The following is a 115,090-nucleotide window of genomic DNA, read 5'->3' on the forward strand; positions in this document are numbered from 1 at the left end:
TGCCCAGCCCGGAGGGGCAGCGCGCCTCCCGGCCCAGCACCAGCCGCCAGCGGCGCTCGCGCTCGTCGATGGCGTCCGTGGCGTTCACGATGCGCGCTTCCTTCCGTCGGTGAGGATGGCCAGGGCGGTGGCCAGGGCGGGGGCGGCCCGGTCGGCGTCCACGGCGGCCCGGGCGCGGACCTCGACCCGGCGGGCGCCGCCCAGCCGGGCCGCGGCCTCGCCGATCTCGCGGCGCTCGGTGCCGTCGAACGCCCCGAAGGTGCGGCGCAGCAGCGGCAGCACCGCGGTGAACCGCTCCTCGGGCAGGCCCAGCAGCCAGGCGTCGATGAGGCCGAGCATCCGGTCGTCGTGGACCAGCACGAGCCCGCTCCCCTGGAGGAAGCCCTCCAGCCAGGCCGCGGCCGCCGCGGGCTCGGTGCCCTGGGACATGGCCAGCCCCAGGCGGCGGCGCAGCTCGTCGGCGTCGATGTGCCCGGCGTCGGACAGCATCCGGTTGAGGCGCCCGGAGATCCGGCCGGGCAGGGTCTCCCGGCGGGCCAGGGAGGCCAGGGTCGCCTCCCACTCGGCGAGCGCCTCGCCGCCCAGCAGTGTGGCGGCGGAGTGCGTGTGGTCGATCCGGGTGACGAACCGGGCCGCGGCCTCGTCGTCGAGGCCGTGCACGGCCGGGGGCAGCCCCACGCAGACCCGGCGCAGGATCTGCTCGGCGACGGTGCGCAGGTGCGCGGCGTCGGTGCCGCGCACGTCGCCGTAGCGGGCGGAGCGGGCCAGCGGCGGCAGTGCCCCCATCAGGTGGGTGACGTCGCCGTCGGTGGCGGCCCGGTCGGTGAGCAGGGACAGCACGCCGGGCAGGGCGTCGGCCAGGTCCGCCAGCAGGCACTGCTCGGTGAGGGCGGTCAGTTCGGGCAGGTCGGCGTCGGCGGCGCGCTCGGCGGCCCGGGCCGAGGCGGCCCCGGCGACGGTGGTGCCCCACCGGCTGGCCTCGATGAGCGCCACGTCCAGCTCGGGCTCCCAGCGGATGCGCCAGGCCTCCCGGAAGGTGCCCTTGCCGCCGGAGGTCTCCTGCGGGTCGCCCCAGCGGACGTCGAGCATGCGCAGCCGGTGCAGCAGGACGCTGCGTTCACGGTGCCCCTCCTTGCGCAGGTCGAGGTCGAGGTCGCGGTCGAACGGCTCGGCCTTGAGGCGCAGCCGCTTCTGGGCGGCGATGACGTCGCGCTGCAGCGGGACCATGGGCGTGGTGGGCGGCACCGAGCCCATGCGCTCGCCGATCGCCATGGCGTGGTGCACCAGGGCGGCGCGGACGGGTTCGCCCTCGCACAGGACGGCGGTGAGCGCCTCGGACACCTCGTCGAGCCCGGCCAGGGGGCGGCCGCGCAGGACGGCGAGGCTCTCGGCGAGCCGCACGCCCTCGATCACGTGCGAGGAGGACACGTGGTGGCCCTCCTCGCGCAGCCGCCGGGCCGCCTCGGTGAGCCACCGGTGGATCGGCAGGTCGGGGGCGGTGTACAGGTGGTGGTACCAGCCGGGGGCGGTGACCCCGGCGCCGTAACCGCTGGCGGAGGCCAGCCGGCCGTGGGTCCAGGGCACCCAGGTGGCGTTGACCTTGACCTTGGGCAGGCCCTTGAGCAGTCCGGTGTCGGCGCTGACGGGGAAGTCGGCGACGCCGCGCAGGGCGGGCGCGTGCCAGGCGCCGCAGACGACGGCGACCCGCTCGTGCCCCTGCTTGAGGGTGGCCCGCAGCACCTGGCGCATGTACGCCTCGCGGCGGGCGCCGCGGCCCTGCTCGGGGCCGCTCTCCTCCCGGACGGCCGCCATGGCGTCGGCGATGGCGGGGAACGGCGAGGGCTCGCCGTCGCCGCGCTGCTCGACGACGTCGTCCCACCAGCGTTCGGCGTCGTCGTACCCGGCGGCCTCGGCGAGCACGCCCAGGGGGTCCAGACGCAGCCGGTCGCGGCCGACCGCCTCGGGGTCCTCGGTGACACCCTCCTCGGTCGCCGCCCCGTCCTCCTCCGACGCCTCGGTCTCGGCGAGCCGCTCGGCCAGGGTGTGCGCGGCGGGCAGGTCGCAGAACCGCACCGGGACGTCGTTCTCGGCGGCGTAGCGCAGCGCCTCCCACTCCGGTGAGAACGCCGCGAACGGCCAGAACGCCCACCCGTCGCCCGCCGCCACCCTCAACGGACGGCCTCCGGCCGCAGTAGTCTTCTTCCCAGCAGCAGACGCCGCGGCGTCCTTGGGCGGGTCCGCCAGGTGCACCAGCAGCGCCACCGGCGGCTCCAGCTCCCCCACCAGCGGGATCAGCGCGTCCGCCTCCGGCGGCCCCTCGATGAGGACCGCGTCCGGCTTGATCTCGGCCAGCGCCGCCCGGACCGCGCGGGCCGAACCCGGCCCGTGGTGCCGCACGCCCAGGACGTGCAGACCGCTCGTGTCCAGTCGTGCCATCAGGCGCCCACCTCGCGGCAGGCGCGGTAGAACTCGCCCCAGCCCTCGCGGCCGCGGACCACGGTCTCCAGGTACTCGCGCCAGACCACGCCGTCGGACACCCGGTCCTGGACCACGGCGCCCTGGATCCCGGCGGCCACGTCGGCGGGGCGCAGCACCCCGTCGCCGAAGTGCGCGGCCAGCGCGATCCCGTTGGTGAGCACCGAGATCGCCTCGGCGGTGCTCAGCGTGCCGCTGGGCGACTTGACCTTGGTGCCGTTGTCCTCGGTCACCCCGGACCGCAGCTCGCGGAACACGGTGACCACCCGGCGGATCTCGTCGAGCCCGGCGGGCACGTCGGGCAGCTCCAGGGACCGGCCCAGCTGCTCCACCCGCTGGGTGACGATGCGGACCTCGTCCTCGGCGCTGTCGGGCACCGGCAGCACCACGGTGTTGAAGCGGCGGCGCAGCGCGCTGGACAGGTCGTTGACGCCGCGGTCGCGGTCGTTGGCGGTGGCGATGATGTTGAACCCGCGCTGGGCCTGCACCTCGATGCCCAGCTCGGGCACGGGCAGCGCCTTCTCCGACAGCACGGTGATGAGGCCGTCCTGCACGTCGGAGGGCATGCGGGTGAGCTCCTCGATGCGGCCGATGGCGCCGCGCGCCATGGCGGTCATCACGGGGCTGGGCACCAGCGCCTCCCGGGAGGGGCCCTCGGCGAGCAGCCTGGCGTAGTTCCAGCCGTACCGGACGGCCTCCTCGGAGGTGCCCGCGGTGCCCTGCACCAGGAGCGTGGAGTCGCCGGAGATCGCGGCGGTCAGGTGCTCGGACAGCCAGGTCTTGGCGGTGCCGGGGACGCCGATGAGCAGCAGCGCGCGGTCGGTGGCCAGGGTCGCGACGGCGACCTCGACGACGCGGCGGGCGCCGATGTACTTGGGCGTGATCTCGGTGCCGTCCTCCAGGGTGGCGCCCAGGAGGTACTGCGTCACCGCCCAGGGGGAGAGCCGCCAGCCCGGGGGGCGCCGCCGGTCGTCCGCCTTGGCCAGCGCCTCCAGTTCGGCGGCGTAGGTCTGCTCCGCGTGCGGGCGCAGGGCCTGCGCCGCGTCGGTGGAGATGGAGGGGGCGGAGGAGGTGGTCACACGAGCTCCTTGTGCATGTCGAGGCGGAAGCGAAGGGTGTTGAGCAGGCTCTGGTAGGCGTGGTCGCTGGGGCCGCCGCCGACGGCGGCCAGGTTGGGGGTCTCCCTGGGCAGGTCGTGGACCAGTTCGGGCGGCGTGCGCTCGGCGACGAGCAGGCACACGGACCGGTAGCCGCCCTGGTCGCGGTCCCAGCCCTTGCCGCCGAGACGGTCCACGACCTGGTGCACCAGCTTCGCGGTCCAGGGGCCGGGCACCGCGTTGAGCAGGGACCACACGTCGCGGGTGCCGGTGCCGGGGCCGAAGGAGCGCTCCACCAGGGCGCAGCGCTCTCCGACGGGCAGGACGCGCAGCAGCGGTTCGAGCTGGAGGGAGCGGCGGCCGCGGGCGGCCTTGACCATCCGGTCGGTGACCCGGCCCTCCAGCAGGCCCAGGGCGGCGCGGGCCCACACCGCGTCCTCCTGGACGCCGATGGCGTTGAGGAGGGCGTCGTGCAGCTCGTCGTCGCCGGAGCGGGCGACCCGCTCCAGGACCCCGGCGGGATCGGTGCCGAGCAGGTCGGTCCACACGTCGAGCGGTGTGCGGGTGACCAGCGTCCACAGGTACTCGGAGCGTTCGCGCAGGCCGATCTCGCCGGTGGGCCGGGCCAGGGCGAGGTCGCGCAGCAGGCCGGCCTCGTCGGGTTCGACGGGGGTGACCACGACGGTGTCCTTGGGGCCGGGCCCGGCGTGGGCCCGCACGTGGTCGCGCAGCCGGTCGGCGTGGGCGCTGTGCGGCAGCCGGGTGAGCAGGGACAGCGCCAGGCCGCGGACGTTGGCTCCCTTGTCGTCGAGGGCGGTCTCCAGCAGGTCGGCGTCCTCGGGCCCCAGGCCGGTCTCCATCGCCTCCAGCAGGCGGCGGCGCAGTTCGGCCTTGCGCAGGTCGGGCCAGACGGCGGCGAGCAGTTCGCGGCCCCGCGCCGGGTCGGCGGCGCGCAGGGCGCCGAGCATGCGGCGGCGCTCGCCCTCGGTGCCGTGCAGCCAGGTGTCCTCGTCGAAGACGTCGGCGGGGTCGGACTCGGTGAGCAGGTACGCCCAGTCGGGGTCGAACCGGGCCAGCCAGCGCCCGCGCGAGCCGCCGGCCGCGGCCACCGCGGAGCGCAGCGCGCTGTCGCGGGCGCCCCGGTCCAGCAGGGCGGGCAGGTGCTCGGCGGGGGCGCGCAGGCCCGCGGCGGCGACCAGTTCCAGCCACTCGGGCAGGAGCTCGGAGCGGTCGGCCAGGATCGCCTCCAGGCGCCGGACGGCCTGTTCCCCGACCTCGGGCAGGTCGGGACCGGGGTCGGGGTCGATCGGGTCGACCCGGGCCGGCGTGTACCCGGCCAGGCGGCGCACGGTGGCCAGGGCGGCCCGGTCGAGGAGGGCGGCCGCGCCCTCGCTCTCGCCGGTGGCGGGCAGGTCGGGGGTCTCGGGGACCGCGCGGCGGGCGGTGCCCACGAGCGCGGCGGAGACCAGCAGGTCCCAGGAGTCGGGGGCCGGGGAGGGGGTGGTCACAGGGGGATCGCCTTTCCGGTCCGGTCCCAAACGGCGAGGGGGGTGAGTCCTTCGGCGGGCGACCACTCGGCGGCCACCGTGGCCGGGCGCCCGCCGGTGACCGCCAGCAGGCGCCGGGGGACGCCGGTGGCCAGGGGCAGGGCGTCGCCGCCGGGGTCGGCCAGGTACCAGCGGTCGTCCCGGGCGGGTGCGGCGTCGGCCAGGACCACCGGCCAGGTCTCCCGCCAGGGGTCCTCGGCGAGGACTGCGGCGTGGGCGTCGAGCGCGCCGGCGACCGTGGTGCCCTGGGGGACGGGTCCGGGGAGCTCGGTGCCCGGGTCGGGGACGACCCGGTGGCCGTCGGGGTAGAAGGACAGGTCGGCCTCCACGGCGGTGCCGAGCCGGTAGGGGGTGGTGGGCGCCTGGTCGGCACGGCCGAAGCTGAGGGCCAGGGCGGTGCGCCCGGTCCGGGCGCCGCGCAGCCACACGCGCAGGCCGGTCATGTCGTCCTCGGCGCCGGGGACGGTGCGCCGGCCCAGCACCACCCAGGTGTCGCCGACGCTCTCGCCGCCGGCCCGCACCTCGTCGGCCTTGAGGGTGATACCGACCCGGGAGCGGATCGCGCCGCGGGTGCGCTCGCCCAGGGCGTCGCCCGCCCCGTAGCCGTCGATGAGCAGGTGGAGCAGGCCCAGGTGCTCCAGGACCCGCTCGGGCCAGCTCTCCTGCCGGGCCACGGAGGGCAGCCGGGAGACCCAGCCCGAGGCGCCGCGCGCCTTGGCGTCGGTCAGCCGCTTGGCCATGCGGTCCCAGTGGTCGTAGCCGTGTTTGGGGACCTCGGCGAGCCCGGCGTCGATCTGGTCGTGCAGCCACAGGCGCAGCTCGGCCAGTCCGGCGGCGACGGCCTCCTCGCGGGCCCGCAGGGTGGCGGCCGCCTTGGCCGGGTCGGCGGGGGCCGCCTTGGCGGGGTCCGCGGCGCGTGCCTGCCGGGCGGCCCGCCCGTCGAGCCAGGAGCCGACCCAGGAGGGCTTGTCCTCCCGGTCGGCGACCTCGCCCTGTGCCCACAGGGCGAGCAGGCCCAGGACGTGCTTGCAGGGGATCTTGCGGCTGGGACAGCTGCACTTGTAGGCGGGGCCGGTGCCGCCGTCCAGGTGGACGGCGGCCAGGTAGGGCTTGGAGCCGCTGCCCTGGCACTCGCCCCACACGGCGGAGGTGCCGCCGGCGGACGCGGCGACCGCCCCCCGCTGCGGCCACGACGCCGCCTTGCCCACCTTGACGGCGGCTTTGCGGGACGCGGCGTCCGGGGCGACGGCCCATACGTCGTCGATACTCCATCGGTCGCTCACAACAAGAACACTACGGGTCGACCCCGACAAAACGAGCCCTGCGGGAAGGCCCGGGAGAGGCTTCACCGGATTGTCGCCCGGGCGTGCCATGCTGGCCCGGGCGCGCCCCCTCGGCGATATTTCGCGCCATTCACACGAAAGGTCTCTTTCGTCATATCGGGCGGCTTTCGCCGGAGAAATCCATCAGTTGAATCCGACATTTCTCCGGAGCCGTTGAAAAAGCCGTCGTCGGCTCCTAGAATGCACGCTCAGGCTGTCGGCCCCCGCCCCTTCGCCATCGGACGCCCCGTTCCGCGCCCACGCGCCGTTCGCGTCTCCCTGCCCCGTGCACGCACACCCCCGTTCCCGAAGGGAGGGAAGCGGCCCCTGCCACAGCGGGCACCGCGCACCCGATGACCACCCGTTCCTCCGACGGGGAGCCCGCCTGCCCCGTTCCCGCCGGTCTCCCCCGCCTCTACGGCCCCACCCCCGACACCGGGCGCGACTCCCTCTGGGACGAGCTGCGCGAACGCCACGGCCCGGTGGCCGCGGTGGAACTGGAGCCGGGCGTCCGCGTCTGGCTGCTGCTGGGCTACCACGAGAACCTCACGGTGCTGCAGAGCCCGCACCTGTTCTCCCGCGACACCCGGAGGTGGCGCGAGGTCGTCGAGGGCCGCGTCGAGCCGTCCGCGACCCGGCCCGCCCTGTCCTGGCGGCCCAACGCCCTGTACGCCGACGACGCCGAGCACACCCGGCTGCGCGCTCCGATCGTGGCGGCCCTGTCCCGGGTGGACATGGCCGCCACCGCCCGCGAGGTGCGCCGGATCGCCGACGACCTCATCGACGCGTTCATCGCCGACGGCGAGGCCGACCTCATCGGCGGGTTCGCCGACCCCCTCCCGGTCCTGGTGCTCAACCGGCTGTACGGGCTGCCCGACGGCTACGGGCACATGCTCGGCGACCTCACCCGGGTGGTCTTCGGCGACGACGCCCGCAGGGCCGGGGAGGCCGTCGTCCGCACCCAGCAGTACTTCGCGGGGCTGGTCGCCCGCAAGCGCCGCTCCCCCGGGAACGACCTGGCGTCGTGGATGCTGGAACACGCCAACGGGCTGACCGACCACGAGGTGGCGCACCAGGCGGCGCTGATCAACAACGCGGGCCACCAGCCCACCACCCACCTCATCGGCAACACCATGCACACCCTGCTCACCGATGAGCGCATCCGCGCCGCGCACGCCGACGCCCGGCTCTCCGTGCGGGAACTGCTCGACCACGTCATGTGGACGGACACCCCGTTCCAGGTGCTGCCCGCCCGGTTCGCCCTCCAGGACGTGCGGATCGGCAACGCCGAGGTGCGGACGGGGGACGCGCTGCTCATCGGCTTCGACCCGGCGCACCGCGACCCGGCGGTGCGCCGCGGCCGCGAGGAGACCGGCGTGGTGAGCGGGGCGCGGGCGCACCTGATGTTCGGCGCCGGCCCGCACGCCTGTCCGGCCCGGGAGCTGGCCCGGATGATCGCCGCGACCGGGGTGAGCGCCCTGCACGAGCGCCTGGCGGGGCTGCGGCCGGCGATGGACCCGGTCCTGCTGCGCCGGGTGCCGTCCCCGTTCGTGCGCGGACTGGCCGCCCTGCCCGTGGAGTTCACGCCGGGCGCGCCCCGGCCGCGCCCGGCCCCCGCCGCGGATCCGTTCCCCGCCGCGGACTCAGGGCAGGAGCCGCGGACCGGCTCGGACGACCCGCTGGGGCGGCTGTTCGCCTGGTGGCGGTCGCTGCGCCGCTGAGGCCGCGGAGGGGCCGGAGCCCGCCCGAATCGCACCCCGATCACCGCCTTTCGCACTGAACCACCGAATACACCGGGGTGACCCGGAGTACACGACCGGTGATTCAACGGATGCGCGTTCATCGGATGGACACGATAGTGAAAGCGGGAAATCGCCCGAATTGCAGGGTACATTCACACCCGATCGGGACGGGATCCCTTTTCTCGGCACGTCGGAAAGACGTGTCCCCCCGACCCGGGCCGCTTCGGCACGGGTTCCCGCAGAAAAGGATGAACGTGCACACGACAACCCTTTCCCCCGAATCCCCCGATATCACCCCCACCCCGCGCCGGCTGCGGTCGTGGGCCGCCCGCACGGCGGCCGCCGTCCTGATGGCCGCCGCCGTGGCGGCCGGGACCGCCGCGCCCGCCCACGCCGACAATCCCTACGAACGCGGGCCCGCCCCCACCGAGCAGAGCGTCACCGCGCTGCGCGGTCCCTTCGACACCGACACCGTCTCCGTCTCCTCCCTCGTGGTGAGCGGGTTCGGCGGCGGCACCATCTACTACCCGACCGACCGCAGCGAGGGCACCTTCGGCGGCGTGGTCATCGCCCCCGGCTACACCGCGAGCCAGTCGTCCATGTCCTGGTACGGGGAGCGGATCGCCTCCCAGGGCTTCGTGGTGTTCACCATCGACACCATCACCCGCTACGACCAGCCCGACAGCCGCGGCCGCCAGCTCGACGCCGCCCTGGACTACCTGGTCGAGGACAGCCGGGTCGCCGACCGGGTGGACGGCTCCCGGCTCGCCGTGATGGGGCACTCCATGGGCGGCGGCGGCACCCTCGCCATCGCCGAGGACCGGCCCGAGCTGCAGGCGGCGATCCCGCTGACCCCGTGGCACACCCAGAAGAACTGGTCGGACCTGGAGGTTCCCACCCTGGTCATCGGCGCCGAGAACGACTCCGTCGCCTCGGTCCGCACCCACTCCATCCCGTTCTACGAGAGCCTGCCCTCCTCGCTCGACCGCGCGTACCTGGAGCTGCGCGGCGCGAGCCACTTCGCCCCGAACGTCTCGAACACGACGATCGCCCGCTACTCGATCTCCTGGCTGAAGCGGTTCGTCGACGACGACACCCGCTACGAGCAGTTCCTGTGCCCGCCGCCGCGGACCGGGTTCGGTACGGACTTCTCCGACTACCGCGACTCCTGCCCGCACGGCTCCTGACCCGCACACGGGGGCGGCGCCCCGGGGACCGTTCCCCGGGGCGCCGCCCTCTCGTCCTTCCGGGCCGCCGGAACCCCTCCGGCGGCCCGTCTCCCGCTCAGTCGTGGAAGACCAGCTCCTCCGGGGACAGCGGGGTGAAGTCGACCTCCTCGATGGGGCCGCCGTCGCGGTCGGTGACCCGGGTCTCCTGGAGCATCTCGATGGCCCCGCCCTCCTGGTACTGGACGATGTAGGCGCCCTGGTGGCCGCCGTGGTCCCCGCCGGAGGACGAGAACGGCACCGGCCCGGGGCCCTGCCACTCCTGCTCCTCCAGCGCGTCGACCAGCGCCTGGCGGGTCAGGTCGGGCCCGGCGGACATCAGGACCTGGGCGAACATGACGGCCTGGGTCATACCGAAGATGTGCGTGTTGGTGAGGGGGTCGCCCTCGCCGTACTCCTCGTAGACGTCGATGAAGAACGCCGACCACTCGTCCTCCGTGTCCTCGACCCGGGGCATGTAGCTGGTGATGATCAGCCCGTCCAGGAAGGTGTCCGCCGGCACCCCCTCCGCGTCGGTGTCCTCGGTGAACGCCGCCAGTAGGCCCTGGAGGGTCGCGGTGTCACCGCCGATGCTGGAGACGACCCACTGGGGGTCGTAGTCGGTGCTCGCCGCCTCCAGCATGGCCAGGGCGACGAAGGCCGGGATGCAGGAGCAGACCACGACCTCGGCCCCGGAGCGCTTGAGCTCGGCGACCTGGGCGCTCAGGTCCGGGACCTCGGACTCGTAGTGCTGGCGGGTGACGACCTCGTCGGTGAGGTACTGGTCCAGCCCCTCCTGGGAGTCCTCGCCCACGTCGTCGTTCTGGAACAGGTAGCCGACGTCCTGGCCGGGGAAGTTCTCGACGATGTACTGCCCCTGGATCTTGGCCTCCTTGGTGTAGTCCACCTGCCAGCCGTAGGTCAGCGGGTGCTCCTCGGTGTTGTTCCAGGCCAGGGCCCCGGAGGCGGGGAACACGTCGGGAACGCCCTCCTCGTTGAGGTAGTCGACGACACCGCCGTGGGTGGGCGTGCCCAGCCCCCCGAACATCGCGAAGATCTCGTCCTCGATCACCAGCTGCCGGGTGACGTCGATGGTCCTGGCGGGGTCGTACCCGTCGTCCTCGACCCGGTAGTCGATCTCCCGGCCGTGGATGCCGCCCTGCTCGTTGACGTAGTCGAAGACGGCGGCGGCGCCGCGGGAGATCGACATGTAGCCCGCCGCGGCGGGGCCGGTGAGGGGCTGGTGGGTGCCGATGACGATGGCGTCGTCGGTGACGCCGGTGGACACGGACAGGTCCGGGCCCTCCGACTCGGTGACCTCTCCGGCCCCGGTGCAGGCGGTCGCGGTCAGGGCCAGGGCCAGGGAGGCGGCCAGGGCGCCTCGTCTCGCCGTGTTCATCGTGGTGCGCACGGTGTTCTCCTTCGGTGGGGGGTGCGGTGCGGGATGAGGGTGCGGGTCAGCGGGACCGGCGCAGGAGCGCGCGCAGCCGCTGGAGGATGCCGTGCAGCCCGAGGGGCTGGAACCGCAGGACGAGGATGAGCAGCACGCCGAACAGCACGATCGGCAGGTTGTTCTCCACGTCCTTGCTGAGCTCGAACGCGCGGACGGCGTCCGAGAGCCAGATCTCCAGGTAGACCACGGCCAGGGCGGCCCACAGGGCGCCCCACATGCTGCCGATGCCGCCCAGGACCAGGGCCGCGAGCAGGGTCAGCGACAGCGAGAGCGTGAACATGCTCGGGGTGGCGGTGCCCAGGACGTACACCTGGAGCCCGCCCGCCAGGCCGCCCGCCGCGGAGGCGATGACGAACGCGGTGACCTTGGTGCCCCCGACCGGGACACCCGACATGGCGGCGGCGGTCTCGTCGTCGCGGACCGTCCGCATCCGGCGGCCGAGCCGCCCCGTGGAGATCGTCGCCAGGACGGCCAGGCCCAGGACCACAGCCGTCCAGACCACTAGCGCCTTCCACTCGCTGTCGGTCACCAGGCCCTGGAGGAAGGGCGGGGCCCCGGCGGTGCGCACGGTGAGGCCGTTGCTGCCGCCGAACACCTCGTGGTACCGGTGCGTCAGGCCGGGCAGGCCGACGGCGAGGATGAGGGTCGCGCCGGCCAGGTAGGGGCCGTGCAGGCGGGCGGTGGCGGCGCCGACGGCGATGCCGGCGACCACCGCCACGGCCACCACGAGGACGAGGTTCGCGGCCAGCGGGAGCATCGGCAGGTTCAGGACCAGCAGCGCCATCGTGTAGGCGCCGATCATCATGAACGCGCCGTGGCCCAGGGACACCTGGCCGCTGCCCCCGGTGAGGAGCTGGAGGCCGGCGACGGCCAGCATCGTGTACCCGACGGCGGCCATCCGCAGCGCGGTGAGGTCGCCGGTGACCAGGAGCAGCCCGGTGACGGCGGCCAGCGCCAGGGCGGCGAGCAGCAGGTGGCGCAGCGGGGAGGGCAGGTCGGCCCAGCCCCGGCGCGGGGCGCTCCCGCGGTCCGGGGCGCTCTCGGCGGAGCGGGGTTCGCGCTCGGTGGCGGACGTGGACATGGCTACACCTTTCGCGCGGTCGGGCGGGACAGGATGCCGTCCGGGCGCACGCTGAGCACGAGGACGACGAGGGCGAGGGCGGTGAGGGTGGCCAGCTCGGGGCCGGCGTAGCCGGACACGTAGGACATGCCGAGGCCGACCAGCAGGCCGCCGATGATCGCCCCGAACGGGTTGTCCAGGCCGCCGACCACGGCCGCGGTGATGCCGTAGACGAAGACGATGTCGAACACGTTGGGCGAGATGAACGGGGGTCCGGCGAGCATCCCCGCCAGGGCGGCGATGAGCGCGGAGATCGCCCACCCGGCGGTGAGCATCAGCCCCACCCTGACCCCGCTGAGCCGGGCCGCCTCGGGGCGGAACGCGGCGGCGCGCATGCGCAGCCCCAGCGGGGTGAAGCGGTACAGGCAGAACAGCAGCACGGCGACGACGGCCACCGAGGCCAGGGCGAACACGTCGGCCGGGGACGGCCGCCCCACGAAGTCGAAGGCGTAGGGGAAGCCGTGCTGCTCGTTGCCCCAGACCATGCCCACGCCCCCCTGGGCGACCAGGAGCAGGCCCAGGGTGACGATGATCCCGTTGAGCTGCGAGACCCGGGCGATGGGGCGGACGATGAACCGCTCCGCGAGGGCGCCCGCGGCCGCGCCCACGGTGAGGGCGGCGGCGAAGCCGATCCAGTAGGAGCCGGTGAGCGGGGCGACGGTGGCGGCGGTGTAGACCGCGACCAGCGCCATCGCGGGCTGGGCGAAGTTCACCAGGCGGGTGGCCTGGTAGATGATGACCAGGGACAGCGCCAGGGCGGCGTAGACCGCGCCGGACGCCAGTCCGCTCAGGGTCAGGTCGACGAAGTGGTCCATAGGGGGTGCTCCTCGGGGTCCGGGGTCAGAAGCCCAGGTAGGCGTGGCGCGTGCGGTCGTCGGAGAGCAGGTCCGCGGAGGGGCCCTCCACGGCCACCCGCCCCTGGTTGAGGACGACGCCGCTGTCGGTGGCGGCCAGCGCCCCGGCGGCGTTCTGCTCGACCAGGACGACCGTGAGCCCGGTGCGTTCGCGCAGGTCGCGCAGGAGGGCGAAGATCTGCTTGGTGACCAGGGGCGCCAGTCCCAGGGAGGGTTCGTCCAGCAGCAGCACCCGGGGGCGGGCCATGAGGGCGCGGCCGATGGCGAGCATCTGGCGCTCGCCGCCGGAGAGGGTGCCCGCGGACCGGCCCAGCCGTTGGACCAGCGGCGGGAACAGGTCCAGCACCTCGGCCTCGGTGGCGCGGTCGCGCCGCGGGGAGCGCCACAGCGCGCCCAGGCGCAGGTTCTCCTCCACGGTCAGCTCCGTGATGACGCCGCCGCCCTCGGGGACGTGGGCCAGGCCCCGGGTGATGACGCGTTCGGCGGGCAGCCGGGTGATGTCCTCGCCGCCGAGCAGGACCCGGCCCGCGTCGGCGCGGTGCAGGCCGGTGAGGGTGCGCAGCAGGGTGGTCTTGCCCGCCCCGTTGGCGCCCAGGACGGCCCGGAACCCGCGCTCCGGGACGGTGAAGGAGACGGAGTCCAGGGCGCGGACCGCGCCGTAGGAGGCGCTCAGGTCCACGACCTCCAGCAGGTCGGTGCTCATCGGGCGTCCCCTTCGTCGTCGGCGGTGCCCAGGTAGGCGCGGGTGACCAGGGGGTCGTTGCGCACCTCGTCAGGGGTGCCGGTGGAGATGACCCGGCCGAAGTCGAGGACGACGATGTGGTCGCAGACCTCCATGACCAGGTCCATGTGGTGCTCGACCAGGACGACGGCCATGTCCTCGCCCAGCGCGCGGATCTGCGCGGCGAGCTCGTCCATCTGGCCGCCGGACAGCCCGCCCGCGGGTTCGTCGAGCAGCAGCAGCTCGGGGTCGCAGACGCAGGCGCGGGCGAGGGCGACCTGCTTCTGGACGCCGTAGGGGAGGGTGCCGGGCAGGCGGTGGGCGCTGTCGGCGACGCCGAAGCGGTCCAGGGCCGCCAGGGCGCGCTCGCGGAGTTCGCGCTCGTCGCGGTGGTGCCGGCCCAGGCCGGTGACCAGGGAGAAGGGGCCGCCGCGGGCGAGCCGGTCGGCCCCGGCGACGACGTTCTCCAGGACCGTCATCAGCGGGAAGAGGTTGAGGCCCTGGAAGGTGCGGGCGATCCCGGCGCGGGCCAGGTGGTGGGGCCTGTGCCCGGGAGGGGGGCCGCCCTTCCAGGTCAGGGTGCCGGCGGTGGGGCGCAGGACCCCGGAGAGCACGTTGAACAGGGTGGTCTTGCCCGCTCCGTTGGGCCCGATGAGCCCGGTGACGCCGCCCGGGGGCACACGCAGCCCGACGTCGTCGAGGGCGGTCAGGCCGCCGAAGCGGACGGTGATCCCCTCCGCCGTCAGGAGGTGTTCGGTCGCTGTCGTCGTCATGGGATGCGTTCCACCCCGCCTTTCGTGTCGCGGAACCGGTCTATACCGACCGGTTGGTATGGTCAGGTGGCGCGAACTCGCCGTCCGCGGCCTCGGGACGTCAGTTGAAGAGGCGGGCCAGGTCCACCCGGGAGCGGATGCCGAGCTTGCGGAAGATGCCGCGCAGGTGGTGCTCCACCGTCCGCGGGCTGATGAACATGTGCGCGGCCACCTCGCGGTTGGTCGCGCCCTCCGCGACCAGCCGGGCGATCTGCTGCTGCTGCGCGGTCAGCTCGCCGGTGGACGGGGTCTCCGGGCCGCGCTCCCCCGTTCCGAGGGCGCGCAGCTCGGCGCGGGTCTGTCGGACCCACAGCCGGGCGCCGAAGCGCTCGAAGGACTCCTGCGCGTTGTGCAGGTGTTCCCGGGCCCGCCCCGGCAGCCGGGCCCGGCGCAGGTAGGCGCCGAAGAGCAGCTGGGTGCGGGCGTGTTCGACGTCGTCGTCGCCGCAGGAGCGGTGGAAGGCCAGGGCGCTCTCGAAGTGGTCGGCGGCCTCGTCCTGCGGGGCCAGCAGTCCGGCGCAGCGCTCGGCCAGGGCCAGGGCGGCGGGGGAGCCGATCGAGTCGGCCCAGCGCCGGTACCCGGCCAGGGAGGTGCGCGCCCACTCGGTCTCGCCGATGCGGGTGGCCGCCTCGACGAAGTGCGGCGCGGTGAGCAGCCGCATCGTCGGGTGCCCGTGCCCGGGGCCGGCGTGGACGAGCGAGCGCAGCCGGAAGAACGCCTCGGCGGCGTTGCCGCGCGACAGCTCCAGGACCGCCAGCGCCCACGAGGCCAGGGCCGCGGCCAGTCCGAGGCTGTTCTCGCCGGCCTGGGAGGCGACGGCGCGCGCCCGGATCCGGCAGGTGTCGATGTCGCCCTGGATCGCCGCGATCATCGCCAGCGACGCCAGGTGCTGGGTGGCCCAGATGGTCTGGCCGCTCTCCCGGGACACCCGCAGCCCGTGGAGCGCGGTCCCTGCGGCGGACGGGAACCGCCCGCTCCAGAACTCGGAGAACACCAGGAACCCCAGCGCGGCGGGGACCGTGGCCCGCTCGCCCGCCTGGCGGGCGAGTTCCACGGCCCGGGTGTTGGCGCGCCGCACGAACAGGCTGTCCGACAGGCGCAGCCCGGCCACGCCGCCCCAGATCAGCTCCGAGGGCCGGTCGACGGCCTCCGACAGCCGGACGGCCTCGCGCAGCAGCGGGGTGGAGCCGGGGTAGTCGCCCCGGAAGGAGATGGTGCACCCCTCCAGGAAGGAGGCGGCCATGCGCACCCGGTCGGGGTCCTGCGGCCGCACCAGGGGCAGCGCCAGCTCGGCCGCGCGCGCGTGGCGGACGGGGTCGCCCGCCAGCGAGGCCGAGTCCGCCGAGCGGACCAGGGTGCGCAGGGCCAGGAGGCGGTCGTGCGGGATGAGGTCGCGGCCCACCCCGTAGAGCCGTTCCGCGACGTCGATCGCGTTGGAGGAGCGCATGGCGATCTGGGCGTCGACGAGGTCGATCAGGGCCCGGCGCCGGTCGGTGGCGGCCAGCGGCCTGGCCTTGGCGGTGAGCAGCGCCGCGTACTCGGAGCGGCCCGCCATGTACGACTCGTAGGCCGCGCTGTTCAGGCGGCAGGCGCGGACGTCGGGGTCGGGGGTGAGCAGGGCGGCCCTCTCGTGGGCGAGCGCGGCGGCCGTGCGCCCCGCGGCCTGCTTGGCGGTCCGTGCGACGGCCTCCACCGAGTCCGCGAGCACGGCGTCGGGGCCGTCCGCGCCGGCCGCGGTGTGCCGGACGAAGCGCACCGGCTCGGTCCCGGGGTCGGACACGCCCGCCAGGGCCCGGTGCGCGGCGCGCCGGGCGGAGGCCGGCGCGTCCTGCGCGAAGGCGCGCCCCACCAGCGGGTCGGTGAAGACGACGGCGTCGTCCTCCACCCGGACCGCCCCGGCCTCCTCGGCGGGCTCCAGGTCGTCCGCCGCGGACCCGCCCGTGCCGGCGGCCCGCGCCAGCAGGTGGAGGGGGACGTCCTCGTCCAGGGCCGCCAGCAGCAGCAGGGACCGGGTGCGCTCGGGCAGGTCCCGGTAGGGGGCCAGCAGGTCGGCGCGCAGCCGTACGGGCAGGAGCGGCTCCCCGGGGAACGGGTCCTCCGGCGCCGGTGTCCGGGCCTGGAGGTGTCCCAGGAGGACGGCGGGGTTGCCGTGGGCGGCGCGCACCAGGGCGGTGCGCGCCGAGGCCGGGAGCCCGACCGGGGACCGGTCGGTCAGGATGTCGTGGAGTGCCCGCTCGCTCAGCGGGGGCAGGGGCTGCTCGGGCACGCCCGGCACCAGGTCGTGGGTGGATCCGGGCTTGACCCGTCCGTCGCGTGCGGCGAACACGATCGCCGTCGCGGTGCCGGTCAGCCGGCGGGCCGCGAAGGCGAGGGCGTCCAGGGAGGGGCTGTCCAGCCGTTCCGCGTCGTCGACGCACACCAGCAGGGGACCGTCGCCGGTGAGCCGGTCCAGCAGTGCGGCCGACAGGGCCAGCCGGTCGCCGACCCGGCCCCGGGTCAGGGCCTCGCCCAGCGGGGCCGGGTGCGGGGCCAGCGGGCGCAGCAGGCGTTCGAGCCCGGCCAGGGGGAGGTCGGCCTCGTCGGCGACGCCCCCGCAGTGCAGCACGGTGAAATCACCGGCGTCGGCGCGCAGGTGCGCCAGCAGGGCGCTCTTGCCGCGGCCCGGGCCGCCGGTGAGGAGGAGGGACGCGCCGCGCCGGGCCCTCGCGTCGTCCAGTACTCCGGCGAGGACCCGCAGTTCCGTGTCACGGCCCCGGAGGCGGATCGCCCCGGGGTCGGTGTTACCGCCGATCACGGGCCCAGATTCGCACAGCGGGACCCCGTCGCGGCAGGTGTCCGGGGTCACACTGGTCGTTTCACCGATCCCCGCACGGAGTCGCACGGGCGCGGGCGCGCGGCGGCCCCCGGCGCCGCGGCGAGAAGCCGGGGACGCCTGTTCCCCCCGTTTCACCTGGGGTTCCACCCCTTCAAAAGGTGATGTGGATCACCACTCGACCCGCCTTCGGGGGTTTCCCGTCCGCACACCGCGGTTATCAAGCCGTAACGCGGTGGGAACCCGGTCCCGCGATTCCGACAAAAAGGACACAGGTGCCGCGAGATAGTTTTTTGTCCTCTCCGGGACACTGTCGCGGCCGTCCCGCCCGGGATATCAGTGCGGGGACGCACCCGACGACAGGAGGGAACCACCTCGATGCGGAACCGCCCTCTGCTCGCACACGACCCGCGCCCCCGGGTCGTCCCGCCCACCTTCGGTGTCGAAGAGGAGTTCTTCGTCGTCGATCCGCGCACCCGCCGCATCCTGTCCCGCGCCCCCGACCTGCTGGCCCGCACCCGCCTGGCCGACCGCCTGTGCGGCGAGTTCAGCCGCGTCCAGGTGGAGGCCAACAGCCCGGTGTGCGGCGACGCCGCGGACGCGCGCCGGTTCCTGCGCGAGGCCCGCCGCGAGCTGGCCAGGGCCGCCGACGTCACGGGGCTGGCCGTGGTCGCCTCGGGGACCGCCGTCCTGGGCGACCCCGCCGGGGCCGACGTGAGCGACGGCGCGCGCTACGCCGACATCGCCGCCCACTTCGGGTCGCTGCGCGAGTCGCACGTCGTGTGCGGGTGCCACGTGCACGTGGGGGTCCCCGACCGGGAGGACGCGGTGCTCGCCGCCGGGCACCTGCGCCGGTGGCTGCCGTTCCTGATCGCGATGTCGGCGAACTCCCCCTTCCAGAACGGCCGCGACACCGGGCACGCCAGCTGGCGCACCATCGCCTGGAACCGGCTGCCCTCGGCGGGGCCGCCGCCGCGGCTGGGCTCCCTGGCCGAACACGAGCGGGCGGTGCGCGCCCTGGCCGACGCCGGGGCGATCCTGGACCGGCACATGGTCTACTGGGACGTCCGCCTCTCCGACCACCTGCCCACCCTGGAGATCCGGGTGGGCGACGTGGCCGCCACCGCCGAGGAGGCGCTGCTGTTCGCCGCGCTGACCCGGGGCCTGGTCACCCGGGTGCTGGCCGACGTGCGCCGCGGCGCCCCCGTCCCCGAGATCTCCGACCCCGGCCTGCGGGCGGCCATGTGGCGGGCGGCCCGCGACGGCCTGGAGGGCGTGGTCCCCGACCCGCTCACCGGGGAGGCCCTGCCCGCGGCGGTCGCCATGGACCGGCTGCTGGCGGCGGCCCTGCCGGGACTGCTCGACAACGGCGACGCCGACCTGGCGTCCGACCTGCTGGACCGGCTGCGCCGCCGGGGCTCGGGGGCGGCCCGGCAGCGGGCGGCCCACGACCGCCGGGGACGCTTCACCGACGTCGTGGACCACCTCATCGACCACACGCTGGAAGGGCTATGACCCCCCGTGCCCCAGGTCGGCGGCGGTGGGCGGGTCCGCCCCCTCGCGGGTGACGGTGACGGCCGCGGCCCGGGCGGCGAAGGACAGCATCTCCTCCAGGTCCCGCTCCGTCAGCCCGGCCAGCCGGGCGCGCGGGTCCTCGCCCAGCCGGTCCCGTCCGTCCAGCCAGGCCAGCAGGGCGCCCATGAAGGTGTCGCCCGCGCCGACCGTGTCCACCACCTCGACCCGGGGCGCGGCCACCTCGGCCCGCGCCCCGTGGGCGAGGGCGAGGGCGCCCCGCGCGCCGCGGGTGACCACGACCAGCGACGGGCCCAGGGCCGCCAGCGCGGCGGCCGCCTTCTCCACGTCCTGGTCGGGGTAGAGGAACGCCAGGTCCTCGTCGCTCGCCTTGACCAGGTGCGCCTGCGCCGCGTTCCGCAGCGCCAGCGCGCGGGCGGTGTCCGGGTCGCCGATCACGCCCGGCCGGATGTTGGGGTCGACGCTGACCGTCACCCGGCCCCGCCCGTGCTCGCGCCGCAGCAGCGCCTCGACCGCGCCCGCGCCCGGCTCCCGGAACAGCGCCAGGGAGGCGGCGTGCAGGGCGCGCACCCCGGGTTCGAGCTCCTCCGGCAGCTCGCCGGAGCGCCACCGCCAGTCGGCGGCGTCGTCCATCCGGAAGTCGTACACCGCGGACCCGTCCGCGCCCAGCCGGGCCAGCGCCAGCGCCGACGGCTCCTCGGCGGCCAGCAGCCCGTCCGGGTCCAGGCCCTCCACGGCCAGCCGGTGCCGGATCGTCCGCCCGAACCCGTCCGAGCCGATCCGGGCCAGGAACCGGGTCGGCACCCCCAGCCGGCGGGCGGCGACGGCCGTGTTGGCCGGCCCCCCGCCCGGGGCGGCCCGCAGCAGCCCCGGCCCGCCCGGGACCGGCAGCAGGTCCATGACGTTCTCGCCGACCACCACCAGGTGCGGCGCGGCGTGCTCGCGCACCGCCGCAGCCAGGGACACCGACAGCGGCAGCTGCGGCAGCAGGGTCGCCTGGTAGGCGTGGTACACGTCCGGCTTGCCCGCCCACACCGTGGCCGCGGGCCGGTTCCGCGGGTCCAGCTCGTGGTGCCAGCTGCCGTGCTCGAAGTCCAGGTGGTGCCGCTCGGCGTAGTCCCACCACTGCTCGTAGTACTCCAGCAGGGTCCGGTCGCCGGTGTGCAGGGCCAGCGCCCACGCGGCCATGGTCGCCTCGGCCGCCACCCAGTGCATGCGTTCGCGCACCACCGGACGGTCGTCCCAGTCCAGGGTGTAGACGAAGCCCTCCGCGCCGTCGACGTTCCAGCCGCGTTCGACCGCGTGGGAGAAGAGGGACCGCGCGTCCGCGCGCAGCCACGCGGGGACGGGCTCCCCCGCCCGGCCCAGGGCGATCTCCAGGTGCACCAGCAGGCGCGCCCACTCCAGCAGGTGGCCGGTGGTGCTCCCGAACGGCCGGAACGGGTGGTCGGGGTGGTCCCGGTTGTAGTCCGGCAGGGGCCGCCAGTCGGCGGTGAAGTGCTCGGGCAGCCGCCAGCCGTGGTCCGCCGCCACCCCGTGGATCAGGCGCTCGGCGATGGCCAGCGCCCGGCGGGTCCACACGGCGTCGCCGGTGGCGTCGGCGGCGGCCAGGAACGCCTCGACCGCGTGCATGTTGCTGTTGGCGCCGCGGTAGTCCTCGGTCTCGGTCCAGTCCGCGTCCCAGCTCTCCAGCAGGGCCCCCGCGGACTCGTCCCAGAACCGCTCCTCGATCACGGCCAGCGCCTCGTCCAGCAGCTCCCGCGCGCCCGGCCGGCCCGCGACGGCCGCCGAGGCCGCGGCCAGCGCGACGAAGGTGTGCGGGTAGGCGGACTTGCGGCCCTCGGAGCGCTCCCGCGGGACCTCGTCGAACCAGCCGCCCCGTTCGGCGTCGCGCAGCGGCCCCCGCGCCAGCGCCCGCACGCCGTGGTCGGCCTGCTCGGCGGCCTCCGCGTCGCCGCGCAGGTGGGCCAGGGAGAACACGTGCGTCATGCGCGCGCTGATCCAGGTCTCCACCGGCCGGTCCGGATCCACCCGGCCCCGTGCGTCCAGGGCGCCGAACCCGTCCGCCACCGTCGAGGCGGCGGCGAAGCCGCGCAGGCGCGCCTCCTCCTGCCTCAACCGACCGGGGTCGCCCGGGGGCCGCTGCGTCACAGTCACATTCCCTCGCCTCTTCCAGCGCCCGGACCCAGGGGACGGGCGGCCGATATGGACTCAGGACAACGTTGACACAGCCGCCGGGGGGCGGTCACCCCGTCCCCCCGCTTAACGGTCCCCGGTCGGCGGTTCCTCCCCGGATCCGGCGGCCGAGCGCGCGTGCCGCCGCTGTCCCAGGTCCGCAGAGCGGCAGGTCCACCTGATGTGCTCGGCCACCGACACGGGGTCGTCCGCCATCGGGATGTGGCCGCTGCCGATCAGGGAGACCATGCGCGCGGTGGGCACCCGGCGGTGCGCGTGCTGGGCGCTGGACGGCAGCAGGGTGCGGTCGCGGTCGCCCCAGGCGATGGTGACGGGGCAGTCGATCGGCCGGGCCGCGAAGTCGTACTCGGCCACGCGCGGGATCATCCGGATGAACGGCGAGCCCTCCTGGAGCCCGCGGACGCTGAAGTGGGTGGCCTTGGCCTGCGGCGTGGACGGGTCCCCGCGCAGGACGACCCTGGCCAGGGCCCGGGCGGGGGCCGTGCTCGCCAGCCGCTCCTTGACCGGCATGGGCACGCGGGTGGCCAGGCGGGCGAAGGCGTCCACCGTGCGCAGCCCCCAGCGGCCCAGCCTGTCGGAGAACCCGGCGGGCGAGAACACCGTCACCGACCCGGCGACCCCCCGGACGCCGAGTTCGAGCGCGATGGACCCGCCCAGCGAGTTGCCCGCGACGTGGGGGCGCTCCAGTTCGTGGAACCGGCAGAACGCCTCCACGGCGTCGGTCATCGAGATGATGTCGTAGGGGTCGCCCATCGGCGGCGCCGGGGTCCGTCCGAACCCCGGCAGGTCGACGCAGAAGACGCGGTAGTCCCCCACCAGCCGTGGGAGGACCGCGCTCCAGCTCTGGCGGCGGTCGCCCAGACCGTGGAGGAGGACCAGCGGGCGGCCGGTGCCCCGTTGTTCGAAGGCGATGCGTGTCGGATCCATGAGGCTCTGTTTACCCCGGGGCGACGGGGCACCCCGGGGTACGTGGACGGATTCTGAACGGAATCTGTCGTTTTCACACCCGGATCTCACCTGGCGGCTACGCCCGGCGACGCTCCGGTGACCGGGTGAGAAAGACGCCGGCGAGCACCAGGAGCAGGCCGAGCAGCGGGCCCGCGCCCAGTCCCAGGCCGGTCACCGTCAGGGTGAGCAGGCCGCCGCCGGTCAGGGCCGCCGCCGCCAGCACCTGGACCAGGCCGGGCGAGCCGGACAGCACCTTGGGCGGGGTCTCGAACCGCACCGCCCAGTGGGCCAGCGGCAGGACCAGCGGTACCACGACCACCAGGCCCAGGACGCCCCACACGATCCACAGCCAGGTCATCGGCTCCGGGGTGTTGATCCCCAGGCCGAACACCACGACCCCGGCGACCACGCTCATCGGCAGCATGTGCCACAGGTAGACCGTCATCAGCTGCGGGCAGATCCGGTCCAGCAGGCGTGCGGGACCGGGCTTGTCGGCCCAGGCGCCGATCGCCTCGCGGGCCAGCAGGGCGACGCCGATCTGGAGCGCGCCCAGGGCCTCCAGCACCAGGGTCGGCGGGGCCACGTTGGAGGTCTCGGCGGCGAACACGCCCGTCATGTTCAGCGAGTACGGGCCGAACACCACCAGGGTGAGCGCGGTCAGCGCGCCCGCGCAGGCCAGCAGGGCGGCGTGGACCCGGCGGACGCGGCCGGTCACGTAGAGGAAGCCCACCTGGTGCACGGCCAGCCAGACGAACGCGACGTTGAGGTAGCCCAGCCACTCGACGCCGGCACTGAACCGGGTCACGTCGACGGCCACCGAGCCGGCGGCCAGGGCCGCCAGGGTCCACCAGCCGAAGCGCTCCTGCGCCCGGACCAGGACCGGGGTGCAGACCACCACCAGCACGTACACCGCCAGGAACCACAGCACCATACCCGCGGCCCCCGCGCCCACGAGCACCGGCTGCGCGGGGGCGCCGCCCAGCACCAGCACGTGGGAGACCACGATCCACAGCACCGCCAGGGGCACCACGGGCCAGGCGAGCCGGCGCAGCCGTTTGGCGTACCAGGTGGCGACGGGGACGCCCTTGCCCGAGGCGGCCCGCCAGCTGATGAGGTTCGCGGCGCCGCCGACGAAGAAGATCAGCGGCATCACCTGGGAGACCCAGGTGAGGGCGAAGCCGCCCTCGGTGGTCAGTACGCTCCCGGCGTCGAGCATGCCCTGGTTCTGCGCCAGGACGGGGAGCCACCAGTGCTGGGCGACGACCAGCACCATGACCAGCAGGCGGAGGACGTCGAGGAAGCGGTCCCGGCCGGCGGCCGGGGCGCTGTGCGACTCGACGCCCGTGAGGGTCCGGGCCGTCTGCGGGGTCGGCGGGCCCTCGGGGCCTGCGGTCACGGTCATCCGATCACTCCTTGGGTCTTCCTGCCGGCGGGCCCGGACACGCGGGTGTCCACGGGAGGGCCGCACCGGCCGGTTTCAGGGGGGAGGACGCGCACACCCGCGCCCCGTCGAAGGGATCGCGCCCGGGCGGGGGGATCGGCCACCGGACCGGGCGCTTCGTATTCCACGACCTTAGGTGTGATCTACCGGGGATCGCGATGGATCTGACGCCTCTTTACCAGGGGCGGTTCATCCGACCCCGAATGGTGGTGCGCGCACCACCATGGCCGGGGTCCCCGCCCCCGTGACATCAGGGGGCGGTGGGCAGGGCCCGCTTGTGCGCGGTGGCGCGGTAGCGGGCCACGAGGGCCTCCTCGACCTCCGCGGGGACGGGCAGGCCCTCCAGGAAGTCGTCGATCTGCTCGTAGGTGAGGCCCAGGGCCTCCTCGTCCGGCTTCTGCGGGGAGAGGGTCTCCAGGTCCGCCGTGGGGACCTTGGCCACGAGGTCGTCGGGGGCGCCCAGGGCGGCTGCCACGGCGCGCACCCGGCGCTTGGTGAGCCCGGTCAGCGGGACGAGGTCCGCGCCGCCGTCGCCGTACTTGGTGAAGAAGCCGGTAACGGCCTCGGCGGCGTGGTCGGTGCCGACCACCAGGCCGCGCAGGCCGCCCGCGACGGCGTACTGGGCGATCATGCGCTGGCGGGCCTTGACGTTGCCGATGGCGAAGTCCTCGGCCCCAGCGTCGGAGTAGGCCATCCCGGCCTCGCGCAGCGCCGCCGCCATGGCCTCGGTGGCCGGGCGGATGTCGACGGTGAGGAGCCGGTCGGGCCCGGTGAACGCGGTGGCGCGTGCGGCGTCGTCCTCGTCCTTCTGCTCGCCGTGGGGCAGGCGCATCGCGACGTACTCGGCGTCGCCGCCCGCGGCGCGGACCCGGTCGACCGCCAGCCGGCAGAGCCGCCCGGCGGTGAGGGAGTCGACTCCCCCGCTGATCCCCAGGACCAGCGCGGTGGCCCCGGTGGTGGTCAAGCGCTCGGCGAGGAAGGCGACGCGGCGCTCGATCTCGGCGCGCACGTCGAATTCCGCGGCGACCTCCAGGTCGCGGATGATCTCTCGGCGGTCCCGGCCGGGCTCCGTGTCGGTCACGTGGTGTCCCCCTGGGGATGCGGTACGGCTGTTGGCCGATTATCGCCTGTCCGCAACACCGGATGTGACATCGGCGACCTGTTCGTCCGATTTCGGTTCCCCGGACAGCCGGCGGGCGAACCGCTCGTAGTCCACGACCAGGCCGTCCCCGTCGACCGTCAGCCGGTACTCGCCGTGCAGCGGGTCGCGGTAGGTGTACACCTCCAGGCCGTCCTCGGCCGGGTGGCGGGTGTAGCGCTGGCGCACCCGGCGCACCCGCAGGGACGGAACGTCGATCCAGGCCACCGCGATGTCGCGGTACTCCCCCGGGCGCAGGCCCAGGCGGCGGATCGGCAGGGTGTTGGTGAGCGGGGTGGCGGCGACGTCCGCGTCCAGGCAGCCCACCAGCTCCGGCAGGGGGCGCCCCCCGGCGTCGGTCCAGTGGCCGTCCTGGGCGGTGAGGCGCACCGAGGACGGCCCGCGCGCGGAGAGCACCTCCACCTCCACCTCGCGGGTGGTCCAGGCGAGGTCGGCGCGGACGCCGAAGCGCACGAAGTATCCGGACCCGTCGTCGTTCACGACGGTCTCCCCGGCCTCCAGGCGGTACCCGTCGGGCGCGGGGAGGAGGGCGCCCAGCCCGAGCCCCTCCGGGACGTCGGTCCGGGCCCAGGCGGCCGGGTGTTCCTTCGGTAACGACATGTCACCGTTCTACCGTTCCGGGACCTCGGCCGCCAAGCCCGTCAGGGGCCCGCACCGCCTCGGCGGCACGGGCCCCGGGAGGGGTGCCGGGGTCCGGTCAGACCGGGGTGTCCTCGACGGCGGTCGGACCGCCGCCGGAGCGGATCTCGGCCTCGACCCGGTCGAAGTCGGCGGCCATCTGGTCGCTGACCCTGCCCAGGCCGTTGAACACGAAGATCGCGGCGAAGCTGAGAGCCGCGGCCGGGACCATCGCGTACAGGCCGGTGCCGAGGACGGCCGCGTCCAGGATGTCCCACAGGATCGCGGTGGCGCCGCCGGCGATCATGCCCGCCAGCGCACCGGCCCAGGTCATCCGCTTCCAGAACACCGACAGCAGCAGGATCGGCCCGAACCCGGCGCCGAACCCGGCCCAGGCGTAGCCCACCAGGTCCATGACCGACCGGTCGCCCCACAGGGCGATGGCCGCCGCGCCCAGGGCGACGGCGATCACCGCTCCCCGGCTGATCCACAGCAGGGTCCTGGGGCTCGCGTCGCGGTCGACGAACGCCTTGTAGCCGTCCTCGGTCAGCGCCGAGGAGGCCACCAGCAGTTGCGAGTCGGCGGTGCTCATGACCGCGGCCAGGATGGCGGCCAGCAGCAGCCCGGCGACCAGCGGGTGGGACAGGGACTCGATGAGGAGCGGGAACACCTGCTCGGGGGTGGACAGCGGGGTGTCGAAGTAGGCGATGCCGATGAACCCGACCAGGACGGCCAGGGCCATGGCGGTGACCGCCCAGGTGACGCTGATGGTGGCGGCGGCCGGGATGTCCTTGACCGAGCGGATGCCCATGTAGCGGGCCAGGATGTGGGGCTGGCCGAAGTAGCCCAGGCCCCAGGCCAGGCCGGAGATGATGACGACCGCCCCCAGGGTCTCGGTGGACACCCACGCCCCGGCCTCGCCGTCCAGGGAGGTGCCGCCCACGGCGGAGAGCAGGCCGTCGCTCTTGGCGGCGACGCCCTCGGTCAGGCCCGCGAAGCCGCCCAGGGCGGTGATGGCCATCACCGGGACCACGAGCAGGGCCAGCCACATCATGGCCGCCTGCACGACGTCGGTGTAGGAGACGGCGAGGAACCCGCCCAGGACGGTGTACAGGACCACGATGCCCACGCCGATGGCGATGCCCGGGCCCGCGTCCAGGCCGAAGACCTGGTCGAACAGGGCGGCCATGGCCACCAGGCCGGAGGCGACGTAGAAGAAGTAGAAGACGATGATGAGCAGCGAGGACACCGCGCGCAGCAGGCGCGTGGGGTCGTTGAACCGGTTCTCCAGGAAGGAGGACAGGGTCAGCGAGTCCGAGTCCCCGCCCGTGCGGGCGTCGGTCACCCGCTGGGTGTAGACCCGCAGGCGCGGGGCCAGCAGGATCCAGCTGCCGGCGAAGCCGCAGGCCAGGCCGACGGCGATCCAGGCCTCGCCCAGGCCGGAGACGTAGATCGCGCCGGGCAGGCCCAGCAGCAGCCAGCCGCTGAAGTCGCTGGCGTTGGCGCTCAGCGCCGCCACCCAGGGGTTGAGCTGGCGGCCGCCCAGGACGAAGTCCGATTGGGACACGGTCTTCCGGTAGGCCCACAGGCCGATGGCGACCATGGCGGCGAGGTAGACGCCGAAGGTCCCCACGGCCCAGAGTGTGAACTCGTTCAAGTCCGTTCCTCTCGTCGAGAACGCGCCGGGGTTCCCACGCGTTTCTCACGTGCATTGCCCGGGATCATCACCACTTGTGCCGCCGTCACAACACACGGCCCCGGAAAAACACCACTTCGAGACCTCACCGGGCCGTGGGGCGCCGGGGACCGCCCGCCCCCGCACCGGTATCGACATCCCCGGAACCGCCGCCTAGCCTGGGATCAGGGCGGTGACCGGCCCTCCCCGCGCCCCCGCCCCTCGACGACCCCCGTTCCCGTCCGAGAGTCGAGGACGAACGGCCTTCCCGAGCCGCCGTACAGAAAGCGGGAGGACCATGACGAGCGGAACCGGCCGGACCGGCGGGCGCCGCCGCGGCGACCACCCACCGGTGATGGGCGGCGTACCGCCCGCCGACCCCGACTTCACCGGCCGCGAGGCGATCCTCGAACAGATCCACGACGCCCTGCACCGGAGCGGGAGCGCCCGCTACCTCATCGAGGGCGGCAGCGGTGTGGGCAAGAGCCTCATCGCCGGCCAGTACGCGCACCGGTACGCCGACCACTACGACCTGATCTGGTGGGTGCCCGCCGCCACCGACATCGACGCCAACGGCTCCTACCTGCGCCTGGCCGAGCAGATCGGCCTGGACGCCTCCTACGACCACATCGCCCGCACCGTCCGGGACGTGCGCCGGGCCCTGGCCCACGACCCCGGGATCGGGTCCTGGCTGCTGGTGTTCGACGGCGCCGCCGACCTGGAGGCCCTGGCCGCCGATTACATGCCCGAGGGCGGCGGCCGCGTCCTCATCACCGGGCGGGACCGCCGCCGCCCGCACCGCGGCGTGCCGGGCCTCGTCGACGGCCGCGTCGTCCCCCGGCTCGACACCGCCGAGAGCCTGTCCCTGCTGCGCAGGCTGTGCCCCGAGCGGCTGGAGCCGATCGGCGCCGGGGAGCGCCTGGCCGAGCAGCTGGAGCACCTGCCGCTGGCCCTGGCCCAGGTCGGCGCGTTCCTGCGGGAGTCGTCGCTGGGCACCGAGGAGTTCCTGGAGCGCTTCGAGGAGCGGTACACGGACAAGGTCACCCGGATGGGCGCCGACGACGAGCACACCGCCCCGCTGGCGGCGGCCTGGGAGATCCAGGCCGAGGAGCTGCTCGCCGGGGACGCGACCGGGCGGGCGGTGGTCGAGCTGGCGCGGCTGTGCGCCTTCCTCGCCCCGCTGCCGCTGTCCCGGTCGTTCTTCGCCCGCGCCCGGGACCTGGCCGCCACGCCGGAGCAGGAGGAGCTGTTCGGCGACGAGGCCCGGCTGGACCGGGTCCTGGAGTTCATGCGGCGGCGACGGCTCGCCTCCGTGCGGCCCGGCACCTTCCACCTGCACGAGCTGTTCCAGGAGGTCATCCGCGACTCGATGCCCCTGGTGGAGAAGGTGCGCTACCGCGACCTGGCGCGCCGGCTGCTGGCCCACAACGACCCCGGGGACCCCGCCGATCCCGCCTACCGCGACCACTACCTGCTGATGCACGCCCACGTGAAGGCCTCCCAGGCCTGGTCCGGGCGCGACCCCCGGGTGCGCGCCCTGGTCCTCAACGTGATCGGCTTCCTCACCGAGATCGGCGAGTACGCCAAGGCGGTCGGCGTCGCCGACCAGGCCGTCAACGCCTGGGGGGACGACCCCGTCCTGCTGCTGCACGCCCGGCTGCGGCGCAACATGGTCCGCCGCCTGCACAGCGAGTACACCACCGCCCTGGCCGAGGCGCGCGACATCCACTCCGGCGAGGTGGCCCGCGGCGGTTCCGACTCCGACGAGGCACTGGAGGCGCTGCGGGCGATCGCCATCGCCCTGAGCGGGCTGGCCAGGTTCGACGAGGCCGAGCGGCTGTTCCGGCGGATCCTCGACCACCGCCGCGACCGGGCGCCCGCAGAGCCGCCCACCCTGGAGGCGGCGCACGACTACTCCCAGGTGCTGCTGGAGCAGGGGAGGTTCACCGAGGCGCTGGAGGTGTCCGAGCGGAACCTGCGCGAGCGCGTCGCCCTGCTGGGGCAGGACCACGTGTCCACCCTGCGCACCGACCTCAACCTGGGGCTGACCCTGATGTTCCTGGGCCGCTGGGAGGAGGCGCGCGACCGGCTGGAGGGCTGCATGGCGCGGTTCGCCGCGCAGTCGGCCGCCGACACCCCGCACGCGCTCCAGGGGCTGCTGTTCCAGGCCGCCGTGTACCGCGCCCTGGGCGACACCGGGGCCGCGCTGGAGCACTCCGGCCGGGCGCTGGCCCTGTACCGGCGGCGCTACCCGGCGACGGTGCGCCAGGCGCTGTACGGCCGGGTGGTGCACATGGTGACCCTGGCCCTGGCCGGCCGCGGCGAGGAGGCGGCCGCCGAGGTGCGGCTGCTGCTCCCGGCGACCGACGAGCGCTTCCCGGCCGACCACCCGTTCCCGGCCTGGGCCCGGGTGGGCGCGGGCATCGCCCTGCGCTCCCGGCAGGCGTTCGCCGCCGCGGCCGACCTGGACCGCGCGGCCCTGGAGCGGCTGCGCTCGCTCTACGGGGCGGGCTCGTTCAACACCCTGGCCGCGGCGCTCAACCTGGCGACGGACCTGTACGGCCTGGAGCGGTACGAGGACGCGCGTGCCCTGGACTCCCTGACCGAGGCCGACTGCCGGGCCCTGCTGGACCCGGACCACCCGGTCATGCTGACCGCGCGCCGCAACCACCTGGTGAGCCGCCAGGCGCTGGGCGACGACGTCAAGGAGGAGTGGACGGACCTGTACCGGCTGTTCCTGTCCCGGTACGGACCCGCCCACCCCGCCACGGCGTCGATGACCTCCTACACCCGCCAGGACTGCGACGTCCCGCCGGTCGTCGCGGTGTAGGAGGGGGAACGAGGGTGGGCCGTCAGATCTTGGCGGTCGCCAGGAAGGTGGTCCATTCGTCGTTCTTGAATCCGAGCCGGGTGAGGTCCGGGTTCACCGAGTCGCGGAAGTGCGATTCACCGGACTCCAGGTTCAGCACCTCACAGCACGCGCCGACATCATAGGAATAGCGGGACTTCCGCCACTGCCCGAAGAATGCCGAACCGTTTTCCGAACGACTGACCATTATCCGTCCACTCTGACTGATATAGCCATGCTGGCCAATGAAAATTTATACACCCAGCACCGAAAGCCAGACAAATGCAGATATAAGCCACTACAGAAATAGGCCACCCGGGACCCGGGTGACTCGCGTTCACACTGGAGCTTGCCGCACGATCCCGGTGCCGGGCGCAGCGAACAACTCTTTTTTCCACGCGGAACACGCGGCGCACAAGCAACACAAGGAGAAGAGGAGATCGCTTTTGCGTAACGTTGCGCGCGACATACCGACCCCGGAAAGAAGCTCGAAAATCGAGGACACTTCGTGCCCGGATGTCTTTTTATACATCCGCTGATTGACTTCTATGCATCCCCCGGGCCGGCTCCCGGTACCGGGAACGGCGGCGGCCCGGGTCGCGCGCCTCGACCCGGGCCGCCGAGGCGGGGAGGGCGGCCTCCCCTGGAGAAAAGGTACTGCCCGAACCGCCCGGGGGGAGCGATTCGCGTACTTCCGACACGCCTTGTTCACCGACGCGCCGGAGGGCGAACGCGAACGGCCCCCCTCCCCCGCCGCCGACAGGGGAGAAGGGCCGGGTCCAGTGGACCGCGCGGGACTAGTCCCAGTCCAGGCCGCCGCCGGTCTGGTACTCGATCACGCGGGTCTCGAAGAAGTTCTTCTCCTTCTGGAGGTCCATCATCTCGCTCATCCACGGGAACGGGTTCTCCGTCTCGCCGAAGATGGGTGCCAGGCCGATCTGCTCGGCGCGGCGGTCCGTGATGAAGTGCATGTACTTCTCGCACAGCTCCGAGTTGAGGCCGAGGATGCCGCGCGGCATGGTCTCGCGCCCGTAGGCGACCTCCAGCTCGCACGCGTCGGTCAGCATCTGCCGGACCTCCGCCTGGAACTCCTCGGTCCACAGGTGCGGGTTCTCGATCTTGATCTGGTTGATCACGTCGATGCCGAAGTTCAGGTGGATCGACTCGTCGCGCAGGATGTACTGGTACTGCTCGGCGATGCCGACCATCTTGTTCCGGCGGCCCAGCGACAGGATCTGCGCGAAGCCGGTGTAGAACCACATGCCCTCGAAGATCACGTAGAACGCCACCAGGTCGCGCAGGAACGCCTGGTCGGCCTCCGGGGTCCCGGTGCGGAACTCCGGGTCCTCCAGGTTCTGCGTGTACTTGAGCGCCCAGGCGTCCTTCGCCGTGATGGACGGGATCTCCCGGTACATGTTGAAGAGCTCGCCCTCGTCCAGGCCCAGGCTCTCGCAGATGTACTGGAAGGTGTGCGTGTGCACGGCCTCCTCGAACGCCTGGCGCAGCAGGTACTGCCGGCACTCGGGGTTGGTGAGCTGGCGGTACACCGCCAGGACGATGTTGTTCGCCACCAGCGACTCCGCGGTAGCGAAGAACCCCAGGTTCCGCTTGAGCATGAGCCGCTCGTCCTCGGTGAGCCCGTCACGGGACTTCCACAGCGCGATGTCGGCCTGCATGGCGACCTCGGTGGGCATCCAGTGGTTGTTGCACCCGGCGAGGTACTTCTCCCAGGCCCACGTGTACTTGAGCGGGAGGAGCTGGTTGACGTCGGCGCGGGCGTTGATCATCGCCTTGTCGTCGACGTTGACGCGCGCGGCGTCGCGCTCGATCTCGCCGAGGCCGCTGGCGGCGCTCGCGGTGTTCTCAGAGGTCGCGGTCATATGTCTTTCCTTCTCCGGGAGGGCCCGGAAACGCATCGTGGGGCTTGGGGCGGGCCGCCCTCCCCTGTCGGGGGGAGGGCGGCCCGGATCACGTCGACGGGTCCTACTGGCAGGCCTCGCACTCGGGGTCGTCGATGGAGCAGGCCTGCCCCTCGACGATCTCGAACTCGTCCACCTCGTCCGGCTCCCGCACCGGCTCGGCGACGGGCGCCGGGCGCGCGGCCGCCGCGGGGGCGGGGGTCGGGCGCGCGGCCGCCGCGGGGGCGGGGGTCGGCGCCGGGGCCGGGGCGGCGGCCGGGGCCGCCGGGGTGGCCGAAACCGCGTTCAGCCGGCCGTCCGTCCCCTTGATCGTGCTCTTCTCCACGTGGGTGGCGCTCTGCGACCGCAGGTAGTAGGTGGTCTTGAGGCCCGAGCGCCAGGCGCGCCGGTAGAGGGCGTCCAGCTTCTTGCCGCTGGGGGCCGCCATGTACAGGTTGAGCGACTGGGCCTGGTCGATCCACTTCTGGCGGCGGGCGCCGGCGTCGACCAGCCAGTCGGGGTCGACCTCGAACGCGGTGGCGTACAGCGCCTTCAGGTCGTCCGGCACGCGGTCGATCAGCCCGAGGCTGCCGTCGTGCAGCTTGAGCTGGGAGACCATGTCCTCGTCCCACAGGCCGCGGGCCTTGAGGTCGCGGACCAGGTAGTCGTTGACGACGGTGAAGTCGCCGGACATGTTCGACTTGACGAACAGGTTCCGGTACACCGGCTCGATCGACTGGCTCACGCCGGTGATGTTGGCGATGGTCGCGGTGGGCGCGATCGCCATCACGTTGGAGTTGCGCATGCCGGTCTTCTTGACCTTCTCGCGCAGCGAGAACCAGTCGAGGGTCTGGCCGCGGTCCATGTCGAGGTCGCCGCCGCGCTCCTTGGCGAGGAGCTTGACGGAGTCGATCGGCAGGATGCCCCGGCTCCACAGCGAGCCCTCGAAGGTCTCGTAGGCGCCGCGCTCGGCGGCCAGCTCCATGGAGGCCTCGATGGCGTGGTAGCTGATCAGCTCCATGCTCTCGTCGGCGAACTCCACGGCGCCCTGGGAGGCGTAGGGCAGGCGCAGCTTGAACAGCGCGTCCTGGAAGCCCATCAGGCCCAGGCCCACGGGGCGGTGGCGCATGTTGGCGCGCTCGGCCTCGGGGATCGTGTAGAAGTTCACGTCGATGACGTTGTCGAGCATCCGCACGGCGGTGCGGACGGTGCGGCGCAGGCGCTCGGTGTCGATGCCGTCGGGGCCGACGTGCTGGGCCAGGTTGACCGAGCCCAGGTTGCAGACCGCGACCTCCTCGGCGTCGGTGTTGAGCGTGATCTCGGTGCACAGGTTGGAGGAGTGCACCACGCCGACGTGCTGCTGCGGGGAGCGCAGGTTGGACGGGTCCTTGAAGGTGATCCAGGGGTGGCCCGTCTCGAACAGCATGGTGAGCATGCGGCGCCACAGGTCGACGGCGCGGACCCGCTTGAAGACCTTGATGCGGCCCTCGTCGGCGGCCTTCTCGTAGGCGGCGTAGGCCTCGGCGAAGGCGGTGCCGTACAGGTCGTGCAGGTCGGGGACCTCGTTGGGGGAGAACAGGGTCCACTGGCCGTCCTGCTCCACCCGCTGCATGAACAGGTCCGGAACCCAGTTCGCGGTGTTCATGTCGTGGGTGCGGCGGCGCTCGTCGCCGGTGTTCTTGCGCAGGTCGAGGAATTCCTCGATGTCGATGTGCCAGGTCTCCAGGTAGGCGCACACCGCACCCTTGCGCTTGCCGCCCTGGTTGACCGCGACCGCGGTGTCGTTGGCGATCTTCAGGAACGGGACGACGCCCTGGCTCTTGCCGTTGGTGCCCTTGATGTGCGAGCCCAGGCCGCGCACCGGGGTCCAGTCGTTGCCCAGGCCGCCGGAGTACTTGGACAGCATCGCGTTGTTGCTGATGCCGTGGAAGATGGCCTGCAGGTCGTCGCCGATGGTGGTGAGGAAGCAGGACGACAGCTGGGCGCGGACCGTGCCGGAGTTGAACAGGGTGGGCGTGGACGCCATGAAGTCGAACGAGGACAGCAGCTCGTAGAACTCGATGGCGCGGGCCTCGCGGTCGTCCTCGTTCAGGGCCAGGCCCATGGCGACGCGCATGAAGAACGCCTGCGGCAGCTCGTACCGGGTCTCTTCGCTGTGCAGGAAGTACCGGTCGTACAGGGTCTGGAGCCCGAGGAAGGTGAACTGCTCGTCGCGGTCGGCGTGCAGGGCCTTGCCCAGGCGCTCCAGGTCGAACTTGGCCAGGGCCGGGTCGAGCTGGCCCAGGTCGATGCCGCGGCTGATGTACGCGGGCAGGTAGGTGGCGTAGCGCTCGGCCATGTCGGTCTGGGTGGCGGCGTCGGGGGCCCCGGCGATGAAGCTCAGGGCCTCGCTGCGCAGCTTGTCCAGCAGCAGGCGGGCGGCGACGTAGGAGTAGTCGGGGTCGACCTCGACGTAGCTGCGGGCGGCCATGATGAGGGCCAGCTCGACCTCGGAGTCGGGGATGCCGGGGTACAGGCCGCGCCGGGCCTCCGCGAGGACCTTCTCCGCCGAAACACCGGCCAGTCGCGCACAGGCCTCGGTCACCACGTGCTCGATCCGGTCGAGCGCGGTGGGGGGCGCTCCCTCGGTGGCCGGCTCGGGCCGAACGGATGCGGGCGCGGCCTCGACGTCAAGGGTCATACAGCGGCTCCAACCTCGAATTGAAGAAGTCCCGGCGGGGTGGGGACGGTGGCTACTGGGTCGTGCGGCGCCCACTGGGCGACCGGCGCACCGGGTGCGTACGGTCGTCGCGGTGTGTCACGGGTCGCCCTCTCCCAAGCCCCCGTTCCCTACAAGCGCAGCACGGCGATGCGTGCGCGCCGGTGTTCGGTTCTCGTTCGCGCGGGCCGTCGTCCGGCCGCCCGGAAACTCGGGGGTTCCGGGCCGGTCGCGGCGGTCGCGTCCCACTGATCCGGCAGGGCCGTCCCGGGATCTCTCCGGCGTTCCCTGCCACCCCGAAGGGTGAAGCACCAGCGGGAGTTGATACTACATCTTGTGGCTGCCGCCAGGAACCATCCCAAGATAGTGGCGTGTCGTCGTTTTCTCACGTTCTTCGATGAACGTCGAACTCGCCCTCGGAGCGTGGTATGGGGCACGCATCGGGCCACGTGGAACGGCGTCACCGGGGGTCCGGAGCGGGTCCGGCACGGGTGTCCGGGCGACCCGTCGGAGGGCGGTCGTGGCAAGCCTAAGACTCCCGCGGAGCGGTTCGCGCCCGACCCCGCCGCGGCGGTGGGCGCCCCGGCCCGGGAAGCCCGCCACCGCGCCGCCGGACGGCCCCGGAGAACCTGGCGTACCCGGTCGGCCCCGGCCGCACGCGCGGGCCCCGGAAGCGCCTGGAGCGACCTAGGTCACCTTCGTCGCGGGCGTTTCGCACACGTACCCGGACACACCCGGACATCCCCTGACGCCGCCCCGCCGGCGTCCCGGGCCGGGCGCGAGCACGCTGGGCACCGGGGCCCGGTCCGGGTGGCGGCCCAGGGCCACGGCGGCGGGGACACGGCGGCCCGGCCGGGTGGCGGACCGGGAACACCGCACGCCGGGGCGGCGGGGCGCAGGCCGGGTGGCAGCCCGGCGACACGGCACGGCGGGGCCGGATGGCCGCAGGGGCCACGACGGCTGGGCCGGGTGGTCGTCCGGGAACACAGCGTGGCGGGACCGGATGGCAGCCAGGGGGACACGGCACGGCGGAGTCGGATGGCCGCGGAGGCCACGGCACGCCGGGACCGGATCGCGGCCCGGGGGCACGGCGAAGTCGGGTGGCCCCGGGGGGCCACGGCGGAGGGCGGGGACGCCCCGCCCCCGCTCACTCCTCGTCGAGGCGGCGGTCCAGGTCGTCCTCGGGCAGGCCGCGGTCGGCGCGGATGCGGAAGCGGATCCGCAGCAGCTCCCACAGCAGGTCGTGGACGTAGGGCGTGAGGTCGCGGTCGAGGAACCGGCGCGCCCCCTCGGTGGCCCACCGCTCCGCGCCCTCCAGATCGTCGTGTGCGTACAGCGCCTCGGCGACGTGGAGGTAGGTCTGGAGTCCGCGCGGTTCTTCGCTCTCCAGCCGTTTGAGCTGCGCTCTGGCCTGCTCCATCTCGTCGAGCTGGAGCAGGGCGCCCGCGCTCAGGGCGCGCGCGTCGATGACCGTGGGGCCGCCGTCGTCGATCGCCCGCTGGTACGCGGAGCAGGCGCGCTCGTACTCCTGGGCGATCTCCCACTGCTCGCCCGCCCGGACGAACAGCTCCGCGCGGGAGATCTCGCTCCCGGCGTCGACCCGGTTGGCCAGATCGAGGAGCCGCGCGGCGACCTCGCCGTGTTCGCCCGAGCGGACGGCGTGGAATTCCAGACGGTCGAGCTCGGCCGTCGTCACGCGGGTCACCCGCATCGTCCATCCACCTTCCGCATTCGCACGCGGCGCTAGCGCCTGGCACGCTCCAACGCCTGCCAGAACCCTTGGCGCAGCCCGTCCCGGACCTCGTCGCGCAACAGGTGGTCGATCGGCAGCGAGGACCCCTGGAGCAGACGCGCCTCCAGGTCGGAGGGCATCCGGGGCCTGCGGGCGAGGACGGCCTCGACCCACAGGGCGGGGGCTTCGCGCGCGATCGACTCCGCGAAGTCGTTCCCTTCCCGGTGCGCGACATGCACCGCTTCGTCAACGGTATGCGCGACGGAGGGCGTCTGCTGGGGATATCCGTGACCGGGCCGGGATTCGTGATATCCGGTCGTCCCGAACCCGGTCTCATGGGCGGGACCAGTCGGCGGTGCGCCCCCGTAGGGGCCCACCCCGCCATGGGAGGCGGAGTCAGTTGCCGTACTGGTCCCATAGGTAGGGTTTGCGTCGTTCGCACCCCCGTACCCGGGTTCGTTACCGCCCGGGAACCTCGGGTCCTGTGGCTGCCCCGCTCTGGGTGGCGCGTGCCCCTGGCGCCCGTCCTCGGCGAAGGAGCGCTGGGGCCCCGTCCCGTTGGCGAACGACTGCTGGGGGCCGGTGCCCGCGGCGAAGGACTGCTGCGGCCCCGTCCCCGCCGAGAACCCCTGCTGGGGACCCGACATCGACTGCGGCTGCCGGCCGGGCACGCCGTACCCGCCCTGGTCGCCGCGCAGCGACGGGTGGCTCCCGGTGGCCGGGTAGCCGCCGGTCTGCGGCGGGTACCCGCCGCCCGCGGCGGACGGCTGGCCGCCGGAGGGGAACCCGTTGGCGTCGATGGCGCCGCCGCGCCCCTCGGTGGCCGGTCCGGCGAGGTGGTCGCCGCCGCGCTGCTGGGCCAGGGTGCGGCGCATCGCGCGCAGCTGCTCCATGGCGGTGCCCTGGGCGACCGCCTGTCCGCCGGTCCCGGCGAACATCGCCTCCAGGCCGCCGGTGGAGGTGTCGACCGGCTCCACCCGGGAGCCCCCCGGCTGGGCGGTGGCGACGGGGCGGCGCGGGGTCTCGGGGGCGGAGTGCCCCCGGCCGTTGGCGAACGGGGTGGTGGTCTTGGCCGCGGTCTCCTGGGGGGCGGAGCCGCCCGAGAGCAGGCTGACGTGCGGGCGCAGGTGCCCGGCGCCGATCTCGATGAGGTCGTCGCACTCCCGGCGCAGCGCGCGGGAAATCGTCCAGTTGCCCTCGACCGAGACGTGCACGACGGTGACCCGCACACCCATGTCCTGGACCTCGGCGACCACCGGTGCCATGTCCTCGTCCCCGCTGACCAGGACCACGTCGCACAGGGCGCCGGTCCGGGCCAGGGTGGTGAGGTCGCGCTGGACGTAGCTCTCCACGCCCTCACGGCGGCCCGGTCTGATCCGCGCGGCCCGGAACTTCACGCCGGGGATGTCCGCGATGCCCTCCTGCTCCTGGGTACGGCGGTCGTCGGAGACCGCCTCGTACCAGTAGCAGCGCAGCAAGGGCAGGCCGGTGCGGTCGCGTGCCACCTCGTTGAGGAACTGCACGAGACCGGAGTAGTCCCAGGAGACGGAGTCCCGGTTGCGGGTTCCGTGCACGGCCATCGCGCCGTCCGCGAGAAGGTATCCCGCGTCGACGAACAACGCGCAACGGTCCACGACATCGCCCCCTTCCCTGTTGACTCTGGGGCCATATCCATGACCGGGGCACAGCCTAGCCAAGTCTGTATGGTTTTGCGTGCTCCTTGTGAACACGGACAGTCACGGTTGGGAGAACCGGCTGTGAGGAAACCCGCGGAGAGGCGCCCGCGGGCGCCTCTCCTGGTACCGGCTCCCGTTGCCGGAGCGGGGTTTCAGGTCCGCATCGGGGCCACCAGGGCGACCACTCCGGCCAGCACCGCGTCCTGCTCCGACAGGATTCGGATGTCCGTTTCCCTGCCCAGCACGGGGGCGAACCGGACGACGTCGGTGCCGAAGGCCAGCGGGTCCCCCGACGCGCCCCGCGCCGACCCCGCGAACACGTTGCCGGCCGTCCCGTGGCCGTCCACGGGCACCGCCGTAGCCGCGTCCACCGTCACCCGGTCGCCGCCCAGGTCCGCGTCGCCCTCCCAGGCGACCACGTCCACCTGCGCGGGGACCGACGCGGGCAGCAGGCCCGACACCGGGAAGCGCAGCCCCGACGCGTCGTGGAACACCGCCCCGGTCTCGTCCAGGACCATCGCCTGGTTGTAGGAGCCGATCGACGGGTCCTCCAGAACGACCACCAGGCTCCAGCCCGCGTAGAGGGCGCGCCCCTCCATCGCCGGGACGTCCGCGACCCACCACTGGCCGCCGCCCTGGGCCCGCACGATCTCGGTGACGTCGGCGAACGCCTGGTAGGCGGGGAAGCCCGGCAGCTCGGCCGAGCGCACGTCGGTGGCGGTGACCGTGTGGTAGACGTCCTGCGCCGGACCCTTGATCCGCGCGGTGTGCGAGCCGTGCGAGCCCGCCGCCGAGAAGTACAGGCCCGCCCAGCGCACCCGGCCGCCCTCGGGCAGGGCCCAGGTGGCGGAACTGGAGGCGGTGGTGGTGGGGTTCCAGTCGTCGTCGCGCGGGGCCATCACCCAGTTGTCGTTGTCCCGGGCGTCCCCCAGGCGCTCGCGCGCCTGGGCGCACGGGCCGTCCGCGGGGGGCTCCTCCGGCTCGGGGGTCGGTTCCGGAGTCGGCTCCGGGTCGTAGCCCGGCGAGGTCCGGTCACCGGATTCCGTGACCGCATCGTCATCGGTCCCGGCCTCCGGCTCCGACGGGGTCACCTCCGGCTCGGAGGGCTCACCGGCCCCTTCCGGCCCGGGGGCCTCCGGCGTCCCGGACAGGGGGCCGTCCGGACCGAGGCCGGGCAGGCCCGGCGCGGCCGGGTCCGGCTCGCGGGGGGCGCGCGCCAGATCGGCGTCCTCCTCCGGGGGGGCCGTCGGCTCCGGCGAGGGCTCGTGACCGGGCTCGGCCCCGGGGGCGCCGGGGCGGCCCCACCACGGCCAGGGCCACCGGTCCTCCGGCTCGGTGCAGGTCATCAGGGAGTTGCCGACGGTCTCCACCGCCACCCGGCCGGCCGTCGCGTACCGGGCGGGCACGCCCTCGGCGGTGACGCCCCGCTCCCCCGTGGCGGCCGCGCTCACCGTGCCCGACGACACCGTCGCCGAGGCGGGCACGTCGAGCCGGGCGTCCGGGGAGACGGTCACGTCGAAGAAGTAGGTGCTGTTCTCGCCCGCGCCCATCGCCGGGCGCACGCACTCGCCGCCGTCGGAGTCGGCCGCGCAGCTCCAGTCGCCCTCGCCGTCGGCCATGCGCACCGCGTTGCCCGCGCCGCCCGAGGAGACCATGTCCACGCCGGGGGGCAGGGTGATCATGGCGACGACCTCGGCGAGCGTGGGCGCGCCCAGGTTGCGCACGTCCAGCACCATGATCCCGGAGCCGCCCGGGACCAGCGCGCCCACCGGGTCGATGCCCACCGCGAACAGCGCCTCGGGGGCCTCCTCCGCCGGGACCTCCTCCTCGGGGACGTCCGCGGGCGGCACCGCCGGGGGCGGGTCGGGCTCGCCCGGGCGCGGTGGGGACTGCGGGTCCGGGTCCCGGGGGTCGGCGAACGGGGCGGCGGGCGGGGCGCCCGGAGCCCGGGGCGCCCCGGGCGGGGTGTCCGGGTCGGGCGCGGCGGCGGGCGGCTGCACCACCGGGGACCAGGGGTCCGGGGCGGCCTCGTTCTCGGGCGGGACCGGGGTCTGGCCGGCCACCAGGGCCAGCGCGGCGGCGACCGCCACTCCGGCCGCGGCGACACCGCCCGCCGTGGCCTGCTGCTGGCGGCGCGACATCCGACCCCACCAGGCCCCCGTGGCCGCACCGCCCGGGGTGAGGGCCAGGTAGCCGGTGGCGCCGACGCCGACGACCAGGGGCAGGACCACCCCGCGCAGGCCGACGTTGACATCCATCAGCTCCGCGTACACCTCGCGGCAGTCCGCGCAGCCGTCCAGGTGCTTGTCGACCTTGCCGGTGTCGCGCTTGGACAGGCCGCCCCGGACGTACCCGCCGAGCAGGCCCACCGTGGGGCGGCAGGCCTCGGCGACGGTGCCGCCCGCCAGGTGCATCTGGAGGTAGGCCTGGCGCAGGCCCTCCCGGGCGCGGTAGGCCAGGGCCGCGACGCCGTTCGGGTTCAGGCCCAGGATCGCGGCGGCCTCCGAGGGTTTGGCGCCCTCGATCTCGGTGTGCCACAGCACCGCCTGCCAGCGTTCGGGCAGCGAGAGGAAGGCGCGGGCGATCAGCGAGCGCTCCAGGCCCTCCAGTGCGGGGTCGACGAAGGGGACGCCCGGGTCGAGGCTCTCCATGTCGTCGGTGACGACCTGGCGCTTCTCCCCGCGCCCGCGGTCGTAGGCGGCGTTGCGGACCGCCGTGAGCAGGTAGGGGCGGAACGAGTCCGTCGGGCCCTTGCCCCGCTGGATGACGCTGAGCACCCGGGTGAACGCCTCGGCGACCGCGTCCTCCACCTCGGCGTCACCGCGCAGCAGCTGCCGGGCCAGGCCGCGGGCGCAGGCGGCATGGCGTTCGTACAGCACGGCGTATGCGGAGGTCTCGCCCTCCCGCACACGGCGGATGTACTCGGCGTCACCCGTCAGTACCTCGGTGTGGTCAGCCTCGGCGTCGGACACCCGAACGTCCCTTTCTCATGTGGGATGGGGGCCGAAGGAGTAGGGGTTCCCGGCCTGCGAAAAAACACGTCAAAGAAATATCCCGTATCCGCGTCATCACCGCCACCGATCTCCGTAATCAGGGTGAGAGCGCGCGGAAGGGCCTGTTGCGGGGGCACGGGCCCGACCGCGCGCCGGGAGGGGAGGAGAGCATGGCCGAGACGGACACCGTGGCGGTGCGCGGACTGCGCGCCCCGTGGGAGCGCAGGAGCCGGGAGACCGGTTGGACGTCGCCGGAGGACTGGTGGACGCCGACCGTGGACCTGGTGTGCGCGGCGTTCCTCACCGGCGGGGACCTGCCGCAGGCGTGCGCGCGGCTGGGCCAGGCCCGGGCGCGCGCCGGGCTGGGGATCGGCGAGAGCCTGACCGACCTGGCGGCGTTCACCGAGGTCGCCGGGTGGTGCGACCCTCCCCTGGAACTGGTCCGGGCGCTGGCCGAGGGCTGGGCCGAGGCCGGGCGGGACCGGGAGACCTGCCTGGACCCGCTCACCGGGCTGGGCACACCCGAATACCTGCGGACCCGGCTGGGCGAGCTGTACCGGAACACGGACGGGACGGGGCACCGCCTGGTCGTGGTGCTGCTCGACCCGGCGCTGGACCCGTGGCGGCGGGCGGCGCGGATGATCGTGCTCGCGTACGAGCTGTCGCGGTTCTTCACCCGCGGGGAGTCCGTCTGCGTGCTGGGGCGGGGGCGGATCGCGGTCCTCGCCCTGGACCGGCCCGACCTGGACGGCGAACTGGACCGGCTGCGCAGCGGAACGGGCTGGGAGCACGGGGCGGCGGTATGGGCGACGCCGCTGCCCGCCACGCACCAGGGGGCGCTGGCGCTGATCGACCGGTTGGGGGGTCGGTCGCCGTGACCGTATGAGCGCCGCCCCGTGCCGCGTGGCCCGCCTTGAGGGGGGCTGGGCCCGGCGCGGGGCGGTAGGGCCGACCTGGTTCCGCTGAGGGGACGGACCGGGGCGGCCCCGCCGGGCGACGACCGCGGACCTTCTGGCCCCGAGGGGCGGTCCGCGCCGTCCGGCGACGGGGGCGCCGTCAGGGCGCCCCGGGAGGCGCGTCCACTGGGGAGGTGGGCGCGCCTCCTTCGTCGCGTGAACCGATGACGGGACCTCAGCCGGGGTTGACCCGGCCGCGGGTGACGGCGAAGACGGTGCGCTTCCACACCGAGGTCGGCACGGGCTTGACGGCGGCGAGGCGCTGCTCGTAGCCGCCGGGCGCGGCGTACAGCGAGGCGAAGGACTCCGCGCCCCGCCCGGACAGGAACGCGGACGCCGCGTCGCCGGTCCCGCCGGCCGCCCCCCGCTCCGACAGCACCCCGGGGACCCCGAGGTACCCGGCCGCGGACCGGCCGCCCGCCGCCCGCGCGCCGGAGTCCTCGGCGGGCACCGCGGTGCGCGGCCGCACGCCGGCCTCCGCTGCGGGGGCCACGGGGCCGGGACGCCCGTCCGCCGCACCGGGCGGCACGACGGGCGCCTGCGCCGCCGAGGACTCAACCGCCCCGGGCAGTGCGGCCCCCTCGGAACCGCGCGGGTGCGGTGCGGCGGGGCCTGGTCCTTCGGCGACCGCTCGGGCGGCGTCGATGGCGGCGATGGCCTCGGCGTCCAGCCGGACCGTTTCCCCCGCCGGGTCCCGGTCGGTCGGCGCCTCCACAGGAGCGGCCTCGGCCTCCGACACGGAAACCCCGGACTCCCAGGCCACCGCACGAGCAGCCTCAACAGCCGCCCAACCCTCCGCATCCGACCGGACCGCGTCCTCGACCGGAACCGCCTCGCCCGACACCTCCGCACGGGCGGCGTCGACGGCAGCGATGGCCTCAGCGTCCAGACGGACCGTTTCCCCCGCCGGGTCCTGGTCGGTCGGCGCCTCCACAGGAGCTGCCTCAACCTCCGGCACAGAAGCCCCGGACTCCCAGGCCACCGCACGAGCAGCCTCAACAGCCGCCGAACCCTCCACACCCGAACGGACCACGTCTTCATCCGGCACCTGACCGGTCGCCACCTCCGCACGGGCGGCATCGACAGCGGCGAGGGCCTCAGCGTCCAGACGGACCGTTTCCCCTGTCGGGTCCCCAGTGGTGGCCTGCGGCTCGACGGCGGTCTCGGGCTCCTCCGCGACCGCGGGCGCACCGGCGTCGGCCGCCGTGTCCTCGACCGGTGCGGCGGCGGGGCGCCCGTCCTCCTCCGGGGCGAACAGCGACACCCCGCGGTACAGCAGGGACTCCTCGCGCTCGGGTGCGCGTTCGGGCTCGGGCGTCTCGGCCGCAGGCTCCTCCTCGGGCGCGGCGCCGTGCCGGGGCTCCTCCTCTTCCCCCTCCTCCTTCTTCTCCGCGCGGGCACGCCGGTCGGCGCCCATGACCAGGAAGACGTCCGTCTCCTCGGCGTCCGGGTCGGCGGCCTCCTCCTCGCCCAAGACGTTGACGACGCTCGGGTCGGCGGGGCGCGGCGGGCCGACCACACGTGGAGCGCGGGTCCAGCCCTCGGCCGGGGGCGCTTCCGGCCGTGGTCGTTCCGGGGCGGGGGCAACAGGTGGCGCGACCGAGGCCTGGGGCCCCGGAACGTCGTACCGGGGTTCCGGGCGCGGGGGCTCAGAAGTCCGGTGTTCGGGGCGCGGGGGCTCGGGGGTCCACGGCGGGGCCTCACGTTGGGGCATGGGCGTGCCGCTGAGGAAGGCCTCGACGACCGAGTCCTGCGCGAAGGTCCGCGGCGGCTGCTGCGGGCCGGAGGCCTCCTCGGAGTACGGTGCGGGCGGCAGTCCCTCCCAGGACTGCTCCCGCTCGAACTGCTGCCGTCCCGGCACGAAGCCCTGGTGCCCGTGCGCGCCAGGGCCTCCGCCCTGCGCGGCGCCACCCGGGTAGGGGGTGCCCTGAGCCTGCTGCCCGCCCGAGGGACCCGCCCATCCGGACTGCTCGCCCGAGGGGGAGCCCCGGCCCGCCTGCCCGTAGGGGCGGCCCGGTCCACCGGGCCCCGCGGGGCGCTGCGCACCGGACGGATCCCCCCAGCCCGGCTGCGCACCGGAAGGAGCGTTCGGCTGCGGGTGGTCGGAGGCGGGGAACCAGCCCTGCTGCGCGCCGGAAGCCGGCCCGCCCGAAGGGGCACCCGGCGCCGGCCGACCGTCGGGGGGCGTGCCCGGGCCTGCGGCCGGTGTGGGCCGACCGCCCGAAGGCGCACCCCATCCCGGCTGTGCTCCCGAGGGGGCGTTCGGCTGCGGCCGCCCCTGCGCGGGGCCCCAGCCCGGCTGTGCCCCGGAGGGTGTGTGTCCCTGTTCGGCACCCCATCCCTGCTGCGCACCCGACGGAGCTCCCGGAGCAGGCCGGCCGCCCGAGGGAGCTCCCCACCCCGGCTGCGCACCCGAGGAAGCATCCGGACGCGCGTGCTCGGACGCCGGGAACCAGCCCGACTGCGCACCGGAAGGCGTATGCGGGTGCCCCCGGTCGGCGCCCCACCCCGGCTGCGCACCCGAAGAAGCATCCGGACGCGCGTGCTCGGACGCCGGGAACCAACCCGACTGCGCTCCAGAGGGCGTGTGCGGGTGCCCCCGGTCGGCGCCCCACCCCGGCTGCGCACCCGAAGAAGCATCCGGGTCCGGTCGGCCGCCCGAGGGCGCACCCCATCCCGGCTGCGCACCCGAGGGGGCGTTCGGATCCGGTCGGGCGTAGGCCGGGGGCGGGATGTCGGGTGTCCGGGGGCTCGGCTCCCCCTCGTCGGGTTCCGGGTTCTGCTCGTACCGGTTCATCGTCCGCTCCCCGTGCTCGGGCCGCCGTCGATCGCTCGGTCCAGGGCCGCCAGCGCCACCGTCTGCACCAGCCGGTGCGTGCTCTCCGCGATCCGGCGCGGCAGCACCTCCGTCCCCTGCGCCAGGTGGCGGTCGTGCGGCAGGGCGATCACCTCCGCACCGCTCTCGGCGATGATCTTCGCGGTGCGCGCCACGTCCAGTCCCCGGTCCTCGCCACGTTCCTGGTCGAAGACCACCACCACGGTCCGCTCCGCCTCCCGAGCGCGTCCCTCGGCCGCCATCACGTCCAGTTCCCGGCCGACCCGCAGCACCGCGTCGCGGGTCGCCCGCACCACCCGCACCCGCGCGTGCGCGCCCGGCGCCACCGTCTCCAGGAAACCCCCGCCGCGCTCCCCCACCACGAGGGTCACCCCGAAGAACCGGGACACCGGCAGCAGCCCCGACGCGTAGGCGTTGGCGTCGACCGGGTCGGTGCGCGCCGTCCACAGCCGGTCGGTGACCTCCCCCAGCCCCTCGCACACCGTCTCGAAGGTGCCCGGGTCGGCCTGCGCCAGGTCACCCGGGCCCGCCGCCCCCAGCCGGGTGGCCAGCGACGGCTCCCGCCCGGTGGCGTCCACCGCCAGCACCCGGTCGTGGCGGAAGTGCGCGAGCGCCCGGGCGATCAGCGCCGCCACCACCGCGGCGTCGGCGCCCGTCCCCAGGTCGTCCACCGCGATCCGCCGGCCGGTGGCCGTGGACCGCTGGAGTCCGGCCCCCAGGGCGATGGCGCGGGCCACCTCGTCCACCGGGCGGAACGGCCGCAGCACCGCCCGCCCCATCCGGCGCGCCCACCGGTCGCCGGAGACCGGTGCGACGCTCTGCCCGACCTGTTCGGTGTTCATCGGTCCCCCGCTCAGAACGTGCCGAGGAGGCGCTGGTAGGTGCCGAACGCCCCGATCGCCAACGGCACCAGCACCACGACGGCGACGGCCTCGAATCTGCTGGTGACCCCGCGCAGCCGGGCCCGCACGTGCTCCGGCTGCTCCGCCGACAGCACCACCACGGGGATGGCGGCGACCGCCACGGCGATGCCCAGCGCCGGCCACACACCCCACGAGTACGCCTGCGTCCAGGAGAACAGGAACGCCGCCAGCACCACCAGACTCGCGGCGGTGAGCGCCGCCTTCTGCGCCACCAGCGGGAACAGCCGCGCCCGGCTGGCCACCACGATGGCCAGCACCGTGGACAGCCCGGCCGTCCACGGGTCGAAGTGCGTGGCCAGCCCGATGCCCGCGGTCGCGGTGGCCACGGCCACCGCGAGGGTGGCGATGACGAGGCTGCGGTGCGCACCCGCCACGGAGGCGAGCACGTCGCCGCGGGTCACCGGGTCGCCGGAGCTGCGCCTGTCGTCGAGCACGGCCAGCCCGGAGAACATCAGGGCCAGCCGCAGCAGCAGGCTGAGCAGCACCACGCACGCCACGGTCATGACGGCGGCCACCTGGTACGCGGGCAGTCCCAATGCCGCGGCCGCCGACCACACGACGGCCAGGACCAGGCCGGTGCCGCCGCCGGTGAGCCCGCCCCGGCCCAGGCCGGAGGTGAGGCCGAGCAGCAGGACGAGCACGGCGATGAGGGCGGCGAGCCCGCCCCAGCGCGCCCACTCGGGCCACCCGAACAGGTCACAGGCCAGCCACAGGGTGAGCCCGCCGACGGCCGCCCCGGTGATGGACAGCGCGGTGCCCAGCGCCTCGCGCCAGGTGGGGCCGATGGCCGCCCCGGCCACCATGAGCAGGGCGGCGGCCACGGCGAGGCCGATCATGCCGCCGGTGGAGGGGGCGTACAGGTGCGCGGTCCAGGCGCCGGTGAGGGCGAGCGCGACGAGCGACCCGGTCGCCGTCCATCTGGCGGCCACGGGGTTCCAGCGACCGCTGTGGTCGTCGATGGCCTTGGACACGGCCTCGGGCACCTCGTGGACGACCGGTGCCGGCACCGGTTCCTCGGCCCGGACCAGCCGCAGCACCGCGCCGTCGGTGATCTGCCGGTCGGCCAGGGTGGCCTCGCCGTCCAGGACGGTCCCGGACGCGGTGACCAGGTGGCGCAGTCGCGCCGGGTTCTCGACGGGGTCGCCGAGGAGTTCGAGCACCTCCGGCATGAGCGCGCCCACGGGTTCGCCCGCGGGCAGGACCGCGTCCACCCTGCGCTCCTCGCCGACGAGCGTCACGCGGCTCCAAGCGGTCATGGCCTTCCCATCCTGCTGTGTTCGCTGTTCTGCGGCCGCGCCGGGCGCGGTGTCGTTCCGGGCTCCGGGCACGCGGGCCCGGCGGGTCGGGGTCAGGCCGGCACATCGGTGACGGCGACGCGTTCGACGTAGCCGTTGCCGATGAGCCAGCGGAGAGTCGGCACGGGCGGCACCTCGCCGAACCCGGCCGTGTCGAGGGTGAACTGGAGGCCGCCGCCGGGCGCTCCGCCGTCGGCGGACGCGGTGGTCGCGGTCACCTGGAAGGGGTGGATCACCCGGTAGCGGTGGTAGAGCGGGGCGCCGTCGGCGTCGGTGCGCGCGTACTCGGGGAGCCCGCGCTCGGCGAAGGGGGTGCCGTCGGGGTAGAGGCGGCGCCCGCTCTCCTGGCCGAAGGCGTCCACCACGTCGCCGGGTTCGAGGGTGTGCAGGTAGGAGCCGCCGCTGCGCTGTTCGAGGTTCTCGCGGATCTCGGCGACGAGCTCGGTGGTGGCCTCGGTGATCTCGGCCTCCTCGGCGGTGCCGAGGCGCTGCGGGTCGTCCTCGGTGGTGGCGAGCTCCCGGTGGAGCCAGCGCGCGGCCTCGTCCTCGGTGCTGAACTCGGGCCCGGGGCGGCCCTGGTCGTAGTCGATGACGGACACCGCCATGTAGCCCTCCTCGTCCTCGGTGACGAGGTAGTAGCTGTCGACGGTGCCGGGTTCGGGCCGCGGGTCCCCGGGGAGCACGTAGAGGCTCTCGGGGACCCCGGCCGCGTCGAGTTCCGTACGGAGCTGGTCGAAGCCGACCTCGGCTCCGACCCAGGCGCCCGGCGTGGACGGGAGCGCGCGGTTGGCGGGGCCGGAGGCCTCCTGCTCCCGCTCGATGCGCTGGGCGCCCAGCTGGTGGCTGACGAACGACCAGCCGACCGTCCCGCCGCAGACCACTGCGGCGAGGCAGGCGCTGATCATCACCTTGGCGATGTTCTCGTCGAGGCGACGCCGGGTGCGCTGCCCGCCGAAAAGCACCGCCTCGCGCAGTCGCTGTCGGCGTACGGCGACGGACTCCAGCAGCTGGCTGTCGTAGTCGCGGGCCACCCGTGCTCCTCGTCGGTTCTCGTTCCCTTCCGGTGCCCGGTTCAGGGGCCCGGATGCGGCGTCAGATGTTCTGGACCGCGGAGTTGGCGCGGCTCAGGGTCTCCTGTGCGGTGGAGTCGTTGGTCTCGAGGGTCTCGCGGACGAGCCGGATGATCTCCCGGACCTCGTTGGCCGCGTTGTGCCACTTGAGCTCCTTGCCGCTGTACTCCTCGGAGACACCGGTGGCCTCGAACTCGGCCATGGCGGCGCTGACGTCGGTGTCGCGCTCGCCGATGATGGCCTCGAGCCTGTTCATGATGGTGTTGATGTTGCCCTGGGCCTCCTGCGAGGCCCCGACGTCGTAAGCGTTCTTCATCTGGAAGCTCCTCGGGGGTTCGGGGACCGGCGGATCAGCGGAACTTGGCGGCGTCGAAGTTGGCCGCGCCCATGTTGGCGTTCGCGTCGTCGGCCATGGTGTCCGAACCGCTGACGAACGCGGTGTTCATGCCCTCCTGGCCGACCTGGATGGAGCCGAGCCCGGCCCGCAGGTCCGCGGTGATCTCGTCGGTCCGGGACTTGAAGGAGTCGAAGGCGCTCTTGCCCGCACCGTCGAACTTGCCGACGAGCGGCTCGGCCGCCTGGACGAGTTGCTGGATCAGCGAGCTGAGCTCATCGCCCGAGCCCGAGGTGTTCTGCCCCAGAGTGGCCAGCGTGGTGTCGCCCATTTCCCAACGTGACATCCGTTCACCTGTTCTTTCTCGGGGGTCCTCGCGAAGCTGTCGCCTCGTAGAAGGAGGATGCACACAGCGTGCCGACAGTTCAGAAGAACGACCGCGGAGCCGCACAAGGAACCCGGTAGCCCCTATAGGGAGGATCTGCATACTACAAGCGGTCACGGTCGGGGAAATAGACATGTCGGCGACCTGTGGACAAAGGGGTGGCGGCGGTGAAGTTCGAGGTCGTGGAGCCCGAAGACCAGGACGAGGCTCCGGAGGGCGAAGACGCGCAAGCGGCCGCGGGGCCGCCCGCCCCGGCGGATCCAGGGACCGGGGAACCGGCGTCGGACGACCCGGCGCGCCATCGGATAGAGCGCATTGCCGAGCGAACGAATTCGCAGGTCAAAGCGGATATCGCAACGGCCCGGGCGGCATTGGGGAAACTGTGGTCGACGATCGCCGAGAAGGATCCGCTCGAGAGTGATTCGCGTCACATAGAGCCGCTGGACGACGCCGAGCCTCCGCCGATCTTCCGCCCCTCCGCCTTCTCCCCCGCCCCACGGCCACCCGCGGACGACGGGGGCGGGCCCGGCGGGGACCACGCCGCGCGACCCTGAGCGCCCCGGGCTCCTGGGGCTCCAGCCACAGCCGGCGCAGGGGCGGGGGCCGGGACCGGGGGCGATGGGTACCCCGGCCGCAGTAGGCCAAGGCCCCGCACACCCACGAGCCCTGCTCACAGGGACGCACCGTGTCCTTTCAGCCACCCATGTTCTTTCAACGCTGTGATGGGTGACGGGCGGGTCTGTCCGGGGCCCAGCCACTACCGGAGGGCGGATCATCTCCTTCGACCCCAGAGGGTCGAGATGAGCGCTCCCGCCGTCCCGGACACCCGGAGGTGAGGGCCGCGCGTGACTGCGGGTCCTGGCCGCAGGGGGTCGTCCACCCGACCGGAGTGGCCCGTCGCAGCAGGAAAGCGAACCACCACCTCCACCGCAGGGGGTTATCCGTCCAACCGAGGTGGCCGGCCACAGGCGGAGGCCATCGCAGCACCTCCACCCCAGGGGGATCCCCACCCGACCGGGGTGGCCCGCCACACCTGGAGGCCATCGCAGCACCTCCACCCCAGGGGGATCCCCACCCGAGGGCTGGCCATAGCCGGAGGGCGTCGCAGCGCCTCCGCCCCAAGGGGTTTCCCACCCGACCGGGGTGGCTGGCCCCAACCGGAGGGCATCGCAGCACCTCCGCCGCAGGGGGTTTCTCACCCGACCGGGATCTCCGCCACAGCCGTGTCAGGCCAGTGGGGTCCCTGGCCATAGGGGGTCTTCGCCGAGGTAGTTGTAGGTTTCCAAAAGGCCGGCCGCTTGGGAACGGCGGTCCGCACCGGGTGGGCCCGGCCCCGGCCGCAGTCGGTGTCCGGCAGACCGCCGGGGGGAATCGTTGGGCGCACGTGGCGGGTGGTGGGGGTGTGACTGCCGGAGCCGGGTGCACCCGGAGCGCGCACACCCGCACCGCCTGGAAAGGTTGGGGGCGCCGGCGGCGGTGAGGACGCTCCACGCAGCCGCCTACTCCCGCACGTAACCGCGGTACGGACGGGAGTGAGGGTGAAAGCCGCACGCACCCGCGACCCCGGCCCCAGACCGGGCACAGGACCGCGGCCCTGGCCGCAGGGGGTGTGAGCTGTGGGTACTCGCGGCATCAGCCAGAGGGGGGTTGGGGAGGAAGGACCGTAACCCCCGCCCCAGGGGGTGTTGCCGCACGTATCCGCAACCCTGGCCACAGCCCGGGCACCGGATCGCGACCTCCACCCCAGGGGGTGTGAGAAGGAAGGACCGCGACCCCCGCCTCAGGGGGTGAAAGCGGCACGTACCCGCAACCTCGGCCCCAGGTCGGAGGAAGAACCGCGACCCCGGCTACGGCGGGGGCAAGGTACGCGGTCTCTCCTCCGGGCCTGGGCGGGGGTCGCGGACACGTGCACGTTCCACCCCCTGCGGCGGGGGCGCAATCCTTCCTCCCCAACCCCCACGGGTTGATGCCGCGGGCACCCGCGGCCTTCACCCCCAGGGCGAAGGTTCGCGGTTCTTCTTCCCCCACCCCCTGGGGCCCGGGGCTGTGGGTACGCGCGGCTTTCACCCCCCGGGCTGAGGTGTGCGGTCCTGTGCCCGGTCTGGGGCTGGGGTTGCGGGTACGTGCGGCAACACCCCCTGGGGCGGGGGTTGCGGTTCCTCCTCCCCACACCCCCTATGGCTGGGGACTGTGGGTGCGTGCGGCTTTCACCCCCGGCACTGACCGGGACCGCGGTCATCCGCGGGAGTAGGCACCAGCGTGGAGCGCCCGCACCGCCGCCGGCGCCCACAACCTTTCCAGGCGGTGCGGGTGTGCGCACCTCGCGCGGACCCGTCCCCGGAAAGCGCACCCCCACCACCCCGGGTGCGCGCCCAACGAAACCGCCCGGCGCTCTGCCGGAGGCCGACTGCGCGGGGACGGATCCACGCTCCGCGACTGTACCCTCCAAGCGATCGGGCTCTTGGAAACCAGTCACCCGTGGCTGCGACCACAGACCGCCCACCCCACATGGTGACCGTCCTGGAAACCTCACAGTCCGCCTCACCCCCTGGGGCCGAGGCCCCGATCGGGTGCACCAACCCCCCTGAGGCCAGGGCGGGAGGCCTCCCGCAGCCCTCACCCCCTGGGGCCGGGCACCCCACTGGCCTGACACGGCTATGGCTAGGGTTTCCGGTCGGGTAGGACACCCCCTGCGGCACAGGAGGCGATTCGCCTTCCGGCTGTGGCCGAGGTTTCCAGGCGGGTGAGGAACCCTCTGCGGCCGGGGCCGGCAGGTACGCGCAGCCCTCACCCCCACGTGTCCGGGGCAGCGGGAACGCCCACCCCCACCCCCTGGGGCCGAAGGAGACGATCCGCCCTCCGGTAGTGGCTCGGCCCCCAACAGACACCCGCCACCCACCACAGCGTTGAAAGAGCATGGGACACCCCCGGCGCAAGGCGGAAGGCCACCCGTGGCCCTCGCCTCCTGAGGCGGAGGCGCCGCAGTCTCCTCCGGCCGTGGACAACCATCCCGGACGCGGAAGAAGAGGCTCCGAGACGCCCATGGGGCGGGTATCGGACCCGCGACCGACACCCCGACGGGCAGTGGGGACGCGGCCCGAGTGGGCGGCGTCCCCCATCATCGGACAGGTTCAGGTGGTGCCTTCGGGGCAGGTGGGACGACCGGGGCGAACGGGACCGAAGTCAGCCCAGATGTGGTGCCCGAGGTCACCCCACCGACATAGCGAAAGATATCCCCAGCCTGTGGACAACTCTTGGACCATCAGTAGACCGCGCTGTCCCTCCGCCCAGTCCCATTCCTCGGCGCTGCGGGCCTTCGGGATCTCCGGGAGCGTGCCGCCGCAGCCCTCGTCAGTGAACCCGAGTCGTACCCCGCCGCGCCCGTCCGTCCACAGGGTGCGGACGACGCGGCCGCCGCGCGCCCCCGACGCCGTGTACTTGACCGCGTTGGCGAACAGCTCGCTCCCGCAGAGCACCAGGGTTTCGGTCAGGTCGGAATCGAATCCGGCCAGATCCCTGACCAGGTCGCGGCGTACGGCGGTCAACCGGGCGAGGTGCCCCTTGTAGACACGGTGGCGCCAGGTCCTCCCGATCGGTGCGCGCTTCACACCCGCACCTCCCGTCGCTCCTGCTGCACCAGCCATCGGCGGGTGACAGCGGCCAGTTCCTCGAAGCCATCCCCCACCTGGAACCCCGGGCTGCGGTCGGGGGCGATGAGGCCGGAGGGGAATTCCGGTTCCGGGGCGAGGAGGTCCCCCGGAGGAGCGGGCCGGGACTGCGGGATGTAGGGGACGGGAGCGGCCGCAGGGGCGGTCGGGGCTGCGGTCGGCATCTGGGGGTGCGACGTGTTCGGAGTGGTCCAGCTCCGGAGGCGGGCGAGGGCCTGCTCCTGGACGCGCACGAGTTCGTGCTCGTCGGCGGCCGCGTGCGGGGCTTCCGCGCGGCGGGCGGCGGAACGCTCGTGGGCGACGAAGTAGGGGCGCACGAGCGGGATCTCACCGGCCGGGAAGACTTCCCGGGGCCGGTCCAGCCCTCGGAGCCGAACCGCGGCGGGAGGCCGGTCCGGGAGGGGCCGAACGGCGGGAGCGGGGTCGGCGGCGTAGCGGCGGACACGCTTCGACCTGCGGCGGAAGGCGGAGAAACCGGTGGGCCGGGCATGCCGGCCACGGGAGACGCGGAACAGCACTCCGAGCAGTCCGAAGGCGCACTCGAGGAGCGCAGCGCTAAACTGGTGCACGCTGGCAATCCTGTTCTTTCAAGGGGTTGAGTTGCTGGCCACGGCCTCGGGTGTTCTACAAACACCGCGGGGCCCCTATATGCGGTTATGCGGCCAGGTTAGGGCACCGGCCGAGTATCGGGACACGTTTTTCCGTAACGACTTCGAAGAGGCTTGCGACCTTCGGCGTCGTGGCAGCTCAAGGGCACCCCAGCGCGACTCCCGACCGAGGGAGAACGCGAGCCCGGAGTGGCATATAGGTCCGATTCATTCGCTTTTAATAAAAATTGTTCCACACAAAAGGGGCGGCACCTATCCGAAGAAGGTGCCGCCCCTATCTGTCGTTTCCCATACGGGCCGAGCACTCAGGGCCGCTCGACGGTGTCCGCCGGGGCAGCCCACCCGGAGGCCACCGACTCCAGGCTCCCGGCTCCGCGCGCCCCGCACACCGGTGTCAGCAACCTCGGAGGCCTCGACCCCCGGCCGCCGGAGCCGGGAGAGCGCCACCTCCTGCCGCCAGGCGCGCAGCGGCTCTCCGTTCGCTCTCAGAACCTCGCCCAGGCGTTCCTTAATGTCTCCGCTCGGGGTGTTCACACCATTTTCACAGCGGGAGACCAAGGCATCCGCGACGCCCACCACCCGGGCGAGCGCCCGCTGCACACAGCCGGCCGCCCCGCGGAATTCCGCGAGAATCCGCGGGCCCCCCTCACGCGTCACGCAGAGAAAACCACACGAGCCCCCCGTGCATCACCTTTCGTTCCCCGAAATCCGAAGAAGCCGACCGTGCGGCAATACCGCAGGTCAGAGTGTTCACGTGGGAAAGCTCACCGGTTCACCCGAACCACATCCGGTTTTCCACCGCCTGAGAGGGAACGGCTACCCCTGATGAACGGCATCTACCTCGACGACCTGCTGGCCACCGCCGCGGACGTACTCGACCGGGTCGGTACCCGCACCGAACCCGGAACCGCCGACGAACGGTCCGTTCGGGCCGTGCGCGACGCGCTGCGCCACGCATGGGAGACCGACGACGCCCACGCCGCCGTGACGCTCCTGGACCGGAGGATCTGTGCATGCAAGGAGGCCGCTCCGTGACCACCACCCCTCCCTTTCCCTCTTCCACCCCTTACGTCGCACCGCTGTGCGGAGAGGCCCACCTCGACCATTCCTGCATGCGCCGGACCTGTCTCCTGGAGGCCGGCCACAGCGGCCCGCACGAGGACTCCAAGGGGCAGACCTGGGAACCCCCGGAGCTGACCCTCGAACGTCTGAGATCCACCTGGGGCTCCACCCACCGCATCGTCTGGACGGGGTCGCTGTGGATGGCGACCCACCGGGACCCGAACGCCCCCTGGCGAACGGAAGTGGAACCCACCCCCGAGCAGCTGGAGGAGCGCCTGCGCGCTCACTCCGCCCCGTGACCGCAGCGGTGCTCCCGCGCCCGGGGTCCGCGGTGCTTGGTAGCGTCCGGCCCATGCAGCAGCACACCCGACACGGCGTCGACGACGGCTACCTGAAGCGCATCGTGAACCCCGCGGAACTGCGGGAACGCGTCTCCCTGCAATTCCACGCCCTGCGGCACCTCTCCTCCCGGGTGAGCGTCCTCCAGGAGATGAGCCGCACCCTGCTGGACCACCTGGGAGCCCGCTCTGTGGACGATCCCGACCTGTCCGGGGACCCCGCACACTTCGGCCTCGTGCTGCGCACCGCGGCGGAGTCCGCCGACGGCGTACTGGAATGCCTGATGGCCCCCGAGGGCGACCAGCGGATCCCGCTCTCCTGGCTGGGCGGGGAGCTGACCAATATGAACGAGGACCACGACGACCTCGATCCGCCCTTCCGGCCCGTGGTCGACATGGACCTCACCCCGCAGGTGTGGGTGGAAGCGGTCGAACTGGCGGTGGTCGGCCGCCGCGTGCGGGATCAGGGCCGAGCGTCCGGAGCCGGGTACCGGATGTACGCGTCCATCCTCCACGACCTCGCCGGGCAGGAGGTGTTCCCGGCGGCCGACGTGGCGCAGATGGACGCCTTGGGCATGTACCTGAACCCGGCGGGATTCCCCCTGCCCCGGGATTGGCCGAAGGTCGCGCTGTGCATGCCCTCGGAGGCGGAGCGGGCGACGGCGGCGCGGGCCCTGGACTCCGCCGGGGAGCTGAGCGGGGAGCAGTCCCTGCTGCGCGTCTTACTCCAAGACGACCAAGAGTTGTTCGAGCAGGAGCTGGAGGAGTACCTGGACCGGTACCGGCGGGACATGGACGCCGTCCAGGACCCGGCACCGCGCACGCTGTTGCCGATGGGTGTGATCGCGCTGGTCGCGTTGGCGGTCCAGGTGCACGGCTGGCGGGTGGACCTGTCCTCGGACTACCTGCCCGAGGTCCTGGTGCGCGCACCCGAGGGCGTTCCGCCTGTGGAGCGCCCGGCACCGCCCGCCGGCTGAGAGCCGGACGGGATCCTCACCGTCCTCGGCACCGGGATCAGATGGGGAAATCGTCGTGCCGGGTGCGCTTGAGGATGTGCTCGGGCAGGTACTCCGAGTCGATGCCCAGCGTGAACTCCGGGTCCTGCTGCCGGAACTTGTCATGCCCCAGGCACGCCAACGACAGCAGGCTCAGCGGCACGACACCCGGCAGCTTCCTGGACTCCAGCTCCGGCGAACTATAGAAGCGCTTGAAGTCCTCCAAAGCCTTGACCAGCGCCTTGACGAACTCCTCCGGGTCGCCCATCAGCAGCCGACGGAACACCTCCATCGCCGGGAAGGACAGCAGCGCCACGCTTTCCGCCCCGAACGGCACCGCCTGCGGGTCGCACAGCTCCATGGACCGGCGCAGCTTGCCCACCAGGTCCGGACCACCGGTCACGAACGTCTGGAGCGTATCGATCCACGCGTAGGTGTACTCCAGATACTCCGACCCGCCCCGGGCCGCGGACTCGCGCAGGCTCTCCACTGGAATCCGGCACAGCGCCCGCACCCGCTCATGGTCCCGGCAGGTCACCGCCAGGTGGAACGCCGTCTCCCAGTCCACGGGCCGCGCCACCGGCACCCGCTGGGCGACCTGGATCCGCCGTTCCTGGTGATCGACGCGCAGCACCGCCTCCTGCCCCGGCTCCACCTCGGAGAGCTGGAAGGCCGCATTGGCGATCTGCATCGCGAACACCCACGCCTCCCATGTCTCCAACCGCGAGGCCGAGGGATCCACCAGCAGCTCCTGGAGAGCCGTATCAAGGACGGCGTCCGCCCTCCTCCTCAGGAACCACGGCTTCCCGGACAGCGTCTGGAGAGCCATCTGCCTGCCTCGTGCATTGGTCTCTCGCCGGTAGTCATCGACCACGAAGTCGATTTCATGGCGCTCCACCTGAGACGTTTCGCCGCGCTGCTCCGGTTCGATCAAATGGGGAACTCGCCGTTCCAAGCGCCATTGACGATGAACTTGGGCAGGTACCCGGACTCCACCTCCAACTTGAACTCGGGATGGTGCACGGACCGGTCGTTCCCCCAGCACGCGAACGCCAGCAGCCCCAGCGGGCAGGTCCCGTCGACGTCCTTGGACATCTCCTCGTTCGCGGTGTAGTGCTCCTTGAAAAGCTCCACTCCACGAGCGAGCGCGGCGTTGAAAGCCTCGCTGTCGTTCGCCGCGAAAGCCCGGAAAACCGCTACCTGTGGAAGGAACAGCCTCTCCAGGTCACCGGCCGGCTGCTTGCGCGGATCCGCCAGCTCCACGACCCGGTCCAGGTCCTCGAACAACCCTGGGCGGTTCAGAACGAACGCCTGCAGAGCGGAGATCCAGGGGAACAGGTACTCGCCGTAGGTCCCGCCGCCCCTGGAGCCCGACTCCCGCAGCACCTCCAGAGGGATCTCACCCAACGCCCGCTGCCGCTCCTGATCCCGGCAGCTCACAGCCAGGTAGAACGCCGTGAGCCAGTTCCCGGGCGAAGTGAAGGAGCGAGTCCCGGTCCCTCTGAGGTTCCGGGTCTTCTTGTCAATGACGCAGGGGACATCGGAGCCCTTGGAGGCAGCGCTCACGGAGAAAATCGCATTGGCCAACTGCATGGCCGTCGTCCATTCCTCCCACGTCTCCAGATATCCCGCCTCGGGATCCATGGCCAGGCGCATCTTCGCATGCCCCAGGATAACGCCCAGTTCCGCGGCGAGAATTGTAGGGTTCCGTTCGACCCCGGCTACCGAATCCCCCCGATCCGCCTCAAATTTTCGCGCGGCCCTCTCATAGTAGGGATGTCCGACATCATGGCGAGCAATGGAATATTTCATCAGTCTGTTTCCCTGAACACATCGAACTCGGCGAACGAGTAACCGCCGAACCTCTGGTTCCCGGAAGAGTCCACTACCGGGTTACCCTTGACTTCGACATAATGGAGCTTCCCCTCTCTCATCGCCTTCCTGATCTCCTGCGCGAGGGCGAGTTCTGTGAACTTGTCACTGTCCGGGGAAAGCTCCATCTCGTCGGCGGTACCACGCCTCTCCATGGCCTCCAGGATGCTCTGGAAGTACTCCTCCGTACCCTGGGAGACGCGCTTGACACCACCATTACCATCAGGCACGAGACGGGAGCCCAGGGTCGTGCCCTGACTGCTCTTGGCCTCGACGACGACGATCCCACCGTCCTGGGTCCGCCAGATCTGGTCGAACTGGTGGTTCCCGTTGCGCGGCACGGTGTCGGGCATCTCGACCGGCCCGTTCTCCGAGAGCATGGGACGTTCCGGGGAACTGCCGTTGAACTGCTCGCGGACGGCGACCTCCGCGCTGCGTTCGCCGTAGTCCTCGGTGATCCTGATCATCTCCCGGTGGGCTTCGGTGTACTCCTCCCGAGCCCTCTGGAGCTCCTCGGGGGCGTTGGCGCCCTCGGTGTTCTGGTTCTTGTACTTGTCCTCGAGACGCTTCAGTTCCCGTGCCGCTTCGGTGTCCCTGGTGATCGCCCTGTCCCGGCTCTCCGCGAGGGAGTCGAGAGCGTGCGAGGGGTTGCTCTCCACGTCGTACTTGACGACGGGCGCCTTGTTGACACCGCCGAGGTAGTCCGGCGGGTCAGGGGTCGGAAGGGTGTCCTGGACCACCCAGGGGCTGTTCTCGTCCAGGCGGGTCAGCTTGGGCAGCGGGAACTTCTCCGGACCCACGGTGGTGTACTGGCTGATCCGGTGGCCGTCCTTGGGGCGGTAGAACTCTTCGAGGACACCGCTGTTCGGGTCGTTCACCAGTCTGTTGAAGTGCTCCAGGAACTGGCGGTGCCCCTGCGGCGAGGTCCCCCAGCGGTGGGTCTCCAGAGCCTCCGGGGTCTGGGGCAGGTTACGGTCACGCCACCATTCGAGGGCGTTCTCCGCGACACGGTCCAGGTTGGACATGTCGTCGGCGACCTCGAAGTCGGCGTCCGGCTTGGGGATCCCCCACTTGTCCCACAGGGCGAAGTTGTCGTCCCGCCCTTCCAGAGGGGCGACGTCGTGGGCGCCGTTCCTGTCGGGGGTCGGCTCGTAGTAGTCGTCGTGCCACAGCTCGGGGTCCCGGGAGCGGTAGGGCACCCCCTCGTCCATCAGGCGGGCCTCGACGTACTCGTGCATCACCAACTGGCGGAAGGCGTTGGCCTCCGAGGGGTCCAGGGTGCCCGCCTCGGCCTTGCGCCACAGGTCGGCGATGTGGTCCATGGGGGCGAACCGGCCGCTACGCAGCGTCGTCCCGTCCGGCGGCACCGGAACGTCCGGGTGCTCGCGGAAGAACAGGTGCTGCTTGATCTCCTCGAGCACATTCGAGTCGTAACCGGTGTTCTCGGAGATCCGGTCGACGTCCCCATCGTTATCGCGGATCTCGTTGTACTGCTCCAGGGCCCGAGCGCTCTGCGGGACGTCGACGTACCGGTTGCCCTCGGCGTCGAAGTAGGTGCCGGTCTCGTCCCGGTGGCCGACATCGATGTGGTCGCCGTCGGCATCGTAGAAGCCGGGCCCCTCCTCGAGGTTCGACCTGGGGTTGTCGGCACTTTCCGAGCCGCCGGCGCGCTGGACGTACTCCCGCGGCGTGCGCTCCGTGTCGGTGCCGTCGGTGCGGTCCGGGGTCGCGTCGCCGTCCGGGGTGAGGTCGTCCGGGCCGTCCGGCAGGCCGTTGCCGTTGCCGTCCGTCCCGTCGAAGCCGCCGCCGGTGCTCCCGCCTCGGCCCGAGCCGGAATCCAGGTCCACGACCGCCGTGCCACCGCGCGGGGTGTCCAGGCCGGTGCCGCCGCCGACGCTGTTGTCGACCGTGACGTCGTTGCGGGCGTTGATCCCGTCGCCCGCGCCGTCCACCTCGACCCGGTCGGGGTCGGTGATCGAGGAGGCGTCGTCGGGCACCTCCTGGGAGGCGACCCAGCGGTCCTGCTCGTTGTTCAGCCCCTCCTCCAGCTCGCGGCGGGACTCCGGGTCGATGCCGTCCAGGAACTCCTGGCCGGCGTCGAGCTGGTCGGCGGTCGGGTCGACCGTCTCGTCGGAGTCGGATCCGCTGTTGCGCCGGTCGGTGTTCTCCGTCTCCGTATCCGACCCGTTGGTGGTCGTCCCGCGCGGGGTGGAGCCCGTCTCGCCGCCGGGCTCGGAGCCCGTGTCCGTGGTACGGCGGTTGTCGGTCCCGCCGGGGAGGTCGGCAGTGGAGTTGTTGAGCCGTTCCAGCGCCTCGTTCATCCGGCCGAGGTCGGCGGCGCTGATGTCGAGGCCCTCCACGTCGCTCAGGTCCAGCGGCTTGAAGGACCCGTCGCCGAAGCGGGGGATCCGCGACAGCAGCGACGGGTCGATGCCGCCGGGGAAGTCCGAGAGGTCGGGCACGTCCGGGGTGCGGCTGCCGCCGACCGAGTTGAGGATCTTGGCGCCGCGCCAGGCCATCAGCGGCACGCCCACGACCGCGCCCACGCCGGTGGCGGTGAGCAGCGCGCCGCCCACCACGGCGCCGACGTTCAGCAGCGCGGTGCCGATGGTGTACCAGGGCCGGTCGCCCCACTCCTCCCACGGCACGACCGCGTGGGCCGCCTCCTTCCAGGCGTTGCCCGCGGTCTCCCAGGACCAGCCCCAGTTGCCGTTCTCGTCCTTGCCGACGCCCACCAGCGCGCCCAGGCCCTCGACGGTGCCGCCCCAGTAGTCCCAGAGGTTGTCGCCCCAGTTGCCGGAGAACCATCCGTTCGGCCCGTGCGCGCCGACCATGCCGCCGACGTCCTCGGCGATGCCCACGAAGAAGTCGCCGACGGCGTCGCCGAAGTCGTTGTACCAGGCGTGGTCGGTGGTCTGCGGCGCCCCCCACTCCATGGGGACGCCCTCCAGGGGCGCGTCGAACCCGTAGACGAACTGGCCCTCGCCCGCGGTGACCGACCCGTCGGCCTTCTGCGCGATGAACGTGGTGCCGCCGAACAGCCCGGTGATGGCGTTGGCGCAGGTCCGCTCCGCCTCCTCGAACTCGTACAGCAGGCCGGCGGCCCGGTCGAGCAGGGCGTTGTGCTCGGCGACCTCGGGGCTCTCGGTCTTCCACCACAGGAAGCCGCCGCCGTCGCGCCAGTCCTCGTCGCCCTCGATCTTGTTGAGGAACGCGTAGGAGTCGGACTTGAGGGTGGCCCACCGCTCCTTGATGCCGCGGACCGTCTCGGCGAAGTCGCTGAGCGCGTCGGAGGCGCTGGACAGCGCCGTGGAGACCTCGTCGCCGTCGCCGGTGAGCGGGTTGAGGACGGTGAAGAGGTCCTGGTCCTCGGGCGCGGAGTAGATGCCCTCCAGCCCGGCCCACGCGCCGGTGATGTCGGCGGCGGTGTCGGTGAGGTCGGTGCCGTCCGTCTTCAGTTTGGCCGCGACCGCGTCAAGGGAGTAGGTGAGGGTCTCGGGAACGGGGAAGCCGCTCGGATCGATCAGGTCGGACAAGGTGACCACCGTTGCCTGTTCCGGGGGAAGGCCGCCGGTCGGGGCGGGGGCCGTGGCGCTTCCCGGGGGTCTGGTTCTGAGGGTCGGATCCGCGGGGTGTCCGGTACGGCCCTGGGCGGACCGTGGGAGTCGGGCACTGCGGTTCCGGGTGGCCGGTGGGGACTGGCACCGGGGTGGGGAGAAGCGGGAGGAGGTCGGGTGCGGTGCCGCGCGCTCCGCGCACGGCACCGGGAGGGTCAGCCGTCGAGGGCGTCGAGCTCGGCGTCGGTCTCGGGGGCCCGGGGTTCGTCGCCGAGGTGGTCCAGCAGGGTGCCGCGGTACAGGCCCGCGCCGTCGATGTCGATCGTCCCGGTCAGGGACAGGGAGAAGCCGCCGCCGCGCTCGTACATGCGGATCAGCGGCTCGAACGGGTCGGGCAGGGCGGGCAGGGACACCCCGGCGTCCCGGGCGGCCGCCAGGTGCAGAGCCCAGACGCAGGACTTGCCCACCGTCGGGTACTGCTCGATGACCGCCGGGCTCTCCAGGACACCCTCGACGACCTCGTCGGCGGCGCGCACGCCCGGCGCGGCGAACTCCGCGATGTCGTAGAACGGCCATCCCTTGGCGCCCAGTGTCCGGGTCCACACGGCGGCGCGGCGCAGGTATTCGCGCATCAGGGAGACCCGCGACCGGGTGTGGTCGAGGTTCCCGTTCCAGTCGATCGCGTGGATGCGGACGGCGAGGTCGCTGACCGCGGTGGTGCTGCTCATGGGATGTCCCTTCACTTCGGGAGCGTCGGGGCGGCCACCGGTGGCCGCCGGGTGTTCTCCCGCCGAGGACGCCGCGGGGGCGGGTGCGGGCGGGCGTCGCGGTCCGGTGCTAGACGGCCTGGTAGGGGCCGTACTGGGGCGGCGGCTCCGGCTCCGGGATCACACCCGCGTTGGCCTGGGCCTCCTCTGCCATCTCCAGGTTGCCGTTCATGTAATGGGTGGTGGCCTCGCTGGCGCCGGTCACGGCCGCCATGGTCAGGCCCGCCATGTCGCCCATGATGCCGAAGTAGTGCTCGGCGAACTCGCCCAGGGCCATGCCGATGATGCCGCTCTTGGCGTATTCGCCGCAGTCCATCAGGTGGTCCTCGACGCTCTCCATGACGCCGACCAGGCCTTCGCCGCTGCCCTCTTCACCGAGGTGGCCGGCGACGGCCTGGAGGACACCGCCCACGGCTGCGGGCTGGATGTTCCACTGCGACACGGACTGCTCCTTTCACGTGTGCGCCGGTCGGCGGTCGGCCGGCGGGGGCGGGACCCGGCGGTCCCGGTACGGGTCGGAGGGGGTGGACGGTGCGGCGCCCCGGTCAGGCGTCGCGGGAGGAGAAGGCGCCCGGGCGGAAGTTCGCCGGGGTCACGGCGTCGGCGGGCAGGACCACCGGCTGCCGGGCCTGCGCGGAGGTGATGACCTCCCACATGCGGCCCAGCGTGGCCTGGAGGGCGTCGGCCTGCGCGCGGAAGCGCTCGCGGGCGTGCCCGGCGGCGACACGGATCGGCCCGGCGGCCGGGACCGGCTCGGGCTCGTCGTGAGCGGCCTGCGGCGGGTCCTCCCAGTCGGCGGGCTCGACCAGCTCGAACTTCACGGTGCTTCCTCCTACGGCGGTTCAGGGCCTCTCACGATCGTTCGTCCGCCGTTGGGCCGGACACTGGTATGGGATGTTCGTTCGGCGTTGATGGTTTCACCGCCTGTGGACAGAAGGAAACCGTTTACGTCGGGCGGTTTTCCGGGACACCGGTGACCTGCGGAAACACCGGGGAGGGTGATGTGCGTCCCTCCCGGAACCGGGTGCCCGGAGGTGCCGGGGCGCCCCCGGCGCACGGGAGGGAGCGTGAACCTTCCGGACACTCCGCGTATCCCACCCGGTACCCGGCCGCCCACGGCCCCACGAGTGTTCACGAGTGTTGAGGAGACCCCTTGAGCCACGACGCGGTCGCCCTGCTGTCCGGCGCACCCGACCGGCGCGCCCTCATCGCCGCGCTCGCAGCGGCAGGCCCGGACCTGAGGGTGCGGCTGGTCGCCGACGGCGCCGTGGTGGAACTCCGCGACGCCGACGGCCGGGTGGTCGCCTCCCTCCAGGCCGCCCAGCGGCTGGCGCTGTCCGCCGAGGCCGAGCGCCTGCTCGCCGACGGCATCGCCGACGACCTGCCCGCCCAGCCGTACTGGGTGGAGGCCCGCGGCGCGGAACTGGCCGACACGGACACCGCTGGCGTGGTCGGCCGGTTCGTCCGCCACCTCGCCGAACGCCTGGGCGGCGAGGTGTGGGAGCCGGCCCCCGCGCTGCTCCGCGACGCCCCCTTCCTGGAGGGCGCCACCGAGCACCCCGCCGTCACCGCGCTCACCGAGCAGGCGGCGGTCGTGGTGCAGGACCGCCCCCTGGTCCCGCTGTCCCCCTGGATCGTGGACGCCATGGCCCGGCACGGCCGCCGCGGCCTGCGCCTCCAGGTGGTCACCCCCTCGGCCTCGCGCCTCACCCACGCGCTGCGGTCGATCCTCCAGACCCCCGCGGCCCGCTGGGTGGTCCAGACCCCTGCGGGCACCTACTACGACGGCTTCTCCGGCGTCCCGCTGCGCTGGGACGAGCGGGCGGCTTTCACCGTCGACGAGGACGCGCGGCCCGGCGGCCCGCCGAAGGAGTTCCGCGCCGACGGCGCCGACCGCGGCTGCCGGCTGCACGTGGACCTGAACGTGGAGCACCCGGCCGACAACGGCTTGGTACTGGGCGCCTCCGTGGAACTGCTCGCCGAGCACCTGGGCGGCGCCCTCCCCTCGGTCTGGGGCACCGCCGAGCCCTTCGCCCAGGAGTGGCGGCGGGCCGTGTTCACCCGGACCGCCCGCAACCGCGCCCCCGGGCAGACCTGGGCGGCGTTCTCCGGCCCGCCCGAGGGCGTGCGCGAGGACGGCGTCCGCCCGTTCGCGGGCACGGTGCGGGTGAGCCGCACCGCGTCGGGGGTGCGCGAGGCGATCACGTTCGCCGTCGGGTACCCCGAGGGCGAGGAGCCGGACCTGTCGGCGGTGCACTCCCTGGTCAAAGAACTCACCGCGCGGGACGTGCTGCGGACCATGACGGTGCGGCGTGCGGGCGGCCGCGCCGACCTCACCTACGCGCCGCACTGGACGGGCCTGCCGCTGCCGGTGGGCATGGCGGTGGGGCAGGAGGCGGTGTCGGTCATCGGCACCGGGCGGGCGCTGGGCGCGCCGGTGCGGCCGCTGCCGTTCGGGCCGCCGCTGACCCCCGCGTTCTGGTACCAGGTGGGCACCGGGGTCGAGGAGGACTCCTGGGTGCGGTTCCGGGAGCTGATGGCCCACCTGCACCCGGACGGGGGGTACGGCGCGGAGCCCGGCGGCGAGGACGGCGGCGGGACCGACGGCACCCCCGACGGCACCCCTGACGGGGCTTCCGCGACGGCCGGCGGGCGGGCCTCCGGCGAGGGCTCCCGCCCCTCTCCGAAACGGGGCTTCGAGGAGGGCCCGGCGCCCTCTCCGTGAGTCATCGCGGCCGCACGCACCGAATGGTCAGAGGGGTCCGGTTCGGTAGGGTTCTCCCGAGCCCCTGGCACCCCGCCTCCCCCAGCACCTCCGCCCCCTTGCACCGCCGAGAGGAACGCCGATGAGTCTTCGCGTCGTGCACCGCCCGACCAGGACCGTGCACCCCGCGCCGGCGCAGGAGCCCCATGAGGTGGAGGCCCCGCCGACCCTTCCCGACGGCAAGGCGCAGGGCAACCCCCTCATGACCATCCTGCCGATGGTCGGCATGATGGGGTCGATGACCATCATGATGGTCATGCGCAACCCGGCGTTCATCGCGCTGGGCGGCGTCGTCCTGGTGATCGCCCTGCTGGCGGCGCTGGGCATGCTGTTCTCCCGGCGCGGCCAGGTGGGCCGTCAGCGCCGCAACCAGCGCGAGCTGTACCTCCAGTACCTGGAGGAGCTGCGCGAGGAGCTGACCGAGTGGGAGGACTCCACCCGGTCGCACGCCCGCCTGCTGGACCCGCCGCCGGAGGCGCTGTACGACGTCGTCCGCGACCCCACCCGGCTGTGGGAGCGCCGCCGCAGGCACCGCGACTTCCTGCGGGTGCGGGTGGGCACCGGCCTCACCGAGGGGCGCCTGCTTCGGCTGGCCGAGCAGGGCACCGCGCTCACCCCCACCGACCCGTTCATGCTGTCGGAGGCCCAGGCGGCCATCCGCCGGTTCGCGACCATCCCGGAGATGCCGCTCACGCTGCCCCTGGACATGGCCGGGAACGTCAGCGTCGTGGGCGAGCGCGAGGACGTCATGCGGCTGGTGCGGGCGCTCGTCGCCCAGTTCGGCGCGTTCCACGCCCCCGAGGACGCCGGGCTCGCGGTGTCCTACCCGCCCGCGAACGCGGCGGACTGGGAGTGGCTGCCGTGGCTGCCGCAGGTACTGGACCCGCAGCGGCGCGAGGGAGGGGCCGCGGTGCGGCTCATCGCCCCCACCCCCGCCGAGCTGGGCGGCCTGCTCGCCGACGAGCTGCGGGCGCGCACCGACTTCGCGTCGGAGGTGCGCCGGGGCATGGGCAAGCGGGAGGCGTACCAGATGATGCGCCGCCTGCTCGTCGTCCACGACACCCACGGCCAGGTCGCCGCCGAGCTGGTCCGCCCCGACGACGCGGTGGACCCCGGGGCGCTGGCCGTCACCGTGCTGCACCTGGTGTCCCGGCAGGTGGACGAGCCGGGCGACGTGAGCGTGCGCATCACCGTCGAGGGCGACCGGGTGAAGGTGGAGGAGCTGCGCGGCTCCGACCCCGTGGTCACCGTCGGCACCGTCGACAACGTCCCCGCCGCCACCCTCTCGGGCCTGGCCCGGATGCTGGCGCCGCTGCGGCTGTCCCCGGAGTCGGTGGAGGAGACCGCCCAGGAGGGCGGCGCCGTCGACTTCACCGCGATGATGGGCGTCCAGGACCCGGGCGACATGGACGTGCAGCGGCTGTGGGCGCCGCGCAGCGAGCGGGCGTTCCTGCGGGTGCCCATCGGCATGGACGACATGGGCCAGCCGGTGGTCCTGGACCTCAAGGAGTCGGCGCAGCTGGGCATGGGCCCGCACGGGCTGTGCGTGGGCGCGACCGGCTCGGGCAAGAGCGAGATGCTGCGCACCCTGGTGCTGGCGCTGGCGGCCGGGCACTCGCCGGACCGGGTCAGCATGGTGCTGGTCGACTACAAGGGCGGCGCGACGTTCGCGCCGTTCGAGAACATGCCGCACGTCGCCGGCGTGATCACCAACCTGGAGGACGACGCCGCGCTCATCGAGCGGGTGTACGCGAGCCTGTCCGGCGAGGTGCAGCGCCGCCAGCAGGTGCTGCGCGATGCCGGGAACGTCCCCAACATCGGCGACTACACCTACAAGCGGCAGCACGACCCGAGCCTGCCGCCGCTGCCGCACCTGCTGGTGATCATCGACGAGTTCGGCGAGCTGCTGACCGCCCGCCCCGACTTCATCGAGCTGTTCCTGTCGATCGGCCGCATTGGCCGCAGCATCGGCGTGCACCTGCTGCTGTCCAGCCAGCGCATCGAGGGCGGCAAGCTGCGCGGGCTGGAGACGTACCTGTCGTACCGGCTGGGTCTGCGCACGTTCTCCGAGGAGGAGAGCCGCACCGTCCTCAACACACCCGACGCGTTCCATCTGCCGTCGCTGCCCGGATTCGGGTACCTCAAGGTGGACACCAGCGTGTACCAGCGCTTCAAGGCCGGGTACGTGTCCGGGCCCTACCGCGGCCCGGTGGCGGAGGAGTCGGAGTCCGACGGGGTCGTGGCGGTGCGCCCCTACACCGCGTACAACACGGCGCCCGAGGGGCCCGGGGCCGTCCGGTCGGGGGGCGACGAGAGCCCGATGCCGACGCGGACGGTCGGCCCGACCCTGCTCGACGTGATGGTGTCCCAGTTCGACCGGCACGGCGAGCGGACCCGGTCCATCTGGCTGCCGCCGCTGCCCGGCGCCGCCTCCCTGGACACCATGGCGGGCGCCCCCGAGAAGACCGACCAGGGTCTGCGGCTGCCCGGCGGGCACTCGCCCATGAGCGTCCCCGTCGGTCTGCTGGACGACGCCACCAAGCAGTGGCAGGGCGTGTGGAAGCTGGACCTGACCGCCTCGGGCGGGCACGTCGCCGTCATCGGCGGCCCGCAGAGCGGCAAGACCACGATGCTGCGCACCCTGGTGCTGTCGCTGGCGCTGACCCACACCCCGCAGCAGGCGGCGGTGTACTGCCTGGACCTGATGGGCGGCGGCCTGCAGTCGCTGTCGTCGCTCCCGCACGTGGGCGGGGTGGCCGCGCGCACCGACGTCGAGCGGGTGCGGCGGACCGTGGAGGAGATCCGGGGCATGCTGGAGCACCGCCAGGAGGTGTTCCGGGAGCGGGGCATCGACTCGGTGGCCCAGCTGCGGCGCATGCACGCCCGCGGCGAGGTGCCCGAGCTGGCCAGCGCCGACGTGCTGCTGGTCATCGACGGGTTCGGGGCCCTGCGCAAGGACTTCGAGGACATCGACGGCATGGTCAACGAGCTGCTCCAGCGCGGCGGCGGGTTCGGCGTGCACGTGGTGGCGGGCATGCTGCGCTGGAACGACGTGCGCATCGCCGTGCAGTCGAACTTCGGACAGAAGGTGGAGCTGCACCTCAACGACCCGTCCGAGTCCACGATCGACCGCAAGCTCGCCGAGACCATCAGCGCCAAGGCCCCCGGGCGGGCGCTCACCGGCGACGAGCTGTTCGGCCAGGTGGCGCTGCCGCGCATCGACGGGGTGGACTCCGACGAGGACCTGGGCGAGGCCGTGGAGAAGGCGGTGCGGACCGTCGACGGCGCCTGGGGCGGCCGCCGGGCGCCGAGCGTCCGGGTGCTGCCGCACCGGCTGTCGGTGCGGACCCTGCCCACCCCCGAGTCGGAGCCCCGGCTGGTGCCGATCGGGGTGGACGAGCGGGCGCTGGACCCGGTGCTGCTGGACCTGTTCGACCGCGACCAGAACCTGCTGGTGCTGGGCGACGGCGAGTGCGGCAAGACCAACCTGCTGCGGCTGGTGGCCGAGGGCCTGGTGGCCCGGTACTCGTCCGACGAGGTGGTGTTCGCGGTGATGGACCCGCGCCGGACGCTGCGCAACGTGGTGCCCGAGGAGTACATGGGCGGGTACGCGAGCACCCCCAAGGTGTGCGCCGGGCTGGCCGGGGGCGTGGCCAAGGAGGTGGAGTCGCGCATCCCCGAGGACGGCGACCTCGACTCGCTGGAACCGGGATCGTTCAAGGGCCCGCGGATCGTGGTGCTGGCCGACGACTACGACGTGCTCACCACCGCCGGACAGAAGCCGCTGGCGCCGTTCGTGCCCTTCGTGCCCAACGGCCGGGACATCGGCCTGCACTTCGTGGTGGCCCGCCGGGTCGCCGGCGCCGGGCGCGGGATGTACGAGCCGTTGGTGCAGGCGATCCGGGAGATCGGCACGAGCGCCCTGGTCATGGCCGGCGACCGGTCCGAGGGGCAGATCCTGCCGCGGGTGTACGCGGCGGCGCAGCCGCCCGGCCGGGGCAAGTGGGTGACCCGCGGTGGGGCCACGCAGCTGATCCAGACGGCGCTGAGGGACCGAGGAGAGCAGTGAGCGGAGGAGGAGCGACGGGCGGCACCGCCGCGGTCGACGCACTGGCCGCGCGCATCCGCGCGATCGACTGGAACGGGAACCTCGACCACACCCGGTCGCGGGTGGCGCTGATGCGCGAGTACCTGCGGCGTGCGGCGCTGTGGACGCGGGCCGTACAGGGCAAGGGGTGGCCGTTCTACGACGTCGCGGAGTTCGCCGCGCCGGGCGTGCGCGCCGACGAGGGGGTCGTAAGCGGCGTCCTGGAGAACCCGGCGGTCGTCGACCGGTTCCCGGCGGTGGGCAGGTCCTGCGCCTGGGCGCTGCACCTGGCCGCGGCCCGGGACGCCGGCGTTCCGCTGCCGGACCTGCCGGACCTCTTCGAGCCGCTGATCCGCATGTACGAGCGCGGCGGCGGCTTCTCGCTCTCGGGCACGGGCACGATCGACATCGACGGCACGGGCCTGTACCGCGGCACCCTCCCGGACCACCTCGGCGACGAGCCCCGGGCCCCCGAGAGCGACGCCGAACTGGACGCCCTCGACGGCATCGCGCCGCCGACCGGAGCGCCGGAGGAGGCGGCCGCGCCGCGCGGGCAGGAACCGGCCGGAGTCGCCGTGTACCCGTCGGCCGCCCACGCGGTGTCCGCTCCCGGGGAAGGCGTTCCCCGAGGAGCCGCGACCCCCGCCCGGGAGGCGCAGCCCGCTCCCCCGGCGGCACCCGCCGCGCAGACCCCGCCGGCACCAGGTGCGCCGGGTGCGCCGGGTGCGCCGGGTGCGCCGACCATGCTGCCGCCCGCCCCCAGGCCCCCGGTGCCCGGACCGCCCCCGGTGCCGTACGCGCACGGCGGGTACCCGGTCCACCCCGGCCACCCCGTTCCGCCCGCCGGGTACCCGGTGCATCCCGGGCACCCCGGCTACGGCCCCCCGCCGCGGCCCGCCGGGCTCCGCCACCACACCGAGTGGAACCCGGCCGAGCCCTCCGTCGGGCTGGCCGAGCCCGTGCAGCGCTTCGCCGCCCGGTTCCTGGACACCCTCATCGCCGCGGTCCTGTGGTTCCTGCTGATGCTGGCCACAACCTTCACCGCCGTGATCATCGGCGGCGGGGACATCGCCGGGCGGTCCGCCGACCTGGCCTTCCAGATCGGGGCGGTCTTCTCGTTCGCCCTGTCCCCGATCCTGTGGGAGTGGTTCCAGGTCGGTGTGTGGGGCCGCTCGGTGGGCAAGATGCTGCTGGGCCTGTGGGTGGTGCGCGCCGAGGGCGGCGGCAGGCTGCCCGCGGGGCGCGCCCTGCTGCGCGCGCTGTGCTTCGCGCCCGGGTTCACCAACCCCGTCAACTGGCTGCTGCCCTGGTCGCTGGCGAACGTGCTCTGGTCCCTGCGCGACAAGGAGCGCAGGCGCTGCCTGCACGACCGGTTCGCACGCTCCGTGGTCGTCCGGGTCGGCTGAACCGCGGCCCCGCCCCGTTCCGGGGCACCGGGGCCGAGCGGCGAACGCCCGGGGGCTAGGTTCGCCCCATGCGTCAATTCACAGGTTTCCTCATCGGCGCCGGGTTCGGCCTGGCGTTCGTGCTCGCGAACGCCGGCCCGCCTCTGCCGTCCGCCGTCGGGCTGGTGCTGCGCGTCCTCGCCGTGGCGGCGCTGGTGGCGGTCATCGTGCTCTCGGTGGCCCTCTCCCGCCGGCCGGCCCCGCCGGTGACGGGGGCCGGGCCCGGCCCCGCGTTCCGGTTCGGCCCGTTCTACGGGACCGTCGTGCTGGTGGAGGTCGTGCTGATCTTCGGCGGCATCCAGGTGCTGCGGCTGCTGGAGGCGCCCTGGCAGGCCAACATCGCCTGGATCGCCCTGGTCGTGGGGCTGCACTTCCTGCCGCTGGCCTGGTACTGGCGGATGCGTCAGATCCTCGCCGCCGCCCTGTACATCTCCGCGATGGGGGCGGCCGGGCTGGTCCTGGTGGCGATGGGAACCGCGGAATGGGCCCCGTTCGTCAGCGGTGTGCTCACCGGCCTGGGCATCCTGACCGGCATGCTCGTGAGCCTGGTCGGGATGCTGCGGGCTCCCCTCCCCGAGGCGGGCCGCGACCAGGACACCACCCTCACCCCCTGACCGCAGCGCCCGGAGCCGCCGCCTCCGGTACGGGCGACGGGCCCGGTGGGCGGTCGCCCTGGGCGGGCGGGCGCCGAAGGCGGGGCGGCCGGAGCGGGATGCCCGGTCGGCCCCGGCCACCGGGAGGCGGTCGCCCGCCCGGGCGGGACCGCCCGTCCGACAAGGCGTGCGGCGGAACGCCCCGGGCCCGCGGGGCTGGTCCTCAGGTCCGGCGCGGGTCGGGGACGTCGAACCAGGCGCGGCGGGGGCCGCTGGGGACCGCACCCGGGCGGGGCTCCCCCGCCAGGAAGGCCGCGGCGACGGCGTCCACCGCGCGGGTCCGGGGCGGCGCGCCCGGAGCCGGGCCCCGGACCGGGACCGGTCCGGCGCCCGGAGCCGCCCGCTCGGCGCGCGGGGGCGTGCGCCGGACGGACGGCGGGACCTGGACACCCGGGTCGAGGCCGGGCCGGGGACCGGTGGGCTCGTTCGGCCCCGGCCGGCCGATCGCGTACGGGAACCGCAGCCCCGGCGGCAGCACGGGGGTCAGCGCCGGAGCGGCGGCGGGACGGTGAGCGTGCAACGGGGGTTCCTTCCGACTCGTCACCGGCCGCCTCACGGCGGTCACGGTGGTTCCGTCGGTTCAGAACCGTACCCGACGGGTGACCGGTGAGCCCCGGTACGTCACTCCGGAAGCTCGCCCAGCCCGAAGAACGGCAGGCACGGCTCCAGCCCCGAGAGCGTGACCGGGACGTCGAGGCGGTGCGCCTCCCAGTCCTCGCGGGTCAGCAGGAACCGCAGCTCGCGGGCGGCCTTGCCGCGGACCGCGTACACCCCGACGCCGTCGGCGCGGTAGCCGAGCCTGCGGGACACCCGCTCGGAGCGGACGTTGCCCTCGATGACCCCGGACGCGGCCTCCGCGGCGCCCAGCCCCTCGAAGGCCAGGTGCAGCATCGCGGCGCGCATCTCGGTGCCGATGCCCCGGCCCTGGTGCTTCAGCCCCAGCCAGGAGCCGCTGGCGACCCGGCGGGTGACCGCGAAGTCCTTGGCGAGCATGTCCTGGACGCCCACCACCGCCCCCTCGTGGACGACCACGAGCGGCAGCTGCCAGTCCTCCGGCGTCCAGCGGGCGTAGACCCCGAGGTTGTGCTGGACCACCGACAGCGCGCGCCGGGCCGGGGACAGGTCCGTCCACGGGAAGATGAACGGCATCTCGGCCGGGTCGTGCACGCCCTCGGCGGCGATGTCGGCCAGGGCGGCGAGGTCGTCGAGGGAGGGCGGGCGCAGCTCCAGCCGCGGGGTGCGCACGCGCAGCCCCAGGAGCGGGAAATGGTCGGTGATCATGACCCGATGGTCCCGGACGCGGGAGGCGGAGTCACCCCGTTTTCCCCAGCCTGTGGACAACGCGCCGCACCCACCGGCGCGGCCGGGCCTCCCCTGTCAGGCCGTGCCGCGCAGGTCCCGGAGCAGCGCGGCCAGTTCTGCGGCGGCCTCCTCCGGCGCGCACTCGCGCACCTGCCACCCGCGCATCCGGGCGAGCCGGGCGGCGTGCGCGCGGGCCGGGTCGGTGAGCAGGTAGCCGCACGGGGCGTCCGGCCAGTCCGCGGACGGCGGCAGCGTCTCGGTGCGGTACCCCTCGGGCTCCCCGGCGGGGGCGGGCGGGGGCGCGGCGTCCCGCGGGTTCTGGGTCCGGTCCAGGTCCGCGCGGGTGGCGGTGCCCGGCTGCGGCAGCAGCGCGTCCACCAGCACGTACCCGAACACCGGCCGGTGCGCGGCGCGCTGGGCCGCGCCCAGGGCGCCCGCCAGCGGCCCCGCGTCGCCCTCCGCCACCAGGGCGGTCGGGGCGTCCGGGGGGACCAGGCGGCGGATCTCCAGGCTGGCGGCGGCCACGTACCGGGCGGCGTGCGGCGGCAGCTCGTCGCCGCCGACCTCGATCCGGACCGGGGTGATCCCGGCCGGGGCCAGGGCCCCGCCGAGCCCGGGCAGGCGGGTGGGGCGTCCCAGGGTGGGGGGCAGCAGGACGGCGATCACCCGGCGGCGCCCCGCTCGCCGTCCGCGTCGGGACGGGTCTCGTCGACCACCCAGGCCAGGTACGCCGGCTCGCCGCCGACGACGGGCACCGCCACCACCTCGGGGACGTCGTAGGGGTGCTCGCGGACGATGTGCGCGGTCAGCTCGTCCAGGCGGTCCTGCGCGGTCTTGAACACCACGGTCCACTCCTGGTCGCGGTGCGCCTCGCCCTCCCAGCGGTAGTGGCTGGTGACCGGTCCGCCGACCTGGGCGCAGGCGGCGAGGCGGCGCCCGACCGCCGTCTCCGCCAGCCGGTCGGCGTTCTCGCGGGTGTCCACGGTGATCTCGACCCGGACGGCTCCCGGGGTGTTCGGCATGGCGGTCCCTCCGCCCGGGCGCCGCGGTGACGTGCGGTGCCGCCCGGTGTTCTACGCTCATGGATCATGAGCGAACGTGATGAACTCCTGCGTCAGATCAACGATAAGGCGGTCGTGCGCGGGAAGGTGACCCTGTCCTCCGGGCAGGAGGCCGACTACTACGTGGACCTGCGCCGCGTGACCCTGGACGGGGAGGCCGCCCCGCTGGTCGGGTCGGTCATGCTGGACAACGTGGCGGACCTGGAGTTCGACGCGGTGGGCGGGCTGACCCTGGGCGCCGACCCGGTCGCCACCGCGATGGTGCACGCCGCGCACGCGCGCGGCCGCAGGCTGGACGCCTTCGTGGTGCGCAAGGCGGGCAAGGCGCACGGACTCCAGAAGCGCATCGAGGGCCCGGACGTGCGGGGCCGCCGGGTGCTGGCGCTGGAGGACACGTCCACCACCGGCAACTCGGTGCTGACGGCGGTGGAGGCGCTGCGCGAGGCCGGGGCCGAGGTGGTCGCGACGGCGCTGATCCTGGACCGCGGGGCGCGCGAGCGCGTGGAGAAGGAGGGCCTGGAGTACCGGGCCGTGTACCAGGTGTCCGACCTGGACATCTGAGGACGTCGTAGCGGCGCGGCGGGGCGGGGCGTCCCGCCGCCGCGGGGGGCGCGGGGCCGGAACCGGTCAGCCGTCGACGGTGAAGCTGTAGTCGGCGCCGCGGTCGGCGATGTCGCGCTCGATGCCGTTGACGAAGAGTTCCACGGCGGCGGGGTCGCCGATGGTGACCTCGATGCCGCCCTCGGGGATCTCGGCGTAGGTGAGGGAGCTGCCCTGGCGGACCTCTTGGTCGTGCAGGACGTCGCCGCCGGGGATGCGGACGAACACGCGGCTGGACTCGCCGATGACGCGCACGTAGAAGGCACCCTTGGGGGTCTCCTCCTCGTTCGCCGCCCCGGAGGCGTTCGCGCTCACGCTGGAGCCGGAGTTGCCGGGGAGCGAGCGGTACAAGAAGAACCCGCCGAGCGCGAGCATCGCGACCAGGAGCACGACTGCTCCGACGATGGCCACCACCTGGCCAACGCCGCGAGGATCATTCCTATGCCTTCCCACGGCGTTGAATGTAGCGTGTATCACGACAAAAAGCGACAGTGATCTCCCCGGACCTCCCCGCCTCCCACAATCCGGTCACAGTCGCACAAAAATTCACATCGCCCGTGAATCCACCATAGACCCATACAAAGCGCCCATTTCGGCCACTCCGCCGCACCCGAAGACCCATCGAATTTGGTCTAGACCTTTCCATCGGCTCCGTGCGTTCGGGATACTTGGGTGACACCTGGTGGACACGTCCGGACGTGCGACCCGAGTCTCGGGCTCCCCCGCCGCCCGGACCCTCCACCGGCAACGCACGTGGGGTGCCGCCGGTGCGACCGGCGGCCGCTCGCTCCAGGTCCGATTCCAGGGAGAGTCAAGCATGCCCATCGCCAGCCCCGAGGTCTACACCGAGATGCTGAGCCGCGCGAAGTCCCAGGGCTTCGCCTACCCGGCCATCAACGTGACCTCCAGCCAGACCCTGCACGCCGCGCTGCGGGGCTTCGCCGAGGCCGAAAGCGACGGCATCGTCCAGATCTCCACCGGCGGCGCCGAGTTCCTGTCGGGTGCCACGGTCAAGGACATGGTCACCGGCTCGGTGGCGTTCGCCGAGTACGCCCGCGTCGTCGCGGACAAGTACCCGGTCAACGTCGCCCTGCACACCGACCACTGCCCCGAGAACAAGCTCGACGGGTTCGTCCGCCCGCTGCTCGAGATCTCCAAGGAGCGCGTGGCCAAGGGCCAGGACCCGCTGTTCCAGTCCCACATGTGGGACGGCTCGGCGGTGGAGCTGGAGGAGAACCTCCGCATCGCCGAGGAGCTGCTGGCGTCCTCCAAGGAGGCCCGCACCATCCTGGAGATCGAGGTGGGCGTCGTCGGCGGCGAGGAGGACGGCATCGTCGGCGAGATCAACGAGAAGCTGTACACCACCCCGGAGGACGCCCTGCGCACCGCCGAGGTCCTCGGCCTCGGGGAGAAGGGCTACTACATGACCGCCCTGACCTTCGGCAACGTGCACGGCTCCTACAAGCCCGGCTTCGTGAAGCTGCGCCCGGAGGTCCTGAAGAAGGCCCAGGAGGCCGTGGCCGAGAAGTACGGCCGGACCAAGGCGTTCGACTTCGTCTTCCACGGCGGCTCCGGCTCCACCCTGGAGGAGATCCACGAGGCCATCGAGTACGGCGTGGTGAAGATGAACATCGACACCGACACGCAGTACGCGTTCACCCGCCCGATCGTGGACCACATGCTGAAGAACTACGACGGCGTGCTGAAGATCGACGGCGAGATCGGCAGCAAGAAGGCCTACGACCCGCGCGCCTACGGCAAGGCCGCCGAGGCCGGCATGGCCGCCCGCGTGGTGGAGGCCGCCCAGCAGCTCAAGTCCGCCGGCAACCGGATGAAGTAGTCACCGCGTCCGACGCGCGTGGGCGCCCGGCGGCCGGCACGGCCGCCGGGCGCCTTGCGTTCCGGGCCCGGACGGCGGGCGCCGAGGGACGGCGCCCGGATCCGGCCTGTGGACGACCGGTGCCGGGCCCGGCGGCGGTGGCAGGATGGGATCCATGAACCTGCACCAGAACCTGCTCAACGAGCCGCCCGAGACCCGTCTGCCCGACAACGCCGAGGCCCGCGAGGCGCTGGCCGCGGCCACCGACCCCGCCCCGGTCGCCGGACGGTTCCCGGAGTACTCGGCCGCCTGGGCCCGCCTGGCCGAGAACGCCCTGGCCGCTGGCGAGCCGGTCGCCGCCTACGCCTACGCGCGCACCGGCTACCACCGCGGCCTGGACCAGCTGCGCCGCTCCGGCTGGAAGGGCCACGGCCCCATCCCCTGGGAGCACGAGCCCAACCAGGGCTTCCTGCGCGCGCTGCACGCCCTGGGCAAGGCCGCCGAGCAGATCGGCGAGGCCCAGGAGGCCGAGCGCTGCGCCACCTTCCTGCGCGACTCCAGCGCCGAGGCCGACAAGGCCCTCAACGCCTGACCCGCCGGGCGGCCGCCCGTCCGGGCACACGCTCCAGCGGCGGCCGCCCCACCACACTTGGGGGAGGACCGCAGACGAGCACGGCCGGTCTCACCCACCCGAGGCGCCGATCCCTCCGGCGGCCGCTTCCCGCCATGACCGGAGGAGGACCGCAGACGGGCACGGGTGACCGGTCCGGAGCTCCCGCGCACCGGACGGCCTCCCCGGCCTGAGCCGCCCCCGCCCGCGCAGAGGGGACGTCCATGTGAACGCCCATGGTCGACCCGCTACGGGACGACCGCCCCCGCCCGCGCGGAGGGACGGCCCGAGCCCCTGATGCGCGACCTCATCGGCGGCGGCCGCCCCAGCCCGCGCGGAGGGACATCCGTGTGGGCACCCGTGGTCGACCCGCCGCGGGACGGCCGCCCCCGCCCGCGCGGGGTGTCAGGGAAGGTGCAGGCGGATCAGGCGGGCCAGGTGGCGGCCCGCGATCCGCAGCGGGGTGCTGTCGCGGGCCAGCTGGGCGGCGGTCTCGGCGCCCTCCAGGGTGCTGATGACCGTGTACCCCAGGTCGTGCGCGTCGTCCTCGGCGACGCCCACCGCGATCAGGCGCTCCGCGACCAGGGCGCGCCAGCGGGCCAGCGCGGCGTCGGCGGCGCGGCCGATCTCCGGCACGCCGACGGCCACCCCCAGGGCGGTCGAGGTCACCGGGCAGCCGTCCGCCCAGTCGGAGTCACGCAGCCCGTCGGCGATCACGCGGGCGCACTCCTCCACCGCCGCGGCCGGGTCCTCCTCCGCGGCCAGGATCCGCTCCAGCTCCTCGGCGAACTCCCGGTCTCCGCGCTCGATCGCGGCGATCGCCAGCTCCTTCTTCCCGCCGGGGAAGAAGTGGTACACCGAGCCGAGCGTGGCCCCCGCCTCCACCGAGATCTGCTTGACGCCGGTGCCGTCGTAGCCCCGCCGCTGCATGAGGTGCGAGGCGGCGGCGACGATGCGCTCGCGGGTGCCGGGGGCGCCGTCGGGCGCCGCTGCCTTGGTCATCACACCGCCATCGTACTGAATAGAACGTTCGCTCTAGAGTCTGCTATGGTCTCCCGACCGAATAGAACGTTCGTTTTAGAGAGGTGCAGACAATGGAAGAGAACCCCGCCCCCGTCACCGTCATCGGCCTGGGCCCCATGGGCGCCGCCATGGCCCGCGCCTTCCTGGACCGCGGCCACACCGTCACCGTGTGGAACCGCACCGCGGCCAAGGCCGAGCCCCTGGTCGCCCTGGGCGCGACCGCCGCGCCGACCGTCGCCGACGCGCTGCGCGCCAACGAGCTGGCCGTCCTCAGCCTCACCGACTACGCCGCCGTGTACGACCTGCTCACCCCGGCCGCGGACGCCCTGGCCGGGCGGGTGATCGTCAACCTGAGCTCCGACACCCCCGACCGTGCCCGCGAGGCCTCCGCCTGGCTCGCCGGGCACGGCGCGCACCACCTGACCGGCGGGGTGCAGGCGGACCCCTCCGGCATCGGCGCGCCGGGGACCTCCACGTTCTACAGCGGCCCCCGCGAGGTCTTCGACCGGTACGCGGACACCCTGTCCGTCCTCACCGGGACCGATTACCGGGGCGAGGACCCGGCGCTGGCCCCGCTCCACTACCAGCTGGGAATGGACCTCTTCTGGACCGGCCTCGCCGGGTGGCTGCACAGTGTGGCCGTCGCCCGGGCGCACGGGGTCAGCGCGCAGGAGTTCCTGCCCCAGGCCGCCTCCACCGCCGCCTCTCTGGAGCAGATGTTCCGCTTCTACAGTCCCCGCGTCGACGCCGGTGAGCACGGCGGCGACGCCGAACGCCTCTCCATGGCGGCGGCGAGCATCGAGCACGTCGTGGACACGGCCGACCGGGCCGGGGTGGACCCGGCGCTGCCGGCGGCGGTCCTGGCGCTGGCCCGGGCCGGGGTCGACCGCGGCCACGCCGATGAGAGCCTCACCTCTCTCCTGCACCTGCTGCACCGCGCGTGAGGGAGGACCCGCCCGCGAAACCGGAGCCACGGGCCGCCCCACCCGGTTCGACGTGAGGAAACCCCCTCGTGGGCGCCACTTAACCGGGACGGACGGGTCGTGTACCCTCAATACGCAACGGCCCCTGTCGCTGCCTTGCGCCAGGGGTTCATCCATGTTCGGGGTCGGGAACACCCCGGTCAGGTGTCGAGCGAAAAGGTAGTGACCAATGCCGGCGATCACGCTCGTGGGTGCCCAGTGGGGCGACGAGGGCAAGGGCAAGGCGACCGACCTTGTGGGCGACCGCGTGGACTACGTGGTCCGCTACCAGGGCGGCAACAACGCCGGGCACACGGTGGTCATCGGCGACCAGAAATACGCCCTGCACCTGCTGCCGTCGGGCATCCTCTCGCCGAACGTGGTCCCGGTCATCGCCAACGGCGTCGTGATCGACCCGGGCGTCCTCTTCGAGGAGCTGGACGGGCTCGACGCCCGCGGCGTCGACACCTCGCGCCTGCTCATCTCCGCCAACGCGCACCTGATCATGCCCTACCACCGGGCCCTGGACCGGGTCAGCGAGCGCTTCCTGGGCAAGGGCCGGATCGGCACCACCGGGCGCGGCATCGGCCCGACCTACGCCGACAAGGTGTCCCGCCAGGGCGTGCGAGTGCAGGACATGTTCGACCCCAAGATCCTGCGCAAGAAGATCGAGCTGGCCCTCAACGACAAGAACCAGCTCCTCACCAAGGTCTACAACCGGCGCGCCCTGGAGGCCGAGCCGATCATCGAGGAGTACCTCGGCTACGCCGAGAAGATCCGCCCCTTCGTGGCGGACACCTCGCTGATCCTCAACCGGGCGCTGGACGACGGCAAGACCGTCTACCTGGAGGGCTCGCAGGGCACCCTGCTGGACATCGACCACGGCACCTACCCGTTCGTCACGTCCTCCTCGCCCACCGCGGGCGGCGCGGCCGCCGGGTCGGGCATCGGCCCCACCCGCATCACCAAGGTCGTCGGCATCCTCAAGGCCTACACCACCCGCGTCGGCTCGGGCCCCTTCCCGACCGAGCTGCTCGACGAGCAGGGCGCCTGGCTGCGCACCCAGGGCCACGAGTACGGGGTCACCACCGGCCGCGACCGCCGCTGCGGCTGGTTCGACGCGCCCATCGCCCGGTACGCGACCCGCGTCAACGGCATCACCGACTTCTTCCTGACCAAGCTCGACGTGCTCACCGGCCTGGAGCGCATCCCGGTCTGCGTCGCCTACGACGTCGACGGGGTCCGCCACGACGAGATCCCGATGACCCAGACCGACTTCCACCACGCGACGCCGGTCTACGAGTACCTCGACGGCTGGTCGGAGGACATCACCGGAGCCCGGGAATTCGACGAACTTCCCAAGAACGCCCAGGCGTACGTGCGTACCCTGGAGGAGATGGCCGGAGCGCCGGTCTCCGCCATCGGGGTCGGCCCCGGCCGCGACCAGACCCTCGAGCTGCGGTCCCTGGTCTGACCGGCGCCCGCCTGTCCGCTGTCCGTCCTCCCACACGAAGAGGCCCCCAGTAGTGAAAGCCCTCGTCCTCGGCGGCGGAGGCCGCGAGCACGCCCTCGTCCGCGCGCTGTCCCTCGACCCGGGTGTCACCGACATCCACTGCGCCCCGGGCAACCCGGGGATCTCGGAGCTGGCCGAGAACCACGTGATCAACGTGACCGACGGACTGGCGGTGACCGAGCTGGCCGCGCGCATCCGGGCGGAGCTGGTCGTCATCGGCCCGGAGGCGCCGCTGGTGGCCGGGGTTGCCGACGCGCTGCGCGAGCGCGGCATCCCGGTGTTCGGCCCGGACCGGGAGGCCGCCCGGCTGGAGGGCTCCAAGGCGTTCGCCAAGGAGGTCATGGAGACGGCGGGCGTGCCCACCGCCAAGGCCAGGGTGTGCCGCTCGGCGGGCCAGGTGTCCGAGGCGCTCGACGAGTTCGGCGCCCCCTACGTGGTCAAGAACGACGGCCTGGCGGCGGGCAAGGGCGTCGTCGTCACCGACGACCGGGCGCTGGCCGAGCGGCACGCGCGCGAGTGCGGCCGGGTCGTCATCGAGGAGTACCTCGACGGCCCGGAGGTGTCGCTGTTCGTGCTGAGCGACGGCGTCCACGCGCTGCCGCTGCTGCCGGCCCAGGACTTCAAGCGGGCCTACGACGGCGACCAGGGCCCCAACACCGGCGGCATGGGCGCCTACGCCCCGCTGCCGTGGGCCCCCGCCGGCCTGGTGGACCAGGTCATGGAGTCGGTCGTGCGGCCGACCCTCCAGGAGATGAACCGGCGCGGCACCCGCTACCAGGGCCTGCTGTACGTGGGCCTGGCGCTCACCTCCAAGGGCCCGCGCGTGGTCGAGTTCAACGCCCGCTTCGGCGACCCGGAGACCCAGGTGGTGCTGGACCGGCTGGCCACCCCGATCGGCGCGGTCCTCCAGGCCACCGACACCTCCGGGCTGAAGGGCATCGGCTCCCTCCAGTGGAAGCCGGGCGCCGCGGTCACCGTCGTGGTGTCCGCCGAGAACTACCCGGGCGACCCGGTCAAGGGCGACGCCATCAGCGGCCTGGACGCGGCGAACGCCGTCGAGGGCGCCTACGTGCTGCACGCCGGGACCTCCTGGAGCGGGGCCCGCGACGTGGTCTCCTCGGGCGGCCGGGTGCTCAGCGTGGTGGGCACCGGCGCCGACCTGGCGCGGGCGCGCGAGAGCGCCTACGCCGCGGTGTCCCGGATCGAGCTGCGCGGTTCGTTCCACCGGACCGACATCGCCGAGCGGGCCGCCGCCGAGCTGTAGCGGCGGACCCGCACCGTAGAAACGAAGGACTCCCATGAGCGGTTTCGTCGTCCGGCCCGAGCCGGTCCGGGTCGAGGGCCTGACCCATCTGCACACCGGCAAGGTCCGCGACCTGTACACCACCGGGTCCGGCGAGCTGGTGATGGTGGCCAGCGACCGGCTCTCCGCGTTCGACTGGGTGCTGCCCACCGAGATCCCGGGCAAGGGCCGGCTGCTGACGCAGCTGTCCCTGTGGTGGTTCGACCGGGTCGCCGACCTGGTCCCCAACCACGTGGTGTCGGACGTGCCGCCGCAGGGCGCGCCCGCCGACTGGGCCGGGCGGACCCTGGTGTGCCGCAGGTTGGACATGGTGCCGGTGGAGTGCGTGGCCCGCGGCTACCTGACCGGTTCCGGCCTCGCCGAGTACCGGGTGGACGGCACCGTGTGCGGGGTGCCGCTGCCGGAGGGCCTGGTCGACGGCTCGGAGCTGGCAGAGCCGGTCTTCACCCCGGCCACCAAGGCCGAGGTGGGCGACCACGACGAGAACGTGTCGTTCGAGACGGTCGCGGCCCGGCACGGCGCCGAGCTGGCCGGCGCGCTGCGCGACCTCACCCTGCGCGTGTACACGCGCGGCCGCGAGGTGGCACGCGAGCGCGGCGTGCTGCTGGCCGACACCAAGTTCGAGTTCGGCCGCGACACCGACGGCGCGCTGGTGCTGGCCGACGAGGTGTTCACCCCGGACTCGTCCCGGTACTGGCCCGCGGACGAGTGGGCGCCGGGCGGCCCGCAGCCGTCCTTCGACAAGCAGGTGGTCCGCGACTGGCTGACCTCTGCGGAGTCGGGCTGGGACCGCGCCGCGGACGCCCCGCCGCCGGAGCTCCCCGAGTCGGTGGTGGAGCACACGCTCGGCCGCTACACGGAGATCTTCCGTCGGCTCACCGGATCCGAACCGAAGCTTTGACACGGCGCGGGCGAGTGATTCCGGGCACGCTGGTCTCGGAATGGTCGCCTGAAGCGCGTATGGTGGTGGGGTCGTATGCGGCACCTGTCCGGTGTCCGGCCATGCATACGGCCTCCCCACACCTACCCTGGTCTTTTCCGTTGGACGAGTACCTCTTTGGCCGTTTCACGGGACTCTCTGCCCGATCTGCGGGTATACCACGTTCTGGACCGGTCCGGGCCGGAGGGTGCTATAGAGTCATCGCGAACACACCGGTTCGCTGGCCGTGCAGGTCACACACGAGTTCGTCGAACGTTCCAGGGGAAACCCGCGTCTAAAACGCACATAGGCGAAACCCGACGAGGGTGACCTTTTTTCACATCTGCCTCACAAAGGAGCACATGAGCATGGGCCAGGAGGTTCGTTACCGCGTCCGCGGCGGACGCCCCCTCAGTGGTACGGCGTTCATCCAGGGCGCGAAGAACGCCGTCCTGCCGATGATCGGAGCCGCTCTCCTTGCGGCCAAGGGTCGTACGGTGCTGCGCAACGTCCCCGTCATCGAGGATGTCTACCGCTCCCTCGAACTCGCCGAGCACATCGGCGCCAAGGTCGAGTTCCACGAGGCGGAGCGAACCGTGGTCATCGACGCCTCCGGGCTCAACGACCCCGAGCGGGCCGTTCTCCCGGCCGAGATCGCGTCGCGCTTCCGCGGCTCGGTGCTCTTCGTCCCGGCGCTGATGCACCGCACCGGCCGCGCCCGCATCGAGGGCGTCGGCGGGTGCAACCTGGGCAGCCGCAACCTGGACTTCCACTACCGGGGCTTCGCGCGCCTGGGCGCCGAGGTCACCGAGGACCCCGAGCGCAACCACATCAACGTCGAGGCCTCCAACCTCCGCGGCGGTCGCCTGTACCTGGACACCCCGTCCCACACCGGCACCGAGAACCTCATCATGGCCGCGGTCCTGGCCCCCGGCACCACGGTGATCGAGCACGCCGCGCTGGAGCCCGAGGTCCTGGACGTCATCGCGTTCCTCACCGCCATGGGCGCCAAGATCACCGGCGGCGGCACCGGCCTCATCACGGTCCAGGGCGTCGAGGAGCTCACCGCGGTCGAGCACACGATCATGTCGGACCGCATCGACGCGGGCGTGTTCGCGATGACCGTCGCGGCCACCGGCGGCGAGGTCAGCCTGGTCGGGGCCAACCTGGACCACCTGGGCGTGGCCCGCTGGAAGCTCGAGCAGATGGGCGTCGAGTTCTCCCAGGAGGGCGCGGTCCTGCACGTGACCCGCGACCCGTCCGTGCCGCTGCGCCCGATCAACGCGGTCACCTCGCCGTTCCCGGGCTTCGCCACCGACCTGCAGTCGCCGCTCATGGCCCTGGCCACCCTGGCCGAGGGTGAGAGCTACATCCACGAGGCGATCTACGACGGCCGCTTCGCGCTGGCCGACGAGCTCAACAAGATGGGCGCCAAGATCGAGGTCGAGGGCACCCGCGCCATCGTGCACGGCCCGACCCACCTGCGCGGCACCGAGGTGATCGCCCACGACCTGCGCACCGGCGCGGCCCTGGTTCTCGCCGGACTGGTCGCCGAAGGTGAGACAATCGTTGCGCCTGGTTATCTGGTGGACCGCGGTCACGCTCAGTTCGCGACGCGACTCGCCGCGCTAGGTGCCGACGTGGAGCGCGTCGTCGTCTCGTAGCGGGTCGAAAGCGCAGTTCAAGCCGGGGTGGGAGCCCGTCTCCCACCCGGGCTTTCGGCGTTGATATGGAAAACGATCTTCTTTGGCCCCGCACAATGGGTACGATCTCGGCAATCATGCCGTGACAGAGATCGGGTCGGGAAACCAGTGGGCGCACATAGTGAAGAGCGTGGAATGGTAGCGGGGAGCAACCCGAGGTGAGTGCCCAGCGTACTGGCGATTTGACGATCGGCGTCATAGGGCCCCATGAGGTGGTCGAACGGGTCATGCTCATGGGTCCTGGGTCCACGGGACCCCTCAACGCCAGACTCATCGCCGCCGCATACCGAGATGAGCAAGAGGCGACGGACAAGGTCGTCAGGCTGGGTTCGGCGATCGACGCGTACCTGTTCGCCAGCCCGGTTCCCTACGAGTTCGCGCGGAAGGCCGGCGTGCTGACGATGCCCGCCACCTACGTGCCGCTCGGGGGCGCCAGCCTGCACGAGGCCCTGCTCCGTGCCACCCTGGACGAGCGCTACGACCCGACCAGAGCCAGTCTGGACGTGCTCAGCCGCGCCGACGTCGTCGAGGCCTACTCCGAGGTCGACCTCCCCGTGGACGGCATCCACGTCCACGAGGAACTGACCAACACCGCCCAGCTCACCTCGTTCCACGAGGGCCTGTGGCGGCGCAAGGCCACCAAGATGGCGATCACCTGCGTGCGCGGGGTCGCCGAGCGACTGGAGGCGATCGGCGTCCCGGTGATCCGGCTGCGGCCGACCAACGCCGGGGTGCGCAGCGCGCTGCAGACGGCCGGCCTGCTGGGCGCCCACCACCGGCTGGAGGAGGCGCAGCTGGGCGTGGTCGTGGTCGACGTGCCGACGCTGCGGGACTCCTCGCGGCGGTCCACGCCCCGCTACTGGCGGGAGGAGCTACGGCTGTCGCTGCACCGGCTGCTGCTCCAGGAGGCCCACCGGATCAACGCCACGGCGCACCGTCTGGACGATCATTCGTTCATGATCACCGCGACCCGGGGGTCGCTCGTCACGGCGACCGAGGGGTTCCGGCAGCCGCCGTTCGTGGAGCGCATCAAGGCGGAGCTCGGGATCGCCATCGAGGTGGGCATCGGCATGGGACGCACCACCCAGGACGCCGAGGCGCACGCCCGTGCGGCCCTGAACCGCGCTCAGGCGTCCCGTCAGAGCTTCGCGGTGGACCGGGAGGGTCGTTCCCTGGTCCCGGCCCAGCGCGCGCCCTCACGGCAGTCCTCCGAACCGCTGCGCACCAAGGGCCGTGAGACTCTGATTCGGCTTTCGGAGAAGATCGCGGAAGAGGACGGCCCCCTCGTCGTCGACGCGGAGAACGCCGGACGGATGCTCGGCGTCACCTCCCGGACCGCGCGCCGGCTCCTGCGCACCCTCGTGGAGGAGGGGCTCGCCTGGCCCCTGCCCCCCAACCGCACACTCCAGCCGGGGCGCCCCCGCCAGCTGTACCGGCTCATCGTGGAGAAGCTCGACAAGGACGCGGCCGGCAAGTAGCCGCACCGCGGCCCGCACCCCCGTATCGGGGCGCCTTCCCCCCTGGGAGGCGCCCCTCCCGTTCTCCAGCGCCCCGCCGGGGACGCCTCTCGGGAACGGCCGGGGCGCCGCCCGCAGCGGACGACGCCCCGAGGGTCACACGCCTCAGCGGCGCTTCGGGTACTCGCGGGCGACGCCGAGGAAGACGTCGTTCTCCTCCGGGGTGCCCAGGCTGACGCGGGCGCCCTCGCCCTCGAAGGGGCGCACGGAGACGCCGGCCTTCGCGCACTCGGCGGCGAAGTCCAGGGTGTCCCCGTCCAGGCGCAGCCACACGAAGTTGGCCTCGGTGGGCGGCACGGTCCACCCGGCGTCCAGCAGGGCCCCGCGCACGCGCTCGCGCTCGGCGACGGTGGCGTCCACCCGCTCCAGCAGCTCGCCCTCGGCCTCCAGGGAGGCGATGCCCGCGGCCTGGGCCAGGTGGTTGACCGCGAACGGCACCAGGGTCTTGCGGACGGCGGCGACCACCGGCGGGTGGCCGACCAGGAAGCCCAGGCGCACCGCGGCCAGGCCGTAGGCCTTGGAGAAGGTGCGCAGGACGGCCACGTTGGGCCGGTCGCGGTACAGGGAGACGCCGTCGGGCACCTGCGGGTCGCGCACGTACTCGCGGTAGGCCTCGTCGAGGATCACCAGCACGTGCTCGGGGACCCGGTCCAGGAAGGCGGTCAGCTCCGCCTCGCGCACGGTGGTGCCGGTGGGGTTGTTGGGGTTGCAGACCAGCACCATGCGGGTGTTCTCGGTGACGGCGTCGAGGATCGCGTCGAGGTCGTGGGTCTCCTCGCGCAGCGGCACCCGCACGGAGGTCACCCCCGCCAGCTCGGCGAGCAGCGGGTAGGCCTCGAAGGAGCGCCAGGCGTAGACGACCTCGGCGCCCGGCTCGCCGACGGCCTCCAGCAGCTGCTGGAGCAGGCCGACCGAGCCCGCGCCCAGGCCGATGTGGTCCTCGGGGACGTCCAGGCGGCGGGCCAGCGCCGCGGTCAGCTCGGCCGCGCCCGGGTCGGGGTAGCGGTTGAGGTCCCCGGCGGCGCGGGCGATCGCCTCGCGCACCGACGGGAGCGGTCCGTACGGGCTCTCGTTGGAGGACAGCTTGATGGATCGCCCGTCGGGCCCGATGACCTTCCTGCCCGGCTTGTAGGCGGGGATGCTCCCCAGCACCGACCGCAGATATGGCGATTTCGACTCCGACACCATTGTCCTTCCTCAATACTTTGTGCTAACCCCGCGCCACGCTCAGCGATCCCGTGTGCGGGTCGGTCACCGCTCCCAGCGGAAATATCGCACAATTGAGGAGACAACACCATGCGCTCGCGTCCGGAACCCGCCACGACGGTTCAGATCGCCGCTGGTCAGAGCCGCTCACGTGACAGCGGCCGACAGCCCGTCCGATCATGGGGCGTCTTCGCGTGCCTGCCCCTCGTCCTCGCCCTGGGCGCCTGCGGCGGCCCCACCGAGGAGGGCACCGGTGACCAGGCCGAGGCCGCCGCGCTGCTGCACGACGCCCAGCTCGTCTCGTTCGAGGGCGCCGAGATCATGCCCGAGGGCAGCGAGGCCGGCGTCTACTCCGAGCTGGTCACGGTGCAGTACAGCGAGCAGGTGCGGGCCTCCACCGAGCTCGACAAGCCCGACTGCCTGGACGCCGCCAACCGGTGGGCCGACGCCGAGGCGGTGCAGGCCGCACCGGCCTCCCTGACCTCCTACGAGTGGGACCGGGGCTCGCTCACCCACCTCCTGGTCCGGCTGGACGAGGAGGGGGCGGCCGCGGCGATCGCCTCGCGGCCGCCCGCCGGCTGCGACACCTACACCGCCACCTACGAGGACGGCACCTCCTCCGGCTACGAGGTGCGCGACCTCGCGGAACTGCCGACGCTGGGCGACGAGTCGCGCGGCTTCGCCGTGGACGTGGACACCGACGGCGAGCGCAACCACATGTACAGCGTCATGTACCGCAACGGCGACCTGGTCGGCACCACCTCGATCATGGGACCGGGGGCCCTGGAGGACTACCAGGAGATGCTGGTGGAGTTCACCCGCGCCTCCGTGGACCGCCAGCAGGAGAAGCTCGGTTAGCGGGTCACGCCCCGCCGCGGCCGCCGGCCACCTCCGCCTCCAGGTCCTCGCTCGGCCAGGCGTCGGAGCGCCCCGAGGGGTTCTCCAGCGCCTTGCCCAGGCTCGCGGCCTCCCTGGCCTCGTCCCGGCGCCGGGCGTCCAGCCGCGCCGCCCGGCGCGGGCCGGGCAGCCTGCGCGGCGGCCCCTGGAGCTCGCGGTCGGACACCGCGCCGAAGGACGCCACGGACGTACCGCTCCCCCGGTCCACCACGGCCGCGCGCACGGCGGTGCGCCGCCGCCCGCCGATGCGCACCGCGAAGACCACGTCCACGCGGGTGCCGTGCCGCAGCCCGTCGTAGCGCAGGAAGCGGTGGCAGCCGTGGCGCCAGGTGTCGAGCGGCTCGGTGTCGAGCAGCATCGGCCTGTTGGTGCGCCACACGTCGCTGCGGCGGAGCCTGCGCCAGACCGCGCGCTCGGAGACCTCCCGCAGCTCGCAGGGCTCGCGGTGCCGCAGCCGGGCGGCGGTCCCGCGGAGTTCGGGGCTGAGCGCGGCCAGCAGGAGCAGCTCGGCGCCCAGCACGGCGGCGTGCGCCGGGCCCGCGCCCAGGACCGCCTGCCAGGCGGTGGGCTCCAGGCCCAGGGTGAGCAGGGCCGCGGCCGACAGCAGCCCGGCCCGGGTCAGGGTGCGCCACCCGATGGGCGCCCGGCTGAGCCCGCCGAAGCACCCGCAGCCCGCCTCCGGGTCGCGGCGGCGGACCAGCAGCAGCACGGCGACGGACGCGGCGAACACCAGGGCGGTGAGCAGCCGGACCGCCTCTCCGGGCACCCCGGAGAGCAGGACCAGCCCTGCGGCCAGTGCGGCCTCCAGCAGCCCGGTGCCGAGCACCGCGGGGCGGCGCAGGCGCGCGGGCAGCAGGACCGAGAGCCCCGAGGACGCGTCCCGGGAGCCGAGCTTGGTGAGCGCGCCGAACAGCAGCAGTACCGCCAGGAGCGGCAGCTGGACCTCTCTCAGCGCCTGGAGGATCTCCGCCGACATGTCACACCTCTCCGTCGTGGACCGTGACGGTCGCGTTGAAGCAGCCGTCCTCCAGCCGCCCGCCCAGGGCGACGAAGGAGGTCATGGTGAGGGAGGCCAGCCGTCCGGCCCCCTGGCCGCCGCAGGTGGGGCACAGGTCGCACACCCAGCTGTCAGCGGCGGCGCAGTCGATGACGGGCAGGGCGGCGGCCTCGCGGGTGCAGTCGTTGCGCAGGCCCACCACGGCCCCGGTGGACAGCAGCGGCAGGGGCACGCAGGAGGTGCGCCGGTCGCAGTCCCGGGTGTGGCCGGCCCGGTCGATCGCCGGGTAGGCCAGGCCGGTGGCGTGGGCGCGCGGGTCCAGGTGCGAAGCGCGCCCCCAGGCGGGGTCGTACCAGGTAGCAATGCCGCTCAGGGTGGCGGAGAACTCGCCGGTGGGCGGACGCCGGGGCGTCGCGGCCAGCGGGTAGGGCGGCTGGGTGGTGGCCGGGCGCACCGCCCAGACCGCTCCGTCACGCCAGACGCCGACCGCGTCGAACAGGTACCCGGATTCCAGGCGCGGGTGGCGCACGGAGATGCGGCCCGAGGCGCGGTAGGGGATGACCACGGTAAGGCGGGGGCGGCCGTGCCCGGTGTCGATCTCCAGGGTGTCGTCGTGGTGGTCGGTGATCACGCCGGTGGCGCGGGCCGCCTGCGCCCAGACCCGTTCGGCGACCAGGCGCCCGTCGTGCGAGCAGCGGACGACGGCGTCGTCGCCCGGCCGCAGCTCGGTGGGCCGGACCTCGCCGCCGCGCCAGAACGAGGTGACGCGTTCGTAGAGGAAGCGCTCCTCCCCCGCGGGTGTGGCCAGGCAGAGCATGTAGGAGGTGGCGTCGACGACGACGCCGCGGGCCACCCGGCCGCCGAGCGGTGTGGGCTCGGGCGCGGTGTCGGGGCCCAGGAGCGCCGCGGTGAACCGTGCGCGATCTTGGTGTTTGTCCGTCATCACTGACATGTCGTTCGCATCCCCCTGTCGCCCGACTCGTCCTACAGTGCCCATTCTCCGGATGACGGGGCCGAGTCACGGCTCACACGCCGGAACCCGGCGGTTCATGTCGACCGCATGTCCCGATCATTGCCAAGAGCGACGCATCGGACGCCTTGTGTGACCAAAGAAGAACTCCACGTCAACCGCCCCACAAGCGCTGGCACCGTGTGCGATCTTCCGGGTGCAGGCTGTGGCCGCAGGGCCGCAGCGGACCCATGGAACGAGAGAGAGCCCCGCAGATGCACACGAGCCTCCGTGCCGCCACCGTCGCCGTCGCCGTCCCGCTGCTCCTGGTCGGCCTGTCCTCCCCCGCCTCCGCCGCCGAGCTGGCCCCCGTCGCCGCCGCCGTCGACCACCTGGTGGCGGCGACCGCCGACCAGCTCGCCCTGAGCGGAACCCTGGCCTCCCTGGGCCTGTAGCCCCCCCCGGGGGCGGGCGCGCGGGCGCGGCGGGACGCGGAGGCGGCCCCGCCGCGCCGTTTGTCAGCGCGTGGCACCCAGGTTCCCGGGAGTTTGCGCTCACTGTGTGAGAGTTGTGCCCACAGGCCGATGCCGAGCGAGGCGAAGGGCGGTGGACACGTGGCAGGCACCAAGCAGACCCCCCGGTACGAGGAGTTCAGCAGCTACGTGGCCGAGCGCGGCCCCGCCCTGCTGCGCATGGCCCGCTCCATCACCGGCAGCCACAACGACGCCGAGGACCTGCTCCAGGCCGCCCTGGTCAAGACCTTCCTGTCCTGGGACCGCATCAGCGACCCGCGCGCCCGCGACGGGTACGTGCGCCGGGCCATGGTCAACGCCCGGATCTCCGAGTGGCGCCGCAGCAGGCTGGACGTGTACCCCACCGACGAGATCCCCGAGCAGCGGGTGGACGACCCCACCTGGCGCAGCGACCTCGCCGACGTGGTGCGCCGGTCCATCGACAAACTGCCCGACCGCCAGCGCACCACCGTCATCCTCCGCTACTACGAGGACCTCACCGAGGTCCAGATCGCCGAGCGCATGGGCGTCACCCTCGGCACCGTCAAGAGCACCCTCTCGCGCGCCGTGCACCGGCTGCGCAGGGACGCCGACCTCATCATCGAACGCACCACCGGCTGACACCCGGGACGCTCACCCGCGCTCCCGCGCCGCACCGCCGAGGAAGAGCGCGCTGACGAGCACGCCCACCAGGACGAGCGCCGCGTTCACCCCGATGGCCCAGGTCAGACCGCCGAGCGTCGCGGCGGCGCCGGTGCCGACCATCGCGGAGGCGGCCACGGCGCTCATGATCGGCGTGCCCATGGTGATGCCGATCTGCTGGGTCATCGTGGCCAGCCCGGTGGCCAGCCCCTGCTCGCCGTCGGGCAGCCCGGAGGTGGCGGTGACCATGAACCCGACGATGACCAGCATGTTGCCCACCCCGCCCACGAAGGTCGCGGCCAGGAGCAGGGGCATGCTCCCCTGGTCGGCCCCCAGGAACAGCAGGGCGAAGGTCGCCGCGCTCTGCACCGCTCCGCCGGTGAGCAGCGCGGCCCTGGCGGAGGCCGCGCCGATGACGCGCGGGGCGAGGACGCCGCCCAGGACGGTGCCCGCGCCCAGGACCGCGAAGGACAGGCCCGCCGCCAGCGGGCTGAAGCCCAGCACGTTCTGCAGGTAGAGGGTGAGCAGGAAGACCAGCGATGTCTCGGTGAGGAACGCTATGAACCCGGCGATGTTGCCCCAGGCCACCGTGCGGCGGCGCAGGATGCGGATCGGCACCAGCGGGGACCGGGCCTTGGACTCCACCAGGGCGAACAGGGCCAGCAGCACCGCGCCGGCCGCCAGGGACCCCCAGGTGAGCGGCGCGGACCAGCCCGCCTCGCCGGCCTGCGAGAAGCCGTGGACCACGGCGAGCAGGCCGAGGGTGACCAGCACGGCGCCCGGGGCGTCGAGCCGGGGCCGCCGCTCCGGCAGGGACTCCCCGATCACGATCGGGGCGACGACCAGCACCACCAGGGCCACCGGGACGTTGACGAAGAACGCCCACCGCCACGACAGCAGGTCGGCGAGCAGGCCGCCCAGGACCGCGCCGGTGGTGAACCCCGCCGACATCAGCGCCCCGTTGAGGCCCAGTGCCCGCTCCCGCAGCGGCCCCTCCGGGAAGGAGGTGGTGAGCAGGGACAGGCCCGCCGGGGTGACCGCGGCGGTGGCCAGGCCCTGGAAGACGCGGGCGGCGATCAGCACCTCGGGGGTGGTGGCGAACCCGCCCGCCAGGGAGGACAGGCCCAGGACGGCGAGACCGCCCAGGAAGAGGCGCCGACGCCCGAACAGGTCCGCGATCCGGCCGAAGAGCAGGGTGAAGCCCGCCGCGCACAGCGCGAACGCGGTGGCGATCCACTGGAGGTTCGCGAGCGTGAAGCCCAGCCCGTCGCCGATGACGGGCAGCGCCACGTTGAGAATGGAGAAGTCGACGGCCAGCATGAACTGCGCCGACAGCAGGAGTACCAGGATGACGGTCATGCGCGGTGTCAGCCGCGCCGGTGCGGCCGCTGGCGCGGACGCGCCGGTGTTCACGGACATGGGATCCCTCCTCGGGTTCGCAGCAACCCTCGTCCGCGTGCGGCGGCGGAGCCAGGACGCCGTCGTGGGCAGTCCCCGCGAGGGTGGTCACGACGTGACCACCCTGGGGGCGCCGCGGGCGGAAGAAGCCCCGTCGGCGGGGGGTTCGGAATGAGCGACCGCGCAGAAACGTCGGAGAGGACGACCATGGCCCCCCGCGCATCCGAACTCGGTGACTTCCTCCGGGCCCGCCGCGCCGCGCTGCGGCCCGAGGACGTGGGCCTGACCCCCTACGGCGAACGCCGACGGGTGCCCGGCCTGCGGCGGGAGGAGCTGTGCCTGCTCGCGGGGGTGAGCGTCACCCACTACACGCGGCTGGAACAGGGGCGCGGCACCCGGGTGTCGCGCGAGGTCCTGACCGCGATCGCGCGGGCCCTGCGCCTGGACGAGGACGAGATCTCGCACCTGATGGACCTGGCCGCGCCCGCCCGGCGGCCCGCGCAGCCCCGGCCCGAGCACGCCGGCGACTCGGCGCGGCAGCTGATCAACGCGATGGCGCAGGTCCCGGCGCTGATCCTGGATCGCCGCAACGACGTCCTGGCCTGGAACGGGCTCGGCCACGCCCTGCTGGGAGGGCACCTGGACCCCGGGGACCCGGACCTGCCCGCACACCGCCCCAACCTCACCCGGATGCTGTTCCTGGAGGAGCACATGCGCGACCTCTACGGGGAGCACTGGCCGGAGGAGGCGACGCTGGCGGTGGCCTCGCTGCGGCTGACCGCGGGACGCAACCCCGACGACCGCAGGCTCGCCGAGCTGGTCGGCCGGCTCGCGGTGCAGAGCGGGGAGTTCGCCGAGCGCTGGGCCCGGCACCCGGTGCGGACCTGCACGTCGGGGACCAAGCGGATGGACCACCCGGTGGTGGGCCGCCTGGAGCTGGCCTTCGAGACCCTCCAGATCCCCAAGAGCCCCGGACAGCGGCTCATCGCCTACAGCGCGGCACCGGGCAGCCCCTCGGAGCGGGCACTGCGCGACCTGCTGCCGCAGGGTCGCCCGGACGCCGAGGAGCGGCCGCGCGCCGTCCTCTCGGCCGTGGCCTCCCGGGGGTGAGGCGGACCCCTCCCCGGATTCGTTTTGCACAGCGGCCCCCCGTGTCTGTACCCTTATGGCAGCCAGGAGGATTCGCCTAGTCAGGTCTATGGCGCCGCACTGCTAATGCGGTTTGGGTTTACGCCCATCCGGGGTTCAAATCCCCGATCCTCCGCGCTCCGGCCCGGGGCCCCTCGCACGAGGGGCCCCGGGTCTTTTTCGTGCCCCGGGCGGCCCGGCGGACGGCCCCGGTCCCGGCGGCGGATCCGCGGCGTCTCGGCTCCCACCGCGTGTGCCGCCCGGTTCTCCGCGGTTCCGCACCCATACTGTGTGCCACCTGCCGATGGCGCCCGAGGCCGCACCGCAGCAGGAGTCCACCTGTCGGTGCGGGGCGCCGACGGCGCCGTGCCGCGACGAGAGAGGTGGTCTCCCGTGCCGTCGAGGGATCCGATCGCAGAGCCCTGGGGGTCGCGCACCCCCTACGGCCCGGGCCGGCGGTGGCCGGCGCGGGTCGACCTCCACCTCGCCGAAGGGGTGGGGCCCGAGGACGTCGACCGCTGGGTCCCGTCCGCGTCGATCCTGCACTCCAACGGCGACGCGCTGGACATCGCCGTGAAGGACGGCCGGATCGTCGGGGTGCGGGGCCGCGGGGAGGACCGGGTGAACCGCGGGCGCCTGGGCCCCAAGGACCTCTACGGCTGGCAGGCCAACCACTCCCCCGACCGGCTCACCCGCCCCCTGGTACGCCGCGGCGGGAAGCTGGTCGAAACCGACTGGGACACCGCGATGGGCCTCGTGGTGGAGCGCAGCAGGCGGCTGCTCGACGAACAGGGCGCCTCCGCCCTGGGCTTCTACACGAGCGGCCAGCTCTTCCTGGAGGAGTACCTCACCCTCGCCGCCATCGCCCACGGGGCGATCGGGACCAACCACCTGGACGGCAACACGCGGCTGTGCACCGCCACGGCCGCCACCGCGCTGAAGGCGTCGTTCGGCTGCGACGGGCAGCCGGGGTCCTACGGCGACATCGACCACGCCGACGTCATCGCGCTGTACGGCCACAACATGGCCGAGACGCAGACGGTGCTGTGGTCCCGCGTCCTCGACCGGCTGGCCGGGCCGAACCCGCCCCGGCTGCTGTGCGTGGACCCCAGGCCGACTCCGGTGGCCGCGCACTCGGCGGTGCACCTGGCGCCCCGGCCGGGCACCAACGTCGCCCTGATGAACGCGATCCAGCACGAGCTCATCCGGACCGGCCGGGTGGACCACGCCTATGTCAGGGACCACACCGTCGGCTACGGGGAACTGGTCCGGGTGACGGACGACTACCCGCCCGAGCGCGCCGCCGAGATCTGTGGCCTGCCCGCGGAGCGCATCCGGGAGGCCGCCGCGCTGCTGGGCGGCGCCGAACGGCTCCTGTCGACCGTGCTCCAGGGCTTCTACCAGTCGAACCAGGCCACCGCGGCGGCCGTGCAGGTCAACAACGTCCACCTGCTGCGCGGCATGCTGGGCCGACCCGGGGCGGGCGTACTCCAGATGAACGGCCAGCCGACCGCGCAGAACACCCGTGAGTGCGGTGCCGACGGCGACCTGACGGGCTTTCGCAACTGGAACAACGACGCGCACATCTCCGACCTCGCCGCCGCCTGGAACCTGGACCCCATGCGGATCCCGCACTACGCCCCGCCCACGCACGCCATGCAGATCATGCGCTACGCGGAGAAGGGGTCGATCCGCTTCCTGTGGATCAGCGCGACCAACCCGGCGGTGTCGCTGCCCGAGCTGCGCAGGATCCGCGAGACCCTCGCCCGCCGGGAGCTGTTCCTGGTGGTCCAGGACGTCTTCATGACGGAGACGGCCGAGCTCGCCGACGTGGTCCTGCCCGCCGCGACCTGGGGCGAGAAGACCGGTACGTTCACCAACAGCGACCGCACCGTGCACCTGTCCGAGAAGGCCGTGGAGCCGCCGGGCGAGGCCCGGACGGACCTGGACATCTTCCTCGACTACGCGCGGCGGATGAACTTCCGGGACGCCGACGGGCGGCCCTTCCCGCAGTGGCACGACCCCGTGTCGGCCTTCGAGGCGTGGAAGCGGGTCAGCGCGGGCCGGCCCTGCGACTACTCCGGCCTCACCTACGACCGGCTGCGGGACACCGGTGGCATCCAGTGGCCCTGCGACGCGGAACACCCGGACGGCACCGAGCGGCTCTACACGGACGGCCGGTTCTGGGCCCGCCCCGAGGAGTGCGAGAGCTACGGCCGCGACCTCGTCACGGGGGCTCCGAAGGAGGAGGCGGAGTACCGGGCGGCCAACCCGGAGGGCCTGGCGATGCTCAAGGCGGTGGAGTACGTGCCCCCGCACGAGGGACCGGACGGGGAGTACCCCTTCACGCTGATCACCGGCCGCACCCTCTACCACTTCCACACGCGCACCAAGACGGGGCGAGCCCCGGAGCTCCGGCGGGCCGCCCCCGAGGTGTGGGTGGAGGTCTCCGCCGCCGACGCCCTGGAGGCGGGTGTCCACGAGGGCGACCCGGTGGAGGTGCGCTCGCGGCGCGGGGTGGTCAGGGCCCGGGCCAGGGTCGGCGGGATCCGGCCCGGGGTGCTGTTCGTGCCCTTCCACTACGGCTACTGGGACACCGACGCGGCGGACCCGGACGGGGAGCGGGACCGGGCCGCCAACGAGCTGTCCGCCACCGATTGGGACCCCGTGTCCAAACAGCCGCTCTTCAAGACCGCCGCTGTCCGGCTGCGCCGTGTGGGCGCGGGCGACGGGCGGCCGTCCCCCGCGCCCACGACGACCGCGTCCGCTCCGTTGGACGCGGAGGTGGCGGCCACGCGGGGCCGACCGGACACTCTGGAGGAGCCCGACGGGGGAGGAACGCGATGAGGATCGGAGTGGCCCTGCGGGAACTCCACCGTTCGGAGAGCGCCATGGCCGTCGAACTGCTGCGGGTGGCCGACCGGCATCCGGAGGAGCCCGAGATCCGCCACGTGGCCCGGGACCTTGCGGAGTGGTCCCGGGAGCACGTGCGCGAGATCGAGGGGATCGCGCCCCGCTACGGTACGGACCTCTCCGGGCCGGAGCACCCCGAACCCTCCGAGGAGGGGGAGCGGGAGCTCCCCGGGGAGGACTCCGACGCGGACCTGGCGCTGCTCGCGGACCTGAAACGGCTGTACCGGCTGGGCGGCGGGGTGGCCCTGGACTGGGACCTGCTCGGGCAGGGCGCCCAGATCATCGCCGACTCCGACCTGCTCGCCGTCACCGAGCGCTGCCATCCCCGCTCGGTCCGCCGGATGCACTGGGCGCGGGGGATGCTCAAAGCGGTCTCCCCGCAGATCCTGGTGGGCTGAGCGGCGGGGAGCGGTCGGCTGTAGGGCGGCGCGACCGCCGTGGAGGGCGGCCCCGCGGGCGGCACGGGCGGCGGGCCTCGCGCTCCCTCGTGGCGGCGCCCCCTACCGGTGTTCCAGAGCCGCGTAGTCCGGGAGGCGGACCATGTTGGCCAACCGGTCCATCCCCCTGCCGACCAGTCCCTTGGGCAGGTAGGGCAGCATCCGGACGGTCTGGTTGCGCAGCCAGAGCTGCGCGGGCGAATCGGGCATCAGCCCGCCTCCTCCGGCGCCGCGGGCGAACTCGTGCGCCTGCTCCGTGAAGCCGCGCATGCGGTGCTCGTAGACCGCGTAGGCCGGGCCGTGGCGGCCGTCGGCCGCGGCGAGCTCCCCGGCGAGGAGGTAGGCGCCGACGAGCGCCAGGCTGGTGCCGATGCCCGACATCGGGGAGGCGCAGTACGCGGCGTCCCCGAGCAGCACGGTCCGGTGCCGCGCCCACGTCCCCACCCGGACCTGGGCGATCCTGTCGAAGTAGAAGTCGTCGGCGTCACCGATGCCGGACAGCATCCGGGGGATCTCCCACCCCTCGCCCTCGAAGGCGCGCAGGACGACCCGCTTCTGCGCCTCGGTGTCGCGCCTGTCGAACCGCAGCGGTTCGGAGCGCAGGAAGAACCCGGCCCGGGCCTGCCCGGGCTCGCGCTTGGGGGAGAGCGCGGCCGTCCTGCCGGGCCTGCCGCCGCCGGCCGGCATGGTGTACATCAGCTGCCAGCCGCCGAGGTCCAGGTCCGTGGTGATGGAGTAGAGCGCCCCGTAGCAGCCGAGGTCGTGGATGTAGCGCTCGTGCGGGCCGAAGACCAGGCGGCGCACGTTGGAGTGCACGCCGTCCGCGCCGACCAGCAGGTCGAAGCGGCGGGACCCGCCCTTCTCGAACCCGACCCGGATCCCGTCCTCGTCCTGCTCGACGGCGGTGATCGAATCGCCGAACACGTACTCGACGTCGTCGCGGGTGGTGTCGTAGAGGATCCGGGCCAGGTCGGATCGGAGGATCGCCATCTCCGCGATGGGGCCGCCGGAGTCGCCGAACACGTCGGTGCCCATCTTCGCGACGGGTCTGCCGTCGCGGTCGACGAAGGCCATGCCGTAGGCGCCGGTGTGCGCCCTGCGGACCAGGGGGACGATGCCCGTCAGCTCCGCCACCCGGCGGGCGGTGCCGCGGATGTCGACCGCGTGGCCGCCGGTGCGGAGTACGGGTGCCCGCTCCACCACGGTCGGCCGGAAGCCGAACCGGTGCAGCCAGTAGGCCAGGGTCGAGCCGGCGATCCCGGCGCCGGAGATGAGAACGCTCCGGTTGTCCATGTCTCCTCCTGAGGTCGCGTACGCCGTATCGAGCGCACGCCACGACGCTATCCGGGAGCCCTGGAAAAGCCTTAGGGAAAACCGTTCAGAGCGGCGTTCCGGCCGGGAGAAGTGCACTAGTACTACGGGAGTGGACTAGTACACTCGCCCTGTACCGAACCGAGGATCGGAGTGCCCCGTGCCGTCGTCGCAGCCGCCGCCCGCCCCGCCCTACCGGCAGATCGCCGAGGAGATACGCTCCTGGATCACGACGGGCGCCCTGCGCCCCGGCGACCGGGCGCCCTCGGTGCGGCAGATCGCCCAGCGGTGGGGCGTCGCGATCGCGACGGCGACCAGGGTGACGGCGGTCCTGCGCGACGAGGGGCTGGTGGAGTCGCGGGTCGGCTCCGGGACGGTGGTCACCGGCCGGGGTGTACGCGCGGGAACCGCCGGGGCGGTCGCGCCGGCCCCGGTCGCGGCCGCGCGGCGGCCCGGGGTGGCCCCTCCCCCGCTGAACAGGAGGAACGTTCTGCGGACCGCCATCGCCATCGCCGACGTCGAGGGCATCGACGCGGTGTCGATGCGGCGGCTGGCCTCCGAACTGGGCGTCGGGCCGATGTCGCTCTACCGGCACGTGGCGAACAAGGACGAACTCGTGCGGCTGATGGCCGACCAGGCCTTCGGCGAGGTCGAGCCGCCCGAGCCGGGGCCGCCGGGGTGGCGGGCCAAGCTGGAGCTGAGCGCCCGCGAGCAGTGGCGCCTGTGCCACCGGCACCTCTGGCTGGCCCGGGCCGTCTCGTTCACCCGCCCGTCGATGGCGCCCGCCATGATGGCGCACACCGAATGGGTGCTGCGGGCGCTCGACGGGCTCGGGCTGTCCGAGGTGACGCGGTTCCACGAGGCCGTCACGCTGCACTCCCTGGTCCTCGGCTTCGGCGCGTCCCTGGCGGACGAGGCCGAGGCGGAGCAGAGCACCGGTGTCACCCTCGACGGGTGGTGGCGGGCCGAGCGGCCGCGCTCCGAGGAGGTCCTCGGCGACGGGCGGTTCCCCCTGCTGGCGCAGGTCCCGAGGCTGACCCCGTCGGACCTCGAGGAGCTGTTCGAGTACGGCCTGGCCCGCCACCTCGACGGGCTCGCCGTCCTGGTGGAGCGGCAGGCCGGGCACGGGGACGCGCGGCCCTGACGGCCCCGGGGAGCGGGCGGGCTCACACGGCGGCGAGCACGGCCGCGGAGACGAAGACGGCCTGTTCGATCGTGCGGGGCAGCAGCGGGGTGGCGGGCTTCCCGGCCAGGGTCACGCCGCGGCGGGCCGCGGAGACGTTGGCCGGGAACATGGCGAGCATCAGCAGGGCGAGGCCGGCCGCCGCGAACGGGGCCGTCGGCGGGTACAGCAGCGCGGCCGCTCCCGCGAGTTCCAGTACGCCGGTGACCGTGACCAGCAGGTACGGGAACGGGAGCGCCGGAGGGATCATCTCGGCGAAGTCGCGGCGCCAGGACGGCAGGAAGTGCACCACGCCGGTGAGGACGAACATCAGTGCCAGCCCGCCCCGGAGAGAGGTCTGCCAGTCGAGCGCCTCCACACCCGCCAGGCCCAGGAGCCACAGGAGCGCGGTGCCGCCGACGAGAGCGATGAGGGGTGCCATGCGGAGTCTCCGATCCTTGGATCTTGTCAGTGACTAGATTGCGCCACGGCTTGAATCTTGTCAATGGAAAGATAGGCTGGCTCCGCTATGGCCACTCGGGAACAGGAAGGCGGGACGGATGGCCGGCCGGCCCTACCATCACGGCGACCTGCGGCGCGCCGTCATCGACGCCGCACTGGAGGCGACCCGGGAGTCCGGCCCGGCCGGGTGGAGCCTGCGCGAGCTGGCCCGCCGCGCGGGCGTCTCGCACGCCGCCCCCGCCCACCACTTCGGCGACAAGGCCGGGGTACTCACCGCCGTGGCCGCCGAGGGGTTCGCGCTGTTCGCCGACGCCCTGGAGGCCGCGGCGTCCCAGGGCCCCCGGGAGGCCGGCCTGGCCTACATCCGCTTCGCCCTCGCGCACCGCGCGCACTTCGAGGTGATGTTCCGCCCCGAGCTGTACCGGCTCGACGACCCCGGACTGCTGGCCGCGCGCGAACGTGCCGGAGCCGTGCTGGCCGCCAGCGGCGGCACGCTGGCCGCCGACGCCGCCCGGGCCAGGGCGACCACCATCGGCGCCTGGGCGTTCGCGCACGGGTTCGCCGAGCTGTGGCTCAGCGGGTCCCTCCCCGAGAGCGCCGACGGGGACCCGGAGGAGGTCGCCCGCCCGGTCATCGAGGTGCTGTTCGGCCGGTAGCGGCGGGGCCCGGGTGTGTGGAGGGGCGGCGCCGGGGCGCGGGGAGATAGGGCGAGAGGCGGCAGGGCGCGGAGCTTGTTTACCGGGTCAACCGGAAATAGGGATTCGGAGATCAGTGCTTTGATCACGGGTTTCGGTCGACCCGGTGGACCGGAACCGAATTCCCACCGCGGATTCCGTAGAATGGCGTCGAGGCGGTGCGGCCCGACCGCCCTCATCCCCCACTCCGGGCCTGGAGGGACGTCCTCTTGCCACATCCCCCGACGGCTCCGGACACGCTCACCGCCCCCGAGTCGTATGAGAAGTGGTACGGCCGACGGTTGATGGTCCTCTACTATCTGCTCGGGGCGCACGCGTCGGCCGTGGCCCTGCATTTCGCGGCGAAGCTCCACTACGGCGCCGTGGAGACACTCGAACGCCTCGGTCGTTCGATGCCGGGGTGGGAGGCGGCGCAGGCCGTCGAGGCGGTGACCGGGTACCTCGTGCTCCCCCTGTCCCTGGCAGTGGGCTTGATCTTCTTCTTGGTGCCTTGGCTGAAGCCGCAGGACCTGCCCGCGTGGGTGAGCGCGGCGCACTTCCGCGCCGCCGTGGCCCGGATCCGGAGCGGGGTGGTGGGCGGGGACCCGGCGACCGACCACGTGGCCCGGATCGCCTGCGAATACCTGATCCGCCGGAGCTCCCTCGAGCCGAAGATCCTGTTGCCCCTACAGACCTTCTCCCTCGGCTTCTGGTGCCTCCTGTGCGGCTCCGGCCTGGCGATGAGCGCCGCGGAGGGCGACCTGTTCCTGGTGCTCCTCCAGGCCGGATCGCTCCTCTCCTTCGTGGGCCTGCACGCCGCGCCGTGGCGGCTGGCGCTGCTGCGCTACAGGGCGCTGGAGTACCGGGAACTCCACGAGGCACTGCTGTGGCGTCTCCACGGGGCGGTCCGGTGAGCGGCGTTCCGCCCCGGCCCCTGCCCGGGCACCTGTTCCCGCTGCCGGTGCAGTGGTACGCCCAGGACCACCCGCGCGTGTACGGCGCGGTCCTCGGGGCGGCCCTGGGCTCCGTGCTCCTGCTGCCCCTGGTGTTCGCGCTGGCCGACGAGCGGTTCGGGATCCCCGCACCGGTACTGGCGGCGATCGGGTTCCTGCTCACCGGGCTGGTCACCGCCCTCGGTGTGTGGAGCGCGGAACGGGACGTGCGGGGGGCGACCGTCGACGGGGACCGGGAGAGGTTCCGGGAGGCACAGCGCCTGGTCCGCGAGGGGCGGCCGGGTGGGGACGCGGAAACCGACCGGATGGCGGGACGGTACGCGCGGCTGGTCACGGCGTCGCCGCTGGGGCACCCCGTACAGGCCGCGGCCCTCGCGGGCCTGCTCGCGATCGCCATCCTCACGGCGGCCCTGCACATCGCCGACGGCCGGTACCCCCTCGCCGTGCCCTACGCGATCACGGCCGCCGCTGCCGCTCTGTACCTGACCGTGGGGATGCCGCTGATCGAGCACCGCAAGAAGCGGGCCCGGTCCCTGCTCTCCCTCATCGACCCCGCGCTCCCCGAGGAGGGCCCTTGACCCACCCCCGCCCCCCAGCCCCCTCCGAGCCGGACGCCCCGGCCGGAGGAAGGAGTATGCGGGCTCTGTGGATCGGCTCGGGCCTGTTCGGGATCGCCATGGGGCTGGTCTTCTTCGTGATGTTCTCCGTCATGGAGGCGGGGACGCCACCCGACCAACGGATACCGACGGTGTGGAAGGCGGTGCTCTGCACGGCCTTGGCTCTGGCGGGCGGAACCGCGTTCGGCCTGCTGATGCAGCGGGCCGTACAGCGGATGTCGCCCCTTCCCCGGGGCGCGACCATGGCGACACGGCGGGCGGCCGCCCAGGTGATACGGAGGCGGCGGCTCACCGGGGACCCCCTGGTGGACGAGACCGCCCGGATCGTGGCGCGGAACTCCCTGCGGCGGTCTCCGTGGTCGGCGCTGTACTCCCCCATGATCGTTTTCCTGATCGGATTCACGGCGAACGCCTGGTCCGTCCTCGAGCGGTTTCCGTGGCCGGAGGGGATCCTCGCCGTTCCGTGGATCAACCTCTTCGGTTTCGCCTTCTTTCTGTTCCTGTTGACCGCGACCCCGCCGCTGACGGCACGGGAACGGAAAGCCGCTCTTGCCTTCCTGAACACCCTGGACGAGGCCGGGAGAACCGGATCAGGGCCCGAGGGGGACCGGTGAACCGCGCGGACGTCGTCGCCGTGCGCTGGGCGGCCGCGGCGGCCTTCGGGGTGGTGCTCGCCCTGTGTGTGCTGCTGGCTCTGCTGCTGTGGTCACTGAACAGGACGACGCAGGCCGGGGTCCCCTCCGCCGGCATGGCGCTGGGGACCGCCGCCATGATCGGCCTGCTCGGCGGCGGGTGCCTCGGAGTGGCGATGTCCTGGGCGAAGTGGGAGCCGGCCCCCGGCCGGTCCGCGCTCCTGCGGGAGTCCGCGCCGGCCCGGGACGCGTACGGCGCGGTGTCCCGGCCCACGGCCACGGCCGCGCCCTCGTCCTGGGAACGGGCGGCGGGTCATATCTCCTGGGTCGGCGGAGCCGTGCTGGGGCTCTTCTCGGCCCCCGTCCTCTTCCTCCCCCTGTTCGCCTTCTGGTCGGTGCTCCCGTCACCACACGCGAACACGGGTCCGGCCGGCGCCCTGCTGTCCGCCCTCCTCGTGAGCGGCGTGCTGGGAACACTTTTCGGCCTGGGGCTGTGGTCCCTCCTGACTGCACGCCAAGCACCGTTACGACCGTTTTCACCGCCCGGTTCGCCGGCGGTGCAACGGCGGGCCGCGCGGGCGGTGCGCCAGGGGAATCCCACCGGGAATCCGACGATCGACCTGGCGGCCCGGGACATCGCGCTGCAGATGGTGAAGGAGCGGGGACCGTTCCCGGTCTTCCTGCTCAGCCTCCTGGGACCGTTCCTGTTCCTGCTCCCCGGGAGCACGCGGGCGTTCCAGGAGGACGGGTTCACGCTGCACTTCCTTGCGCCGGTGGGCTTGCTGGTGTTCTTGGTGCTCATGGGGATCGCGTGCACGGTGCTCGTGGCGGAGCATCGGAAACAGGCGTCCAGGTTCCTGGAGCTGTTCCAAGGAAATGCGGCCCGGGACGGGTATCGGACACCCTTCCCGTAAAAGGGGACCTCGTGGCGGGGCGTGAATTCCGGCCAGGGGCGGTCGGGAAGAGCGGAGGTGCGCCCGCCACCGTGACCGGGGTTTTCCACAGGAATCCGGGGTGCCTTCCGGCGGGCCGGGAGTGCTGCTTGTATGGGGGAAAGCCCGGAACGAGGTGCGCCTGTGGCGGAGACCGACATCCGATCCACCCGACCGCCCATGACCGGTCCTCCCGGCCGGTCCTCTCTCCCGAAGCGCTCCCGCCCGCCCCTGGCGCGGGTGGGCGTCCCCGACACCCGGGGACCGGTGCGGTTCCTGTGGTGGCTGGTGCGGGCACAGCCCGGACGGGTCGCGCTCGGCTCCTTCTGGGGCATCGTGTGGATGGTCGGCCTGCTGGTCCCGCCCTACCTCCTCTCCCGGGCCGTGGACGAAGGGCTGCGGGCCGGGGACCGGGCGGCGCTGCTGGGCTGGACCGGGGTGTTCGCCGGGGTCCTGGTGTTCACCGCGCTCGCCTCGATCCTGCGGCACCGGACCATGGCGATGGTCCGGGCGCACGCCTCCCTGCACTGCACGCGGGTGCTGGCCCGGCACGCCGCCCGGGTGGGGGCGCCGCTGTCGCGGGGCACCTCCTCCGGGGATCTCTCGGTGGTGCAGTCCGCGGACGCGGGCCGCATCTCGCAGATCCTCACCCTGTTCGGCCCGGGGGTCGGCAGCGTGCTGGGCTGTGCCGGAGCGGTGGTGATCCTGTGGGGGTTCGCCCCGGTCCTGGCGGTGGTGGTGCTCCTGGGGCTGCCGGTGACGGCACTGGTGATGGCCCCGCTGCTGCGGCGGATGCACGACCGACAGAACACCTACCGGGACCGGGAGGGCGAGGTCACCGCCCTGGCGGCCGACATCGTGGCGGGGCTGCGGGTGCTGTGCGGGATCGGCGGCAGGGAGAGGTTCGCGCGGCGGTACCGCGAGCGCTCGGGCGACCTGGTGCGCGACGGGTACCGGCTGGGGTCGGTGACCAGCTGGTTCGAGGAGGTCGGGCAGTGCGCCCCGCTGGTGTTCACCGCCGTGGTCACCTGGTTCGCGGCCCGGCTGGCGGTGTCCGGGGAGCTCACCGTGGGCGAGACGGTGGCGGTGTACGGGTACGTGGCGGTGCTGGCGGTCCCGGTGTTCCAGCTGGTGGAGGTGGCGACCGACTTCAGCAGGGGGCACGTGTCGCTGACACGGCTGCTGGCGCTGCTGCGGACGGTGCCGGACCGGTACGGAAGCGGGGAGGCGCCACCACCGCCGGGGCCGGGTGAGCTGGCCGACCCGGAGTCGGGGGTGCGGGTGCCCCCGGGGGCGATGACCGCCCTGGTGGGCGCGGACCCGGCCGCGTCGGCCCTGGTGGCGGACCGGCTGGGCGGATATGTCGACTCGGCGGTCACCTGGGGCGGGATGCCGCTGCGGGAGGTCGACCCGACGGTGGTGCGCGAGCGGATCCTGGTCTCCGACAACGACGTGCACCTGTTCGCCGGGACCCTGCGGGAGGTCGTGGACGTGCACGGTGAGCGGGACGAGGTGGAGGTCGACCTGGCGCTGCACACCGCGGCCGCCACGGACGTGGCGGAGGCGCTGCCGGACGGGCTCGACTCGGCGGTGGAGGCGCAGGGGCGCGATCTGTCGGGCGGGCAGCGGCAGCGGGTGCGGCTGGCCCGCGCGGTGCTGGCCGACCCCGAGGTGCTGATCCTGGTGGAGCCCACCTCTGCGGTGGACGCGCACACCGAGGCCGTGGTCGCGGAGCGGCTGCGCGCCGAACGGCGCGGCGGGACCACGCTGGTCGTCACCGCCTCGCCGCTGGTGGCGGACCGCGCCGACCGGGTGCTGTTCCTGGACGGCGGCCGGGTGGTCGCGGAGGGCACCCACGCGGAGCTGGTGGCGGAGTGCGCCGGCTACCGGTCCCTGGTCCTGCGCGGCGCCGACGAGGAGGACGGCGCGCAGGCCGTACGGCGCACTGCGGCCCCGCCGGGGCCGGCACGCGGCGCCGGTGGGGGTGCCGCGGAAGAACCCGGGGCCGAGGGCCCGGCGCCACCGGTGGGGCGGCGCCGGACGGGTGCCGGGCCACGGACGCCGGGATGTCCGGCGGGCCCGGCCGGGAGCGGCGCCCCGGAGCGGGCGGACGGCGACGGGCCGGGACGGCTCCCGGACGGGGAGGAGGGGCGGTGAGCACGGCGGGAACGGACCCGGCCGCGCTGCCGGTGGCGGGGCGCGGGACGGTGCGGCGGGAGCTGCGGCGGCTCATGGAGGCCGAGCGCGGCCCGCTGCTGCGGATGGTGCTGCTCACCTGTGCCGCCGCGACGGTCGGGCTGGTCGCGCCCTACCTGGTGGGGCGGATCGTGGACCTGCTGGAGGCGGGCACCGCGACGGTGTCGGCGGTGGACGGGCTGGCGGCCGCCGCGGTGGCGTGCGCTCTGGCGGGCCTGGTGCTCAACCGGTACGCCAGGCTGAGCGCGTTCCGGTTCGGCGAACGGGCGCTGGCCCGGCTGCGCGAGGAGTTCGTGGAGCGGGTGCTGGCGCTGCCCACGCGTGTGGTGGAGCGGTCCGGCACCGGCGACCTCACCACGCGGGTGACGGCGGACGTCGCCACCGCCGGGGCGACGCTGCGGACGGCGGTGCCCGACATCGTGCCGTCGTCGCTGCGCATCCTGTTCCTGCTCGCGGCCGTGTTCTGGCTCAGCCCCCTGATGGGGGCGGCGGTGCTGCTGGGGGTGCCCCCGGCCTGGCTGGCGGTGCGCTGGTACCTGCGCCGGTCCCGGGAGGCGTACCTGGCGGAGGGCGCGGCCGGTTCCGCGGCGGTGGAGGGGGTGACGGCGACCGTGCGGGGCGGCCGCACCGTGGAGGCGTTCGCGCTGGGCGGGCGGCGGGTCGCGGCGGCCGACCACGATGCGGTGGAGGTGTACCGGGCCCGGCGGCGCACCCTGTACCTGAGATCGGTGCTGTACCCGGTCACGGACATCGCGTTCTCGCTGCCCGCGGTGGTGGTGCTGCTGGTGGGCGGGCTGCTGTACCTGGACGACCGGGTGGCGCTCGGAGTGGTGGTCACCTGCTGCCTGTACATGCTGCGGGTCCAGGAGAGCGCCGCGTGGATCATGATCTGGATCGAGCTGCTCCAGCGCAGCGGGGCGTCGTTCGCCCGGGTGTTCGGGGTGGGCGAGGCGGCCGCCGGGCCGCCACCGCCGGGACCGACGCCGAAGGACGACCTCATCGAGGTCCGCGACGTCCACTACGCCTATGTGGACGGGCGGGACGTGCTGCGCGGGGTCACGCTGAGGGTGCGGCCGGGTGAGCGGTGGGCGATCGTGGGCCCCTCGGGCGCGGGCAAGAGCACGCTGGGCCGGCTGCTGGCGGGGGTGGACGCGCCGCGTTCGGGCCTGGTGCTGGTGGGCGGGGTGCCGGTCGCGGCCCTGGGGCCGCGAGAACTGCGCGAGCGGATCGTGCTGGTGAGCCAGGAGCACCACGTGTTCACGGGAACACTGCGGGAGAACCTGGCCATCGCCGCGGAGGAGGCGGACGACGCCGCGCTGGCGGCGGCGCTGGAGACGGTGGACGCCGACTGGGCGGCGGTGCTGCCGCGAGGGCTGGACACACCACTGGGCCCGGGCGGGGTCGCGCTGGACCCCGCCCGGGCGCAGCAGGTGGCACTGGCGCGGGTGGTGCTGGCCGACCCGCACACGGTGGTCCTGGACGAGGCGACCTCGCTGCTGGACCCGACCACGGCCCGGCAGGCGGAACGCTCGCTGGCGGCGGTGCTGGAGGGGCGGACGGTGATCGCGATCGCGCACCGGCTGCACACCGCGCACGACGCCGACCGGATCGCGGTGGTGGAGGACGGGCGGATCACCGAACTGGGGACGCACGACGAGCTCGTCAACGCCGACGGCCCCTACGCGGCCCTGTGGCGGTCCTGGCACGGCGACCGGACGGCGTGAGGCGGGGCGGGCGGCACAGGGCGGGGCGGTCCCGCGGCGATGCCCACCCGCACGTGGTGGGGCCGGGTCCGGTGGCGGTCACGGCATTCCTCCCGGACGGGGGGTGAGGGGGTGGGAGTTCTGGTAGGCGAGACGCCGGTCGGCGTCGTCGGCCAGCGCGGTGAGGTGGTCGTCCAGGGAGGCGAACACCTCCCAGGCGGCGAGGTCCGCGGCCCCGCCGATCCGGCGGGCGACCAGGGTCTCGAGGTCGCCGACGCGGGCTCCCTTCCACACCTTGTCGGCGAGTGTGACGAGGAGGTCCTCCAGGGTGCGGTCCTCGGCCTCCCAGTCGCCGTGGGTGGCGCAGAAGCGGGCGAGTTCCTCGGGTACGCCTCGGTCGAGGAGGAGGCGCCGCCCGGCCGCCTCGTGCCGACGCCCGGGGCCGGTGAGCTCCTCGGGGTGGACGGTCTTGCCGATGTCGTGCACGGCGGCGCCGAAGAGCACGGCGTCGGAATCCACCGGCAGGTCGCGGTGCTCCGCCAGGAGCCGGTCGAGGAGGGCGGCCGCGGTGTCGTGGACCAGGAGGCAGTGGGCGTACAGCCGGGCCGGGGCGCGGAGCTCGTCGAACAGCTCTTCCGCGCGGGCGGGGAGGGGACGTGGAATGATGGCGGACCCCTTTCCGGGTCGGGACCACGGTCGGAGTACCTTGACATCGAGATATTCGGACCCTATCCGCGGCCCGACCGACCCGCAAGGGGTCCCCGCCGCGGCGAACGGCCGGGGCCGCGGTCGGCAGGGGGACCCCGGCCCGCGGGCACGGCCGGCCCGCCGCCCCACGACGTAGGAGCACCCATGACCGACCGGCGCTGCGCCTGGGCGCGCAACGCGTCCGAGCTGATGACCGCCTACCACGACCGGGAGTGGGGCCGCCCGTCGCGGGACGACGCCCACCTGTTCGAGATGCTGGTGCTGGAAGGCGCGCAGGCGGGGCTCTCCTGGGCGACGGTGCTCAACAAGCGCGCGAACTACCGCGCGCTGCTGGACGGGTTCGACTACACCAGGATCGCCGCCTACGACGAGGAGCGCGAGAAGGAGCTGCTGGCCGAGCCCGGCATCATCCGCAACCGCCTCAAGATCGCCTCGCTGGCCCGCAACGCCCGGGCGTTCCTGCGGGTGCGCGAGGAGTACGGCACCTTCGCCGACTACCTGTGGTCCTGGACCGACGGCGTGCCATTGGTCAACCACTTCACAGAACCCGCTGAGGTCCCGGCGAGCACGCCGCTGTCGGACCGGGTGAGCAAGGACCTGAAGAAGCGCGGGTTCTCGTTCGTGGGCACCACCATCGTCTACTCCTACCTCCAGTCCACGGGGGTCGTCGAGGACCACCTGGTGGACTGCCCCGCCAAACCGAAGGAGACCGCCGGAGCCGAAGGGGACCTGCCGGGCCGGTAAGGCACCACCGCGGCCGACCACGTGTGCCCCGCCCCGGGCCGTGGCCGCCGCCGGAGACCCGGGCCCCGTATCGGACAGCCCATGACCGGCACCCGGCGGCCACCGCTGGGCCGCAAAGCCGTGCAGCCGGACGAAGGTGCCGTCTGCGGAAGCCGCCCTGTGGCGGACCGCGCCCTGCCGGTCGCCCGGAGGCGTCACCGGACCGAACCCGTGCCGCCGGGCAGGGCGCCAGCGCCGACCGCATGTGCCCCACGTCCCGGGCCGCCGCCGGAGGCACGAGCCCGGCGCCGGACAGCCCATGACTGTCGCCCGACAGCCACCGTCGGCGGGACCCGGGCCCGCGCCGCGCAGCCCAGGAGCGGTGCCCGGAGGGCACCGTTGACGGAGACCCGGACCCCGCGCTGGGCCGCCCATGACCGGCGCAGCCGGGGCCTGCGGCCATGCCCGGGGCGGCGCGGCTCCGGGCGGGACGCGCGTTCCGGGCGCCCTGGGATCCGGGATCCGGTGCCCGGGGCACCGGCCCCGCTCCGGGGCGGGGCGGGGTCACACGGGTTCCTCCCAGAGGGGGCGGCCGCGGCGGACCTCCCAGCGGCGGGTCACCCCGATCTCGCGCAGGAACACCGGGTCGTGCCCGGCCACCAGCAGTGCTCCCCGGTAGCCGACCAGCGCCTCGGTGAGCCGCAGCCTGCTGTCGAGGTCCAGGTGATTGGTGGGCTCGTCCAGGACGAGCAGCCGGGGCGGCCGCTCGGCCAGCAGCACGCGGGCCAGCGCCACCCGGAACCGCTCACCGCCGGAGAGCCCGCCGACCCGCTGGTCCACCCGCTCGCCGCGGAGGAGGAAGCGCGCCAGCCCGGCCCGGATCCGCTGCGGATCGGTGCCCGGCGCCGCGTCGCGCACGTTGTCGAGCACGCTGCGGTCGTCGTCCAGCACGTCCAGCCGCTGCGGCAGGTACCCGACCCGGTCCACCACGTGGACGACCTCCGCCCCGGGGTGCTCCCCCAGGCCGACGACGGCCCGCAGCAGCGTGGTCTTGCCCGCCCCGTTCGGACCGGTCAGCGCCACCCGTTCGGGGCCGCGCAACACCAGCCTCCGGTCCCCGCCGGTGCGCAGCTCCAGCACGTCCTGTCCGGCGGGGACCTCGGTGCCGGGCAGGTCGACGCGGATGACGGCGTCGTCCCGGACGGCCGCCTCGGCCCGGACCAGCTGCTCCCCCGCCTCGGCCAGCTTCTCCTCGTGCATGATGCGGTGCTTGCCCGCGGCCACCTGCGCCTCGCGCTTGCGCTGGTTCATGATGACCTTGGGTTCGCGCTTGGTCTCGGTCTTCTTGTTCCCGAACCGCACCCGCCGGGCCAGCTTGACGTGGGCCTCGGCGAGCTGGCGCTTCTCCCGGCGCAGGTCGGCCTCGGCCGCGCGGACCGTCCGCCGGGCGGCCTCCTGCTCCGCGGCGAGCTGTTCGGCGTAGGCCGTGTAGTTGCCGCCCCAGGTGCGCAGTTCCCCGTCCCGCAGCTCGGCGATCCGGTCGACGTGCTCCAGCAGCTCGCGGTCGTGGTCGGCGACCACCAGCACACCGGGCCAGGAGTCGACGGCGGCGAACAGCCGCTCCCGGGCCCGCCGGTCGAGGCTGTCCGTGGGCTCGTCGAGCAGGGTGACGGCGGGTCGGCGCAGCGCGATCCCGGCCAGCCCGACCAGGACGGCCTCGCCCCCGGAGAGGGTGCCGACGGTCCGGTCCAGCGGGTCCGGGCCGTCGAGGTCGACACCGAACCGGGTGAGCCGGGCCAGCGCGCGCTCCTCGATGTCCCAGTCGGACCCGATGGCGTCGAAGTGCGCCTGGTCGGTCTCCCCCCGTTCCACGGCGCGCAGGGCGGCGCGGACCGGCTCGATGCCCAGCAGCCCGGCGACGGTGCGCCCGGTGTCCAGGGTGATCCGCTGGTCGAGGTACCCGATGTCGCCGTCCACGGCGAGGGTGCCCGACGCGGGGGCGAGCCGTCCGGCGATGAGGCGCAGCAGCGTGGACTTGCCGCTGCCGTTGCGGCCGATCAGCCCGGTGCGCCCGGGGCCGAAGCAGGCGTCCAGGCCGGAGAAGACGGACGCGCCGTCGGGCCAGGCGAACGCCAGGCCGGCGGCGACGACGGTGTGGGACATGCGGACCTCCCGGAGGTGGGGAACGGGGAACGGACGGCGGAACGCGATACGCGTGCGACGAGGCCCATCGGGATCCCTCCTCCTTCAGAAGGTCATTGGTGCAACTCTTGTTGCGTTAAGGATGATGGCACACCGGGCGGGCAAATGCAACTACAGTTGCGTTATGACTTCGACTCCGGAACCCCCGGGCAGCGCGCGCCCGGGCGGGCGCACCGCGCGCAACACCGCCGCCGTCCTGCGGGCCACCCTCGACGAGCTGGGCGAACACGGCTACGCCGGGCTGACCGTCGACCGCGTCGCCGTCCGCTCGGGTGTGCACAAGGCCACCGTCTACCGCCGCTGGGGCGGGGTGGACGGGCTGCTGGCCGCCGCCCTGGAGTGGTCGGCCCGCGAGCACGACTGGGCGCCCACACGCACCGGCACGCTCGAAGGCGACCTACTGGCCCTGGCCGAGGACGTGCGCCACGGCTTCACCGACGCCCCGGAGGGGGCGGTGTCGGCGGCCTCGATCGCCGCCGCCCTCGCCTCTCCCGTGGCCGCCGAGGCGCTGCGGGCCTTCATGGCCGACCGGCACGAACGCTCCGCGGCCGTGGTCGCCGAGGCCGTCGAACGCGGCGAGGTGCCCGAGGGCACCGACGCGGTGGAGGTCGTCCGCTGCGCCGTCGCCCCCGTCTACCACCGGCTCCTCGTCGGCCGTGAACCCGTCTCCGACGTGGACCTGCGCCGCGCCGCCCGCATCGCCGCCGACGCCGCCCGCGCCGGGGCCTTCGTCAGCCGGGACTGACCCCGCCCGAAGGCGGGGCCTTCGCCGCCCGCGACCGGGCGGGCCCTCGCCCGCGGGGAGGGCCCCGGTGGGCCCCGCGCCCGCGAGGAACGGCCCGCCGACAGCGCCGCCCCGCCGGCCCCGGCCCCCGGCCGAACCGCCCGCGGACCGTGGACCTCCCCGACCGTGGGGCATACGCACGGAATCGCCGGGAGAATGGGGCGCGGCGCCGCGGAGCGGCTCCGTTGGATACTGGTGAGCGCGCCCGGACCGGGCGCCGGGGAACGACGAGGGGGCCGCCATGGGGGATGCCGCGATCGACCTGTCGCTGATCGGTGACCTGTACCGGAAGTACCGCGATCCGCTGGCGGAGGTGAGAAAGGCCCAGCGCGAGTTCCTGTGGGAGACCCGGGGGCGGATGACCCCGCAGCTGGACGACCTCGAGGCCGAGATCACCTACCTGCTGCTGCGGGAGACCCGGCCCGAGACGGTCATGGAGCTGGGCACCTTCCACGGCTGGTCCACCACCTGGATCCTGTCGGCCCTGCGCGACAACGGGACCGGGACCCTGCACTCGTTCGACATCGTCGACAACGTGCTGTCCAACGTCCCGGCGTCCCTGTCCGAGGGGCGCTGGCACTTCCACCGGGGGGACGTGCGCAGGAACCTCGGCGAGGTCCCCGAGGGCATCGGCTACCTCTTCGTGGACGCCGCCCACAACGCCCGGTTCGCGCGCTGGTACCTGGCCGAGCTGTTCCCGCGGGTCGCCCCGGGCACCCCGGTCAGCGTCCACGACGTGTTCCACGGCAGGCGGGCACTGCCCCTGACGGAGGGCGCGGTCGTGCTGGCGTGGCTGCGGCGCAAGGCCGCGGAGTACCTGACCGTCTCCCGCAAGCGGGCGCCCGCCCCGTACACGGCGCTGCTGGAGCTGCGCGAGGACCTGGGCCTGGCCGAGCCCGTGCGCGACAGCACGGACAACCCGATGATCTTCTTCCGCATGCCCGAGCACTGAGTCCGTTGCCCGGCACCCGGGCACGGGTCCGCCGGCGCCCGGTACGCCGAACGCCCGCACCGCGGTCGCGGTGCGGGCGTTCGTCCTCAGAGCGTGTCCTCAGAGCGCCGCGGCCTCCCGGGCCAGGCCGGTGATCCGGTCCAAGTCCCCGGCGGCGACCGCGTCGGCCGGGGTCAGCCAGCTGCCGCCCACGCAGCCCACGTTGGGCAGCGCGAGGTAGTCCGGGGCGGACGCGGGCGTGATGCCGCCGGTCGGGCAGAAGCGCACCCCCGGCAGCGGGCCCGACAGGGACTTCAGAAAAGCGGCGCCGCCCGCGGCCTCGGCCGGGAAGAACTTCAGCTCGGAGACGCCCCGCTCCAGCATCGCCAGCGCCTCCGAGACCGTGGACACACCGGGCAGGAACGGCAGCCCGGTGTCGGCCATGGCGGCGGCCAGGGTGTCGGTGGCGCCGGGGCTGACCAGGAACCGGGCACCCGCCTCGGCGGCGGCCCCGGCCAGCTCGGGGGTGGTCACGGTGCCCGCGCCCACCACGGCCTCGGGGACCTCGGCGGCGATCCGCTCGATGGCGCCGAGGGCGGCGGGCGTGCGCAGCGTCACCTCGATGCCGGGCAGGCCGCCCGCCACCAGGGCGCGGGCCAGCGGCACGGCCGCCTCGGCGTCGTGCAGGACGACCACCGGCATCACCGGGGCCAGGGCGAGGATGTCGCCGCCCGTACGGGGCGTCGTCGTCATGGGGAGGTTCTCCTGTTCGATCGCGGTCAGTGGCCGAAGACCCCGGCGCCGGCCTCGGCGGGCCCGACGGCCGCGCGCATGGCGGCGAACAGCTCCCGTCCGGTGCCCTTGGAGGAGTCGACGCTCGGCCGGGCGGGCTCGCGTCCGGCCAGGTCGGCGAGGACCTCCAGTGTGCCCGCGCGGGCGTCCAGGCGGATGACGTCGCCGTCGCGGACGTAGGCGAGCGGGCCGCCGGCCTCGGCCTCCGGGGACACGTGGATGGCGGCGGGCACCTTGCCCGAGGCGCCCGACATGCGGCCGTCGGTCACCAGGGCGACCTTCTGGCCGCGGTCCTGGAGCACCGCCAGCGGCGGGGTGAGCTTGTGCAGTTCGGGCATGCCGTTGGCGCGCGGGCCCTGGAAGCGGACCACCGCGACGAAGTCGCCGGTCAGCTCCCCGGCGGTGAACGCGGCCTGCAGTTCGGCCTGGTCGGCGAAGACCCGGGCGGGCGCCTCGACCACGTGCCGGGAGGCGTCCACCGCGGACACCTTGATGACGGCGCGGCCGAGGTTGCCGTCGAGCATCCGCAGGCCGCCGTCGGGGGCGAAGGGGTCGTCGGCGCCGCGCAGCACCGAGGTGTCGCCGCTCTCCTTGGGGCCGTCCACCCAGCTCAGCGTGCCGTCGTCGAGCCTGGGGACCTGGCGGTAGGCGCTCAGGCCGCGGCCCATGACGGTGTGCACGTCCTCGTGCAGCAGCCCGGCGTCGAGCAGGGAGCCGATGAGGAAGGCCATCCCGCCCGCCTCGTGGAAGGCGTTCACGTCGGCGGCGCCGTTGGGGTACATGCGGGTGAGCAGGGGCACGACCTCCGACAGGGCGGCGAAGTCGTCCCAGGTCAGCTCGATGCCCGCGGCGCGGGCGATCGCCACCAGGTGCAGGGTGTGGTTGGTGGAGCCGCCGGTGGCCAGCAGGGCGACGACGGCGTTGACGACGGCGCGCTCGTCGATCTGCTCGCCCAGCGGGACGGGCGAGTCGCCCAGTGCGGTGTTGGCCAGGACGCGGCGTCCGACCTCGGCGGTGAGCGCCTCCCGCAGCTCCGTGCCCGGCTGCTCGAAGCTGGCGCCGGGCAGGTGCAGGCCCATGACCTCCATGAGCATCTGGTTGGAGTTGGCGGTGCCGTAGAACGTGCAGGTGCCCGGCGAGTGGTAGGCGGCCGACTCGGCCTGGAGCAGCTCGCGCCGGTCGGCCTTGCCCTCCGCGAAGCGCTGGCGCACCCGCGCCTTCTCCTTGTTGGGCAGGCCCGAGGGCATCGGCCCGGCCGGGACGAACGCCACCGGCAGGTGGCCGAACGACAGGGAGCCGATGAGCAGGCCCGGCACGATCTTGTCGCAGACGCCCAGCATCAGGGCGCCGTCGAACATGTCGTGGGAGAGCGCCACGGCGGTGGCCATGGCGATGACGTCCCGGCTGAACAGGGACAGCTCCATCCCCGCCCGGCCCTGGGTGACGCCGTCGCACATGGCGGGCACCCCGCCCGCGAACTGGGCGACGCCGCCCGCCTCGCCGACGGCGGCCTTGATGATCGCCGGGTAGGCCTCCAGCGGCTGGTGCGCCGAGAGCATGTCGTTGTAGGAGGAGACGATCGCCAGGTTGGGGGTGACGTCCCCGGCCAGGGCGAGCTTGTCGGAGACCCCGCACGCGGCGAACCCGTGGGCGAGGTTGGCGCAGCCCAGGGCCGTGCGGGCGGGCCGGGCCGGGTCCGCCGCCGAGCGGATCCCGTCCAGGTACGCGGCGCGGGACCGGGCGCTGCGCTCGGCGAGACGGCCGGTGACCTCGGCGACGACGGGGTGGACTGCGGGGATGTGCGCGGTCATCGGGGTTGCTCCTCTTCGTACCACGTGCGGCCGGTGCGGCCGATGAGCCGGTCGGCGCCCGCGGGGCCGGCGCTCCCGGCCGGATAGGTCTCGGGGACGAGGTCCAGGTCGGCCCAGGCGGCGATGACGGGGTCCGTCCAGCGCCAGGCCGCCTCGACCTCGTCGCGGCGCATGAACAGGGTGGAGTCTCCGGCCAGCACGTCCATGAGCAGCCGCTCGTAGGCCTCGGGCGAGCGGGTGGAGAACGTGTCCGCGAAACTCAGCTCCAGCGGAACCGGACGCAGCCGCAGCGCGCCCGCGCCGGGGGCCTTGGCCAGCATGGTGAGGTGGATGCCCTCGTCCGGCTGGAGGCGGATGACGAGGCTGCCGCCGCCGGTGGCGGCGCCGGGGAAGATGGTGTGCGGGACGTCGCGGAAGCGCACCACGATCTCGGAGCGGGCCCGGTCCATGCGCTTGCCGGTGCGCAGGTAGAAGGGCACGCCCGCCCAGCGCCAGTTGGCGATCTCGGCGCGCAGGGCGACGTAGGTCTCGGTGGTGCTGTCGGCGGGGCCGCCCGGCTCCTCCAGGTAGCCGAGGACCTCCGTGCCCTGGACGTCGCCCCGGCCGTAGCGGCCGCGCACGGTGTCCTCGCGCACGTGTTCGCCGGTGAGGGGTTTGAGCGCCTGGAGGACCTTGAGCTTCTCGTCGCGCACGGCCTCGCGGTCGTAGCTGGCGGGGGGCTCCATGGCGGTCAGGCACAGCAGCTGGAGCAGGTGGTTCTGGACCATGTCGCGCATGGCCCCGGCGGTGTCGTAGTAGCCCTTGCGGCCGCCGACGCCGACGGTCTCGGCGGCGGTGATCTGCACGTGGTCGATCCACCGGGAGTTCCACAGCGGTTCGAGGAAGACGTTGGCGAA

Annotated in this window: 93 protein-coding genes, 1 tRNA gene and 1 pseudogene (1 of these 95 cut by a window edge); 40 read left to right on the plus strand and 55 right to left on the minus strand. The window is 73.6% G+C overall.

Annotated features, from left to right (window positions below; all coding sequences use genetic code 11):
• Nucleotides 1-84: 84 nt before the first annotated feature.
• Genes K1J57_RS07915 through K1J57_RS07930 form a run of 4 tightly spaced genes read right to left on the minus strand, consistent with a single transcriptional unit; the run spans nt 85 to nt 6,327 of the window.
• Nucleotides 85-2,436 (minus strand): DUF5682 family protein, encoded by a 2,352-nt coding sequence (locus tag K1J57_RS07915; RefSeq protein ID WP_220563800.1) that lies wholly within the window; start codon nt 2,434-2,436, stop codon nt 85-87.
• The gene (locus K1J57_RS07920) at nt 2,436-3,554 is read right to left on the minus strand and encodes an AAA family ATPase (RefSeq protein ID WP_220563801.1); all 1,119 of its coding nucleotides are present in this window, start codon (nt 3,552-3,554) and stop codon (nt 2,436-2,438) included. The genes K1J57_RS07915 and K1J57_RS07920 overlap by 1 nt, the downstream gene beginning before the upstream one ends.
• Complete coding sequence (locus K1J57_RS07925) at nt 3,551-5,080, minus strand: DUF5691 domain-containing protein (RefSeq protein ID WP_220563802.1); 1,530 nt, start codon at nt 5,078-5,080, stop codon at nt 3,551-3,553. Before K1J57_RS07925 ends, K1J57_RS07920 begins: the two co-directional genes overlap by 4 nt.
• On the minus strand, nt 5,077-6,327 hold the full coding sequence (locus K1J57_RS07930; protein ID WP_220565404.1) for an SWIM zinc finger family protein: 1,251 nt from the start codon (nt 6,325-6,327) through the stop codon (nt 5,077-5,079). Before K1J57_RS07930 ends, K1J57_RS07925 begins: the two co-directional genes overlap by 4 nt.
• Before the next feature lie 467 nt (nt 6,328-6,794).
• Between K1J57_RS07930 and K1J57_RS07935 the strand changes: the two genes are divergently transcribed.
• Both K1J57_RS07935 and K1J57_RS07940 read left to right on the plus strand, forming a co-directional pair.
• Nucleotides 6,795-8,162, plus strand: coding sequence for a cytochrome P450 (locus tag K1J57_RS07935; protein ID WP_220563803.1), 1,368 nt, complete (start codon nt 6,795-6,797; stop codon nt 8,160-8,162).
• Between the two features lie 371 nt (nt 8,163-8,533).
• The gene (locus tag K1J57_RS07940) at nt 8,534-9,370 is read left to right on the plus strand and encodes a dienelactone hydrolase family protein (protein WP_255647134.1); all 837 of its coding nucleotides are present in this window, start codon (nt 8,534-8,536) and stop codon (nt 9,368-9,370) included.
• Between the two features lie 97 nt (nt 9,371-9,467).
• On the opposite strand, the gene K1J57_RS07945 is transcribed toward K1J57_RS07940, so the two are convergent.
• The 6 genes from K1J57_RS07945 to K1J57_RS07970 all read right to left on the minus strand — a co-directional run bounded on the left by K1J57_RS07945 (nt 9,468) and on the right by K1J57_RS07970 (nt 17,142).
• Nucleotides 9,468-10,787 (minus strand): ABC transporter substrate-binding protein, encoded by a 1,320-nt coding sequence (locus K1J57_RS07945; RefSeq protein WP_220565405.1) that lies wholly within the window; start codon nt 10,785-10,787, stop codon nt 9,468-9,470.
• Between the two features lie 58 nt (nt 10,788-10,845).
• Nucleotides 10,846-11,922, minus strand: a complete 1,077-nt coding sequence (locus tag K1J57_RS07950; RefSeq protein WP_220563805.1) for a branched-chain amino acid ABC transporter permease — start codon at nt 11,920-11,922, stop codon at nt 10,846-10,848.
• A 2-nt stretch (nt 11,923-11,924) separates the two neighbouring features.
• Nucleotides 11,925-12,776, minus strand: a complete 852-nt coding sequence (locus tag K1J57_RS07955; RefSeq protein ID WP_220563806.1) for a branched-chain amino acid ABC transporter permease — start codon at nt 12,774-12,776, stop codon at nt 11,925-11,927.
• Nucleotides 12,777-12,801: 25 nt separating this feature from the next.
• The gene (locus K1J57_RS07960) at nt 12,802-13,518 is read right to left on the minus strand and encodes an ABC transporter ATP-binding protein (RefSeq protein ID WP_220563807.1); all 717 of its coding nucleotides are present in this window, start codon (nt 13,516-13,518) and stop codon (nt 12,802-12,804) included.
• A complete protein-coding gene (locus K1J57_RS07965) occupies nt 13,515-14,309 on the minus strand; it encodes an ABC transporter ATP-binding protein (protein ID WP_220563808.1) in 795 nt (264 codons plus the stop codon). Before K1J57_RS07965 ends, K1J57_RS07960 begins: the two co-directional genes overlap by 4 nt.
• Before the next feature lie 100 nt (nt 14,310-14,409).
• Nucleotides 14,410-17,142, minus strand: coding sequence for a LuxR family transcriptional regulator (locus K1J57_RS07970; RefSeq protein ID WP_255646905.1), 2,733 nt, complete (start codon nt 17,140-17,142; stop codon nt 14,410-14,412).
• 396 nt (nt 17,143-17,538) lie between these two features.
• Between K1J57_RS07970 and K1J57_RS07975 the strand changes: the two genes are divergently transcribed.
• The gene (locus K1J57_RS07975) at nt 17,539-18,675 is read left to right on the plus strand and encodes a glutamate--cysteine ligase (protein WP_220563810.1); all 1,137 of its coding nucleotides are present in this window, start codon (nt 17,539-17,541) and stop codon (nt 18,673-18,675) included.
• On the opposite strand, the gene K1J57_RS07980 is transcribed toward K1J57_RS07975, so the two are convergent.
• The 7 genes and pseudogenes from K1J57_RS07980 to putP all read right to left on the minus strand — a co-directional run bounded on the left by K1J57_RS07980 (nt 18,670) and on the right by putP (nt 26,658).
• A complete protein-coding gene (locus K1J57_RS07980) occupies nt 18,670-19,593 on the minus strand; it encodes a carbohydrate kinase (protein ID WP_255647135.1) in 924 nt (307 codons plus the stop codon). The genes K1J57_RS07975 and K1J57_RS07980 overlap by 6 nt on opposite strands.
• A gap of 45 nt (nt 19,594-19,638) precedes the next feature.
• Nucleotides 19,639-20,850: pseudogene (locus K1J57_RS33390) on the minus strand (AGE family epimerase/isomerase); the annotation flags it as partial.
• Between the two features lie 105 nt (nt 20,851-20,955).
• Complete coding sequence (locus K1J57_RS07985; protein WP_220563811.1) at nt 20,956-21,816, minus strand: alpha/beta fold hydrolase; 861 nt, start codon at nt 21,814-21,816, stop codon at nt 20,956-20,958.
• A 97-nt stretch (nt 21,817-21,913) separates the two neighbouring features.
• Nucleotides 21,914-23,239, minus strand: coding sequence for an acyltransferase (locus K1J57_RS07990; RefSeq protein ID WP_220563812.1), 1,326 nt, complete (start codon nt 23,237-23,239; stop codon nt 21,914-21,916).
• A gap of 289 nt (nt 23,240-23,528) precedes the next feature.
• Nucleotides 23,529-24,359, minus strand: a complete 831-nt coding sequence (nadE, locus tag K1J57_RS07995) for an ammonia-dependent NAD(+) synthetase (protein ID WP_220563813.1) — start codon at nt 24,357-24,359, stop codon at nt 23,529-23,531.
• Between the two features lie 39 nt (nt 24,360-24,398).
• Nucleotides 24,399-25,037 carry a putative glycolipid-binding domain-containing protein gene (locus tag K1J57_RS08000; RefSeq protein ID WP_220563814.1) on the minus strand — a complete coding sequence of 213 codons (639 nt, stop codon included), beginning with the start codon at nt 25,035-25,037 and terminating at the stop codon, nt 24,399-24,401.
• Between the two features lie 97 nt (nt 25,038-25,134).
• On the minus strand, nt 25,135-26,658 hold the full coding sequence (putP, locus tag K1J57_RS08005; RefSeq protein WP_370634673.1) for a sodium/proline symporter PutP: 1,524 nt from the start codon (nt 26,656-26,658) through the stop codon (nt 25,135-25,137).
• A gap of 370 nt (nt 26,659-27,028) precedes the next feature.
• Here putP and fxsT point away from each other — a divergent pair, with 370 nt between their 5' ends.
• Complete coding sequence (gene fxsT, locus K1J57_RS08010; RefSeq protein ID WP_220563816.1) at nt 27,029-29,560, plus strand: FxSxx-COOH system tetratricopeptide repeat protein; 2,532 nt, start codon at nt 27,029-27,031, stop codon at nt 29,558-29,560.
• A 22-nt stretch (nt 29,561-29,582) separates the two neighbouring features.
• Here the strand turns inward: fxsT and K1J57_RS08015 are convergent, their stop codons facing one another.
• From K1J57_RS08015 to K1J57_RS08040, 6 genes are all read right to left on the minus strand, one after another.
• A complete protein-coding gene (locus K1J57_RS08015; RefSeq protein ID WP_220563817.1) occupies nt 29,583-29,786 on the minus strand; it encodes a DUF397 domain-containing protein in 204 nt (67 codons plus the stop codon).
• 589 nt (nt 29,787-30,375) lie between these two features.
• Nucleotides 30,376-31,458 (minus strand): ribonucleotide-diphosphate reductase subunit beta, encoded by a 1,083-nt coding sequence (locus tag K1J57_RS08020; RefSeq protein ID WP_220563818.1) that lies wholly within the window; start codon nt 31,456-31,458, stop codon nt 30,376-30,378.
• Between the two features lie 103 nt (nt 31,459-31,561).
• Complete coding sequence (locus K1J57_RS08025; protein WP_220563819.1) at nt 31,562-34,156, minus strand: ribonucleoside-diphosphate reductase subunit alpha; 2,595 nt, start codon at nt 34,154-34,156, stop codon at nt 31,562-31,564.
• A gap of 1,165 nt (nt 34,157-35,321) precedes the next feature.
• Nucleotides 35,322-35,885 (minus strand): hypothetical protein, encoded by a 564-nt coding sequence (locus K1J57_RS08030; protein ID WP_220563820.1) that lies wholly within the window; start codon nt 35,883-35,885, stop codon nt 35,322-35,324.
• A gap of 32 nt (nt 35,886-35,917) precedes the next feature.
• Nucleotides 35,918-37,540, minus strand: coding sequence for an NYN domain-containing protein (locus K1J57_RS08035; RefSeq protein WP_220563821.1), 1,623 nt, complete (start codon nt 37,538-37,540; stop codon nt 35,918-35,920).
• Between the two features lie 194 nt (nt 37,541-37,734).
• A complete protein-coding gene (locus K1J57_RS08040; protein ID WP_220563822.1) occupies nt 37,735-40,554 on the minus strand; it encodes a sigma-70 family RNA polymerase sigma factor in 2,820 nt (939 codons plus the stop codon).
• A 191-nt stretch (nt 40,555-40,745) separates the two neighbouring features.
• Between K1J57_RS08040 and K1J57_RS08045 the strand changes: the two genes are divergently transcribed.
• A complete protein-coding gene (locus K1J57_RS08045) occupies nt 40,746-41,453 on the plus strand; it encodes a hypothetical protein (RefSeq protein ID WP_220563823.1) in 708 nt (235 codons plus the stop codon).
• A 253-nt stretch (nt 41,454-41,706) separates the two neighbouring features.
• Here K1J57_RS08045 and K1J57_RS08050 read toward each other — a convergent pair whose 3' ends face one another.
• From K1J57_RS08050 to K1J57_RS08075, 6 genes are all read right to left on the minus strand, one after another.
• The gene (locus K1J57_RS08050; RefSeq protein WP_220563824.1) at nt 41,707-43,392 is read right to left on the minus strand and encodes a hypothetical protein; all 1,686 of its coding nucleotides are present in this window, start codon (nt 43,390-43,392) and stop codon (nt 41,707-41,709) included.
• A gap of 932 nt (nt 43,393-44,324) precedes the next feature.
• The gene (locus K1J57_RS08055) at nt 44,325-45,209 is read right to left on the minus strand and encodes an ATPase (RefSeq protein WP_220563825.1); all 885 of its coding nucleotides are present in this window, start codon (nt 45,207-45,209) and stop codon (nt 44,325-44,327) included.
• Between the two features lie 11 nt (nt 45,210-45,220).
• Entirely contained in the window at nt 45,221-46,546 is a 1,326-nt protein-coding gene (gene eccD, locus K1J57_RS08060) for a type VII secretion integral membrane protein EccD (protein WP_220563826.1), read from the minus strand.
• A gap of 92 nt (nt 46,547-46,638) precedes the next feature.
• The gene (locus K1J57_RS08065; RefSeq protein WP_220563827.1) at nt 46,639-47,616 is read right to left on the minus strand and encodes a TNT domain-containing protein; all 978 of its coding nucleotides are present in this window, start codon (nt 47,614-47,616) and stop codon (nt 46,639-46,641) included.
• A 61-nt stretch (nt 47,617-47,677) separates the two neighbouring features.
• Nucleotides 47,678-47,971, minus strand: coding sequence for a pore-forming ESAT-6 family protein (locus K1J57_RS08070; RefSeq protein WP_220563828.1), 294 nt, complete (start codon nt 47,969-47,971; stop codon nt 47,678-47,680).
• A 34-nt stretch (nt 47,972-48,005) separates the two neighbouring features.
• The gene (locus K1J57_RS08075) at nt 48,006-48,335 is read right to left on the minus strand and encodes a hypothetical protein (protein WP_220563829.1); all 330 of its coding nucleotides are present in this window, start codon (nt 48,333-48,335) and stop codon (nt 48,006-48,008) included.
• Nucleotides 48,336-48,541: 206 nt separating this feature from the next.
• Here K1J57_RS08075 and K1J57_RS08080 point away from each other — a divergent pair, with 206 nt between their 5' ends.
• Complete coding sequence (locus tag K1J57_RS08080) at nt 48,542-48,928, plus strand: hypothetical protein (RefSeq protein WP_220563830.1); 387 nt, start codon at nt 48,542-48,544, stop codon at nt 48,926-48,928.
• Nucleotides 48,929-51,505: 2,577 nt separating this feature from the next.
• On the opposite strand, the gene K1J57_RS08085 is transcribed toward K1J57_RS08080, so the two are convergent.
• The 3 genes from K1J57_RS08085 to K1J57_RS34135 form a co-directional block, all read right to left on the minus strand.
• Complete coding sequence (locus K1J57_RS08085) at nt 51,506-51,982, minus strand: ATP-binding protein (RefSeq protein ID WP_338151196.1); 477 nt, start codon at nt 51,980-51,982, stop codon at nt 51,506-51,508.
• Nucleotides 51,979-52,359, minus strand: coding sequence for a hypothetical protein (locus K1J57_RS08090; protein WP_220563832.1), 381 nt, complete (start codon nt 52,357-52,359; stop codon nt 51,979-51,981). Before K1J57_RS08090 ends, K1J57_RS08085 begins: the two co-directional genes overlap by 4 nt.
• Before the next feature lie 543 nt (nt 52,360-52,902).
• Nucleotides 52,903-53,307 (minus strand): helix-turn-helix domain-containing protein, encoded by a 405-nt coding sequence (locus K1J57_RS34135; protein ID WP_370634620.1) that lies wholly within the window; start codon nt 53,305-53,307, stop codon nt 52,903-52,905.
• A gap of 168 nt (nt 53,308-53,475) precedes the next feature.
• Here K1J57_RS34135 and K1J57_RS08100 point away from each other — a divergent pair, with 168 nt between their 5' ends.
• From K1J57_RS08100 to K1J57_RS08110, 3 genes are all read left to right on the plus strand, one after another.
• Nucleotides 53,476-53,685: a hypothetical protein gene (locus tag K1J57_RS08100; protein ID WP_220563834.1), complete on the plus strand. Its 210-nt coding sequence runs from the start codon at nt 53,476-53,478 to the stop codon at nt 53,683-53,685.
• Nucleotides 53,686-53,762: 77 nt separating this feature from the next.
• Entirely contained in the window at nt 53,763-54,011 is a 249-nt protein-coding gene (locus tag K1J57_RS08105; protein WP_220565940.1) for a hypothetical protein, read from the plus strand.
• Nucleotides 54,012-54,064: 53 nt separating this feature from the next.
• Complete coding sequence (locus K1J57_RS08110; protein ID WP_220563835.1) at nt 54,065-55,027, plus strand: Imm49 family immunity protein; 963 nt, start codon at nt 54,065-54,067, stop codon at nt 55,025-55,027.
• 37 nt (nt 55,028-55,064) lie between these two features.
• Here the strand turns inward: K1J57_RS08110 and K1J57_RS08115 are convergent, their stop codons facing one another.
• The 6 genes from K1J57_RS08115 to K1J57_RS08140 form a co-directional block, all read right to left on the minus strand.
• Entirely contained in the window at nt 55,065-55,874 is an 810-nt protein-coding gene (locus K1J57_RS08115; RefSeq protein ID WP_220563836.1) for an immunity 49 family protein, read from the minus strand.
• A 101-nt stretch (nt 55,875-55,975) separates the two neighbouring features.
• Complete coding sequence (locus K1J57_RS08120) at nt 55,976-56,689, minus strand: immunity 49 family protein (RefSeq protein ID WP_220563837.1); 714 nt, start codon at nt 56,687-56,689, stop codon at nt 55,976-55,978.
• Between the two features lie 167 nt (nt 56,690-56,856).
• Nucleotides 56,857-60,453, minus strand: a complete 3,597-nt coding sequence (locus K1J57_RS08125) for a hypothetical protein (protein ID WP_220563838.1) — start codon at nt 60,451-60,453, stop codon at nt 56,857-56,859.
• Nucleotides 60,454-60,689: 236 nt separating this feature from the next.
• Complete coding sequence (locus K1J57_RS08130; protein ID WP_220563839.1) at nt 60,690-61,202, minus strand: hypothetical protein; 513 nt, start codon at nt 61,200-61,202, stop codon at nt 60,690-60,692.
• A gap of 109 nt (nt 61,203-61,311) precedes the next feature.
• A complete protein-coding gene (locus tag K1J57_RS08135) occupies nt 61,312-61,683 on the minus strand; it encodes a DUF6507 family protein (RefSeq protein WP_220563840.1) in 372 nt (123 codons plus the stop codon).
• A gap of 103 nt (nt 61,684-61,786) precedes the next feature.
• The gene (locus K1J57_RS08140) at nt 61,787-62,062 is read right to left on the minus strand and encodes a hypothetical protein (protein ID WP_220563841.1); all 276 of its coding nucleotides are present in this window, start codon (nt 62,060-62,062) and stop codon (nt 61,787-61,789) included.
• 332 nt (nt 62,063-62,394) lie between these two features.
• On the opposite strand from K1J57_RS08140, the gene K1J57_RS08145 reads away from it, so the two are divergent.
• From K1J57_RS08145 to K1J57_RS08160, 4 genes are all read left to right on the plus strand, one after another.
• Complete coding sequence (locus K1J57_RS08145; protein WP_220563842.1) at nt 62,395-63,966, plus strand: DUF6177 family protein; 1,572 nt, start codon at nt 62,395-62,397, stop codon at nt 63,964-63,966.
• Between the two features lie 121 nt (nt 63,967-64,087).
• On the plus strand, nt 64,088-68,074 hold the full coding sequence (gene eccCa / locus K1J57_RS08150) for a type VII secretion protein EccCa (RefSeq protein WP_220563843.1): 3,987 nt from the start codon (nt 64,088-64,090) through the stop codon (nt 68,072-68,074).
• Nucleotides 68,071-69,498, plus strand: coding sequence for an RDD family protein (locus tag K1J57_RS08155; RefSeq protein WP_220563844.1), 1,428 nt, complete (start codon nt 68,071-68,073; stop codon nt 69,496-69,498). The genes eccCa and K1J57_RS08155 overlap by 4 nt, the downstream gene beginning before the upstream one ends.
• 68 nt (nt 69,499-69,566) lie before the next feature.
• Nucleotides 69,567-70,151: a hypothetical protein gene (locus K1J57_RS08160; protein WP_220563845.1), complete on the plus strand. Its 585-nt coding sequence runs from the start codon at nt 69,567-69,569 to the stop codon at nt 70,149-70,151.
• A gap of 202 nt (nt 70,152-70,353) precedes the next feature.
• Here K1J57_RS08160 and K1J57_RS08165 read toward each other — a convergent pair whose 3' ends face one another.
• The 4 genes from K1J57_RS08165 to cutA all read right to left on the minus strand — a co-directional run bounded on the left by K1J57_RS08165 (nt 70,354) and on the right by cutA (nt 72,514).
• Nucleotides 70,354-70,710, minus strand: coding sequence for a hypothetical protein (locus K1J57_RS08165; protein ID WP_220563846.1), 357 nt, complete (start codon nt 70,708-70,710; stop codon nt 70,354-70,356).
• Between the two features lie 101 nt (nt 70,711-70,811).
• Nucleotides 70,812-71,471, minus strand: a complete 660-nt coding sequence (locus tag K1J57_RS08170; protein ID WP_220563847.1) for a GNAT family N-acetyltransferase — start codon at nt 71,469-71,471, stop codon at nt 70,812-70,814.
• A gap of 96 nt (nt 71,472-71,567) precedes the next feature.
• A complete protein-coding gene (locus K1J57_RS08175; protein ID WP_220563848.1) occupies nt 71,568-72,158 on the minus strand; it encodes a hypothetical protein in 591 nt (196 codons plus the stop codon).
• Nucleotides 72,155-72,514, minus strand: a complete 360-nt coding sequence (cutA, locus tag K1J57_RS08180; protein ID WP_220563849.1) for a divalent-cation tolerance protein CutA — start codon at nt 72,512-72,514, stop codon at nt 72,155-72,157. The genes K1J57_RS08175 and cutA overlap by 4 nt, the downstream gene beginning before the upstream one ends.
• Before the next feature lie 66 nt (nt 72,515-72,580).
• Between cutA and pyrE the strand changes: the two genes are divergently transcribed.
• Nucleotides 72,581-73,114 carry an orotate phosphoribosyltransferase gene (pyrE, locus tag K1J57_RS08185; RefSeq protein ID WP_220563850.1) on the plus strand — a complete coding sequence of 178 codons (534 nt, stop codon included), beginning with the start codon at nt 72,581-72,583 and terminating at the stop codon, nt 73,112-73,114.
• Nucleotides 73,115-73,180: 66 nt separating this feature from the next.
• Here the strand turns inward: pyrE and K1J57_RS08190 are convergent, their stop codons facing one another.
• The gene (locus K1J57_RS08190; protein WP_220563851.1) at nt 73,181-73,564 is read right to left on the minus strand and encodes a DUF4115 domain-containing protein; all 384 of its coding nucleotides are present in this window, start codon (nt 73,562-73,564) and stop codon (nt 73,181-73,183) included.
• Nucleotides 73,565-73,970: 406 nt separating this feature from the next.
• On the opposite strand from K1J57_RS08190, the gene fbaA reads away from it, so the two are divergent.
• Both fbaA and K1J57_RS08200 read left to right on the plus strand, forming a co-directional pair.
• A complete protein-coding gene (fbaA, locus tag K1J57_RS08195) occupies nt 73,971-74,993 on the plus strand; it encodes a class II fructose-bisphosphate aldolase (RefSeq protein ID WP_220563852.1) in 1,023 nt (340 codons plus the stop codon).
• 154 nt (nt 74,994-75,147) lie between these two features.
• The gene (locus tag K1J57_RS08200; RefSeq protein ID WP_220563853.1) at nt 75,148-75,564 is read left to right on the plus strand and encodes a DUF3151 domain-containing protein; all 417 of its coding nucleotides are present in this window, start codon (nt 75,148-75,150) and stop codon (nt 75,562-75,564) included.
• Nucleotides 75,565-75,987: 423 nt separating this feature from the next.
• On the opposite strand, the gene K1J57_RS08205 is transcribed toward K1J57_RS08200, so the two are convergent.
• Nucleotides 75,988-76,584: a TetR/AcrR family transcriptional regulator gene (locus K1J57_RS08205; RefSeq protein WP_220563854.1), complete on the minus strand. Its 597-nt coding sequence runs from the start codon at nt 76,582-76,584 to the stop codon at nt 75,988-75,990.
• A 92-nt stretch (nt 76,585-76,676) separates the two neighbouring features.
• Between K1J57_RS08205 and K1J57_RS08210 the strand changes: the two genes are divergently transcribed.
• The 6 genes from K1J57_RS08210 (at nt 76,677) to K1J57_RS08235 (ending at nt 84,483) form a co-directional block, all read left to right on the plus strand.
• A complete protein-coding gene (locus tag K1J57_RS08210) occupies nt 76,677-77,549 on the plus strand; it encodes an NAD(P)-dependent oxidoreductase (RefSeq protein WP_220563855.1) in 873 nt (290 codons plus the stop codon).
• Nucleotides 77,550-77,757: 208 nt separating this feature from the next.
• Nucleotides 77,758-79,041, plus strand: a complete 1,284-nt coding sequence (locus K1J57_RS08215; RefSeq protein ID WP_220563856.1) for an adenylosuccinate synthase — start codon at nt 77,758-77,760, stop codon at nt 79,039-79,041.
• 52 nt (nt 79,042-79,093) lie between these two features.
• Nucleotides 79,094-80,344, plus strand: coding sequence for a phosphoribosylamine--glycine ligase (gene purD / locus K1J57_RS08220; protein ID WP_220563857.1), 1,251 nt, complete (start codon nt 79,094-79,096; stop codon nt 80,342-80,344).
• A 34-nt stretch (nt 80,345-80,378) separates the two neighbouring features.
• Nucleotides 80,379-81,284 (plus strand): phosphoribosylaminoimidazolesuccinocarboxamide synthase, encoded by a 906-nt coding sequence (locus K1J57_RS08225; RefSeq protein ID WP_220563858.1) that lies wholly within the window; start codon nt 80,379-80,381, stop codon nt 81,282-81,284.
• Nucleotides 81,285-81,670: 386 nt separating this feature from the next.
• On the plus strand, nt 81,671-82,966 hold the full coding sequence (gene murA / locus K1J57_RS08230) for a UDP-N-acetylglucosamine 1-carboxyvinyltransferase (RefSeq protein WP_220565407.1): 1,296 nt from the start codon (nt 81,671-81,673) through the stop codon (nt 82,964-82,966).
• Between the two features lie 266 nt (nt 82,967-83,232).
• Complete coding sequence (locus tag K1J57_RS08235; protein WP_245833275.1) at nt 83,233-84,483, plus strand: transcriptional regulator; 1,251 nt, start codon at nt 83,233-83,235, stop codon at nt 84,481-84,483.
• A 144-nt stretch (nt 84,484-84,627) separates the two neighbouring features.
• Here K1J57_RS08235 and hisC read toward each other — a convergent pair whose 3' ends face one another.
• Nucleotides 84,628-85,710: a histidinol-phosphate transaminase gene (hisC, locus tag K1J57_RS08240; protein ID WP_220563859.1), complete on the minus strand. Its 1,083-nt coding sequence runs from the start codon at nt 85,708-85,710 to the stop codon at nt 84,628-84,630.
• A gap of 108 nt (nt 85,711-85,818) precedes the next feature.
• Between hisC and K1J57_RS08245 the strand changes: the two genes are divergently transcribed.
• Nucleotides 85,819-86,586 (plus strand): hypothetical protein, encoded by a 768-nt coding sequence (locus K1J57_RS08245; RefSeq protein WP_255646907.1) that lies wholly within the window; start codon nt 85,819-85,821, stop codon nt 86,584-86,586.
• Nucleotides 86,587-86,590: 4 nt separating this feature from the next.
• Here K1J57_RS08245 and K1J57_RS08250 read toward each other — a convergent pair whose 3' ends face one another.
• Both K1J57_RS08250 and K1J57_RS33950 read right to left on the minus strand, forming a co-directional pair.
• Nucleotides 86,591-87,601 (minus strand): MauE/DoxX family redox-associated membrane protein, encoded by a 1,011-nt coding sequence (locus K1J57_RS08250; protein WP_255646908.1) that lies wholly within the window; start codon nt 87,599-87,601, stop codon nt 86,591-86,593.
• 1 nt (nt 87,602) lies between these two features.
• The gene (locus K1J57_RS33950) at nt 87,603-88,574 is read right to left on the minus strand and encodes a hypothetical protein (protein ID WP_220563860.1); all 972 of its coding nucleotides are present in this window, start codon (nt 88,572-88,574) and stop codon (nt 87,603-87,605) included.
• A gap of 272 nt (nt 88,575-88,846) precedes the next feature.
• Between K1J57_RS33950 and K1J57_RS08260 the strand changes: the two genes are divergently transcribed.
• Nucleotides 88,847-89,026, plus strand: a complete 180-nt coding sequence (locus tag K1J57_RS08260) for a hypothetical protein (RefSeq protein WP_220563861.1) — start codon at nt 88,847-88,849, stop codon at nt 89,024-89,026.
• A gap of 129 nt (nt 89,027-89,155) precedes the next feature.
• Nucleotides 89,156-89,704 carry a SigE family RNA polymerase sigma factor gene (locus K1J57_RS08265; RefSeq protein ID WP_220563862.1) on the plus strand — a complete coding sequence of 183 codons (549 nt, stop codon included), beginning with the start codon at nt 89,156-89,158 and terminating at the stop codon, nt 89,702-89,704.
• 12 nt (nt 89,705-89,716) lie between these two features.
• Here the strand turns inward: K1J57_RS08265 and K1J57_RS08270 are convergent, their stop codons facing one another.
• Nucleotides 89,717-91,144, minus strand: coding sequence for an MFS transporter (locus K1J57_RS08270; RefSeq protein ID WP_220563863.1), 1,428 nt, complete (start codon nt 91,142-91,144; stop codon nt 89,717-89,719).
• A gap of 186 nt (nt 91,145-91,330) precedes the next feature.
• Here K1J57_RS08270 and K1J57_RS08275 point away from each other — a divergent pair, with 186 nt between their 5' ends.
• The 4 genes from K1J57_RS08275 to K1J57_RS08290 all read left to right on the plus strand — a co-directional run bounded on the left by K1J57_RS08275 (nt 91,331) and on the right by K1J57_RS08290 (nt 95,562).
• Complete coding sequence (locus tag K1J57_RS08275; RefSeq protein ID WP_255646909.1) at nt 91,331-92,233, plus strand: helix-turn-helix domain-containing protein; 903 nt, start codon at nt 91,331-91,333, stop codon at nt 92,231-92,233.
• Between the two features lie 65 nt (nt 92,234-92,298).
• Nucleotides 92,299-92,387, plus strand: a tRNA-Ser gene (locus K1J57_RS08280).
• Nucleotides 92,388-92,644: 257 nt separating this feature from the next.
• The gene (locus K1J57_RS08285; RefSeq protein WP_220563865.1) at nt 92,645-95,098 is read left to right on the plus strand and encodes a molybdopterin oxidoreductase family protein; all 2,454 of its coding nucleotides are present in this window, start codon (nt 92,645-92,647) and stop codon (nt 95,096-95,098) included.
• Complete coding sequence (locus tag K1J57_RS08290) at nt 95,095-95,562, plus strand: hypothetical protein (RefSeq protein WP_220563866.1); 468 nt, start codon at nt 95,095-95,097, stop codon at nt 95,560-95,562. The genes K1J57_RS08285 and K1J57_RS08290 overlap by 4 nt, the downstream gene beginning before the upstream one ends.
• A 102-nt stretch (nt 95,563-95,664) precedes the next feature.
• On the opposite strand, the gene K1J57_RS08295 is transcribed toward K1J57_RS08290, so the two are convergent.
• Nucleotides 95,665-96,894 carry an FAD-dependent monooxygenase gene (locus tag K1J57_RS08295; protein ID WP_220563867.1) on the minus strand — a complete coding sequence of 410 codons (1,230 nt, stop codon included), beginning with the start codon at nt 96,892-96,894 and terminating at the stop codon, nt 95,665-95,667.
• Between the two features lie 178 nt (nt 96,895-97,072).
• Between K1J57_RS08295 and K1J57_RS08300 the strand changes: the two genes are divergently transcribed.
• Nucleotides 97,073-98,056 carry a TetR/AcrR family transcriptional regulator C-terminal domain-containing protein gene (locus K1J57_RS08300; protein WP_220563868.1) on the plus strand — a complete coding sequence of 328 codons (984 nt, stop codon included), beginning with the start codon at nt 97,073-97,075 and terminating at the stop codon, nt 98,054-98,056.
• A gap of 22 nt (nt 98,057-98,078) precedes the next feature.
• Here the strand turns inward: K1J57_RS08300 and K1J57_RS08305 are convergent, their stop codons facing one another.
• On the minus strand, nt 98,079-98,516 hold the full coding sequence (locus K1J57_RS08305; protein WP_220563869.1) for a DoxX family protein: 438 nt from the start codon (nt 98,514-98,516) through the stop codon (nt 98,079-98,081).
• A 118-nt stretch (nt 98,517-98,634) separates the two neighbouring features.
• On the opposite strand from K1J57_RS08305, the gene K1J57_RS08310 reads away from it, so the two are divergent.
• The 7 genes from K1J57_RS08310 (at nt 98,635) to K1J57_RS08340 (ending at nt 106,264) form a co-directional block, all read left to right on the plus strand.
• Complete coding sequence (locus K1J57_RS08310) at nt 98,635-99,192, plus strand: TetR/AcrR family transcriptional regulator (protein WP_220563870.1); 558 nt, start codon at nt 98,635-98,637, stop codon at nt 99,190-99,192.
• A 323-nt stretch (nt 99,193-99,515) separates the two neighbouring features.
• Nucleotides 99,516-100,124, plus strand: coding sequence for a hypothetical protein (locus K1J57_RS08315; protein WP_220563871.1), 609 nt, complete (start codon nt 99,516-99,518; stop codon nt 100,122-100,124).
• The gene (locus K1J57_RS08320) at nt 100,121-100,741 is read left to right on the plus strand and encodes a hypothetical protein (RefSeq protein ID WP_220563872.1); all 621 of its coding nucleotides are present in this window, start codon (nt 100,121-100,123) and stop codon (nt 100,739-100,741) included. Before K1J57_RS08315 ends, K1J57_RS08320 begins: the two co-directional genes overlap by 4 nt.
• Nucleotides 100,742-100,797: 56 nt before the next feature.
• On the plus strand, nt 100,798-101,394 hold the full coding sequence (locus tag K1J57_RS08325) for a hypothetical protein (RefSeq protein WP_220563873.1): 597 nt from the start codon (nt 100,798-100,800) through the stop codon (nt 101,392-101,394).
• Nucleotides 101,391-102,326, plus strand: coding sequence for a hypothetical protein (locus tag K1J57_RS08330; protein WP_220563874.1), 936 nt, complete (start codon nt 101,391-101,393; stop codon nt 102,324-102,326). The genes K1J57_RS08325 and K1J57_RS08330 overlap by 4 nt, the downstream gene beginning before the upstream one ends.
• Nucleotides 102,327-102,524: 198 nt before the next feature.
• Complete coding sequence (locus tag K1J57_RS08335; protein ID WP_220563875.1) at nt 102,525-104,501, plus strand: ABC transporter ATP-binding protein; 1,977 nt, start codon at nt 102,525-102,527, stop codon at nt 104,499-104,501.
• A gap of 74 nt (nt 104,502-104,575) precedes the next feature.
• Entirely contained in the window at nt 104,576-106,264 is a 1,689-nt protein-coding gene (locus K1J57_RS08340; RefSeq protein WP_255647136.1) for an ABC transporter ATP-binding protein, read from the plus strand.
• A gap of 78 nt (nt 106,265-106,342) precedes the next feature.
• Here the strand turns inward: K1J57_RS08340 and K1J57_RS08345 are convergent, their stop codons facing one another.
• Nucleotides 106,343-107,194 carry an HD domain-containing protein gene (locus K1J57_RS08345; RefSeq protein ID WP_255646910.1) on the minus strand — a complete coding sequence of 284 codons (852 nt, stop codon included), beginning with the start codon at nt 107,192-107,194 and terminating at the stop codon, nt 106,343-106,345.
• Between K1J57_RS08345 and K1J57_RS08350 the strand changes: the two genes are divergently transcribed.
• Nucleotides 107,096-107,695, plus strand: coding sequence for a DNA-3-methyladenine glycosylase I (locus K1J57_RS08350; RefSeq protein ID WP_220563877.1), 600 nt, complete (start codon nt 107,096-107,098; stop codon nt 107,693-107,695). The genes K1J57_RS08345 and K1J57_RS08350 overlap by 99 nt on opposite strands.
• Nucleotides 107,696-108,238: 543 nt before the next feature.
• On the opposite strand, the gene K1J57_RS08355 is transcribed toward K1J57_RS08350, so the two are convergent.
• Entirely contained in the window at nt 108,239-109,837 is a 1,599-nt protein-coding gene (locus K1J57_RS08355; RefSeq protein WP_220563878.1) for an ABC-F family ATP-binding cassette domain-containing protein, read from the minus strand.
• 163 nt (nt 109,838-110,000) lie between these two features.
• On the opposite strand from K1J57_RS08355, the gene K1J57_RS08360 reads away from it, so the two are divergent.
• Both K1J57_RS08360 and K1J57_RS08365 read left to right on the plus strand, forming a co-directional pair.
• Entirely contained in the window at nt 110,001-110,621 is a 621-nt protein-coding gene (locus K1J57_RS08360) for a TetR/AcrR family transcriptional regulator (protein WP_220563879.1), read from the plus strand.
• 280 nt (nt 110,622-110,901) lie between these two features.
• Nucleotides 110,902-111,612 (plus strand): class I SAM-dependent methyltransferase, encoded by a 711-nt coding sequence (locus K1J57_RS08365; protein WP_220563880.1) that lies wholly within the window; start codon nt 110,902-110,904, stop codon nt 111,610-111,612.
• Between the two features lie 99 nt (nt 111,613-111,711).
• On the opposite strand, the gene eda is transcribed toward K1J57_RS08365, so the two are convergent.
• The 3 genes in view from eda to zwf are tightly spaced (at most 26 nt apart) and all read right to left on the minus strand, a layout consistent with a single transcriptional unit that may run on beyond the window.
• On the minus strand, nt 111,712-112,344 hold the full coding sequence (gene eda / locus K1J57_RS08370) for a bifunctional 4-hydroxy-2-oxoglutarate aldolase/2-dehydro-3-deoxy-phosphogluconate aldolase (protein ID WP_220563881.1): 633 nt from the start codon (nt 112,342-112,344) through the stop codon (nt 111,712-111,714).
• Between the two features lie 26 nt (nt 112,345-112,370).
• Nucleotides 112,371-114,194, minus strand: a complete 1,824-nt coding sequence (gene edd, locus K1J57_RS08375) for a phosphogluconate dehydratase (protein WP_220563882.1) — start codon at nt 114,192-114,194, stop codon at nt 112,371-112,373.
• On the minus strand, nt 114,191-115,090 hold the 3' portion of the coding sequence (gene zwf / locus K1J57_RS08380; protein ID WP_220563883.1) for a glucose-6-phosphate dehydrogenase. It continues 576 nt past the right edge of the window; 900 of the gene's 1,476 nt are visible here — the last part of the coding sequence; the start codon falls outside the window, past its right edge; its stop codon occupies nt 114,191-114,193. Before zwf ends, edd begins: the two co-directional genes overlap by 4 nt.

The sequence above is a fragment of the Nocardiopsis sp. MT53 genome (genome assembly GCF_019598965.1).
Classification (GTDB): Bacteria; Actinomycetota; Actinomycetes; order Streptosporangiales; family Streptosporangiaceae; genus Nocardiopsis; species Nocardiopsis changdeensis.

Excerpts from the sequence above, each read along its gene's own strand:
- K1J57_RS07915 (WP_220563800.1), bottom strand. The coding sequence starts at position 2,436 with ATGGCACGACTGGACACGAGCGGTCTGCACGTCCTGGGCGTGCGGCAC.
- K1J57_RS07935 (WP_220563803.1), top strand. The coding sequence starts at position 6,795 with ATGACCACCCGTTCCTCCGACGGGGAGCCCGCCTGCCCCGTTCCCGCC.
- K1J57_RS07940 (WP_255647134.1), top strand. The coding sequence starts at position 8,534 with ATGGCCGCCGCCGTGGCGGCCGGGACCGCCGCGCCCGCCCACGCCGAC.
- K1J57_RS07945 (WP_220565405.1), bottom strand. The coding sequence starts at position 10,787 with ATGAACACGGCGAGACGAGGCGCCCTGGCCGCCTCCCTGGCCCTGGCC.
- K1J57_RS07950 (WP_220563805.1), bottom strand. The coding sequence starts at position 11,922 with ATGTCCACGTCCGCCACCGAGCGCGAACCCCGCTCCGCCGAGAGCGCC.
- K1J57_RS07955 (WP_220563806.1), bottom strand. The coding sequence starts at position 12,776 with ATGGACCACTTCGTCGACCTGACCCTGAGCGGACTGGCGTCCGGCGCG.
- K1J57_RS07960 (WP_220563807.1), bottom strand. The coding sequence starts at position 13,518 with ATGAGCACCGACCTGCTGGAGGTCGTGGACCTGAGCGCCTCCTACGGC.
- K1J57_RS07965 (WP_220563808.1), bottom strand. The coding sequence starts at position 14,309 with ATGACGACGACAGCGACCGAACACCTCCTGACGGCGGAGGGGATCACC.
- K1J57_RS07975 (WP_220563810.1), top strand. The coding sequence starts at position 17,539 with ATGCGGAACCGCCCTCTGCTCGCACACGACCCGCGCCCCCGGGTCGTC.
- K1J57_RS07980 (WP_255647135.1), bottom strand. The coding sequence starts at position 19,593 with ATGGACCTGCTGCCGGTCCCGGGCGGGCCGGGGCTGCTGCGGGCCGCC.
- K1J57_RS07985 (WP_220563811.1), bottom strand. The coding sequence starts at position 21,816 with ATGGATCCGACACGCATCGCCTTCGAACAACGGGGCACCGGCCGCCCG.
- K1J57_RS07990 (WP_220563812.1), bottom strand. The coding sequence starts at position 23,239 with ATGACCGTGACCGCAGGCCCCGAGGGCCCGCCGACCCCGCAGACGGCC.
- K1J57_RS08000 (WP_220563814.1), bottom strand. The coding sequence starts at position 25,037 with ATGTCGTTACCGAAGGAACACCCGGCCGCCTGGGCCCGGACCGACGTC.
- putP (WP_370634673.1), bottom strand. The coding sequence starts at position 26,658 with ATGGTCGCCATCGGCCTGTGGGCCTACCGGAAGACCGTGTCCCAATCG.
- fxsT (WP_220563816.1), top strand. The coding sequence starts at position 27,029 with ATGACGAGCGGAACCGGCCGGACCGGCGGGCGCCGCCGCGGCGACCAC.
- K1J57_RS08015 (WP_220563817.1), bottom strand. The coding sequence starts at position 29,786 with ATGGTCAGTCGTTCGGAAAACGGTTCGGCATTCTTCGGGCAGTGGCGG.
- K1J57_RS08020 (WP_220563818.1), bottom strand. The coding sequence starts at position 31,458 with ATGACCGCGACCTCTGAGAACACCGCGAGCGCCGCCAGCGGCCTCGGC.
- K1J57_RS08025 (WP_220563819.1), bottom strand. The coding sequence starts at position 34,156 with ATGACCCTTGACGTCGAGGCCGCGCCCGCATCCGTTCGGCCCGAGCCG.
- K1J57_RS08030 (WP_220563820.1), bottom strand. The coding sequence starts at position 35,885 with ATGCGGGTGACCCGCGTGACGACGGCCGAGCTCGACCGTCTGGAATTC.
- K1J57_RS08045 (WP_220563823.1), top strand. The coding sequence starts at position 40,746 with ATGGCCGAGACGGACACCGTGGCGGTGCGCGGACTGCGCGCCCCGTGG.
- K1J57_RS08055 (WP_220563825.1), bottom strand. The coding sequence starts at position 45,209 with ATGAACACCGAACAGGTCGGGCAGAGCGTCGCACCGGTCTCCGGCGAC.
- eccD (WP_220563826.1), bottom strand. The coding sequence starts at position 46,546 with ATGACCGCTTGGAGCCGCGTGACGCTCGTCGGCGAGGAGCGCAGGGTG.
- K1J57_RS08070 (WP_220563828.1), bottom strand. The coding sequence starts at position 47,971 with ATGAAGAACGCTTACGACGTCGGGGCCTCGCAGGAGGCCCAGGGCAAC.
- K1J57_RS08075 (WP_220563829.1), bottom strand. The coding sequence starts at position 48,335 with ATGTCACGTTGGGAAATGGGCGACACCACGCTGGCCACTCTGGGGCAG.
- K1J57_RS08100 (WP_220563834.1), top strand. The coding sequence starts at position 53,476 with ATGAACGGCATCTACCTCGACGACCTGCTGGCCACCGCCGCGGACGTA.
- K1J57_RS08105 (WP_220565940.1), top strand. The coding sequence starts at position 53,763 with ATGCGCCGGACCTGTCTCCTGGAGGCCGGCCACAGCGGCCCGCACGAG.
- K1J57_RS08110 (WP_220563835.1), top strand. The coding sequence starts at position 54,065 with ATGCAGCAGCACACCCGACACGGCGTCGACGACGGCTACCTGAAGCGC.
- K1J57_RS08115 (WP_220563836.1), bottom strand. The coding sequence starts at position 55,874 with ATGGCTCTCCAGACGCTGTCCGGGAAGCCGTGGTTCCTGAGGAGGAGG.
- K1J57_RS08120 (WP_220563837.1), bottom strand. The coding sequence starts at position 56,689 with ATGGATCCCGAGGCGGGATATCTGGAGACGTGGGAGGAATGGACGACG.
- K1J57_RS08130 (WP_220563839.1), bottom strand. The coding sequence starts at position 61,202 with ATGAGCAGCACCACCGCGGTCAGCGACCTCGCCGTCCGCATCCACGCG.
- eccCa (WP_220563843.1), top strand. The coding sequence starts at position 64,088 with ATGAGTCTTCGCGTCGTGCACCGCCCGACCAGGACCGTGCACCCCGCG.
- K1J57_RS08160 (WP_220563845.1), top strand. The coding sequence starts at position 69,567 with ATGCGTCAATTCACAGGTTTCCTCATCGGCGCCGGGTTCGGCCTGGCG.
- K1J57_RS08170 (WP_220563847.1), bottom strand. The coding sequence starts at position 71,471 with ATGATCACCGACCATTTCCCGCTCCTGGGGCTGCGCGTGCGCACCCCG.
- cutA (WP_220563849.1), bottom strand. The coding sequence starts at position 72,514 with ATGCCGAACACCCCGGGAGCCGTCCGGGTCGAGATCACCGTGGACACC.
- pyrE (WP_220563850.1), top strand. The coding sequence starts at position 72,581 with ATGAGCGAACGTGATGAACTCCTGCGTCAGATCAACGATAAGGCGGTC.
- fbaA (WP_220563852.1), top strand. The coding sequence starts at position 73,971 with ATGCCCATCGCCAGCCCCGAGGTCTACACCGAGATGCTGAGCCGCGCG.
- K1J57_RS08200 (WP_220563853.1), top strand. The coding sequence starts at position 75,148 with ATGAACCTGCACCAGAACCTGCTCAACGAGCCGCCCGAGACCCGTCTG.
- K1J57_RS08205 (WP_220563854.1), bottom strand. The coding sequence starts at position 76,584 with ATGACCAAGGCAGCGGCGCCCGACGGCGCCCCCGGCACCCGCGAGCGC.
- K1J57_RS08210 (WP_220563855.1), top strand. The coding sequence starts at position 76,677 with ATGGAAGAGAACCCCGCCCCCGTCACCGTCATCGGCCTGGGCCCCATG.
- K1J57_RS08215 (WP_220563856.1), top strand. The coding sequence starts at position 77,758 with ATGCCGGCGATCACGCTCGTGGGTGCCCAGTGGGGCGACGAGGGCAAG.
- K1J57_RS08225 (WP_220563858.1), top strand. The coding sequence starts at position 80,379 with ATGAGCGGTTTCGTCGTCCGGCCCGAGCCGGTCCGGGTCGAGGGCCTG.
- murA (WP_220565407.1), top strand. The coding sequence starts at position 81,671 with ATGGGCCAGGAGGTTCGTTACCGCGTCCGCGGCGGACGCCCCCTCAGT.
- K1J57_RS08235 (WP_245833275.1), top strand. The coding sequence starts at position 83,233 with ATGCTCATGGGTCCTGGGTCCACGGGACCCCTCAACGCCAGACTCATC.
- hisC (WP_220563859.1), bottom strand. The coding sequence starts at position 85,710 with ATGGTGTCGGAGTCGAAATCGCCATATCTGCGGTCGGTGCTGGGGAGC.
- K1J57_RS08245 (WP_255646907.1), top strand. The coding sequence starts at position 85,819 with ATGCGCTCGCGTCCGGAACCCGCCACGACGGTTCAGATCGCCGCTGGT.
- K1J57_RS08250 (WP_255646908.1), bottom strand. The coding sequence starts at position 87,601 with ATGTCGGCGGAGATCCTCCAGGCGCTGAGAGAGGTCCAGCTGCCGCTC.
- K1J57_RS33950 (WP_220563860.1), bottom strand. The coding sequence starts at position 88,574 with ATGTCAGTGATGACGGACAAACACCAAGATCGCGCACGGTTCACCGCG.
- K1J57_RS08260 (WP_220563861.1), top strand. The coding sequence starts at position 88,847 with ATGCACACGAGCCTCCGTGCCGCCACCGTCGCCGTCGCCGTCCCGCTG.
- K1J57_RS08265 (WP_220563862.1), top strand. The coding sequence starts at position 89,156 with ATGCCGAGCGAGGCGAAGGGCGGTGGACACGTGGCAGGCACCAAGCAG.
- K1J57_RS08270 (WP_220563863.1), bottom strand. The coding sequence starts at position 91,144 with ATGTCCGTGAACACCGGCGCGTCCGCGCCAGCGGCCGCACCGGCGCGG.
- K1J57_RS08275 (WP_255646909.1), top strand. The coding sequence starts at position 91,331 with ATGGCCCCCCGCGCATCCGAACTCGGTGACTTCCTCCGGGCCCGCCGC.
- K1J57_RS08290 (WP_220563866.1), top strand. The coding sequence starts at position 95,095 with ATGAGGATCGGAGTGGCCCTGCGGGAACTCCACCGTTCGGAGAGCGCC.
- K1J57_RS08295 (WP_220563867.1), bottom strand. The coding sequence starts at position 96,894 with ATGGACAACCGGAGCGTTCTCATCTCCGGCGCCGGGATCGCCGGCTCG.
- K1J57_RS08305 (WP_220563869.1), bottom strand. The coding sequence starts at position 98,516 with ATGGCACCCCTCATCGCTCTCGTCGGCGGCACCGCGCTCCTGTGGCTC.
- K1J57_RS08310 (WP_220563870.1), top strand. The coding sequence starts at position 98,635 with ATGGCCGGCCGGCCCTACCATCACGGCGACCTGCGGCGCGCCGTCATC.
- K1J57_RS08315 (WP_220563871.1), top strand. The coding sequence starts at position 99,516 with ATGGTCCTCTACTATCTGCTCGGGGCGCACGCGTCGGCCGTGGCCCTG.
- K1J57_RS08325 (WP_220563873.1), top strand. The coding sequence starts at position 100,798 with ATGCGGGCTCTGTGGATCGGCTCGGGCCTGTTCGGGATCGCCATGGGG.
- K1J57_RS08335 (WP_220563875.1), top strand. The coding sequence starts at position 102,525 with ATGACCGGTCCTCCCGGCCGGTCCTCTCTCCCGAAGCGCTCCCGCCCG.
- K1J57_RS08340 (WP_255647136.1), top strand. The coding sequence starts at position 104,576 with ATGGAGGCCGAGCGCGGCCCGCTGCTGCGGATGGTGCTGCTCACCTGT.
- K1J57_RS08350 (WP_220563877.1), top strand. The coding sequence starts at position 107,096 with ATGACCGACCGGCGCTGCGCCTGGGCGCGCAACGCGTCCGAGCTGATG.
- K1J57_RS08355 (WP_220563878.1), bottom strand. The coding sequence starts at position 109,837 with ATGTCCCACACCGTCGTCGCCGCCGGCCTGGCGTTCGCCTGGCCCGAC.
- K1J57_RS08360 (WP_220563879.1), top strand. The coding sequence starts at position 110,001 with ATGACTTCGACTCCGGAACCCCCGGGCAGCGCGCGCCCGGGCGGGCGC.
- K1J57_RS08365 (WP_220563880.1), top strand. The coding sequence starts at position 110,902 with ATGGGGGATGCCGCGATCGACCTGTCGCTGATCGGTGACCTGTACCGG.
- eda (WP_220563881.1), bottom strand. The coding sequence starts at position 112,344 with ATGACGACGACGCCCCGTACGGGCGGCGACATCCTCGCCCTGGCCCCG.
- edd (WP_220563882.1), bottom strand. The coding sequence starts at position 114,194 with ATGACCGCGCACATCCCCGCAGTCCACCCCGTCGTCGCCGAGGTCACC.